A 115,343-nucleotide genomic window follows, 5' to 3' on the forward strand; every position below is an offset into this window, starting at 1 on the left:
GTCGGGGTCTGTTTGACGAGGCTGACTCCCGTTACGTCGGGGTCTATTCTGGCTTGGAGAGTCGGGACGCGGTCCGGGAAGTGGTCGAAGGCGCCGACGTCGTGGTCTGTCTGGGAATCACGTTCATGGACTGGAATGGCCTGTTCACCGCGGAGCTGGATCCGGATCGGATCATTAATCTGGGGCCGGATGCCGCATCGGTCGCCGGTACCCGTTTCGGCCCGATCTCCATGGCTGCGGCGTTGGGCCGGTTGCACCAGCTGGCTGTCCGTCGTACGTGCGGCTGGTCGAGCGGGGTGGTCCCGGCGAAGGGCCTGTCCGAACTGGACAGGGTGGGTAATACGCCGATCACTCACGAACGGCTCTGGCCGGCGATCGAGGCTCAGTTGCGGCCGGGGGACGTGGTGGTCGCGGAGGTCGGGACCGCCTTCTTTGGCCTGGAGATGATGCGTCTGCCGACCGGGGCATCGGTTGTGGCGGGGCCAATCTGGAGCTCGGCCGGCTACGCTGTTCCTGCCGCTTTCGGTGCCGGGGTCGCTGGACCGGACCGGCGGGTGGTATCGATCACCGGTGACGGTGGAGTGCAGATGTCCCCGCAGGAGATCGGCCAGATGTTCAACTTCGGTCATTCGTCGCTAATCGTCATGGTCAATAATTGTGGCTACGCTACCGAGCGGGTGCTCGAGAAAGCGGTGGGGGAAGAGTCTCAGGGCTATGCTGAGATACCCAACTGGCGGTACAACAAGCTGTTGGCGGTGTTTGCGGCGGAAGGGGACTTCGTCGCGCGCACGGTCCGCACCGAGGCCGAGCTGGCCGATGTCCTGGCCGATCTCGACGAGCCTCCGGAGCGGTTGACCTTCGTCGAGGTGATCGTCGATCCGACGGATGTGCCCGAAGGCATGCCGGAGTGGAGCCGGGAGGCCTCCGCCGCCATCTATCACGCGAAGTTTCCCGCTCCGGCTCGCCTGCCCTGGAGCGGGCTCAACTAGTCCGGCGGGCCGTGCTGGCAGCTGCTCCGCGCGGCCGGTTGACGCTACTGTGCATTGAATAGTACTGTCTTTTGTATGGACACCACACAGCTCTTGAAGGGCGTGCTGGACCTGGCTGTCCTCGCGGTGCTTCGGGAAGAGGACGGCTACGGCTACGACATCCTGCGTCGCCTGCGCGACGCCGGCCTGACCGAGGTGGGCGACGCCTCCGTCTACGGCACATTGCGCCGCCTCTTCGCGGCGGGGCTGCTCACCACGTACGTGGTGCCCAGCGAATCCGGGCCACACCGCAAGTACTACTCGCTGAACGCCGCCGGCCGCGACCAAATCGCGCGCTCCGGCAAGCTCTGGCGCTCATTCGCCAGCACCATGGACACGCTGCTCGACGATCGGGGGAGGGCGGCATGACCGTCACTGAGCGGGAGATAGCCGACTACGTCACCCAGGTTCGAAGCGCCCTGACCGACCTGACGCCGGCGGTCCGCGACGAGCTGACCGAAGACCTGCCAGAGCACCTCGCCGTGGTGGCCGCCGAGTCCGACGGAACGCTGGTGGAACGGCTCGGCGAGCCGGCGGCGTACGCCGTTGAGCTGCGGATCGCCGCCGGGGTCGGCACCGGTCGCCGGTCGGCGACCGGTGAGCTGACCGCCGTCGTTGACCGGGTCCGTGCCCGGCTGAACGCGCTCGACCGGCAACTCGGCCCACCCCTCGGGTATCCGACGGTGCGCGCCTTCCTGCACCTACTCGCCCCGGGCTGGTGGATTCTGCGCGGCTACCTCGCGGCCCTGCTGCTGGCCGTGCTCACCACTGGTCTCAATGGAATCGGGTTACTGCCCAGGGTCGGCGGCCACCTGTCGCTTGGCCTGATGATCCTGGCGGCCCTGGTCGTCGCCTCGGTCATGCTCGGTCGCCGGGACCGCGGGTCGCGAATCTGGTCGGGACGGCTGCTGGTCCTCGGTAACCTGGTGCTCGTCGGGTTCGGGCTGGCGGCGCTGGCTCACCTGGAGGATCGGCGCGGTTCGGACAACTACTACACCCCGATCTCGGTCGACAGTCAGTACGACCACATCCGCGACGTCTTCGTCTATGACAGCGAGGGCCAGCTGGTGGACTACGCGCGGCTGTTCGACCAGAACGGCGATCCGATCCGACTCGGCTACCCGGACTGCCCTGACCTGCGGGACCTGGGTGGCAACGCCAATCCACTGCTGCGCGCCTACCCGTACTGCCCGGACCTGGCACCGTTCGGACCGCGGCCCACGGCTGACGCGTCCCCGCCGGCTCTCCCCGCTCCACCCGGAACGGTCCAACCGGACTCGGCTGTCCCGCCAACCGTGCCGGAGACCGCACCAACCACGCCGGAGGCCCCGTCGCCCACAACGGAGACCGCACCAACCACGCCGGAGGCCCCGTCGCCCACAACGGAGACCGCACCAACCACGCCGGAGATCCCGTCGCCCACAACGGAGACCGCACCGACCACGCCGGAGATCCCGCCGACATCCGCGCCCGCGCCGGGTGTCGCGCCCACCGGCTGAGCGCTCCGGGAAGTGCCGACGCTCGTTTCGGGGCTATAAGTCGCAGTTAGTAGCGACGTAAATGACCGAAAGGATGAGGCCGCGGGGCATTAAGCGGGTTGTTGATCGTTTACGTTTTCCTCCGCACTACTAACCCCTGGAAGGGAAATCCGTGCCGGAGCAGGTCGTACCCCCCGCCAACCCCGACGTCCCGCAGCCGGCGGGCATGCAGCCGCCCACCGGTGTGCCCCAGGCCGGCGCCCCAGCCCCAGAGCCGGCTCGGAAGTCCGGTCGCAAGAAGGTCCTCGGCATCGTCGGTGCGATCGTCGCGTTCCTGGTGGTCGCCGGCCTCAAGTTCGGCCTCGGCACGGTGCTCGGCGGGACCGACGAGACCGCGGAAGCCAAGGCTGGCGACTGCATCGGCGAGCTATCCACGATCAGCAGCGACGAGATGGAGGCGGTCGACGGTGGCAAGGTCGTTGACTGTGCCTCCGCCGAGGCGAGGTACAAGGTCGTCGGTCGCGTAGAGGATCAGACCGAGGCGCAGGCCGAGTCCGGCGAAGCGTGCGACCAGTTCTTCCAGGAGAACGAGGAGTACTACATCCTCAGCACCATCACTCCGGGCAAGACGGGCTATCTGCTCTGCCTGACCGACAACTCCTGAGCGGCGTACGGGAGGATGGCGACGGCGGCGCGGTGGAACCGCGCCGCCGTCGCCATCCCCGAGCCATCGATTGGTGTCCGGGAGGTGAACGCCACTTCTCCGGTGTCTTCCCGGGGCCCGTGTGGCGTGGCAGGCTACCGGCACGTAGGACCACTGGGCGACCAGCCAACGATGACTGACCGCTAGGAGGACGGCCGATGGGCGACATGGTGACGTACCGGTGCAACGGTGGTACGGGCGAGGGGTATCTCGTGGTACCGCCTGGCGGTACGGCCAGCCCGGCGGTCATTGTGATCCAGGACTGGTGGGGCCTGGCGTCGCACGTCCGAGCGGTGGTTGACCGCTTCGCTGAGGCCGGCTTCGTCGCCCTCGCCCCGGACCTGCGGCGCGGCGGGCCGGCCAGCAAGCCGGAGGAACCCCGGCAACTACTCGACAGCGGGCAGTTGGACGCCGCCGCGGCGGACGTCGCCGCCGCGGCCGACTACCTCGCAAGTCGGCCGGAGGTTGCCGGCAAGATCGGTTGCGTCGGCTTCGGTGCCGGGGCCAGCCTGGCGCTCTGGTCCGTTGCCCGCACCGAGCGGATCGTGGCGACCTCGGCCTTCTACCCCCGGCTGCCCGGGGAGAGGACGTGCCCGGAGGGGGCGGAGTACGCGGGCAAGGCCGCCGCCATCCACTGCTGCGAGGCCGACGGCACCGCGGCCGACCCCGGCGTGCAGTTCGTTCGTCGGGCCATCGAGGCTGGTGGCGGCGCCTGTCAGACCTACGACTACCCGGGCACCGCGCACGCCTTCTTCAACGAGGACCGGCCGGAGAACTTTGACCAACGGGCCGCCGCCACGGCGTGGGCCCGCACCCTGGAACTCTTCCGGGCGAAGCTTGGCTGACCACGGATCGGTGTATCCCGGCGGAACACCCGCCGGGATGCGGCGCCTGCCGCGGGTACCCGCGGTCGCAGCCCGGCCACGCACCCCCGAGCAGGTAGCCGGGACCGCGGCCGGGGCGACCAGCCTCGCCGCACTCGATGCGGCGATCAGCGACTGCTTCGCCTGCCCCCGCCTGGTCGACTGGCGGGAAGAGGTGGCCCGCACCCGACGCGCGGCCTTCCGGGAACAGGAGTACTGGGGGCGCCCGGTGCCCGGCTTCGGCGACCCGAGGGCCCGCATCGCCCTTCTTGGCCTCGCACCGGCCGCGCACGGCGGCAACCGGACCGGCCGGGTCTTCACCGGCGACCGCTCCGGCGATGTCCTCTTCGCCGCCCTGCACCGGGCCGGGCTGGCCAACCAGGCGACCAGCGTCGCCGCCGACGACGGGTTGACCCTGCGCCACACCCGAGTCTTCGCGGCGGTGCGCTGCGCGCCGCCGGCTAACAAGCCCACCCCGGGCGAGCGCGATACCTGCCGGCCCTGGCTGCACCGCGAGGTCGCGTTGCTCCGGCCGAACCTGCGGGTTGTGGTCGCGCTGGGCGCCTTCGCCTGGGCCGCGTGGTGGCCGACTCTGCACCGGGCGTACGGCATGTCCCCGCCCAGCCCGCGACCCGCTTTCACGCATGGGGCACACTGGTCCGGGAACGGCGCACCGGATCTGCTGGGCTGCTACCACGTCAGCCAGCAGAACACCTTCACCGGGCGGCTGACACCAGAGATGCTGGACGACGTGTTCGCCCGGGCGAAACGACTGGCCGGGGTGGAGTAAGGGCTGCGGGGCATTGCGATGACGGACCGGAAGCGCCGATCCGCATCCTCGGCTCCCGCCGACACTGGCGTGCTGCGCCGGTGGTGGCCGCTCGCAGCGGTGCTGCTCCTGTTGGCCGCCGCCACCGCCGCGGCCGCGCACTCGTCGCTCGGGGCCAGCCGCATCCCGCCCGCGGCCGAGCAGCTGCCGCTCGTCCCGGAATACCCGACGGCCGAGCCGGCCGCATCGATCCCGGTAGAACCGCGCGACGCGGGCGAGCTGAACAGCCAGCAGCGCCCCGACTGGCTGCGAAGCGCACTCCTTGCGCTGCTCGGGCTGGCCGGGCTGGCCGTTGCCGGCGTCCTCGCCGGGACGCTCCTGCGCAGTGTGCTGCGCCGAGGCTCTCGGCGCCGCCCCGAGCGGCGGGTCCCGCGCACGGCCGAAGGCACGGCCCGCGAGGTGGTCGCCGCGCTCGACGCCGGCCTGGTCGACCTCGACGACACCGGCACCGATCCGCGTACGGTGGTCATCGCCTGCTGGGTTCGCCTGGAGGAAGCCGCCGCCAGCGCCGGAGTGCGTCAACTGGCCGGCGACACCCCCACCGAGCTGGTGGTGCGCCTCCTGCGGGGTGACCCGGCCGCCGGGGTGCCCGCGATCGCCAGCGCCGACGTGCTGGCCGATTTCGCGCATGTCTACCGGGAGGCGCGTTACGCTACCCGGCCAGTGGACGAGCGTACCCGGGACCAGGCCCGGGCCGCGTTGCGTCGGCTCCGCGGGGAGCTGACCGCGCTGGCCGGCGCGAGCGGGGAGGGGTCGGCGTGATGAACCGAGGGCTCCGGACCGGGTACGAGGAGGTGTCGCGGTGAGCGGCACCAGCATCGACGACCTATTCAGCGGCGCGGAGGAGCGGAGCCCGCAGCGGCGCCCACGCCGGGGTTCGGCTCGCGACCAACCGCTGCGGCTGTTGCTGCGTAACCTGGCCGGCGTCGGGGCCGTGCTGGTCGTTGTGGTCGCCGGTCTACGTGCGGTCGGGCTTCAGATGTCGTTGCCGGTTTTGGTCGCTGGCGTACTCGCGCTCTTCCTGGTCCGCCAGGTTGTTCGGGCGCTCCGCCCACCACGTGCGTCGCCGGCCGTTCACCTGGCCCTGTCCGACCCGGCCGAGCCCCGCGGGAGTCGCGGCGACCAACACGACGCGCTGGGCGCGGCGATCAACAGTTGGGAGAGCCCGCTGGACTGGGCGGCCACCCGGGCCAAGCGGTTCAACGGGACCATCCTGCCCCGACTCGGCGAGCTGGCCGACGAACGGATCCGGCTGCGGCACGGGGTGACCCGCGGGTCGGATCCCGCCCGCGCCCGCGCCCTGCTCGGTGATCGGTTGGCTACCTTCCTGGAGCACCCGCCTCGCCGCCCGCCGTCGCCGCGCGAGCTCGCGGCGATCGTCGCCGAACTGGAGAAACTGTGATGAACGACGTGGACCGCAAGCTACCCGCCACGGAGGTCGGCCACCTTGCCCACGCGGTGCTGGACGCGGTGGGCGAGGTCGTGGTCGGAAAACGGGAGGCGCTGGAGCTGGTCCTCGCCGGGATTCTGGCCGGCGGGCACGTGTTGCTCGAAGACCTGCCCGGGCTGGGTAAGACGCTGACCGCCCGGTCCTTCGCCCAGGCCCTCGGGCTCGATTTCCGGCGGCTCCAGTTCACTCCGGACCTGCTGCCCGCCGATGTCACCGGCTCCTTTCTCTACAACCAGCGCAGCGGGGACTTCGCCTTCCGCGCCGGGCCGGTCTTCACCAACCTGCTGCTCGCCGACGAGATCAACCGTACTCCGCCGAAGACCCAGTCCGCGTTGCTGGAGGCGATGCAGGAGAAACAGGTCTCGGTGGAGGGCGTCACCTACCGGCTGGATGAGCCGTTCCATGTGCTCGCCACCGCCAACCCGGTCGAGTACGAGGGCACGTACCCGTTGCCCGAGGCCCAGTTGGACCGCTTTCTGCTCCGGGTCTCCTTCGGATATCCCGAGCCCGGCGAGGAGTGGGAGGTGCTGCGCCGCCGGATTTCCCGCCGTCGCGAGGAGGCGGAGATCAAACCGGTGGTGCACGCCGCGACCCTGCGCGCGATGCAGGCCGCGCTGGAGGACGTGGTGGTGGAGGACTCGATCGGTCAATACCTGGTCGCGCTGACCGCGGCTACCCGGGAGCACCCCTCGGTGCTGGTCGGTGCCTCCCCGCGCGGCTCGCTGGCGCTGCTGCTGCTGTCCCGGGTCCGAGCCGTGATGGCCGGCCGGGACTACGTGGTGCCAGAGGACGTCAAGGAGGTGGCGGTACCGGCGCTGGCGCACCGGATCACGCTCCGTCCGGAGCTGTGGCTGCGTCGGGTCGCTCCGGCAATCGTCGTTGACGAGGTGCTGGCGGACACCCCGGCTCCGGCCAGCGGCGCGCTGCCCAGCTACGCCACCGGCCTGCCCGTCCGCTGATGACCTCGCCCACCGTGCCGGCACCGCCGGAGCAGACCGGTGGCTGGACGCCGACCTGGGCGTTCGGCCGGGCGGTACTCCTGACCGGTCTGCTCCTGATCGCCGGCGTGCTGCTCGGGCGGGTGGACCTGGTCGTGTTGGCCGCTCCGTTCGCGATCGGCACCGCGTACGCCCTGCGTCGCCGGCCCGCCGCGTCGCCGCTGGTCCAGATCGCCGCCGCCGAGGGAAACCAGGTGGAGGGGGGCGAGCTCTCCGGGCAGATCACCGTTGGTAATCCGGACCCGGTCGACTATGACCTCGCGTTGCTGCAGAGCCGAGCGTCGCGTTGGTTGCGGGTCGACCGGGTGACCGTTGCCGGTACGGCGGCGAGCCACGCCGCGGCGCGCGGCGGGCAGTCGGTCGTTGACCGTCCCCTGGCGACCGCCGTACCGGCTGGTGCCCTGGTCGAGGTGGAGCTCGCCGGCACCGTGCGCCGCTGGGGACGGCACCCGCTGGGGCCCGTCGGGGTCCAGGCCTACGCCGCGCTCGGCTTACTGGTCTCCCAGGCGGTGGTGGCCGAGGCGGTCCCGGTCAGTACCTACCCGGTGACCGATCCCTTCGATGCGGTGGAGGCGATGCCCCGCGCGGCGGGCCTGGTTGGTGCACACCACTCGCGTCGCCCCGGCGAAGGCGGTGAGCTGGCCGGCGTACGGGTCTTCGGCCCCGGTGACCGGCTGCGGCGGGTGGACTGGCGGGTCTCGCTGCGGGCCCGACAGCTGCACGTCGCGGCCACCCTCTCCGACCGGGACGCCGAGGTGGTGCTGCTGCTCGACGTGCTCGCCGAGGCGGGCCGCTCCGGTGGGGTCGGGGGCGCCGCCTCGGTGCTGGACACGACGGTTCGGGCCGCCGCGGCGATCGCCGAACACTATCTGCACCGGGGCGACCGGGTGTCGTTGCTGGAGTACGGCCCGGCCGGCCGTCGGCTACGTGCCGCCACCGGCCGCCGCCACTATCTGACAGTGCTGGAGTGGTTGCTCGACGTGCATCCCCAGTCTTCCCCAGATGAGCTGCATGACGCGGGCTTCGGACCGCAGCTGCTCTCCTCGGATGCGTTGGTGGTGGTGCTCACGCCGTTGCTGGAGGAACGATCCGCGCAGATGCTGGCCCGGCTGGCCTGGTCGGGGCGCTTCGTGGTGGCGGTGGATACCCTCCCTGTTGATCTGACCCCGTCGCGGGAGCGGCGGTGGTCGGAGGCGGCGCACCGGCTGTGGCGGCTGGATCGGGACACGATGCAGCGCCAGCTGCGGGAGCACGGTGTGCCGGTGGTGCGGTGGGCGGGCGCGGGCAGCCTGGACGAGGTGCTGCGGGACGTGGCTCGGCTGGCGACTGCGCCGAGAGCGGGTGCCCGGTGAGCCGGGCTGGCCCGGGCCGAGGCCGGGCGGCGATGTGCGCTGTGGTTGCCCGGGCCGAGGGCGGGCGGCGATGAACGCCGTCGTCGCCCGGGCCCGCGCGGCCCGGCGCGCGGTGACCCGGATCGCGCTGGCGCCGTTGCTGCTCCGGGCGGGCATCTTCTTCAGTGCGTTGGTCGGGTTGTTGCTCGCGTTACCGGTGGAGGTCCTGCGGGGGCAGCTGCTGGTGGTGGTGCCGGTGGTGGCGCTGTTGCCGGCGGTGGGGCCGCGGCGGATCTGGCCGACCGTCGTCGCCCTGCTGACCGTGGGCGGGTGGGTGTTGGCAATCGATGGCTACGATCGGCCGGTCGCGCTCTGGCGGTTGTTTGCCGTGGCGGCGGCGCTCTATCTCAGCCATTCCCTGTGCGCGCTGGTGGCCGTGCTGCCGTACGACGCGGTGGTGGATCCGGCCCTGGTGCTGCGCTGGCTACTCCGGGCGGTCGCCGTGCTGCTCGGTACGGCGGTGCTGGGCGTGCTCCTGGTCGAGCTGGCCGGCGTCGGCGGAGCGCAGGGGCTGCAGGTGGTGACGGTGGCCGGGCTGGTGGTGGCGGTGCTGGTGACTGCGCTGCTGGGGTGGCTACTCCGTCGGCGCTGACTGTGGTATGTCCGGGTTAGGTGGGGTCACCGGTTGTGTTGAGTCACAACCGGCTCCGTAGCCGGGGATTTGCCGAGTCACCGAGGAAAGATGGAGGCGTGAATCCGAAGCGGATCCTTGTGGTGGGTGCCGGACACGTCGGGCTCTACGCGGCGCTGCGGCTGTCGAAGAAGCTCGGCCCACGGGAGGCCGAGGTTGTCGTGGTCGACCCGCAGCCCCACATGACCTATCAGCCATTCCTCCCGGAGGCGGCGGCGGGCAGCATCTCGCCCCGGCACTCCGTGGTGCCGCTGCGGCGGGAGCTGCGGCGCTGCACGGTCGTCGTGGGCGCGGTCACCCGGATCGACCACGCCGCCAAGACCGCCTCGGTCCAGCCGATCGTCGGTCCGACTCGCGAGATCCGGTACGACCAGGTGGTCATCGCCCCCGGCTCGGTCTCCCGGACCCTGCCGATTCCCGGGCTGCACGAGCATGGCATCGGGTTCAAGACCATTGGCGAGGCGATCTACCTGCGCAACCATGTGCTGGATCGGCTCGATGTCGCCGCGGCCACGCCGGATCCGGCGCTGCGCCAGCGGGCGCTGACGTTCGTCTTCGTCGGCGGGGGTTACGCCGGCATCGAGGCGCTCGCCGAGATGGAGGACATGACCCGGAGCGCGCTGCGGTACTACCCGGAGCTGAACCCGGACGACATGCGGTGGGTGCTCGTCGAGGCGACGCAGCGGGTGCTGCCCGAGGTCGACCCGGACATGGGTGCCTACACGGTGCAGCAGCTCCTCCGGCGTAGAATGGACATTCGGTTGGGTACCCGGCTGGAGTCCTGCGTTGACGGGCTGGTGGAGCTCTCCGACGGCGACAGCTTCCCGGCCGACACGATCGTCTGGACGGCCGGGGTGAAGCCCTCGCCGATGCTGGACGCGACCGACTTCCCCCGCGACGAGCGGGGGCGGGTCACCTGTCAGCCCACGCTGCAGGTCGTTGACGGTGATCAGGTGGTGGCGGACGCGTGGAGCGCCGGGGACTGCGCCGCGGTGCCGGATCTGACGAAGGAGCCCGGCAGCTACTGCTCGCCGAGCGCCCAACACGCGGTACGTCAGGCGAGCCGGATGGCCGACAACATCGTCAACGCCATCCGGGGCCGGGAGCCGGTGCCCTACCAGCACCGGCACGCCGGCAGTGTCGCCAGCCTCGGCCTCTACCAGGGGGTCGCGCAGGTCTATGGCATCAAGATGAGGGGCCTGCCCGCCTGGTTCATGCATCGGACGTATCACATGAGCCGAATTCCCTCGCTGAACCGGAAGGTCCGGGTGGTCGCCGACTGGACGTTGGCTTTCTTTCTCAGGCGTGAGGTGGTCGCCCTCGGTCAGCTGCATGATCCGCGTGAGGAGTTCGCCGAGGCGTCCCAGCCGGTCAACCCCCGGTAGCCGGGACGCGGGGCTCGCCCCCGCGGCGCGGCGCGGTCCCGGCGACGCCCGGGCACCTGGGACTGCGAGTACGTCTGCTGGCCAAGACCGGCTACGGTGGCACTGCACCGTCGCGTGTCGACGTGCCGGTGTCACCCGCCCGGGTGGTGGAATGGCAGACACGGCCGCCTTAAAAGCGGCTGCCGCAAGGCGTGCGGGTTCGATCCCCGCCCCGGGCACCTGCGTCAGCCGTCGTCGGAGCGTCGTTCAACACCGCCCCCTGTGCGATCTCCACGAATCCGGTTGGCCGTTTATCCTTGATGCTGCACGTTGACGTGCACCAACCCCCTGAGGGAGGCCTGACAGTGAAGACATCGAACCCGGTGCTCGCCCGGCTCGGCCAGGCGGCCGAGCGTGAGCGGGCCACCGGGTACGCCCCGACCGGGCCGTACGGACAGCCCGGCTACCCCCAGCAGTACCCGACGCAGGCCGGCTACCCGGCTGCGCCGCCGACCGTCAACACCATGACGGTTGACGACGTGGTGGTGAAGACGGTCAGCCTACTCGGCATCCTCGGCGTGGTCGCCGCTGCCTCGTGGATCATGATCCCGGAGGCGCTGCTCGGTGTCGCGTGGATTGGCGCCGCGATGGTCGGCCTGGTGCTCGGCCTGATCATTTCGTTCTCGCGGATGGCGAACCCGGCGCTGGTCGTCGCGTACGCCGTCGTCGAAGGCGTGCTTGTTGGTGCTGTCAGCAAGTACTTCGAGACGCTCTACGACGGCATCGTGCTCCAAGCGGTGGTTGCCACCTTCGGCGTCTTCTTCCTGATGGCGATGCTCTACCGGGCCAAGGCCATTCGGGCCACCCCGAAGTTCGTAAAGGGCATGGTCGCGGTGATGGCCGGCCTCTTCGCGGTCATCATGATCAACCTGGTGTTGTCGCTCTTCGGCATCAACACCGGGCTGCGCGACGGCAGCCCGCTGGCGATCGGGTTCAGCCTCGTCGTCATCGTGGTGGCGGCGCTCAGCTTCGTGCTGAGCTTCAAGGAGGTCGAGGACGGCGTCCGGATGGGGCTGCCGCAGCGCTACTCCTGGGTCGCCGCCTTCGGCATCCTGGTGAGCCTCATCTGGCTCTACATCGAGATCCTTCGACTGTTGAGCTACTTCCAGGGCGACGACTGATCGGCTGCGCTGAACCGGCGATGCCCAGCCCCGTGAGCGGGCCGGGCATCGCCGTTTCAATTCGCGGCTGGCTGCTCCGCGGCGGTTCGTCGCCCGGCGACGAAGCTGGTCAGCGAGATTGACGCGCAGGCGGCCGAGGCGCCCGGCGTAGACTCGGCAGGGTGGAGCAGGCCGGGGACTTGAGGCGGACGGTGGAGCTGATCGTGCGGCAGGTGGGGCACTGGCAACAGCCACGGTGGGCCGCCAGCGCTGCCGGCGGAGATGTCTCCCGGGCCGATCTCGTGCACCGGCTCGTGCAGGAGTTCGCGAATCTGGCGGCTGACGCCGAGGCGCGGCCGCGCCGACGCGTGCCTCGACTTGACCACGATGTTGCCCTGCCGGACCAGCTGCGGGTGGTGGCGGCCGATCTGCTTGCCGCCCGGGCATCGGAGGCAGCGCTGGCGCAGGCCACCAGCGCGGCCACGGCGACCCGCGCGGCCCTCTGAGCGCCACCAGCGCGGCCACGGCGACCCGCGCGGCCCGCTGAGCGCCACCCGCCGAGCCGGCCCGTACCGGGCCGGCTCCCGAAACCCTCAGGTCAGACGTTCGATCACCATGGCCATGCCCTGGCCGCCACCGACGCACATCGTCTCCAGGCCGATCGTCGCGTCGTGCCACTGTAGGGCGTTGAGCAGGGTGCCGGTGATCCGTGCGCCGGTCATGCCGAACGGGTGGCCGACGGCGATGGCGCCGCCCATCACGTTCAGCTTCTCCTCCGTTGTGCCCAACTGCCGGTAGGAGGGGATCACCTGTGCGGCGAAGGCCTCGTTGATCTCCACTAGATCCACGTCGTCAATGGTCATCCCGGCCCGCTTCAGGGCCTGCTTCGACGCCTCGACGGGGCCGAGCCCCATGATCTCCGGCGAGAGCGCGGTTACGCCGGTCGAGACGATTCGCGCCAGTGGGGTGACTCCGAGTTCACTCGCCCGCTGGGCGCTCATGATCACTACGGCGGCGGCGCCGTCGTTGAGGGGGCAGCAGTTGCCGGCGGTGATCCGGCCGTCGGGTCGGAAGACCGGATCCAACTGGGCGACGGCGGAGAGCGTGACGCCGGGTCGGGGACCGTCGTCGGCGCTGATCACGGTGCCGTCCGGGGTGGTCACCGGGGTGATCTCCCGAGCCCAGAACCCAGCGGCGATCGCCTGCTCGGCGCGGTTCTGGCTGCGCACGCCGAACTCGTCCATCTCGGCCTGGCTGACGCCGTGGACCTGGGCGAGGTTCTCCGCGGTCTGCCCCATGGCCAGGTAGATGTCGGGCAGGTCGCCGGCGTCCCGCGGGTCCGTCCACACCTCGGCCCCGCCGTTGGCGCGCGCCGCCGAACGCTCCCGCGCGGCGCTGAAGCGGGGGTTCTCCCAGCCCCCACCGACCAGCGCCTGTGCCTCCGGCGGCAGACTGTCGGAGGTGCCCCGGGCGTACCGGGAGACGGTCTCGACGCCAGCGGAGACGAAGACGTCACCTTCGCCTGCCCGAATCGCATGCATCGCCATCCGGGTGGTCTGCAGGGACGAGGCGCAGTAGCGGGTCAGGGTGGCTCCGGGCAGGTCGTCGTGCCCCATCAGGGTGGCGACCACGCGGGCCAGGTTGAAGCCCTGCTCACCGCCGGGCAGACCACAGCCCAGGTACAGATCGTCGATCTCGCTCCGGTCGAGCTGGGGGATCTTGTCGAGGGCGGCCTGCACGATGGTGGCGGTGAGGTCATCGGCGCGGAACTCGCGCAGGGACCCCTTGCGGGCCCGGCCGATGGGGGAGCGGGCGGTGGCGACGATGACAGCGTCGCGGGACGACTCAATCGGCATGGACCAAACCTAACCGGTCAGTAACATCGGGCGGAAGTCGTGCCGGGCCCGGGAAATGTCACCGCGGCGGGCTGTGCCGGGCCCGGGAAATGTCACCGCGGCGGGCTGTGCCGGGCCCGGGAAATGTCACCGCGGCGGGCTGTGCCGGGCCGCCATCGTCGCGGCAGCGGCCACCGCCGGGAAGAGGGCGTGCGCCCACACCCGGTATCCGTCAGCAGACGGGTGGAAGCCGTCGTGGCAGAACGTGCCGGCGTCGGCCCGGAAGACCGGACCGGCCTCGGTGGCGAGATCCACCACCGTCCCACCGGCGGTGAGTACCGCGAGGGTCTGGGCCCGCGCCGTCCGCCGACCGGACCAGCCGACCAGGTGCCGTAGTGGGGGCGCGATCGCGCGTACCGCCCCGAGATCGGGGCAGGTACCGGCCACGACCTCCACCCGCGCCTCACGGAGCCGGTGCACCGTCGCCCCGAGGCAGGCCGCGGCGGCGGTCGACCGACGCAGGGAGGTGGCGTCGTTCGCGCCGATCAGGATCACCGCCACATCGGGTCGTTCGCCGAGCAGTGCCCGAGCGACCTGGGTGGCCAGATCGGTGGAGCGGGAGCCCGAGACGCCCACGCTGGAGAGGTGGACCAGCTGCCCGGCCGGCCCCTCAGCGAGCAGGTGGGCGAGCTGCCCACCGACGGTATCCGCCAGCCGGCTCACGCCGACCCCGAGTGCGGACGAGTCCCCGAGCAGCACGAGCCGCAACGGGGGAGCGTCGGCCTGGCCGATCGTGGCCCGTAGGGCCAGCCCCAGCTCGGGTTGGGCATAACGCCGATGGTGGGCGGCAACGGCCTGTCCAGCCAGGAGAGCGGCACCCCCCACCGCCGCGGCGGCGAAGCAGCCGGCCGCGGCCCGCCCGAGCCGGCGGGAGAGGCCCGGGCGGAAGTGGTCAGTCACGGTGCTACCGCCCCGCGCTCAATGTTCCGCTCCTGCATGTCATCCCCTCCATCATGGGGCGAGTCCACGGCCGGGTCGGATTGGGTCACGGCACCGAAGAAGGCCCGTCGGCGCAGCTGCGCCCACCGACCCGCCGGACCGCGATCGTGGCCCCGAACCTGGGCGCCGCGGACCTCGGTCCCCGCGTGCCGCGCCGCCTCCTGGGCGGCCTCCGGCAGCGACCGTACGCCGCGGACCCGCGATGGCCCAGCCCCCCGCTCCGGACCTGCCCCGAGGGCGGAGAGGACGGTCGGCAGCAGCGCGGCGGCAGCCATCGCGTAGCCCTCCGCCGACGGGTGGAACCGGTCCCAGGCGAACAGCCGGGCCGGTTCGGCCGTGAACCGTGGACCGAGCAGGTCGCCAAGGGAGACCGTCGCGCCACCGGCCTCGACCACGGCTACCGTCTGGGCGGCGGCGAGCTGGCGACTCCAGCGGCGGGCCAGCCAGCGCAGGGGCGGCTGGATGGGGCGAATCGCCCCCAGGTCCGGGCAGGTGCCGACGACCACCGCGCAGCCAGCGCCGTGAAGCGTGGTCACTGCCTCGATCAGGTAACGCACGGCCACGGCGGGCGGGGTGCGGTTGGTGACGTCGTTACCGCCGATCAGGATGACGGCGACATCGGGTCGCGCTTCGAGCGCCGCCTCGACCTGGTGGCGCAGGACGGCGGAGAGCGCCCCCACCACGGCGAACCGGTGCAGCCGGACCGGTCGGTGTAGCCGGCGGGAAACCCCGGTGGCGAGCAGCGCCCCCGGTGTTTCGCGGCGGCGGTGCACGCCGTAGCCGGCGGCGCAGGAGTCGCCCAGTACGACCATGGTGACCGCTGGTCCGGGCAGCTTTGCCCCGTAGACTCCATCGCAGCGCGGCGGCGGCGCCTCGGCCGGGGGGATGCTTCGTCGTGCCTGCCGAGCCTGGCCGATCAGGACACCACCGGCGGTCGCCGCGGCGGCGGCCGCGGCGACCGCGCCGAGCACCACCAGCCGGGTGACGCGCCAGGTGACCTGCCAGCGTGGACCGGCCGGGACAACGGAATCAGCGACCCCCATGCACCGACATTACGCGAACCCGCCACCGGACGCCGTCGCCCGAGACGGCTCCCCGCTGCCGGGAACAGGTCCGGCCAGACTTGCGCCGGGGCGGGACGATGGCGTAGGGGAAGGAGTGAGCAGATGGGGAAGACACTGCACCGGCGGGCGGCGTTCCTCGCGTTGGCCCGGGCGCTTGTGGTCGGGGTACGAGGCGGTCCGGGGCTCGGGGCACGGGTGGCGGCGCTGCCCCGGATGATCCTGGCGACCGTCCGGGGACGGTATGACGGGGGCCTCCGGCTGGCGCTGATGACCGCCGCCACGGCCTACATCGTCTCGCCGGTCGACCTGCTGCCGGAGCTTGGGCTGGCGCTGCTCGGGCTGGCCGACGACGCGGTCGTGGTCACCTGGCTCGCCGGCAGCGTACTCGCCGAGACCGAGCGGTTTCTGGAGTGGGAGGCGCGCCAGGCTTCGGTCGTCCCGGGCGAGGTGGCGGGCTGACGGGACGTAGGCTGAGCGCGCGACATCCGTAATCGTCTGCCCGGCCGCCCACCCGGCGGCACCGGAGGAGAAGGGCACAACCAGGTGCAGTACTACGACAACGTCGTCGAGTTGATCGGCAACACCCCGCTGGTACGCCTGCGCAACGTGACTGAGGGCATCCAGGCCACCGTCCTGGTGAAGGTGGAGTACCTGAACCCCGGCGGGTCGGTCAAGGATCGGATCGCCCTGCGCATGGTGGAGGACGCCGAGCAGGCGGGGATCCTCCGACCGGGCGGCACGATCGTCGAGCCGACCAGTGGCAACACCGGGGTCGGGCTGGCACTGGTGGCCCAGCTCAAGGGCTACCGGTGCGTCTTTGTCTGCCCGGACAAGGTCAGCCAGGACAAGCAGGACGTGCTGCGCGCCTACGGCGCCGAGGTGGTCGTCTGCCCGACCGCGGTCGCGCCCGCGGATCCCCGCTCCTACTACAACGTCTCCGATCGCCTCGCCCAGGAGATCCCTGGCGCCTGGAAGCCCAACCAGTACGCCCACCCGGCGAACCCCCGCTCCCACTACGAGACCACCGGTCCGGAGCTGTGGGCGCAGACCGAGGGTCGGATCACCCACTTCGTCGCGGGGGTCGGCACCGGTGGCACGATCTCCGGTATCGGGCGCTACCTGAAGGAGGCGTCGGCGGGGCGGGTCAAGGTGATCGGCGCTGACCCGGAGGGGTCGGTCTACTCCGGCGGCACCGGGCGGCCGTACCTGGTCGAGGGGGTCGGTGAGGACTTCTGGCCGGAGACCTACGACCGGGAGATCGCCGACGGGATCGTTGAGGTCTCCGACCAGGCGTCGTTCGAGATGACCCGCCGGCTGGCCCGGACCGAGGGGCTGCTGGTCGGTGGCTCCTGCGGGATGGCGGTCGTCGCGGGGCTGGAGGTGGCCCGTACGGCCGGGCCGGACGACGTGGTCGTGGTGCTGCTGCCGGACGGGGGGCGCGGCTACCTGTCCAAGATCTTCAACGACTCGTGGATGGCCCGGTACGGCTTCCTGGACAACTCCGGCAACGAGCCGACCATCGCCGAGACCCTCGCCGGCAAGCCGGGTGGTTTGCCGGAGTTGGTGCACGTGCACCCGACCGAGACGGTTCGGGACGCGATCGACTACCTGCGCGAGTACGGCGTCTCCCAACTGCCGGTGCTGAAGGCTGAACCGCCGGTGGTGACCGGCGAGGTGGCCGGGTCGGTCGCGGAGCGGGACCTGCTCGACGCGCTCTTCACCGGCCAGGCGCAGCTGCACGACACCATCGAGCGGCACATGGCCGCGCCGCTGCCGATGATCGGCGGTGGGCAGCCGGTCAGCGAGGCGGTGGCCCTGCTGGAGAAGTCCGACGCCGCTCTGGTGCTGATCGACGGCAAACCGAAGGGGGTTCTCACTCGGCAGGACCTACTCGCCCACCTCGGTTCCCGCTGACGGGCGCTGGATCAATCCGCAGGGCCCTTGCCGACTTGGGCGTGGGCCCTGCGGTGCGCCTCGCCCAACCGGAGCTACAACTCCCGCCGGTAGCGGAGCAGCACGGCGGGGGTCGAGCCGATCATTTCCTCCTGGGTGACGCCGGTTGGCCGCCACCCGTCCCGCTCGTAGAAGCGGCGGGCCGGTCCGTTCTGCCGTAACACCCAGAGGGCCGCGACCCGCCAGCCTCGGGAGCGCATCTCGGCCAGGGCGTCGGCCATCAGCATCCGGCCCAGCCCGCGGCCCCGCTCTGCCGGCTCCAGGTAGACCGCGTGGAGCAGCCCGGTGGCGGGCTCACCCTGGTCGTCCGGGCCGAGGTAACTGAAGCCGACCAGGTGGCCATCCCGTTCCGCCACGGTCAGCATGTGGTCGGCGCGCTCGTGACTCCAGCGTTCTCGCCAGTACTGTCCCAGCGCCGCCGGCGTCGGCTCGGCCAGCGTCTCGGTGGTCAGGAAGGGCGTGTAGGCGGCGGCTCGGGAACGTTGGTGCAGCGCCCCGACCGCGATCAGGTCGTCCACCGTCCCAGGGCGGAGCGTGACGGTCACCTGGCCGAGGGTACCCGCCGGGGTGGTACCGGTACGGTCGTCAGGTCCTCGGCGACCACCAGATCACCCGCGAAGTACTCCCGGGCCTCGGCGGCAAAGCGGTCCAGGTCCGGGTAGCGCTGGGAGAAGTGGGTGAGCACGAGGCGGCGTACCCCGCACTCGGTGGCGACCCGCGCCGCCTGCCCCGCGGTCAGGTGCCCAACCTCGGCGGCGAGTGCGGCCTCCGAGGCCAGGAAGGTGGCCTCGATGACCAGGAGGTCGGCGTTGTCGGCGAGGTCGTACACCGCGTCGCAGAGGCCGGTGTCCATCACGAACGCGAACCGCTGGCCCGGCCGCGGCGCGCTCATCTGCTCCCGGGTGACCCGCCGTCCCGCCACGTCGAGGTGGCCGACGCGGAGCAGTTCGCCGATGGCCGGGCCGGCGATGCCGTGGGCGGCCAGCCGCTCCGGCAGCATCCGGTGCCCGTCCGGCTCGACCAGCCGATATCCGTACGTCTCGACCGGGTGTTGGAGCCGGCGGGCCTCCAGCATGCCGCCGTGGATCGCGATCTGCTGCCCGTCGGTGGCGATCGGTACGACGGCCAGCTCGGCGGTCTCGTAGAAACTCGACGCGTGCCGCAGCCGGGCGAAGTACTCGGCACCGCCGGCCGGAAAGTGGACCGTGACCGGGTGCGGCACCCGGTCCAGGGAGAGCCGCTGAATGGTGCCGGGGAGCCCGAGACAGTGGTCGCCGTGGAAGTGCGTGACACAGATCCGGGTCAGGTCGGTGGCGGTGACCGTGCTGTACAGCAGCTGCCGCTGGCTGCCCTCCCCCGGGTCGAAGAGGATCACCTCGTCGTCCCAGCGCAGGACGTACCCGTTGTGGTTTCGGGTGCGGGTCGGCGTCTGGCTGGCCGTCCCGAGTACCACCAGTTCCCGCGTCGACATGCCGCCCTCCTGTCGCCCTGGCCGCTGCTGGGGAATGAACGACCCCCGGGGCTTCCGCGCTGACGCGCGGGCCGGCTGGACTGGGCCGGCACCCCGGGGGTCGGGTGGCTGTCATGGATTCGCCGCACCGCTGCCACACGGTCTCGACGATCTTTACTGCCCACCTGGTGGGGTGGACGACTGTCGAGGACAGCGGCTAGCGGGCAGCCACCTCACGAGTCCGATTGCTATACAAGTCTGGACCACCTCCTTTCCCGTGTAGCGTCACGCTATCCACAGCGCTGTGCCCGCGGCAACGGATTTCGATCACAAGCGGCCGGAAGGCGGATCGAGTTCGCGGTAGCCGCCGGGTGCTGGGCCGTCCGGGTGCTGGGCCGCCGGGCGGTGGGCGTACTCAGCGGAGGTCGGGCAGGCCGATCGGGCCCTCGCGTGGTCCGTCCTCCTGCGCGGGCTGTACGGCCAGCGACGGGAAGTTGACCAGTTCCCCCGCGGGCTCAGCGTCCCACTCCGGGAAGACCAGTTCGCTCTGGAGGTAGAGACAGAGCAGCTGGGTCAGGTGGCGCAGCCCGTCCAGGTGGGTGCGCTCATGGCCGTGGGTGGCGTCCACCCCGAACCCGAGCAGCGCCACCCGGGCGTGCGCACCGGCCTCGACCGCCGCCGCGACATCCGAACGGTAGTTGTCGAAGACGTCCCGGACCAGGTCGACGCCGTTCTCGCGGGCGATCGCCGCCAGGTTGCGGGTCAGGTGGTAGTCGAACGGGCCCACCCCGTCGCCCATCGCCAGGGTCGCCGCGTCCTCCCGGGACTGCTGGCCGGGGGCGACCACGGCCGCGTCCACCGAGACGATCTCGGCCACATCCGGATCCAGCCCGTGGGAGGCGCCGTGGCCGATCTCCTCCGTGACCGTGACCAACAGGTGCGCGCTGACCGCCGGGGTGACCCCGGCGTCAACCAACGCCTTGCAGGCGGTCAGCACCGCCGCCACGCCCGCCTTGTCGTCCAGATGGCGGGACTTCACGTACCCGGCGGGGGTGACCTGTGGGTTGGGTAGGAGCGCCACGAAGTCGCCCACGTCGATCCCCAGCGCACGGAGGCCGGCGGTGTCGTACACCGGCTCGTCCACCCGGACCTCGACCAACTCCCAGCCGATGCCCTGGGAGTCCACCGCCTCGTTGTAACGGTGCCCACTGGCCTTCAACGGCAGCACCTGACCGGTGAGCACCCGATCCAGGTGATCGGTGAAGACCCGGACGTGGGCGCCCTCGGCGAAACGTGCGCTGTGCGTCCCGATCGGCTGGAGCTCCAGCCGCCCGTTCTCCTTGAGCCGCTTCACCATCCCGCCGATGACATCGGTGTGCACCACGATCGCCCGGTCGGCCCCAGTCGTCCGCGGGCCCGGCAGGTAGGCGCTGAGCGCGCCGCGTCGGGTCAGCGTGGACGGGATCCCGAGCGCCGCCAGCCGTTCGCCCACGTACTGCTGTACGTGGTCGGTACGGCCGGCCGGGCTCGGAATCTCCAGTAGCTCCACCAGGACGTGGCGTAGGTAGTCGAGGTCGAGTGGGAGGGGTACGGGCTGGCTCGGGGTCATACTCCAGAGCTTGCCGCACCCGCCGGGGACCAGAGGCGTTGCGGTGCCCGGGTCCCGGGGAAGAGGAGATCGACGAAGCGTTCGGCGGTCGGCTGCGGCTCGTGGTTGGCCAGGCCGGGTCGCTCGTTCGCCTCGATGAAGACGTGCTCGGGGTCTTCCGCGGCGGGTACCAACAGGTCCAGCCCGGTCACCGGAATGTCCAGTGCCCTGCTCGCGGTCACGCACGCCTCGGCGATCTCCGGGTGCAGCTCCGCGGTGACATCGTGGATCGTGCCACCGGTGTGCAGGTTGGCGGTCCGGCGGACGACCAGCAACTCGCCCTCCGGCAGGATGCCGGTCAGGGTGTAGCCGGCTTCGGCGACCACCTCGCGGGTCATCTCGTCCAGTGGAATGCGGGACTCGCCGCCCGTCGCGGCGGCCCGACGGCGGCTCTGACGCGTGATCAGCTCGGCGATGTCGTGCACCCCGTCGCCGATGATCGACGCGGGCCGGCGCACCGCGGCCGCCACCACCTCATGATCGATCATGACGACGCGTAGATCCTCACCGGTGCGCAACTCCTCGAGCAGCACCTCCGGGCAGTATCGGGCGGCCAGCTCGACGGCCGTCCGCAGGGCTTCGGCGGTGTGTACGCCGACGGTGATTCCCTTGCCCTGCTCGCCCCGGGCCGGCTTCACGACCAATCCACCGACCTCGGCCAGGAACGCGGCGTCGGCCCCGTCCCCGGTGGCCGTCCGGCCCCGCGGCACGGAGAGCCCGGCCTGGGTGAGGATCCGCCGGGTGACCCGCTTGTCGTCACAGCGGCTCATCGCCACCGCCGAGGTCAGCTCGGAGAGCGACTCGCGGGTGAGGATCGTCCGGCCGCCGCTGGTCAGCCGCAACTCACCCCAGGTCGGGTCGGTCACCTCCACCCGGATGCCCCGGCGCATCGCCTCGTCCGCGACGATCTGCGCGTACGGGTTGAGCTCGTCGTACCCCTCCGGCATGGCGGGGAGGAAGAGCCGCTCGTTGATCGGGTTCTTCCGCTTCACACAGAGTGCGGTGACGCGGTAGAAACCGAGCCGTTCATAGAGCCGGATCGCGCCCTCGTTCTCGGCGAGCACCGACAGGTCCACGTACGCCCGTCCCCGGTTGACCAACCGGGCCGCCAGTTCGGTGATGAGCGCCTGGCCGGTGCCGGGCGGCGCGGCGTTGAAGTCCACGGTCAGGCACCAGAGGCTGGAACCGCCGTCCGGGTCGTCGAAGACGGCGACGTGGTCCACCCCGGTGATGGTGCCGACGATCTCGCCGGTCGCGTTCTCGGCGACCAGGTGCAGGAAACTGTCGGTGGTGGCGTTGGTGACGAGCACCTCCACCGGCGCGGTCACCATGCCGTTGGCCGCGTAGATCCGATTGACGTCCTCGGCGTCCTGCGCGTCCCGCAGCGGCCGGATCCGCAGGCCGGGGACTTCCGGGGCGGCGATCCCCTCGCCGTGCAGCGGCAGCCGGAAGGTCAGCGACGGGTCGATGAACAGCTCGTCCGGCAGCCGGGAGACGAGTACGTGCGGATCGTCCAGGTAGATGCAGATGTCCCGGGCGCCGGCCGCCTCCGAGCGCAGCACGTCGGCGACGTCGGCCTGGTCGGCGTAGGTCTGGCCGAACACCAACCGGCCCCAGCCGCAGTCGAGCACGACGCCCGCGGCGGGCGCGTCGTCGACGTGCTCCGCCGCGGGTACGACGGCCGGGCTGGCTGAGGTGGCCGCGGCGGCAACCGGGTCGCCGCCGGGGCCGACCCGCTCGAACCGACGGCTCCGGCCCCGTACCTGATCTGCCAGTGCTACCCCGGTCGCGAGGCTTCCCGACATGGTCAACCGATTCCGTGGTTCTGGAGCCACATTTCCAGGAGTCCGAGTTGCCACAGCTTGTTTCCGTTCAACGGGGTCAGTTCGGCGTTCGGGTCGTCGAGCAGCGCGTTGACGTAGTCGGTGCGGTACAGCCCTCGCCGGCGAGCCTCCGGCGCGGAGAGCGCGTCGCGGACCCGGTCGAGGAGCTTGCCCTCCAGGTGGGTGAGGCCCGGAACCGGGAAGTAGCCCTTCGGCCGGTCGATGACCTCGTGCGGCAGGACCCGCCGGCCGATCTCCTTGAGCACGCCCTTGCCGCCCTGGGCCAGCTTCAGCTCCGGCGGGCAGGTCGCCGCGAGCTCCACGAACTCGTGGTCGAGGAACGGGACCCGGGCCTCCAGCCCGTGTGCCATGGTCATGTTGTCGACCCGCTTCACCGGGTCGTCGGTCAGCATGATCTGCGTGTCGATCCGCAGGCCGGCGTCGACCGCGGTCTGCGCCCCGGCCTGGGCCAGGTGGGCGGCGACGAACTCGCGTGCCGGGTCCCCGTCGGCCAGCCAGGCCGGGTTGAGTACGCGCGCCAGCCCGGCCGCGTCCCGGTCGAAGAACGCCCGGGCGTACGTGTCGAGCGCCTCCTCCCGCGCGACCTGCGCCAGCGGCGGGTACCAGTGGTAGCCGCCCAGGATCTCGTCCGCGCCCTGACCGGACTGGACGACCTTGACGTGTCGGGCCACCTCCTGGCTGAGCAGGTAGAACGCGACGCAGTCATGGCTGACCATCGGCTCGCTCATCGCGGCGACCGCCGCCTCCAGCGGCGGCACCAGGTCCTGCGACGGGACGCGGATCTGGTGGTGGTCACTGTCGAAGGTCTTCGCCACCAGGTCCGAGTAGCGGAATTCGTCACCCTCCCGCCCCCCGACCGAGTCGAAGCCGATGGAGAAGGTGGAGAGGCCGCGCTGGCCCTCCCCGGCGAGTAGGGCCACCACCAGGCTCGAGTCCAGGCCGCCGGAGAGCAGCACGCCGACCGGTACGTCGGCGACCATCCGTCGCCGTACGGCGGTGGTCAGCGAGCCCAGCAGGGCGTCCTGCCAGTCCTGGGCCGACCAGCCGGCGCGTTCGGGGTTCCGGGTGAAGGACGGATTCCAGTAGACCCGCTCGTGGCTGCGGCCGTCCGGCTCGTAGACCCGGATGGTGGCCGGGGGGAGCTTGGCCACCCCGCGCAGGATGGTGCGCGGGGGCGGCACGATGCTGTGGAAGCTCAGGTAGTGCGCCAGCGCGACCGGGTCGATCTCGGTGTTGACGCCGCCGCCGGCCAGTAGCGCCGGCAGGGTGCTGGCGAAGCGGACCACACCCGGCGTTTCGGCCAGGTAGAGCGGCTTGATGCCGAGCCGGTCCCGGGCCAGCACGAGTCGGCCGGTGTCCCGCTCGGTGATCGCCACGGCGAACATGCCGACGAGGTGGTCAACGAAGTCAAGGCCCCATTCGGCGTACGCCTTGACCACCACCTCGCTGTCTCCGGAGGAGAAGAAGTGGTGCCCCTTGGCCTGCAGTTCCGTCCGTAGTTCCCGGTAGTTGTAGATGCAGCCGTTGAAGACTCCGGTCAGGCCGGTGGCGGCGTCCACGACGGGTTGGCCACTGGCGGCCGAGAGGTCGATGATCTTAAGGCGGCGGTGTCCCAGGGCGATCGCTCCCTGTGCCCACACCCCGCTGCCGTCCGGCCCTCGGTCACTCATCGTGGCTGCCATGCGCTCCACCGCGGCCACGTCGGCCCGGGAACCATCACGGCGAAACTCTCCCGCAAGTCCGCACATGTCAGCCCATGCTGCCAGAGGATATTGCGATTAGCCTGTTGAGACTATGACGGTCGTGTAAAAGGGTTGCTAGAATTCCCGTCTTCCACTGCGCAGAGTTACGGTTCATGGGGTGAGGGTGGCACTTCGTGTCACGCGTGGTCACTCTGCGAGGATCTGTTCCCGTCACCCCATGTGATGATTGACCCATTTATGGAATCCGATATTCCGGGCGCGTCGTCGGCATGAGTGACCCACCGTGGTCGCCTCGGCTGGCGGCGGAGATGGCTCAAGTTGGACAGGCTGGGCTCTTCCACCGGGACCCGTCGTGATCCGACTGATGGAGGCTGTCGATGGGCCATGCTCCGCATTCCGGGCACGTGTCACCAGCTCAAGCTAGGCCGGCGCCGAGGACGCACGGTGGGAATGCAGGAGGGGCGTTGTGGCCGCCGCGGCCCCTCCCGCACCTCTACCTGGTCAGTCTCGGTTTGCCGGTTGGTCGGAAGGGGCGCAGAAGCTGAGCCCGGTGGGGCCGTGGTTGCAGTAGCCGCCGGGATTCTTGGTCGGCGCGAGGTACTGCTGGTGGTGCCCCTCGGCGAGGTAGTAGTCGCCGAGTGGGCTGATCTCCGTGGTGATCTCGCCCTTGCCGGCGCGGGCCACGACCGGTGCGAACGCGTCGCGGGACGCCAGCGCGGTGGTCAGCTGCTCGTCGGTGGTCGGGTAGATCGCCGACCGGTACTGGGTGCCCGTGTCGTTGCCCTGCCGCATGCCCTGGGTCGGGTCGTGGTTCTCCCAGAAGACCTTCAACAGGTCCTCGTATGTGATCTTCGTCGGGTCGTAGCTGACCTGGACGACCTCGGCGTGCCCGGTCCGGCCGGAGCAGACCTCGTCGTACGACGGGTTCGGCGTGTAGCCGCCCGCGTAGCCCACCGAGGTGGTGAGCACGCCGGGCAGCGTCCAGAACAGCCGCTCGGCACCCCAGAAACAACCCATCCCGAAGACGGCGACCTCGGTTCCGTCGGGGAACGGACCCGTCAGCGGGGTGCCCAATACCTCGTGCGGGTCGGTGACCGGTGACGCGACCGGGCGGCCGGGCAGGGCCTCCTCCGGGCTGATCAGTTGGGCCTTCGTACGGCGCAGGAACACGATGGGACTCCTCTCATACCCTTCCCCGGCTGCAACGCCGGCCGGCCCGGCTTCCTTACCCGCGCCGACGGCTGCCCTACCCCGCGATGGTGGCGCTCAGGCGGAACCCGGCAGCGCCGCGCGGATCCGGTCGGCGTGGCCGGCCGCCTCGGCGTCGTCCCGGTAGCGGGTGCGGGGCCAGAAGAAGCCGCGCAGCCCGTCGCCCCTCGTCCGCGGCACCACATGGGTGTGCAGGTGCGGAACCGATTGCGACACCTTGTTGTTCATCGCCACGAACGTGCCGCCCGCACCCAGCCCGGCCTCAACCGCGACGGCGAGCCGGCGGACCAACCCGAAGTAGCCCGGCAGCGCCGGAGCGGGCAGGTCCGCCAGCGTGACCAGGTGGGGACGCGGCACCACGAGCAGGTGGCCCTTGAACACCGGCCGGGTGTCCAGGAAGGCCACGCCACCGGGCTCGTCCACGACCCGGAACGCCGGCACCTCGCCCGCCACGATCCCGCAGAACACGCATCCGTTCATCCCTCGGCAGGGTAGCCCAGACCGGGCCCGACTAACGTTCCGGTCATGAGTAACGGCTTCGAGACGCTCGCCATCCACGCCGGTCAGGCCCCAGAGGCCCGCACCGGTGCGGTGATCCCCCCGATTTACCAGACCAGCACGTACGCGCAGGACGCCGTCGGCGCGCCGCGCCAGGGCTACGAGTACAGCCGCTCCGGCAACCCGACCCGGGACGCCCTGCAGGAGTGCCTGGCCGCGCTGGAAGGCGGCGCCGTCGGTCTCGCCTTCGCCAGTGGCCTCGCCGCCGAGGACACGCTGCTGCGGGCGGTCTGCGCCCCCGGCGACCACGTGGTCATCCCGGACGACGCCTACGGCGGCACCTACCGGCTCTTCGCCCGGGTCGCCGAGCGCTGGGGCCTGTCCTACACCCCGGCCCGGGTCGCCGACCCCGACGCGGTCCGGGCCGCGATCCGGCCGGGCCAGACGAAGATCGTCTGGGTGGAGACCCCCACCAACCCGTTGCTCGGCATCGCCGACATCGCCGCCCTCGCGGCGATCGCCCACGAGGCGGGGGCGTTGCTCGTGGTGGACAACACCTTCGCCTCCCCGTACCTGCAGCAGCCGATCGCCTTCGGTGCCGACGTCGTCGTGCACTCAACCACCAAGTACATCGGTGGACACTCCGACGTGGTCGGTGGGGCGCTGGTCGTCGCCGACCCCGAGCTCGGTGCCGAGCTGGGTTATCACCAGAACGCGATGGGTGCGATCAACGGGCCGTTCGACGCCTGGCTCACCCTGCGCGGGATCAAGACCCTCGGCGTACGCATGGATCGGCACTGCGACAACGCCGAGCGGATCGCCACCTTCCTGGACGGGCACCCGTCGGTCGCCTCGGTCAGCTACCCCGGCCTGCCCACCCACCCCGGGTACGAGGTGGCCGTGAAGCAGATGCGGCGCTTCGGCGGGATGGTCTCCTTCCGCGCCGCCGGCGGCGCGGAGCGGGCCGTAGAGATCTGTAACCGGGCGAAGCTGTTCGTGCTCGCCGAGTCGCTCGGCGGGGTGGAGTCCCTGATCGAGCATCCGGGTCGGATGACCCACGCCGGTGCGGCCGGCTCGCCGCTTGAAGTTCCCGGCGATCTCGTGCGACTGTCTGTCGGCATTGAGACGGTAGACGACCTGCTGGCTGATCTGGAGCAGGCGCTGGGCTGATCGCAGGGGCTGGGGGAGGGTGGCCGTGCAGGAGATCGTGCCGACCTGGGTGGGGGCGACTGCCAAGCAGATCGCCCGCGGCGTGCGCCGCGGTGACATCTCCGCCACCCAGGTCATCGCCGACCATCTCGACCACCTCGCCCGGGTCGACCCCGACCTGGCCGCGTTCCGGCGGGTACGTGCCGGTGCGGCGGTCACCGAGGCGGAGAAGGTCGACGAGCTGGAGGACCTGGCTGACCTTCCGCTGGCCGGGGTGCCGGTGGCGGTCAAGGAGAACACCGCAGTCGCCGGACTGCCCACCTGGAACGGTTCGGCTGCCGCACAGACCCCGGTGGCGGAGGCCGACCACGAGGTGGTCCGGCGGCTGCGCGGTGCGGGCGCGGTGATTCTCGGCGTCACCCGGATGCCGGAGCTGGGCCTGTGGGGGGTGACCGACGACGCGACCGCGGTGACCCGAAACCCGTGGGACCGCGGCCGTACCCCCGGCGGCTCGTCCGGGGGGTCGGCCGCGGCGGTGGCCGCGGGGCTGGTGCCGATCGCGCACGGCAACGACGGGCTCGGGTCGATCCGGATTCCGGCGGCCTGCTGCGGTCTGGTCGGCCTCAAGCCCGGGCGCGGGGTGGTGCCCTGCCAACTCGGCGCGGACGACTGGTTCGGCCTCACCGAGCACGGGATGCTGACCACCACCGTCGCCGACGCGGCGGTCGGTTTTCAGACGCTCGCCGGCCGGCGGCAGGAGAAGCTTGTCCCGCCGGCCCGGCTTCGGGTCGGCGTGTCCCTGCGCTCCCCGGTGCGGGGCATCTCGCCGGACGCGTCGAACCGGGACGCGGTCGCCGCCGCCGGCCGACTGCTCGCCGCCGCCGGGCACGACACCGTGCCTGCCGACCCGAACTACTCGACGGCGCTCGGCCTGCAGGGCCTCGCCACCTGGTTCGCCGCGGCCGCCGCGGATGTCCAGGCCGCCGGTCTGGACCGGCGGAGCCTGCAGAAGCGCAACCGCCGGCACGTCCGGCTCGGGGAGTGGGTGCAGCGCCGGGGTTACGTCCGCCCGGCCGACCGGGCGGACTGGCGGGAGCGCTCGATCGGGCTCTTCACCGACCACTCGATCGACCTGCTGCTCACCCCGGCCCTGGCGAGCATCCCCCCGGCGGCGATCAGCTGGTCGGCTCGCTCCTGGCCGGCGAACGTACTGGCCAACCTTCGTTACGCCCCGTACACCGCACCGTGGAATCTCGCCGGACTACCCGCGCTGGTGGTGCCGGTGGGGCGTCGTCCGGACGGGCTGCCGGTGGCGGTCCAGCTGGTCGGTCCGCCCGGGTCCGAGCTCCTGTTGCTCGGGGTGGCCGGCCAGTTCGAGATGCAGGCCCCCTGGGCCCGCCACGCCAATGGCTATCCCCGGGGCGAGATGCCCTCCCCGGCTGCCGGGTGACGCATCCGCCGGCGGACCACCACCACGGCGGGGACCGGCGGCGGTGGCCAGGCCCGGCGCTGGTCGGGGCGGGTGGCACGATCAGGGCATGACGAAATTGGTCGGCCTGGACGACGTACGGGCCGCGCGGGAGCTACTCGCCGGTGTCGTTCGTACCACCCCATTGGAACCGTCCCGTCCCCTCAGCGAGGCGCTCGGCGGGCCGGTGTGGCTCAAATGCGAGAACCTCCAGCGAGCTGGCTCGTACAAGGTGCGGGGGGCTTTTGTGCGGATCTCCCGGCTGTCGGCGGCGGAGCGCGCCAACGGTGTGGTCGCGGCCAGCGCCGGCAACCATGCCCAGGGGGTGGCGCTCGCTGCCGGCCTGGTCGGCACGGACGCCACCGTGTTCATGCCGGTGAACGCACCGTTGCCGAAGGTGGAGGCCACCAAGGGGTACGGCGCGCAGGTCGAACTCGCCGGTAGCACGGTTGACGAGTCGCTGGTGGCCGCGCAGACCTACGCCGAGCGCACCGGGGCAACGCTGATCCACCCGTTCGACCACCGCGATGTGATCGCGGGGCAGGGCACGGTGGCGCTGGAGCTCCTCGAACAGTGCCCGGAGGTCCGCACGATCGTCACCGGGGTGGGGGGCGGCGGACTGGTCTCCGGCATCGGGGTCGCGGTGAAGGCGTTGCGCCCAGACGTACGGGTCGTCGGGGTGCAGGCGGCCAGCGCCGCCGCCTTCCCGCCCTCACTGGCCGCGGGTGAGCCGGTGCGGCTGCCGTCGTTCGGCACGATCGCGGACGGAATCGCCGTCGGCTGTCCCGGTGCGCTGACCTTCCGGCACGTCCGCGCGTTGGTCGACGAGGTCGTGACCGTGCGCGAGGAGGACATCTCCCGGACGTTGCTGATGTTGTTGGAGCGGGGCAAGCAGGTGGTCGAGCCGGCCGGTGCGGTGGGGGCGGCGGCGCTGCTGGCCGGCGTGGTTGACGTCGAGCCGCCGGTGGTGACGGTGCTCTCCGGTGGCAACATCGATCCGCTACTGATGCTGCGGGTGATCGAGCACGGGCTCGCGGCGGCCGGGCGCTATCTGCGGGTCACCGTCCGCTGCTCGGATCGACCGGGCCAGCTTGCCCTGTTGCTCAGCGAGATCGCCGAGCAGCGGGCGAACGTCGTGGACGTCGAGCACCAGCGGGCCAACCCGCACCTGCGGCTCGGCGAGGTCGAGGTGGCGCTGTCGGTGGAGACCCGCGGCACCGAACATTCGGACACGCTGATCAGCGTGCTGCGGGCGAGTGGCTACCAGGTGGTTTTCGCCGGCGAGGCGTGAGGCCGCCCAGCCCGCGCTCCGCCGGAGCCCGAAAACCCCGACGTGCCGGTGGCCCGGGGCCACCGGCACGTCGAAACGGGTGGTCCAGTCGCTGCCCTCAGCCGCCGAAGGGCTCGAAGGCAACCACGGTCACCTTGATATCCGCGCCGCTGGGTGCGGTGTAGGTGCAGGTCTGGCCCGGGCGGCAGCCCAGGATCGCCTGCCCGATGGCGGACTCGGGGCTGTAGACCGTCAGCTCGGTGGTCGACGAGATCTCGCGGGAACCGAGCAGGAAACGCTCGGTGTCATCCTTGTCGTCATCGAAGTAGATCGTTACTACCATGCCCGGTGCGACCGTGTCGGCAGTCGGTGCCTCGCCCACCTGAGCGGTGCGGAGTAGCTCCTTCAGGTAGACGATTCGTCCCTCGGCCTTGCCCTGTTCCTCGCGGGCGGCGTGGTAGCCGCCGTTTTCCCGCAGGTCACCCTCCTCGCGCCGGGCGTTGATCTCGGCGGCGATGACCGGCCGATTGGCGATCAATGCGTCGAGCTCCGCCTGGAGGCGGTCGTGCGCCTCCTGGGACAGCCAGGTGGCGGGCGCCTCGTTGCCAGTGGACACAGGCGATCTCCTCAGTCGTGCTGGCGGCAGGTGAAATTCCAAGTTACCAGTGCCCGCCGACGTCGTCGGCCCGACGATCAACGTCCAACCCCTCGCCCGCCGCCCCGCCGCGGCCGTCAGAGCAGGTCAGGCCAGGCGACGACAGCGAAGTACCTCGCCGATGAAAGGGCGTCCCTCGGTCACCAGGCGGTGCTGTGCGCGTACCTCCCGCTCGTCGGGCCGGGCGGTCACCGTGACCTGCTCCCGGGCCACCTGGGCGCCGTCCCGGTCCCGGGCCCGCAACACGCAGACCGCCGACCCGCCCGGGGGTACGGTGACCCGGAAGTCGATCAGCACCTGGGAGTCGGTGATCTCGGTATAGGTGATCACGGTCGCGTCGTACTCCAGCCCGCCGTACTGCTGGTAGAGCCGGACCACGATCGTGCCGAGGGCCGCCACCAGGGCGAGCCCCACCAGCGCGGTCAGCACTGGGCGGCGCCGGCGGCGTTCCCGCCGCCGGCCGTACCGGCCGGGTGGGAACACCGGCGCGCCGGCTGAATGTGTGGCGTGCGTCTCGCTCACCGGCGGGCCTCTCCTGGCATCGTTGTCGGGGCCATCAGCAAGAATGGTTTGGTAAGAGTGGCAGGTTCATTCTCCCAGCCGTCCGGCACGTCACGCACCATGGACACGTCCGGCGCTGTGGGAGCTCCAGCAGCGCCGTAAGCATCGCAGGTCAGCGCCGGTGGAGTGCCCAGGGGTGCGGGTGTCCGCGGTGGGCGGCACGACGGCGGGGAAAGGTTCCGTAGCCGAGCGGCCCGGGCAGGACCGCCGGGGCAGAGATGAGGAGCGCCTACCTTGGCAGAGCGACTGCGACTCATGGCCGTCCACGCACACCCGGACGACGAGTCGAGCAAGGGCGCCGCGACCACCGCGAAGTACGTGGCCGAGGGGGTGGACGTCCTGGTTGTGACGTGCACCGGCGGCGAGCGGGGGAGCGTGCTCAATCCCAAGATGGACCGGCCCGACGTCTGGGCCAACATCGCTGACATCCGCCGTGCCGAGATGGACGCCGCGCGGGCCATTCTCGGTATCGAGCAGGCCTGGCTCGGCTTCGTGGACTCGGGGCTGCCGGAGGGGGACCCGCTGCCACCGTTGCCGGAGGGCTGCTTCGCCCTGCAGGACGTGGCCGAGGCCGCCGGCCCGCTGGTGCGCCTGATGCGGGAGTTCCGTCCGCACGTCGTCACCACCTACGACGAGGAGGGCGGCTACCCCCACCCCGACCACATCATGACTCACAAGATCAGCGTCGCGGCCTTCGACGCCGCCGGTGACGCCGAGCGTTACCCCGAGCTCGGCGAGCCCTGGCAGCCGTTCAAGCTCTACTACGACATCGTCTTCTCCAAGGGCAAGATCCTGGTGCTGCACGAGGCGCTGCTCGCCGCCGGTTTCGAGTCGCCGTACGGGGAGTGGCTCACGCGTTGGGAGGGCCGGACGGACAAGGGCCCCAGAATCACCACCCGGGTGGGGTGCGCCGAATATTTCCCGGTCCGCGACGACGCGTTGCGCGCGCACGCCACCCAGATCGACCCGGACGGGTTCTGGTTCCAGGTGCCGATGGAGGTGCAACAGCGCGCCTGGCCCACGGAGGACTTCCAACTCGTCCGGTCCCTGGTCGACAGCCCCCTGCCCGAGTCGGACCTGTTCGCTGGCATTGCCGAGCCCGGCGTACCCCGATGAGGGGGTCCATCGGCCCTGCCCCGGGGGCGGGCTAGGCTGGTCACCACTCGCGCAACGGAGGACGCCATGCTTACCGCCGCTGAGGTGCTCGCCCAAAACAACTTCGGGAACACCCGCACGGGCGGGCTGGCCGGCCCGATGGGCCTGTTCCTGATTCTCGTGCTGGCGACCGCCACCATTCTGTTGATCCGCAACATGAATGCCCGACTGCGCCGACTGCCCGACCAGTTTCCGTCCGCCTCCGACTCCGCTGCGGCTGGCTCCGTTGCGTCCGGCGCTCCGGCTGCGGCAGCCAGTGAGGCGACCGGTGGCACCCCGGCGCGGGATTCATCGCTGAGATCTGGCACCGGGCCCCAGCAGCCCTGAACGGGCCCTGGCCGCATGATTCACGACTATCGGCACCCCAGCCCCCTGTTGCGGTAACCGGTATTGGCCTAGCCTTCCCGCCGGGGACGGAAAGTTTCGTCGGCCTGGGCAGGAGGGGGCGCCGATGACCAGCGCAGCTGACGCTGCCCGTCGCACTGCCGGAGAGCTCGGGGCCGGAGCGGGGTGGTGACCACCGCGCTGCCCGGCCAGTCGCGGGCAGGTCCCTCCGGCCGGTCACAGCGGGCCCGCGCGTTCACGGCGGCAGTGCTGGTGACGGCCTTGGTGGCAGCCGTGGCTGCGGTCACCGCGCCAAGCGGCCTGCCCAGCGACGACCCGCTTGGCGGCCTCGCCCGCTTCGGGTTCGCGGTCACGGCGTTCGCATTCGCGCAGCTCGCCCAACTCCAGTTCCGGGCTGCGGCGGGAGCGGTCAGCCTCACCTGGGGCGAGGCCGCGCTCGTCATCTGCCTCCACCAGGTGCCCGCCGGCTGGATTCCGGCGGCCACCCTGCTCGGCGCTGGTCTGGCCTGGTCGGGGATGTCGTTACTCGGTACCCGCCGGCGGCCGGTGGAGATCGCCCGGATCGCATCGTCGCTGACCGTGGCGGCGGCGTTGGCCGGGTTCGTCACCACCCTGCTGGGGCGGCCGCTGCTGGCGACACCGACCCCACCGCTTGCGTTCGCGATGCTCGCGGGTGCGGTCACCTACCTGCTCGTCTGTGTCGGGCTGGATGCGGTCACCCGCAACCTGCACCACGGCCTCCCAACGGGTGTCCTGCTGGGGGAGGCGCTGCGCGGCAAACTGATGATGTTCGTCGGGAACGTGGTGGTGGGCCTGGTCGTGGTGGCCCTCATCGAGGTCGACCCACGTTGGTTGTTGATCCTCCCGCTGCCGCTCTGGCTGCTCCAGCAGACCTACCGCCACCAGCTCCGCGTCGATCGGGATCGACGCGCCTGGCGGGCCTTCGCCGAGGCGACCGCCGCCCTCGATCACCGCGACGAGCGGGGGATCGCGACGGCGGCGGCGAGTGACGCGCTGACCGGCCTGGCCAACCGGACGGCCATGCTCAGCAAGGGAGACCAGGTGCTGCGGCAGTTGGCCCGGGACCGGCCGGTGGCGTTACTGCTGCTGGACATCAACCGGTTCAAGGAGGTCAACGACACGCTCGGGCACGCGGCCGGTGACCAGCTACTCCGGCTGACCGCCGACCGGCTGGGCGGACTGGCCCGCAGCGGAGACCTGCTGGGCCGGCTCGGCGGCGACGAGTTCGCCCTCCTGTTGACCTCGGTGCCCGGCGACAGCGCCGCCCCGATGGCGTACACGCTGCGCCAGGCCCGGGAGATCACCGAACGGCTCGCCGCCCCCACCGAGGTGGCGGGGGTCCGAATGTCCGTGGAAGCCGCCGTCGGGGTGGTGGTCGCCGGCGCCGGCACCGCCGACATGGCGGAGCTGCTACGCCGGGCGGACATCGCGATGTACCAGGCGAAGGAGGGCAGTGGCTGCGTCGCCGCGTACGACTCCGCGCGGGACGCCACCAGCACCGACCGGCTCGCGCTCCTGGCCGAGCTGCGCGAGGCGTTGGCCGCCGACGACCAGCTGGTGCTGGTCCTGCAACCGGCGGTGGACCTGGCCACCGGGGCGCCGACCGGGGTGGAGGCACTGATCCGCTGGCGGCACCCCCGACGCGGCTTGCTCAACCCGCACGAGTTCATCCGTCCGGTGGAGAACAGCGAGCAACTGGGCACCTTCACCCGGTACGTGCTGGACAAGGCGCTCGGTGTGGCGGCGCAGTGGGCCCGGGACGGGCTGGACCTGCCGATCTCGGTGAACCTCTCCGCCCGTAGCCTGCTCGACCGGCGACTGCCGACCGAGATCGCGGATGCGCTGCGCCGCCACCGGGTGCCGGCGCGGCGGCTCGTCCTGGAGATCACCGAGACGGTGGTGATGAGTGAGCTGGAGGTGATCGACGAGGTGCTCGGCGCGCTGCGCGCGATGGGCGTGCAGTTGGCCGTGGACGACTTCGGCACCGGGTTCTCGTCGTTGACCTTCCTCACCCGGGTCGCCGTGGACGAGTTGAAGGTGGACCGTTCCTTCGTGCTCCGGATGGCCGACTCGCCGGAGGCGGCGGCGATCGTGCGCACCACGGTGGGGCTGGGCCAGCAGTTGGGACTACGGGTGGTTGCCGAGGGGGTGGAGACCGCCGAGCAGCGCAGCGCGCTGGCCGAACTTGGCTGCACGGCCGCCCAGGGCTACCACTTCTTCAAGCCCATGCCGGCCGACAAGATCGGTGCGGTCCTCGGTGCTCTGGTCAACGGGGCGCGCTCCCGGGTTGTTCCCCTCCGGGCCGACGGCGCCTCCTGACCGTCCGGAGTAAGTACGGTCTTCCCGGTCCCGGCGGACGCGAAGGTACTGACGATCGTGCCCGGGTGCCGAAGTCGGTGCCGGTGAAGCAGGCGTCGCCTCTAGCCGCGGCGGTACCTGAGCGCCGGAATCGCCCCGTCAGGCCGAGGCCCAGCACCGCCCCAGGTGCCGGTACCAGCTCGCGCGCCGACCTGGCCAGCGACAAGGTACTGAAGGACAGGCTGACGGACATGATCGAGAAGAACCCCAAGGAGGTGCTGACCGGCGCCGGCACCCTCGGCGTGAAGCGGGTGGCGGCGGTACTGGGAACCGGTCCCGACCGCGCCCGCCGGCTGATCGAGAAACTGGACGTACCGGTACCGGTACCCGCATAGGTGAGAAGGGTCCCGGTACTGCTGGTTGCCGCCAGCGGCACCGGGGCCCTCCTCATTCGGGTGGGTGCAACGTCAGTCCGAGGGTCTGGCTCGGGCCCAGGTAAGGAATCTCTCGGTCAAGTCTGGTGGCACCGCTTGGTCATGGAGCTGTGCGAACTGGTCACGCGCTTCGGCCATAAGGCCGCTCAGGAAGATGAGGAGCGCGGTCCGGTCGTCCTTGAACTCCACGAGCAAAGACAATCGAGCCGGCTGGCAGGGCCAGGCGCGATGCCACGCCGCTCAGAGGTGATCGACCGTGAGGTGGCGCTTCGGATGGAGCGGCAAGCACTGCTGACCAACGGCGACCCACCGCAACTCTTGGTCGTGATTGATGAGGGGGCGCTACGGCGCGTCATGGGCGGACGGCGGGTGATGCGGGCGCAGATCGAGCATCTGCTACAGGTGGCTGAACAGCCGCAGACCCAGGTGCTGGTGTTGCCCTTCGATGCCGGGGCCCACGCCGGCCTCAACGGAGCCTTCGTGATCCTGGACTTCCCGCCGTTCCCTGAGCCCTACCCGCGAGCGGTAGACGATCGTGTCGTGTACGTCGATACGCTCCTTGGCGCGCTCTACTTGGAGCAGCCCGCCGAGGTTGCCGCGTACGCGGCGGCATACGAACAGATCCGCGCGGAGGCTTTATCGCCAGACCAGTCACGTGAAACGCTGCACAAGATCATGAAGGACCTGACCACATGAGCAACGAAGGGAGGCGCGGGCATGTATGACCTGACCCGCGCCGTATGGCGCAAGTCAACCCGTAGCGGGAACTCCGGCAACTGCGTCGAGGTTGCCGACAATCTACCCGGCCCTGTCGGCGTTCGCGACAGCAAGGACAGGCAGGGGGCGGTGCTTACGTTCGAGCCGGCCGCCTGGACGGCGTTCGTCGGCTTCGTCAAGCAGCACTGACCGCAACGCAGGAGGCCCCTCAGCGCGAAGCTGAGGGGCCTCCTCTGTTGCCTGACGAGGCATGCTCCGGTGGCGCACTCCTCTTGTGGCAGGATCGGCTCCATGAACCGACTGGCAAGCTCCCAGTCGCCGTACCTACTCCAGCACGCCACCAACCCTGTGGACTGGTGGCCGTGGTGCGCGGAGGTGTTCGCCGAGGCCCGCCGCCGAGACGTCCCGATCATGATTTCGGTCGGTTACGCCGCCTGCCACTGGTGTCACGTCATGGCGCACGAGTCCTTCGCCGACGAGCAGGTGGCCGCGCTGCTGAACGAGGGCTTCGTGGCGATCAAAGTAGACCGCGAGGAGCGTCCGGACGTAGACGCCGTCTACCTGACCGCGACCCAGGCCATGACCGGGCAGGGCGGCTGGCCCATGACCGTCTTCGCCGCCCCGGACGGAACCCCGTTCTTCTGCGGCACCTACTTCCCGAAGCCCAACTTCCTCCGGCTGCTCCAGTCGGTCACCACCGCCTGGCGGGACCAGCGCAGCGCTGTGCTCCAGCAGGGTGCCGCGGTCGTCGAGGCGATTGGCGGTGCCCAGGCGGTCGGGGGTCCGGCCGCCCCGTTCACCGCCGACCTGCTCGCCGCCGCCGCCGACCGGCTCGGCGCGGAGTACGACGAGACGAACGGTGGGTTCGGCGGGGCGCCGAAGTTTCCGCCGCACCTGAACCTGCTCTTCCTGCTGCGGCAGTACCAGCGCACCGGCGACCAGCGGAGCCTGGAGCTCGTTCGACACACCGCGGAAGCGATGGCCCGGGGCGGCCTGTACGACCAGCTCGCCGGGGGCTTCGCCCGCTACTGCGTGGACGGGCAGTGGTTGGTGCCGCACTTCGAGAAGATGCTCTACGACAACGCCCTGCTGCTGCGGGTCTACACCCACCTGTGGCGGCTGACCGGTGACCCGATGGCCCGTCGGGTGGCCCGGGACACGGCCCGTTTCCTCGCCGACGAGCTGCACCGGCCGGGGGAGGGGTTCGCCTCGGCGCTGGACGCCGATGCCGCCGGGGTGGAGGGGCTGACCTACGTCTGGACCCCCGCCCAGCTCGTCGAGGCCCTCGGCGAGGCGGACGGCCGGTGGGCCGCCGACCTGTTCGCGGTCACCGAGCAGGGCTCGTTCACCCCCCACGCCGCCGCCCCGACCCCGGCGGCGGCCGCCGCGCAGTCGGCCAGCGTGCTCCGGCTGGCCCGGGACGTTGACGATGCGGCGCCGGAGGTGCAGTCCCGCTGGCAGGAGATCGCGCACCGGTTGCTGATGGTCCGCGACACCCGCCCGCAGCCGGCCCGCGACGACAAGGTGGTAGCCGCCTGGAATGGGCTCGCGATCACCGCGATCGCTGAGTTCCAGCAGGTCGTAGCCAGCTTTGGGGAGGACGCTCCGGGGTCGGACGCCAACCTGATGGAGGGCGTGACGATCGTCGCCGACGGCGCCATGCGGGACGCGGCCGAGCATCTGGCACAAGTGCACCTCGTGGCCGGGCGGCTGCGCCGCACCTCGCGGGACGGCCGGGTCGGGGAGGCCGCCGGGGTCCTGGAGGACTACGGCTGCGTGGCCGAGGCGTTCTGCGCGATGCACCAGCTGACCGGCGAGGGACGGTGGCTGACCCTGGCGGGGCAGCTCCTCGACGTGGCGTTGGAGCGGTTCGCCGCACCGCAGGGCAGCTTCTACGACACCGCTGATGACGCGGAGCGGCTGGTCAGCCGGCCCGCGGACCCCACCGACAACGCCACCCCGTCCGGCCGGTCGGCGATCGTCGCCGCCCTGGTCGCGTACGCGGCGTTGACCGGCGAGACCCGCTACCGGGCAGCGGCGGAGGCGGCGCTGGCCACCGTGGCGCCGATCGTCGCGGCGCACGCCCGCTTCACCGGGTACGCGGCCACCGCCGGTGCGGCGCTGCTCGCCGGCCCGCACGAGATCGCGGTGGTGACTCTCGATCCGGTCGGTGAGCCGTTGGTGCACGCGGCGCACCGCTACGCCCCGCCCGGTGCCGTGGTGGTGGCGGGGCGGCCGGACCAGCCCGGGGTGCCGCTGCTCGCCGGTCGGCAGCTGGTCAACGGGCAGTCCACCGCGTACGTCTGTCGTGGCTTTGTCTGCGACCGGCCGGTAACCGGGGTTGACGACCTGGTGGCGCAGCTGACGGGCCGGTAGGCGGGTGGCGGGCCCGGGTGGCGGGCTGGCTCCGCTGGCCGGATACGCTGACCTGGCTATGGACTCCCACACCGGTCTGCCTGTTGTCGGCATGGTGGGTGGCGGCCAATTGGCCCGGATGACCCATCAGGCCGCGATCGCCCTCGGCCAGTCGCTGCGCCTGCTCGCGCTCGCTCCCGACGACGGCGCCGCCCTGGTGGCCGCCGACGTGCAGTACGGCGAGCACACTGATCTCGCGGCGCTGCGTACCTTCGCCAAGGGCTGCGACGTGGTCACCTTCGACCACGAGCATGTTCCCACCGAGCACATCCAGGCCCTCGCCGGCGAGGGCGTCAAGCTCTTTCCGCCGGCCGGGGCGCTGGTGCACGCCCAGGACAAGCGGGTCATGCGGGAACGTCTCGCGGCGCTGGGTCTGCCGAACCCGGCCTGGCGGCCGGTCGAGACCCCGGCCGAGCTCGAAGCCTTCGGTGTCGCCGTGGGCTGGCCGGTGGTGCTCAAGGCGGCCCGCGGCGGCTATGACGGCCGGGGCGTGTGGCTGGTGGGGGATGCGGTTGAGGCGGCCGAACTGTCGGCCACGCTGTTGGCCGCCGGGATGCGCCTGATCGCCGAGGAGCGGGTGGCGCTGCGCCGGGAGCTGGCGGTGCAGGTGGCCCGGTCTCCGTTCGGGCAGGTCGCTGCTTACCCGGTGGTCGAGACCGTGCAGCGGGACGGGGTCTGCGTCGAGGTCCTGGCCCCCGCACCGGAGCTGCCGGAGGAGCTGGCGGTCGGTGCGCAGCAGCTCGCCATCGACCTGGCCACCGAGCTCGGCGTGGTGGGTCTGCTGGCCGTCGAGTTGTTCGAGGTGACCGACCCGGCCGAGCCGACGGGCAGCCGCCTCGTGGTCAACGAGCTGGCGATGCGGCCGCACAACTCCGGGCACTGGACCATCGAGGGGGCCCGGACCTCGCAGTTCGAGCAGCACCTGCGAGCGGTGCTCGACTACCCGATGGGGGACACCTCGTTGGCCGCGCCGGTGGTGGTGATGGCGAACGTGCTGGGCGGTGCGCCGGGCGGCATCTCCATCGACGAGCGCCTGCACCATCTCTTCGCCGCTGAGCCGGGCGCGAAGGTGCACCTGTACGGCAAGCAGGTGCGCCCAGGTCGCAAGATCGGCCATGTCACCGTACTCGGCGACAACCTGGACGAGGTGCGCAGCCGGGCGGCGCGGGCGGCCCGTTGGCTGCGGGAGGGGCACGGATGAGCACGGTCGGGCTGATCATGGGCAGCGATTCGGACTGGCCGACGATGCGGGCCGCCGCCGAGACGCTGGACGAGTTCGGGGTCGGGTACGAGGTCGAGGTGGTCTCGGCGCACCGGACGCCGGTTCGCATGATCGAGTACGGCCGGGACGCCGCTGACCGTGGCCTAAAGGTGATCATCGCCGGGGCGGGGGGTGCGGCGCACCTGCCGGGCATGGTCGCCTCGGTCACCCCACTGCCGGTGATCGGGGTGCCGGTGCCCCTGAAATATCTGGACGGGATGGATTCGCTGCTCTCCATCGTGCAGATGCCCGCCGGCGTGCCGGTGGCCACCGTCTCGATCGGTAACGCCCGCAACGCCGGTCTGCTCGCGGTCCGGATCCTCGGTGTCGAGGACCGGGCGCTGCTCGATCGGATGGCGGCGTACCAATCCGAGCTGGAGCAGGTGGTCGCGGAGAAGAACGCGGCCCTGCGCGCCTCGCTGAGCTGACCCCTGACGGGTGGTCGCCGCAGCCGGCTAGCGCATGCCGCGCAGGGCGGCCTGGAGGCGTTCCTGGGCCCGACGGCGACGCTCGTTGCTGGCCCCGAGGACCAGCAGGAGGAGACCGACGGGGATCAGCAGCAGCCACGGCCCGAGACTGAACAGCGCATGGATCGCCGCGATCGCGGTGGCCGTGGCCCCGACGATCACCGGCGCCTGCTGTTGCCGCAGCGAGCCGAAGACCAGCACCGCCGCTGCCCCGAGTAGCAGCAGCACCTGGCGCAGCATGCTGCTCTCGGTGACCAGCACGATCGCCAGGGTCGGAGCGAAGGCGGTCACCAGCGCTGGCCCGTACGCCACCCAGCTGCTGATCTCGGCGCGTTGGCGCAGCTCCAGTACGCCGACGAGCAGGGCCAGCGCCGCGAACGGCAGGGTGTATGCCTCGGGCAGGGCCACGTCCGCCACCCACATCAGAATCCACCACGCGGTGATCTCGCAGCTCACCACCGCCCAGAAGAGGATTCGTCGCTCGATGTCGCGCCGGCCCGGTCGGGCTGCCGCCACTCCGAGGATGGCGCCCGCGGCGGCGAGCAGGGCCGCGATGTGCCGGGGTGAGTCGTAGGCCAGCGCCAGGGCGATCAGCGTGGCGGCGAAGCCACTCCACTCCACCGTGGCCGCCTCCCGCCCCGCCTCCGGGCGACGCAGGCGCGGCAGGGTGGCCGCGAAGACCTGGAGGGCCGCCCCGACGGCCAGGACACCGAATGCCGACCAGCGCGCGTTCAGACCGGCGACCAGACCGGTGGTGAGTACGAAGAGCTGCGCCATCAGGGCGGCGAACAGCCAGCCGAGGATGCGGGCGTGCCCGGTGGCACCGAAGAGCGCCGCCACCGTACCGACGCCCACCGCGCCGCCGAGCGTGACCAGGGTCAGGTTCTCCGTGGCCAGGCTGCCGGCCAGCCCCGCGCCGCCGGCGGTGAGGCCGATGCCGAAGACGAGTATCCGGGCCAGCCGGAGCGAGCGGGCCCGCTCCACCAGGGCGGGCGGCGGCGTGAGCGCTAGCCCGAGCATGGCCAGGGTGAACACGGTGAGCCCGGCGAGCGTGCTCGCCGGCCAGGCGAGATTCAGGGCCACCGGCGTGATCAGCAGGGTCACCGCGGCACCCGGCAGGATGACCGGCACCGCCCGACTGCGCCGGCCGCCACTGAAAGCGACCGCAGCCAGCGCGGCGGCGGCGGTCAGCAGCAGCGCGGTGAGCACGTGCGTCGGGTCCGCCGCCGCGGATGCGGGCAGGCGTAACTCCGGCGGCGGGCCCTGCCAGGTGCGGCTGAGCGTCCGGTGTGGCTCGACCAGCGCCACGTGCAGCGCCGGTGCGAGCGAGACCAGGGCCAGCACCGTGGGCAGCGTCGCCGCGGCGAGCGCCCCGGCGGCCGGGTCTACTCGCCACCGGCGGGTACCGGGCCCGGCGGAGCGGCCCAGGGCGCCCCCGAGGGTTACTCGCCATCGGCGCGCCGGTGCCGCGAGCCCGGCCGGCGGCTCGGTGGCGCCGCGGCTCAGCTCGGCGAGGACACCGATCAGGGCGGCCGCGGCGGCGTACACCCCGACCTGCAGGCCGGCGGGGATGGCGGCGAGGGCACTTACCGTGGCGCCGCCGACCAGCGCAGCGCTGGCCCAGGGCAGATACTGCGGGACCCGGTGTCGGGCAGCCAGCACGGCCGCCAGGCCGAGTCCGGAGGTGGCCAGGGCGGCGATCAGCACCACCCGCGATGAGTGCCCGAACCCGGCAGCCAGGGCGGCCACCGCGCCGGGTAGCGCGAAGAGCATGGCCCCGGTCGCGGCACCACCGATCTGGGTCGGGTGGGGTGACGGTCCCTCGATGTCCACCTCGGTGCCCAGCGGCGGGGAAAGGGCGCGAGCGAAGGCCGCCACGGCGACACCGATCAGCGTGATGCTGCCGAGGGCCAGTGCGGTGGTCCACGGCCGGACCAGCCCGGCGCCGGCGACATGCAGCGCCAGTACGCCGGCCACGACGGCCCGGGAGAACGCGGCTCGGGCCTCCACCGACGCCACCGACGCCAGGCCGTACCCGATGGCGACCAGCGAACCCACCAGCACCGGCGACCACCAGGGCAGCGCGAACGCGGCCGGTGCGCCGATGGTGGCCAGGACCACGGCCGCGCCGGAGACGTCGTGCTGCCAGGGCGGCGGCAACAGGACCGCGGCGGCCAGCGCCAGCAGCGCCAGTGCGACTGGTGCCTGCCAGGTCGAGCCGCCGATCGGGGCGGCCGGCCACGTGTTCAGGTCGCCGGCCCAGATCGGGCCGGCGGTGAGCAGGACGCCGATGCCCCCGCGGAGCGCCATCCCGGCGGCCAGCAGCGCAACCAGCCCGCCCCCCAGGGCCAGGCCGAGGACTGGGCCTCGCCGCCACTGCGGTGGAAGTGCGCGGGCCGCCCCGGCCACGACCAGCAGCAGCCCGGCCGCGACCGCCAGTTGCGCGCCCGGCACAAGGACAGCGGCGATCCGGACCAGGGTGGCGGCCAGCGCGGCGGTGACCGCGGCGCAGGCCAGGTCGGAGCCGTCCAGGCGGAGGTCGGAGCGGCGACGGGCGTCAACGGAAGGGGCGAAGAACAGGAGCACTGCGGCGATCACCAGCAGCGCGCCGACCCAGGCGTCGTCGGTGGTGGCGGCGGGCGCCACGAACGAGGCCGCGGCGACGGCCAGGGCGCCCAGTACCGCCCCCGTCGCCAGCGGCATCGGGAGCTGCCGGTGGGAAACCTGCACGAGCGCGGCGTAACCGAGCGTGACGCAGACCGCGAGGAAACTCGCCGCCAGTAGCGCGACGGTCATCTCCCGCGGCGCGGTGCCGGACGCCGGACCGGCGGCGACGACCGCGGCCACCGTGCCGGGCAGGGCGAGGGCCGCCCCGCCCGCGGCCCAGCCGGAGAGGAGCTCTGCGCCGGCGGAGGTGGCCCGGAGCCGGGGTACCACCGCCACCAGCACGCCGGCCACACAGAGGGTGAGTAGGACGGCGGCGGTCAACGACGGCCGGGTCAGGCCGGCTCCGGCACCGAACAGTCCCACCCCGGCGGCGGCTACGGCGTGTGCGCGCGCCGCGCGTTTGCTCCGCGCCGACAACCCGGCCACCCCGATCCCGACCGCCGCCACCACCATCGGCCACGGCGCGGCCGCCCAGCCGAGTCCGAACGAGGCGGGGACGGCGAGCGCGGTCAGCGCGGCGCCCACCACCGCGAACTCCCGGCGGATCTTCGGTGGCAGGGCGACCACGGCGGCCACGGTCAGCAGCAGTGCGCCGGCGGCGAGCTGGCTGGCGTCGGGGGCGCCCACCGCGGCCAGTTGGGCTGGGTAGCGGTCGAGGTCGGCGGTCCACGCCGGGAGGGCAGCGCGGACCGGGGTCACTCCGGCGCGCAGGGCACCGGTGGTGACGACGACGCCACTGACGGTCAACGCGATGGCGGAGGCGAACTGCGGGCCGCGCCGCAGGACAGCCGGCACCGTGCGGACGACCAGCCCGGTGAGCGCGATGCCGGCGGTGATCAGAACTAGTGCCTGGTCGGGTGCGGCCACCCAGGCGAGCCGGCTCGAGGCGCTGATCACGGCGAGGGTGAGCAGGCCGGTGCCGATGTCGGGGAATGGGGCGCGGCGGGCCGCCACCATCCCCGCGCCGGCCACCGTGGCGGTAAGCAGGAGCGCGACGCCCGCTCCGACCGTCGCCGGCACGGTGGTCACCCGCAGCAGCGCGGTGCTGGCGTAGCCAAGGGCCGCCAGAGCGGCGACGCTGTAAAGGCCGAAGATCAACTCACGGAGTCCGGGCACTGGGCGGACGGCGGCGCCGTCCCCACCGGGCACCTGGCCGGTCTCGGCCCCGTCATCGGTTGGTCGGCCGGCCCCCGACCGCTGGCGCGGGGCGACGGGGGTGTCCGGGGGCCGCTCCGGGCCGCTCTGGCCCCCCGCTGTCGCCAGTGGGGTCGGGGGCGCTTCGGGTAGGTCCTGGCGGACCGGTCGGGCCCGGGTGACGGCGGAGCCGGCCAGCGAGAAATTCAGGACGGCCACGAGGGCCAGCACCGCGGCCCAGCCCGCCAGCGCGTTGGTTCGGTCGTACGCGAGCAGCGGCAGGATCGGCTGGAGGGCCAGCACCGTGGCGAACCGTGGTGCGCGGAGTCCGGTCCAGCCGCCGTACGCCAGGGCAACCCCGGCGGTGACCGCGAAGACGGCTCCGGCGAACACCGCCCGGGACGCGCCGCCGCCGACGCTGGTTACGGACCAGAGCGCGTACCCGGCCAACGGCACCAGGAGCAGGCCGACGGCGGAGATGGTTTCGGCGGTGGAGGTGAGCCCGCGGCGGGCCAGCACCGGCGGGGCGAGCAGCATCAGGACCGTCGCCAGGCAGAGCACGCCCAGCCGGGCGAGGGCGTCCAGGGAACTGGTGGCGACCGCGGCGAAGACCACCGCGGCGACGCCGAGCAGCAGCGCGCCGAGCCCGAGGGGAATGTTCTGCACCTCGCGGCTGGACGCCTCCGGCGGATGCTCGGGGTTGTCGGCGTCAAGCCAGCCGGCGGTCGGGGGCGGCGGTTCCGCCGGCCCGGACGAGGTGCCCTGCCGGGGTACCCGGGGCGGTGTGCCGGGGGGAGCGGTCGGTGACCGCCGGTCTGGCCGGCGACGGAGCACGCGCCGGGGACGGGTGGCCTGTTTGACGTTCTCCTCATCGGCATGCGCGAGGATGTCCCGCTGGAAGAGCGCAGCCTGCATCTTGGCGGCGATCTTCCGCTGTTCACCGGAGATCTCGGCGTCCCGCGCCTTCATCTCCGCGATCGACCGCTCGACCTTCGCCAGGTGTTCGAGCCGCTGCGGCTGTTGTGCGCCGCAGTGTGGGCAGCGTGCGGCCGGGTTCAACTCCCGGCCGCACGAGGAGCACTGAAAGCTCACCACGACACTCCTCCAGCCGCCGGCGGACCGCACTGTCGCAGCATGCCCAATGCCGGCGCGGATTTCGACAGTTGCCGGCGGGTCCGGGGGCGTGGCGCCCTAATACTGCAACGGCGGGTACTTACCCGCGGAGTACGGCCGGCGACGGGTCACGGGCGGCCCATGCCGCGGTACTCCCAGCCAGCCTGCGTCCACAACGTTGGATCGAGGCAGTTGCGACCGTCAACCACCCGGCGCCCGGCGACCAGGGCGCCGAGCGTGACCGGGTCGGCGTTGCGGAAGTCAGCCCATTCGGTCAGGACGCAGATCAGGTCGGCGCCGGTCACCGCCTCGTTGACGCCCGGCTCGTAGGTCAGCTCGGGCGCCACGGCGCGGGCGCGCTCCATCCCTTCTGGGTCGTAGACGTGCACGTCAGCGCCGGCCTTGTGGAGCAGCGATGCCACGGCGAGGGCCGGGGCGTCGCGGACGTCGTCGGTGTTGGGCTTGAAGGTCGCACCGAGCACGCCGATCCGGGTGCCGGAGAGGTCGGGGCCGGCCGGGCCGGTGCGCCGGCCGAGTAGGTCGGCGGCGAGTTGGACCACCCGGGTCCGGCGACGCAGGTTGATCAGGTCGACCTCGTGCAGGAAACGCAGCGCCTCGCCGGCGCCCAGTTCCTGGGCCCGGGCCTGGAAAGCACGGATGTCCTTGGGTAGGCAGGCCCCGCCGAAGCCCAGGCCGGCCTGGAGGAACCGGTTGCCGATTCGGGGGTCGAAGCCGACCGCCCGGGCCAGGTGGGTCACGTCGCCGCCCGCGGCCTCGCAGACCTCCGCCATCGCGTTGATGAACGAAATCTTGGTCGCCAGGAAGGCGTTCGCGGCGACCTTCACCAGCTCCGCGGTGGCGAAGTCGGTGACCACCATCGGCACCTCGCGGTCCTCCGTGGCAGCCAGGTCGAAGACGCCCTTGTGCGCGGCGTAGAGCATCCCGTTGGCCCATTCGCTCTTGACGCCGACCACGATCCGGTTCGGGCGGAGCACGTCGTCGACGGCGAAGCCCTCCTGGAGGAACTCGGGGCTCCAGGCGACCTCAATGCCCAGGTCAGCCGGTGTGTGTTTGCTCACCAGCTGCTCGACCCACTCCGCGGTGCCGACCGGCACGGTGGACTTGCCGACGATCAGCGCCGGGCGGGTGAGCTGCTGCGCCAGGCTGGTGACGGCCGCCTCGACGTACGACAGGTCCGCCCCCAGCGCGTCGGCCCGCTGCGGGGTGCCGACGCAGATGAAGTGCACGTCCCCGAACTCGGCGACCTCGGCCATGTCGGTGCTGAACCGCAGCCGCCCGGCGGCGAGGTTGCGCTTGAGCAGCTCGTCCAGGCCGGGCTCGTGGATCGGAACCTGGCCCGCGTTGAGCATGGCGATCTTGTCGGCGTCCACGTCGAAGCCGAGTACCTCGTAGCCCAGCTCGGCGTAGCAGATGGCGTACGTCGCGCCGAGGTAGCCGGTGCCGAGGAAGGTCACTCGGGGGCGAGGAGCGCCGGATGGGGGGGTTACCGCCCCGATCGGAGGCACTGGCTGGGTGTTCGGGTACGGGATCGTCACGCCTGTCTTCTCCGCTCGCACTGGCGCCGCTCGTGGCGTCGCTGTCGACCGCGGCGCCTGCCAGGGGCACCGGAGGTGGGGTTGTTCGTTTGTTTGACCATGCTCCCGCGCGGGCCGGTCAGTGCGACACTTCGTAGCCTACGCGGCGGTAACATCGCCCGACTCTGGGGTCGCTATCCTTCAGTCTGCGCGGTCCGCGGTCAGATGACGCTACAGACTGCGCATGATAGCGGTGAAGAGGAGGGGCCGACATGGCCGCAGAGCAGGAATTCGACGGCTATCGCTTGACGGGTGAGCAGCAGGCGGTCCGGGAGGCGGTCCGGGAGGTCTGCGCGGCGAAGGTGGCACCGCACGCCGCTGAGGCGGACGAGACCAGCGAGTTCCCGAAGACGTCCTTCGACGCGTTGCGGGCGGCTGACTTTCACGCCCCGCACATCCCCGTCGAGTACGGCGGTGCCGGTGCGGATGCCCTCGCCACCGCCATCGTGATCGAGGAGGTGGCGCGGGCCTGTGCCTCCTCCTCGCTGATTCCGGCGGTCAACAAGCTGGGTACGATGCCGCTGATTCTGGCCGGGTCCGCGGAGCTCAAGCGGAGGTACCTGACCCCGGTGGCGGCCGGCGACGCGATGTTCTCGTACTGCCTGTCGGAGCCGGAGGCGGGCAGCGACGCCGCCGCGATGACCACCCGGGCCGTCCGGGACGGCGACGACTGGGTGCTCAACGGCGTCAAACGGTGGATCACCAACGCCGGGGTGTCCGAGTTCTACACGGTCTTCGCCGTGACCGACCCGACCGTCCGGAGCCGGGGTATCTCGGCCTTCGTGGTCGAGAAGTCCGACCCGGGGGTGAGTTTCGGCGCACCGGAGAAGAAACTGGGGATCAAGGGCTCGCCGACCCGTGAGGTCTACCTGGACGGCGTCCGCATCCCCGCCGACCGCATGATCGGCGCGGCGGGCGCCGGCTTCGCCACCGCGATGCAGACCCTGGACCACACCCGGGTCACCATCGCCGCGCAGGCGGTGGGCATCGCGCAGGGTGCGCTCGACTACGCCAAGGGGTACGTGCAGGAGCGTCGGCAGTTCGGCAAGCCGATCGCCGACTTCCAGGGTATCCAGTTCATGCTCGCGGACATGGGCATGAAGCTGGAGGCGGCGCGGCAGCTGACCTACGCTGCAGCCAGCAGGTCCGAGCGGGGGGACGCGGACCTGACCTACTTCGGCGCGGCGGCCAAGTGCTTCGCCTCCGACGCCGCGATGGAGATCACCACCGACGCCGTGCAACTGCTCGGCGGTTACGGCTACACCCGGGACTACCCGGTCGAGCGGATGATGCGCGACGCGAAGATCACCCAGATTTACGAGGGCACCAATCAGGTGCAGCGGATCGTCATGGCGCGGCAGCTTCTGAAGGGCTAATCGCGGCATTTTTCGTAGCTCGGTCGGGTTCGCTGAGTGCGGGTGGCGTGGCGGCTCGCCGTAGCTGAACAACCCCTTGGGGATATTTCGTTGCCCCAGAACGCCTTCGGTTGGTGTTCTGGGGCGACCGCGGTACGCGAATCCTGCCGGCGCTCTTCATCGCCACGCTCGGGATGATCTTTCTTGGTCCGCGTACCTACCCGACCACGACGACCTCCCCCGACCTCGGACGACCCGGTACCCGTTGTGCTTCTCCGACGGCGTACTGGTGTCGAGGGAACCCGCACGGACGACCGGGGACAGGCGGAGACCCGCACCGGCAGGCGCTGCCATGGCGACAACGATTTGTCGTTCCCCCAAGCGGCGCCAGTGCCAACCATTTTGTTGGCAGTGGTCGGTCAAACGGGCAAGGCAGGGCCGCCGACATGCTCTTCGCCTTGTGCCGTCCACTGTCTCCTTGCATAGTCGCTATACGGTTTAGCTCGGGTTCTCCAAACCCGCCCCTGGTCTCCTCGGGGCGGTCTGTTCCGCACCCTCGAACTCGTCGAGGGCCGTAGACGTCCGCCGCAATTCCTCCTGGCGGGAGATCCGCGCTACCGGTCTGGCGCCGGCGACCGTACGGGCCAGTGCCAGCCTGCCCGGGCTGGCCGTCGCCCCGATGCTGCGGTCGTTGCAGCTTTCACTGGCAGGAGGTCGGAACTGATGGGGGTGCCCATTCGGGAGGTGGCCGTCGGCGCCGCCCCGCCGCCGACGGTACAGCGGATCACCTCCGCGGCCGCGGCCAGTGAACTCGCCCACCGGTTGCTGACGCCGGGGCGGCGGTGGCCGGTCGCGGTACTCACCCTGCCCACCGGATATGAGGAGCCGTTCGGTGATCCCGACGAGCTCAAAGCGGCGGTGGGGGACCTGGCTGAGGTGGTACTCATGCCCACGAGCGATGTCTCCTGGGCTTTCTCGCGGGTGATGCCGCCGATGACCCAGGTCTACGGCGGTGCGGGGCGGGTGTACTCGGTCGATCACGGTTGGGTGCAGGACCCGACCTGCAGTAGGTTGCGGTTCGCCTACTCCCGCCAGGACCGGCAACGCATCACCGAACAGTTGATCAGTGATGCGCTGCAGGCGGCACTGTCGGCCGGACTGGTCGAACCCCGCGCTCGTCCCGAGGCTCAGTGTCGATCGGGACGGGTGCAGGGTCTGATCGGGTCCCGAGCGCTCGTGACGTTGGATGACCAGGCGGTGGCGACAGTATGGGAGGAGTTGACACTCCCCGGCGTTGCCCTGGACCAACTGCTCACCAAGGGACAGGCGGTCACCGGCAGCTATGACCGGGTCTCGCGCTGTCTGGACCTGCGGGCGGCGCTGCGTTTCGTTGACGTCCCCAGCGCCCTGGCGGCTGTCCGGGAGGCGTACCAGGTCGGTGATGTGGTGCTGGCCGAGGTGGTGGCGGTGGCCGACGAAGCTGTCACCGTACGACTTCTGCCCGGGCTCACCGTCGAGGTCGGCCTGGACGCGGTCACCTCCAACCGGAGAGACCGGCTGAGCGGCCTGTTCAGCGTTGGGGAGACCGCCGCCGGCCGTCTCGTCACGCTCACCCCGCTGGCGCTGCGGTTTGACGACGTTGACGACACGGAGCAGGTGAAGCCCGCGCTGAGTCTGCTCCCCGGCGGGCCTCCCTGGCTACGTCCCCCCGACCCGCGGCCCGCACCGACATCGACGCCTCGACCACCGGCGCCCCCGCTGCCGCCCGCCACGCCACCGCAGCAAGTCGTACGGACGGTGCCGGCGCGGCAGCCGACGCCGTTGGATCTGGCCCGGCGCCTTCCCTCGGCCCTGCATCCGGTGCTCGCGCGTCCTGCCAGCACGGCGCCAGCCGGGGAGCAAACCCAGGTCGTACAGCTGCGTAACGAGTTGGCAGCCGAGCAGGCGACGCGCAAGGCCCTCGCGGACGAGTTGGCGGATCTGCGATTCCGGGCGGCTGAGCTGGAGGCCGAGCTCGCGCGGGCGGTTGGCGCCATCGAGCAGCTACAGACCCGCTACCGCGGCGCCGATCTGGCTCGGCAGCGGCTGGTCAAGCAGCTCCGGAGCGCCCAGGGCCGCGCTGGTCAGCCAGCAGCTGGGGAGGCGACGCTCTTCCTCGATCCCGAGGAACAGTTCCGCCATGAGGTCACCTGCGAGTGGGCGCAGCGCGTTCCCGCTGCCGAGAAGGCTGGCCGGCCGCTCGCCTCGTACGTGCTGGGCCCCGGCTTCCTGGACTCCCTGGAACAGCTGGAGGGCATCAGTCGGGCGAAGGTCGTGACGGTCGTGGTCGAGGTGCTCACCGGTCAGGTCCAGCACCTCGCCGGGCGTTACCCGCATCAGATGCGCACCGGCCGGGCCGGCAGTGGCTACGTTCGTCGTGCTGACGGTGCGACCTGTTGGCGGGTGGCCCTGCAGCGGGAGTCGGCCGCCGCTCGCCGGTTGCACTACTGGCGTACCCAGGGTGGCTATGAGCTCTCCCGCGTCGTTCTCCACGACGACTACCGGCCCTGACGAGGCACCCCCGGATGCCCCACGTCCGGCCGGCCGGGGAACGGCCCGGACGTGGGGCTCGGTCGGCAGGTCAGCGCAGCCCGCTGGTGGTCGGCTGCCGGTGGCTGCCCGGCGCCGGAGTGGACCAGGGGGTCCCGCCGCCGGTCTGGTGGGGTAGCGCTTCGGTCGGGTCGGACGTCGGGTTGCCCAGGACCGGCTCGGTGCTGTCCCGTTCCGGCGTGGGCGGCCAGTCGTCGAGCGGGGCGTCCGACGGGTTGGGGTTCTCCGCCGTCTTCGGTTCCGCCCCGGGCGTCGGCCACTGCCGCCAACGTTGACCGCTGAAGCCGGCGACCAGCAGCAGGAGGCCGATCAGGAAGAGCGTCCCGTTCTCCAGCGGCAGCCGTAGCGGCAGCGGGTCGCCGAGGACCTCCCAGTCTGTCGGGATGCGGTCGCGGACCGCAAAGGGACGGATGGCCAGCCCCAGGTACGGGGTGGCGAGCAGCAGCCCGGCGACGATCGGGCCGATCGGCGAGACGCGCAGCGTGCCGAGGAGTCCGAGCAGGACACCGCCGATCAACAGCCAGACCGCGGGCTCGATCAGGTTGGCCGAGTTGAACTGACCGATGTCCACCCAGCGGTTGACGGTGCGCGCCGATCCATCTTGACCGAGAGTAACCAGGATCCACGTGACGGGTGCCACCACGAGACCCGCTAGGAAGCTCCATAGATGTCGCATCCGCGCACCGTACCGTCTCCGGTATGAGCGAGTACCCCGCCACCACCGCACCGGGTCGGCCGACCGCATACTCCCGGGTCACGCTGAGTCGAATAATGACGGCAGTCGATGTAAACCTCTATGGCACCGTGCACGGCGGGGTGTTGATGAAGTTCGTGGACGACGTCGCCGGGGCCGCCGCCGCCCGGCACAGCGGCGGGACGGCGGTGACCGCGGCGATCGACGAGATCGTCTTCTCCGAGGCGGTGCGGGCCGGAGACCTGGTGCACGCCTATGCCCAGGTCAACTGGGCCGGGCAGACCTCGATGGAGGTCGGGGTGCGGGTTACCGCCGAACGGTGGGACTCGGCCGAGGGGGAGCCGGTGCGGGTCGCCACCGCGTACCTCGTCTTCGTCGGCGTTGACGCCGACGGCAGTCCGCGTCCGGTCCCACCGCTATCCCCGGAGACCGTCGCGGACCAGCGGCGCTTCCGGGAGGCGGAGATCCGGCGGGCGCACCGACTCGCCCGCCGACGGGCGATCCAGGCACACCGGCGCGGCTGACTCGTCGCCGGTCCAGACCGGTGGGAAGCCGGCGGTGCAGACCGGTGGGAAGCCGGCGGTGCGGCGCGGCACCGGATCGTCCGCACCCCGATCGTCCGGACCGGGTGCGGGCCACGGCGCCTCGAGGTAGGGCAAGATGGCGCCACGGCCGGACAGCGTTGTGCCGGGCCGAGGGAGGGTGGAGCGATGGGTGAGGTGCTGTGGACGCCGCCGGCGGACGTGCGTGAGCGGTCCCGGATCGGGACCTACCTGCATTGGCTGAGCACGCACCGGGGGCTGGACTTCGCCGACTACGACGAACTGTGGCGCTGGTCGGTCACCGACCTGCCCGCCTTCTGGCAGTCGATCTGGGACCACTTCGAGGTCGTGTCGCACGCCCCGGCCACGACCACGCTCGCCGGGCGGACCATGCCCGGTGCCCGCTGGTTCCCCGGCGCCACCCTGAACTACGCGGAGAACGTGCTGCGGATGCCGGGCCGGGGCGACGCCGACCCGGTGGTGATCGCCCACGGGCAGACCCGGCCACCGGTCACCCTCTCCGCCGCCGAGCTGCGGGAGCAGGTCCGCCGGGTCGCCGCCGGGCTACGCCGGCTGGGCGTCGGCGCGGGCGACCGGGTGGCCGCGTACGCGCCGAACATTCCCGAGACGTACGTGTTGTTGCTGGCCACCGCCAGCCTCGGCGCGATCTTCTCCGCCTGCGCGCCGGAGTTCGGCACCCGGAGCGTGACCGACCGCTGGCAGCAGATCGAGCCGAAGGTCCTGGTCGCCGTTGACGGCTACCGCTATGGCCAGAAGTCGATTGACCGGCGAGCCGAGGTGGCCGCCGTCCGCGCCGCCCTGCCGTCGCTGTCGCACACCGTCGGCATCGCGTACCTCGACCCGGCCGGCCCTCCGCCGCCGGACACGATCGCCTGGGCCGACGTCGCCGCGCCCACCGACGAGCCGCTCACCTTCGCACCGGTGCCCTTCGACCACCCGCTCTACGTGCTCTACTCCTCCGGCACGACCGGCCTGCCCAAGCCGATCGTGCACGGCCACGGCGGCATCCTGCTCGAGCACCTGAAGATGCTCGCCCTGCACCACGACCTGGGCCCGGCGGACCGGTTCTTCTGGTTCACCACGACCGGCTGGATGATGTGGAACTTCCTCGTCTCCGGGCCGGCCGTGGGGGCGGCGATCGTGCTCTTCGACGGCGACCCGGGCTATCCCGACCTAGGCACGCTGTGGCGGCTGGCGGAGCGCACCGGCACCACCTACCTCGGTACCTCGGCGCCGTTCCTGCTGGCCTGCCGAAAGGCCGGGCTGGTCCCCACCGATTTCGCCGACCTGTCCGACCTGCGCGGGGTCGGCTCCACCGGCGCGCCCCTGCCCCCCGAGGGCTTTCACTGGGTCTACCGGAACGTCGGCGAGGCCCTCCAACTCCAGTCGCTCTCCGGCGGAACCGACGTCTGTACCGGCTTCGTCGGCGGCACTCCGCTGCTGCCGGTGCACGCGGGCGAGATCGCCTGCCGGGCGCTCGGGGCGAAGGTGGAGGCGCGCTCCGGCGACGGCACCCCGGTCATCGGTGCGCTGGGCGAGCTGGTGATCACTGCACCCATGCCGAGCATGCCGGTCGGGTTCTGGGGCGACGCCGACGGCAGCCGCTACCGGGAGGCGTACTTCGACCGCTACCCCGGCGTCTGGCGACACGGCGACTGGATCACGATCAACCCGCGGGGCGGCTGCGTCATCACCGGCCGCTCCGACGCGACGTTGAACCGGGGCGGGGTTCGCCTCGGCACCGCCGAGTTCTATTCGGTCGTGGAAGGGCTGGACGAGGTCGCGGACTCCCTCGTCGTGCACCTGGAGGACGCCGAGGGCGGCGCTGGTGAGCTGCTCCTGTTCGTGGTGCTCGCCGCGGGCGCGGAGTGGGATGACGCGTTGCGGAGGCGGATCTGCCGGGAACTGCGTACCGCCCTGTCGCCCCGGCACGTGCCCGACGAGATTCATCCGGTCGGCGCCGTACCGCGGACCCTGTCGGCGAAGAAGCTGGAGGTGCCGGTCAAGAAGATCCTGACCGGTACCCCGGTCGACTCGGCGGCGGCCCGGGGCGCGCTGGCCAACCCGGAGTCGCTGACCGCCTTCGCCGGTCTGGCCCAGCGCCGAGCCGCCCACGACGACACCGCCGACCGGCGAGCCCGGTGACGGCGGCGCCCGGACGACCAGGGACGGATGGCACTGCCCGTGGGGTCAGGGCAGGGTGAGGGTGGTCCGCTCGGCGACGGCGCGGGCGCCGAGACGACTGGCGTCGGCGTGTGCGACCAGGACCGTGGAGGCGCTTGCGGTCAGCGGGGCCAGGAGCCAGTCGACCGGGTCCGGGTAGCGGTCAACGTCGATCAGGACCCGGGTGCCGGGGGTGAGCCCGAGGTCCGCGGCGCGCGCCGCGGACCGGGCGGCCAGGTCAGCCTGGTCCGGTCCACCGGGCGGAGGCGCCCCGAAGTGGTCGCCGTGTGTCCGTACCTCGGAGGCGAAGTCGGCGTACCCCGGTGGCACCTCCCGCAGCGGCCGGGCGAACGGGTCCAGCGCGAGCAGGTAGCGGTCCCCGGCGCTGGCGCCCTCGGCCTCGGCGAGCCGGCCGGTGGCGACGAAGAGAACGTCCACATCGTCCGGCGGGTCGGCCACCGTGAGGCCGGCCGACCAGCATCCGAGCAGCACGGCGGCGGTCTGCCAGTGCGGGGGCAGGAGCACCCCGGCGGTATCGCCGGGCGCGAGTCCCACCCCGTCGACCAGCAGGTTGGCGGTCTTGGCCACCCAGTTCGCGCAGGTCGCGCCGGAGAGTTCGGTGCGTTCGCCGGTGGCGTCGTCGTACCAGGTGAGCAGCGGTCGGGTCGGGTCGGGTGCGATCGCGTCGGCGAGGACCCGGGCAAGGTTGTCGGCCATCAGCGCGAACGATACGCCGCGCCGCCCGGAGCCGAGGCGACGACGACCTGGTTCGGCGCCGGGTCGCAGTCCCCGCCGGGGCGGGGGCGCGGCGTAGGCTTACGGCGAAAGTGTTGTACCGCACACCCCCGAGTGCAAGGAGTCGCCCCTTGACCGCCGGCAGCCCGCCCCGTGTGCTCATTGACGCCACGAGTGTTCCCGCCGATCGTGGCGGCGTCGGTAGATACGTTGATGGCCTGCTCGGTGTGCTCGGGAAGGTTTGCGGCACCAGCGTCGACCTGGTCGTGGTCAGCCTTCGGACGGACCTTGAGCGATACTCCCGGATGCTGCCCGGGGCGGAGGTCATCCCCGCCCCGGCGGCGGTGGCGCACCGGCCCGCACGGCTTGCCTGGGAGCAGACCGGCCTGCCGCTGCTCGCCCAGCAGGTCGGCGCCCAGGTGCTGCATTCGCCCTTCTACACCTGCCCGCTGCGGGCGGGTTGTCCGGTCACGGTGACCGTGCACGACGCCACCTTTTTCACCGAGCCGGAGCACTACGACAAGTCACGCCGCACCTTCTTCCGCAGCGCGATCCGGACGTCGCTGCGCCGTGCCGACCGGGTGATCGTGCCCAGCAAAGCCACCCGGGACGAGCTGATCCGGCTGTTGGACGCCGACCCGACCCGGATCGACGTCGCGTACCACGGCGTTGATCACGCCGCGTTCCACGCCCCGAGCGCCGAGGAGAAGGCCCGGGTCCGGGCTCGGCTGGGGCTCGGCAGCCAGAGCTACATCGCGTTCCTCGGCGCCAAGGAGCCCCGCAAGAACGTCCCCAACCTGATTCGGGGCTGGGCGCGGGCCGTGGCGGACCGGCACCAGCCGCCGGCCCTGGTGGTCGCCGGGGGGCAGGGACACGACGACGAGATCGATCGCGCGGTCGCCGAGGTGCCGTCACACCTGCGCCTGCTCCGCCCCGGCTACCTGCGCTACGCCGACCTGCCAGGTTTCCTCGGTGGGGCGTTGGTCTCCGCCTACCCGTCGTACGGCGAGGGGTTCGGCCTGCCGATCCTGGAGGCGATGGCCTGTGCCGCCCCGGTGCTGACGACGCCCCGGCTCTCCCTGCCCGAGGTGGGCGGCGAGGCGGTCGCCTACACCAGCGAGGTACCGGATCAGATCGCCGCCGACCTCGTCGCGTTGCTGGACGACGAGCACCGCCGGCTGGCGTTGGCCCAGGCCGGTTTCGACCGGGCCAAGGAGTTCACCTGGCAGTCCAGCGCCGAGGTGCACCTCGCCGCCTGGTCGCGGGCCCGGGCGTGAAAGGGGCGGCGGTTCGGCTGACCCTGCGGCCTCAGTCGATCGGTTCAGGGAGAATGTGCGGGTGATTTACGCCGTCATCCCGGCGGGTGGCAGCGGCACCAGACTGTGGCCGTTGTCCCGCGCCGGGCATCCAAAATTTCTTCACCCGCTCACCGGGTCCGCTGTGTCGCTGTTGCAGGCGACTGTGGAGCGGCTCGGTCCGCTGACGACGCCGGAACACACCTTCGTGGTCACCGGCGCGGCACACGCCACCGCGGTGGCCCGCCAGCTGGCCGGGATGCCGGAGCAGAACATCCTGGTCGAGCCGTCGCCGCGGGACTCGTGCGCGGCGATCGCACTGGCTGCCGCCGTGATCGCCCGGCAGGAGCCGACCGCGGTGATGGGCTCGTTCGCGGCGGACCATCTGATCGGTGACCCGGCCGGGTGGCGGGATACCGTTCGCCAGGCCGCCCGGGGTGCCGAGCAGGGGCTGCTGATGACGGTGGGGATCACCCCGGCCTGGGCGGAGACCGGCTACGGCTACCTGGAAACCGGCGAGCCGACCGGGGACGGATCGCCGCGGCCGGTGGTCGAGTTCAAGGAGAAGCCGGAACCCGAGGTGGCGGAGGCGTACCTCCGATCTGGGCGGCACCTCTGGAACGCCAGCATGTTCGTGTGGCGGGTGGATGTCTTCCTCGCCGAGTTGGCCCGCCAGCAGCCGGCACTGCACGCGGGGGTGCTCGAGATCGCCGCCGCCTGGGGCACCGAAAAGCAGGACGAGGTGCTCGGCACGGTCTGGCCGACGCTGCCGAAGATCTCGGTTGACTACGCGGTGATGGAGGGGGCGGCGACCGCGGGCCGGGTGGCGACCGTCCCCGGCGACTTCGGCTGGAACGACGTCGGCGACTTCCACACCCTCGGCGAGGTCCTGCCGGCGGATCCGGCCGGCAACATGGTCCTGGGCGGGGAGGCGAAACCCAGTGTCCTGCTGCGGGACAGCACGAACCTGGTGGTTGTCCCGCACTCGGGTCGGCTCGTCGCGACGGTCGGGGTGCACGATCTGATCGTGGTCGACACCCCGGACGCGTTGCTGGTCTGCCCGCGGGACCGCGCCCAGGACGTGAAACAACTCGTTGACGAGCTCAAGGAGCGGGGTGAAGCGGGGCTCGTCTGAGCGTCGCCAGGGCCGGCGTGATCAGCTGGGCGGTTCCGCCGGCCAACGGAGTCGGAAGCTGGTGTGGCGGGAACCAGCCCAACTCCTCGGACTCCTCGCTGACCTGGGCCTGCGCGCCCGGTGGGGCGAGGACGGCGAAGCGTACGTCGTAGTGGAATGAGCCGCCTTGGCAGGCGACCGGGTGAATGTCCACGTCGATCGGTACCGGATCGATCCGTAGGCCGGTCACGCCGGACTCCTCGGTCGCCTCCCGCAGCGCCGCGCCGGCCAGCGTCGAATCGGCGGGCTCGCAGTGCCCGCCGAGCTGCACCCACTGGTGGAATTTGCCGTGCAGGCAGAGCAGCACCCGGGAACCGGTGGCGTCGAGCACCAGTGCGCTGGCGGTGACGTGGCCGGCCCGGTGCGTCCGACTCATCGCCTCCGGCCCGGCGGCGAGGAGGTCCAGCGTTCGGTCTCGGGCTTCGGCGGCGGGCGCCGAGGTGGGTGTCCAGCCATGCAGCACGGTGAGAGCGTCGGCGTGCAGGGCGGGACTGGGCGGCGGGTCGGCTGGGAGGTCGGGCGTTGACAAGGGGCCTCCTAACGTCCGGGTGCGCTCGCAACCCTACGGGTGCGGCGTTCGTACCCTTGGCTGGTGACGCTGCGGCTCCTGGAATTCGTGGTGGGCGACAACGAGGCCAGTGATCTACTCCCGGTGCGTTCGCCGGTGCTGCTGCGCGCCCACGGTGCCCGGCGTGGGTTCTGGACGGTGCTGGACGAGGGCTCGGTCGAGCACCGGATCACCGGTGAGCCGGTCGCCGACCGTGCGCCGTTTCACCACGTCGAAGGGCTTGCCGAGCTCGACGGGAGCCGGTACTACGGCACCGACGAGGACCCGATGCCATCGGCCCTAGAGCGCCAGGGCTGCGGTGGCGGAGGTCCCGGGTGGGGGCGGCAGCAGGGTCGACGGCAGGCCCTCGGCGGCCAGGGCGGCGCGCAGGCGGTGCACGTCCGCGCCGAACCGGACGAGCCCGAACGGGTCCACCGGGGTCGGCGGGGCGGCGAGGAGCAGGGTGTTCGCCGCGACCGGCCAGCCCGGTATCGTCCCGGCCAGTTGGTCGCGGGTCACCGGGTCGGTGACGTGGGTGAAGACTGTGCCGGGGGCTGCCGTCGTGCCGACGGTGGCGATCGCCCGGTCGATCGCCGCCGGGTCGGGTGACGTCGCGCCGGTGCCGTTCGGCAGGGTGGCGGCCTCGGCCAGCCCGGTGGCCCGCGCCTCGGCAGTGCCGAGCGAGAACAGGTCCAATGATGAGTCCCGGATCAGGGCCCGGGCTCCGAGGCCGTCGTCGGCCCGCGGGGTGGCTGGGTAGCCGCGTACGACCGCGACCGGCACCTGGTCGCACTTGCCCTTGACCAGTTCACCGGCGCCAGCCAGTTCGTCCACCACCGCCATCTGGGTGAGTTCCAACTCGTTGCCGTACGGGTCGACCTCACCCCGGTGGTCGTGGACGGCGTCGAGGCCGGCGACGCCGAGCGCGACATCGGTGAGCCCGTTGCGCCACGGCCGACCCATGGTGTCACTGATGATGACCGGCACATCGAGGCCGTATCGCTGTCGGAGCGCGGCGCGTAGTGCCCGGGCGGAGGCGTCCGGGTCAACCGGGAGCAGCACCAGTCGGGTCTTGTCGACGTTGGAGGCGTCGATACCGGCGGCGGCCATCACGAAGCCGTGGTGGGTTTGGACGATCCGGGTCGCGCCGCGGGCGGCGACCTCCCGCGCGGTCTCCGCCGCCAGCACCTCCGCGCGGGCCGCGAGCCGCTCCGGCCCGTCGGCCGGGACATCCACCAGCCGGCCCTCCGCCTTCGAGACGACCTTGCTCGTCACCACCAGGATGTCGCCGTCGCGTAGCCACGGCGCCGCCGTGACGATCATGGCGGCCAGGTCGTCGCCTTCGGACACGTGGCCGATGCCGGGTACCGGCATGATTTCCAGGTTCACATCAACCCCACCGCGGCCTGGACCATCGCCGTGGTCGCCGCCTCGTCCGTCATCCGCAACGGTGCCGCGTGGACCGTCACCCCCGGCACCGCCGTCGCCGCGTCCTCCTCGGCCACCAGCCAGCCGTCGAGTAGACCGCCGCTGGCCCGTCCACCATAGAGGCCACCCACCCCGGCGGCACTGCACTCGACCCCGAGTACGGCCAGGCATCGGTCGGCCATCCCACGGACCGGGGCGGCACCGATGATCGGGGACACGCCGACCACCGGGGCCGGACCCGCCGTGACCGCGTCCCGCACCCCGGGCACGGCCAGGATCGGGGCGATGCTCACCACCGGGTTGCTCGGTGCGATCAGCACCAGGTCCGCTGCGGCGATCGCCTCGGTCACTCCCGGCGCCGGCTTCGCGTCCTCCGCGCCGACGAAGACGAACCGGTGCGTGGGCAGCTCGGCCCGGTGCCGTACCCACCACTCCTGGAAGTGGAGCGCCCGCTGGCCGCCGTCGAGGTCGACCACCGCGTGGGTCTCCAGGCGGTCGTCGGTCGCCGGCAGCAGGTGTACGCCGGGCTTCCAGCGGGTGGCCAGCGCGGCGGTGACCTGGTGCAGTGGGTAGCCCGCGGTGATCTTGGTGGTGCGGACCAGGTGGGTGGCGAGATCTCGGTCGCCCAACCCAAACCAGGTTGGCTCCGCCCCGTACGCGGTCAGTTCCTCCCGCACCGTCCAACTCTCCGCGACGCGTCCCCAGCCACGCTCCGGGTCGGCGCCCCCACCCAACGTGTACATGACACTGTCCAGGTCCGGGCAGACCTTCAGACCGTGTAGATACAGGTCGTCGCCGACGTTGACCACGGCGGTCACCTCGGCGCCGATCGCCCGGGCGTAAGCCCGCACCCCGAGCAGGAAGCGGGCGCCGCCGATTCCTCCGGTCAGAACCACGATGCGCATGCCGTCCATCCTCGCCTACCCGCCGCCTTCGGGCGTTGGGCCTCCCGAGAGACTAGGCTCACGTCGGCAGTTGTCCGCTTCCGCTCGTAGGGGGATACCGTGACCAGCCCTGTCGAACCGGCGTCCACCGAGCCGACGCCGGCCCGTCAACTGACCCAGCCGTTGCGTGAGCCGGTGGCGCTCGTGCTCCTCGGCGCGAACACCCTCCTCCTCTTTGTCGGCCTGCTTCGGCTCCTGACCTCGGCCACCTCCGCCGCCGGGCGTGCCGGCAGCGCGGCGGCCACATTCACGAGCATCGAGGTGATCGTCCTGCCGTTGCTGGCGGTCCTGCTCGCCACCCACCTGCACCCGGTGCTTCCCCGGGCGAAGCTGATCACCCAGGTGGCGTTGGGCCAGTACGCCTTCAGCGCGTTCTTCGGCACCCTGACCGTCCTGATCTGGTCCGTTGACCGGCTGGTTTCGGCGGTGTTGCTCGAGGCGTTCCTCGGGTTCCTGAGCCAGCTGGCCGGGCTGGGGCTGCTGCTGGTGGCCGGGTTCATGGTGTATCGGATCTGGCGGCGGTTCTACTACGTGCCCAAGCCCAAGCCCCAGCCCGGGGTTTACGGCGCTCCCCAGCCCGGCTGGCCGGCTCCGCCCCCCGGCGGGCAGCCGGGCGGCCAGCCCGGTTGGCCCGGCCAGGGCGCTGGTTGGCCCGGCGCCGGCCAGGGCGCTGGTTGGCCCGGCCCGAGTCAGGGCGCTGGTTGGCCCGCTCCGAGTCAGGGCGCTGGTTGGCCCGCTCCGCCCCAGCCCGCTCCGCCCCAGCCTGGCGTGGTCTACGGCCAGCCGGCCGCACCGCACGCCGGGACGTCCCCGCCGTTCGGGCAGCCGCCGCCGTTCGGGCAGCCGCCGTCGGCGGAGCCGAACCAGGCCATTCCCCGCCAGTCGGTTGAGCCCCCGGCGCCGTCGCAGGACGAGGACCGCACCCGGCGGATCAATCCGTCCGACAGCCCCGACTGACCACGTCGGCCCCGGCCCGCGGCGGTCCGGCCGTCCCAGTGATCAAACCGGCAGGGCGGGCAGGCGGGTGGAGCGCCTACGCTGAGCGGATGGTTGATCGCACGGAGCCGGCCCCCACCGAGGCGAGTGTACGGCGGGCCCTACGTCGAGCGGCGTCTGGGCGGGCGCTGGACGCCGACGAGGCGACGGCGCTGCTGAATGCCCGGAACGCCGCGCTGGACGAGTTGCTGCGGGTCGCCGGGGCGATCCGGGACGCGGGGCTGCGCGCGGCCGGGCGGCCCGGGGTGGTGACGTACTCGAAGAAGGTCTTCATTCCGCTCACCCGACTCTGCCGGGATCGGTGTCACTACTGCACCTTCGCCACGGTGCCGCACCGGTTGCCGGCGGCGTTCCTCGACCGCGACGAGGTGCTGGCGATCGCCCGGCAGGGTGCGGAGCTCGGCTGCAAGGAGGCGTTGTTCACCCTCGGTGACCGGCCGGAGGAGCGCTGGCCGGCGGCGCGCCAGTGGTTGGACGAGCGTGGCTACGACTCGACCCTGGACTACCTGCGCTCCTGCGCGGTGGCCGTGCTGGAGGAGACGGGCCTGCTGCCACACCTCAACCCGGGGGTGCTCAGCTGGTCCGAACTGCAGCGGCTCAAGCCGGTCGCGCCGAGCATGGGCATGATGTTGGAGACCACCGCCACCCGGCTGTGGTCCTCCCCGAAAGGCCCGCACTACGGCTCGCCGGACAAGGAGCCGGCCGTTCGACTGCGGGTGCTGGCGGACGCCGGTCGGGTGAATGTGCCCTTCACCACCGGTGTCCTCATCGGGATCGGGGAGACCCCGGCCGAGCGGGTCGAGGCGCTCTTCGCGATTCGCCGGTCCCACCGGGAGTACGGCCACCTCCAGGAGGTGATCGTGCAGAACTTTCGGGCCAAGCCGGACACGGCGATGCGCGGGATGCCCGACGCGGAGCTGCACGATCTCGCCGCCACCGTGGCGGTGGCCCGGGTGCTGCTCGGTCCCCAGGCCCGCCTCCAGGCGCCACCGAACCTCATCGCGGGCGAGTATGACCTACTGCTGCGCGCCGGCATCGACGACTGGGGCGGCGTCTCGCCGTTGACTCCGGACCACGTCAACCCGGAGCGGCCCTGGCCGCGGCTCGACGAGCTGTCCCGCCGCACCGAGCAGGCCGGATTCGTGTTGCAGGAACGGTTGACGATCTACCCCGAGTACATCCGCGCCGGGGACCCGTGGCTCGACCCGCGGCTGCTGCCGCACGTTGCGGCCCTGGCGGACCCGGCGACCGGGCTGGCGGTGCCCACCGCCCGCCCGACGGGGCGGCCGTGGCAGGAGCCGGACGAGGTCTACGGCGGGCGGGTGGACCTGCACACCACCATCGACACCACTGGCCGTACCACCGATCGGCGGGGCGACTTCGACCAGGTCTACGGCGACTGGTCGATGGTGGCCGACCGGGTGGTCGCCGGAGCGACCGTCGGGGTGGGCGATCACGACCTGCGGGCCGGTCTGCGCCTCGCCGCCGACGATCCGGCGGCGCTGCTGGAGCCCGAGCAGACCGCTGCGGCGCTGGCGCTCTTCGCGGCGGATGGCCCGGCGTTGGACCAGCTGTGCCGAATCGCCGACGAGGTACGCCACGACGCGGTCGGCGACGAGGTCACCTACGTGGTCAACCGCAACATCAACTTCACCAACGTCTGTTACGTGGGCTGCCGCTTCTGCGCCTTCGCGCAGCGCGAGCGGGACGCCGACGCGTACCGGCTCTCGGTTGACCAGATCGCGGACCGGGCCGAGCAGGCGTGGCGGGCCGGAGCCAGCGAGGTGTGCCTCCAGGGGGGTATCGATCCGAAGCTGCCGGTGACGGCCTACGCCGACCTCGTGCGGGCGATCAAGACCCGGGTGCCGGGGCTGCATGTGCACGCCTTCTCCCCGATGGAGGTCGTTACCGCGGCCGGTAAGGCGGGTGTCTCCATCCGGGAGTGGCTGACCGAGTTGCGGGAGGCCGGGCTGGACACCATCCCGGGCACCGCCGCCGAGATCCTCGACGATGAGGTGCGCTGGGTTCTCACCAAGGGCAAGCTACCGACGGCCGCCTGGGTCGAGGTGGTCACCACCGCGCACGAACTGGGGATTCGGTCCAGCTCCACGATGATGTACGGGCATGTTGACCATCCCGCGCAGTGGCTAACCCATTTCCGTGTGTTGGCCGATACGCAGGACCGTACGGGTGGCTTCACCGAGTTTGTCGCGCTGCCGTTCGTACACACCAACGCCCCGATCTACCTGGCGGGGATCGCCCGTCCGGGGCCTACCTGGCGGGAGAATCGGGTGGTACACGCGATGTCCCGGCTGCTGCTGCACGGTCGGATCCACAACATCCAGTGCTCGTGGGTGAAGTTGGGTGACGAGGGGAGCGCCGAGTTGCTCCGGGGCGGCTGCAACGATCTGGGCGGCACCCTGATGGAGGAGACGATCTCCCGGATGGCGGGCTCCGGCAACGGGTCGGCCCGGACCGAGGAACAGTTGATCTCGATTGCGGCAGCGGCCGGGCGGCCAGCGTGCAAGCGAACAACCGCGTACGGCCACCGGGCCGGGTAGCGCCGGACCTTCCCCCCCCACCGCCGGCCGTGGAACCGGGGCCGGCGGTGGCCCGCCGGGGCCGGCGGTGGCCCGCCTGGGCCTTCGGTGGGTCGCCGTTCCAGTTGGTGGGAGCCCAGGTCGGACTTCCGCCACATTCATCCTTAATGGATGGTTCTCTGCTTCCCTTTCCTGGGCGAGGCTTCGGTGGCCTGGCTGGCGGTCATGCCTGATCCCAGTTTCATCGAATGCCCACCATGTGGATGGTGGTTGCGCCCCTCGGTCACCCTGGGCTGCGGGCACGGTGGCGGCGGGATAGCCTTGGCGGCGCCAAGATCAACGGGTTGGTTCAGTGGGTTGGCTGGACGGGTGTTCTGGTGCCGCGCCACGGAGAAAACTCCGGCAACTCGCCGGGGTGGGCGTTACCCGGCGGGGGTCTGAATCGGTAGGGCAGGTTGCGAGGCCGGGAGACCGGATGGTCCGGACCGGGTGAGGTTTGGAGGGCGACCCCATTATCAAGTTTGGCTTGACGGCGCACGAATGACACGCGTGTAATTTGACTGGGGTTTGTCCGCGAAACACTACATTTCGGTACCGGACGGACAGCACGCCTTTCGCGTGGGGGGTTGCAGCGGCGACGACGCCGGTGCGCGACAAGGAGGCATTGGATGGACGGCCAGCTCGAGGCGGCCGACCTGCTCGGAAACGAGCCGGAGTGGCAGGAGCGGGCACTCTGCTCGCAGACCGATCCGGAGGCGTTCTTCCCCGAGAAGGGCGGCTCGACCCGTGAGGCAAAGCGGATCTGCTCGCGCTGCGAGGTCAAGACCGAGTGCCTCGAGTACGCGCTCGGTCACGACGAACGGTTCGGTATCTGGGGCGGTCTCTCGGAGCGGGAGCGCCGCCGGCTCAAGCGGCGTGCCGCCTGACAGCAGGTTGGATCCGGGGTAGTGGGGGCTGCCCCGGACCGCCGCCGTGGCCCCGCGCGGACCCGCCGCTGCGGCCGGGCTCAGGCCAACTCGTCCGGGTCGGCTCCGAGTAGGTTCGCCACCTGTTCGATGATCACGTCGTGGACCAGGTCGGCCAGGTCCTCACGGTCCATCGCCCGAAACTCGAGCGGCCGGCGGTAGAGGACAATCCGTGGCGGCATCTCCTGCCGGCCCGGTCGCCCCGGCAGCAGGCGGGCCAGGGGTACCGCGCCATCCTCGAGCACGTCCGAGTCGTAGACATTCAACTCCGGCGGCACATCCTCCACCGCGAACTCGACGCCGGCCAGTTCCTTGGCGAATCGCCGTTCGAGGGTCTCCACCGTGTCCAGCACCAGTTCATCGAAGACCTCGGCCTTTGTCCGGGCCAGCGGCACCGTCGCCGGCACCAGACGACCGCGCAGGCCACGTCCATGGCGGTCGCGGCGGGTGCGTCGGCCGGTGCCGGGGCGACGGTGTTCCGGGCTTCCCATGCGCCCAGGGTAGTCTCCGGCCGGTGCTGGCCCACGGCAGCCGGGCGCACTGGCGCGCCGGATCCGAATGGCTGAAATGTGATCACCAAGACGGGCGTGTCGGGTCGCGAACCGGTGCGCCGGAGCCGGTAATGGAGATACCCTGCCGCGGTGAGGTCACCACGGCGCTGCACCCGAAACGGCTGCCCCCGGCAAGCAGTCGCCACATTGACCTATGTCTACCACGAGTCCACCGCCGTGGTGGGGCCGTTGGCTGCTTTCGCCGAGCCGCACACGTACGACCTCTGTGAGCCGCACGCGCGCAGTCTGACCGCGCCACGGGGCTGGGATGTCGTTCGGCACGAGGGGGAGTTCGAGCCGCCGCCGCCCTCGACCGACGACCTGGTCGCTCTCGCCGAGGCGGTCCGCGAGGCAGCCCGCCCGGTAGCCCCTCGCCCGCCGGAGGACGGCACCGACCCGGGGGCCGCGGCGCCATCCACCGGGCGTCGCGGTCACCTCCGCGTGATTCCCCCCAGTCACTGACCGCCGCCACCGGCGGTCGGCGGCGATCCAGGCCCGCAGCTCGACAGCAGCGTCACCCGGTCTGTCATGGTTGACGTGGTTCGTCCGGTAGGTCGTTATTGCCGCGGGCAAGGGTGGAGCGAAGGAGGAAGCGCAGGCCCTCCGGGGCCTCCAGGGAGAATCCGCTGCCACGGCCGGGGACGACGTCGATCGTGAGCGTCGTGTGCTGCCAGCGGTCCCACTGGGCGCGTGAGATCCAGAACTCGACTGGCTCCGGCACGCCGTCCACCGTCAGCGCGGCCAGCCGAATGTCCGACGAGCCGGTGCGGAACTCGCCGGCGGGATAGCACATCGGCGCGCTGCCGTCACAGCAGCCACCGGACTGGTGGAACATCAACGGTCCGTGCTGCCCCCGCAGCGACCGGATCAGCTCGGCCGCTGCGGGGGTCACGGCTACCAGGTCGCTCATCAGAAGAAGCCCAACTTCTTTGGGGCGTAGCTGACCAGCAGGTTCTTGGTCTGCTGGTAGTGGTCCAGCATCATCTTGTGGTTCTCCCGGCCGATTCCGGACTGCTTGTACCCGCCGAACGCGGCGTGTGCGGGGTACGCGTGGTAGCAGTTCGTCCAGACGCGTCCTGCCTGGATAGCCCGCCCCGCCCGGTACGCCGCATTGATGTCCCGGGTCCAGACGCCGGCGCCGAGCCCGTACAGGGTGTCGTTGGCGATTTTTACCGCGTCGTCGAGATCGGCGAAGGAGGTCACCGACACCACCGGGCCGAAGATCTCCTCCTGGAAGATTCGCATCGAGTTGCTGCCCTCGAAAATCGTTGGCTCGACGTAGTACCCACCGGAGAGCTCACCGTCCAACTGCGCCCGTGCGCCACCGGTCAGCACCCGGGCGCCCTCCTGCCGGCCGATGTCCAGATAGGAGAGAATCTTTTCGAGCTGGTCGTTGGACGCCTGCGCGCCGACCATGGTCGCGCTGTCCAACGGGTGCCCCGGCCTGATCTCCCGGGTTCGCGCGACGGCCGCCGCCAGGAAGTCGGCGTAGTGGCCCTGCTGGATCAGCGCCCGGGACGGGCAGGTGCAGACCTCGCCCTGGTTCAGGGCGAACATGGTGAAACCCTCGAGCGCCTTGTCGCGGAAGTCGTCCGACGCGGCGCTGACGTCGTCGAAGAAGATGTTCGGACTCTTGCCACCCAGCTCCAGGGTGACCGGCTTGATGTTCTCACTGGCGTACTGCATGATCAGCCGCCCGGTCGTGGTCTCGCCGGTGAACGCCACCTTGGCCACCCGCGGCGAGGAGGCCAGCGGCCGGCCCGCCTCGACCCCGAAACCGTTGACCACGTTGACCACACCCGGCGGCAGCAGGTCAGCCACCAGGGACAGCAGGTAGTGGATCGACGCGGGCGTCTGCTCGGCGGGCTTGAGTACCACCGCGTTGCCGGCGGCGAGTGCCGGGGCGAGCTTCCAGATCGCCATGAGCAGCGGGAAGTTCCACGGGATGATCTGCCCGACCACACCGAGCGGCTCGTGGAAGTGGTACGCGACGGTGTCATCGTCGATTTCGGCGAGGGAACCCTCCTGGGCCCGGATCACGCCCGCGAAGTAGCGGAAGTGGTCGATCGCGAGCGGGATGTCCGCGGCGAGTGTCTCGCGGATCGGCTTGCCGTTCTCCCAGGTCTCCGCGATTGCCAGGGCCTCCAGGTGCTCCTGCATCCGATCGGCGACCCGGTTGAGCACCAGGGCGCGGTCGGCGGCCGGGGTACGGCCCCAGGCTCCGGCGGCGCCGTGCGCGGCGTCGAGCGCCCGCTCCACGTCCTCGGCGGTACCCCGGGCCACCTCGCAGAAGGGCTGCCCGGTCACCGGGCTCGGGTTCTCGAAGTACCGCCCGCCGTGCGGCTTGACGTACTCGCCACCGATGAAGTGGTCGTAGCGGGACTGCCAGTGGGTGGGCGTGTCGTAACGCGTCATGGGTACCTCCGCCGTCGACGAGGAGTGGACGGCATCGAACTTATGTTTCTCGACGTTGCAGCGACGTTGCACCCGGGACGCCGAAATCCCGGGCGAGCTGGCGGGCCCGCGCCAGGGCGAGCGGCCGACGTGGGGCGCCCGGCGGCAACGCCCGCGCCAGTGCCTCCCAGGCGGTCAGGTCGTCCGTGCCGGCGGGGGTCGCGGTCCAGGAGATGAGCAGTGCCGGATCCGCGGCCGCCAGCACGGCCGCCCGAAGTTGTCCGTCGACCAGCCGGCGCAGTCGGGCTACTCCCGGTGCATCCGAGCCGGGCAACAGGCTCCCGGAGTACGCGTCGATCCCACCCGCCGGGTCGCCCCGTTCCAGCCGGTCGGTGACGGTACGGAAGTCGGCCCGTACCCGGCAGCGCAGTCGGTACGGGCGGGAGTCGAGCAACTCCGGGCCGAGTACGCGACGTAGCCGGGACAGCTCGGCCCGGAGGGTGACGGGGTGCAGGCGGTCCTCGCCGTACAGGTCGAGGGCGAGCTGTTCCCCGGTGCGCCCCTCCGGGTGGTCCACCAGTAACACCAGCAGTTCGCTGTGCCGCCGGCCCAGCCGAATCCGACGGCCACCGACCCGTAGCTGGGCCTCGTCCCGGCCGAGCGCGGCCACCTGCACCACGTCCGGCTCGACCTGGGTCATCCCGGCCAGGAGCGCCTCGGCGGCCCGGGCGGTGGCCCGGACCAGGGCCAGGCTCTGCGGAGTGGCGAGGTGGTCACCGCCGGTGATGTCGACCGCCCCGAGTATTCGACCGGTGGCCGGATCATGGATCGGTGCGGCGGCACAGGTCCACCGCTGGGCGCGGCGGCTGAAGTGTTCGGTGGCGAAGATCTGCACGCTGTGGTCCATGGCGAGAGCGGTGCCGGGTGCGTTGGTGCCCGCGTGCGTCTCGTCCCAGCGGGCACCGGGCACGAAGTTCATCTGTTCGGCCCGGCGCAGGACCCCCGGGTGCCCCTCCACCCAGAGCAGCCGGCCGTGGGTGTCGCAGACCGCCATCAGGTGTGCGCCGTCCTGGGCGATCCCACCGAGCAGGTCTCGGAAGATCGGCAGCACCGGGGCCAGCGGGTGCCCGGCCCGGTAGCTCTCCAGCATGTCGTCAACGAGGTCAACGGGCGGGGTGCCCTCCGGGTCCAGTGGCATCGACCGTTCCCACGACCGGCGTACCACCTCCCGCACCCGCTGCGGCGTCGCCCCCGTGAGAAAGGCCGCGTGGGCGGCACCCACCTGCGCGATCCGCTCCGCCGGATCGACGCCGATTTCCAGGGCGAGCCACGGGTCAGCCATCGGCGACCTCCTGGCGCCCATCGTGACCCAGCTCAACCCGGATCGCCAAGTGGTGTGTCGGCTACGCTGCCAGATGTGGAGTCCGTAGCTTTCCATGTCGCCTCCCGCCCCGCACACGGTGCGCAGGAGCTGACCGTGCGCCATCCGTACGATGGCCGTGTTGTCGGGCGGACCACCTTCGCCACCGGTGATCAGGTCGAGGCCGCCGTCGCGGCGGCAGCCGCGGTGGCCCCGACGGCCGCGGCCCTTCCCGCCCACCGGCGCGCGGCGGCTCTGGAGCATGTCTCCCGGCGGCTCGCCGAGCGGGCCGACGTGGTGGCGGCACTGATCACCGCCGAGAACGGCAAGCCGGTGAAGTGGGCGCGCGCCGAACTGGGGCGGGCGGTCGAGACGTTCCGGTGGGCCGCCGAGGAGGCCCGGCGCTTCTCCGGTGAGCTGCAGCGCCTGGACACCGACCCGGCCGCCGCCGGCCGGCTGGCCCTGGTCCGGCGGGCACCCCGGGGCCCCGTGCTGGGGATCTCCCCGTTCAACTTTCCGCTGAACCTGGTGGCGCACAAGGTCGCGCCGGCGATCGCGGTCGGCGCACCGATCATCGTCAAGCCGGCACCGGCCACTCCGCTGTCCGCGCTGCTCCTCGGTGAGCTGCTGGCCGAGACCGACCTGCCGGAGGGAATGTTCTCGGTACTGCCGCTCCCCAACGAGCAGGCCGCCGGCCTCGTCGCCGACCCGCGGCTGCCGGTGGTGTCGTTCACCGGCTCCGGCCCGGTCGGCGCGGCTATCCGCCGTTCGGTACCGGAGAAACACGTAACCCTGGAGCTGGGCGGCAACGCGGCCGTGGTGATCTGCGAGGACTGGAGCACGGAGGAGGATCTGACCTACGCCGCGCAGCGCATCGCGACGTTCTCGAACTACCAGGCCGGCCAGTCCTGCATCGCGGTGCAGCGGGTCTACGTGCACGAGTGGCTCTACGACGGGCTCCTGCCCCGCCTGGTCGCGGCGGTGCGGGCGCTGCGCACGGGTGATCCCTCGTCCGAGCTGACCGAGGTCGGTCCGCTGGTCTCGGAGTCAGCCGCCCGCCGGGTCGAGGAGTGGGTGGACGAGGCGGTCGCGGCAGGCGCCACCGTCGAGGTCGGTGGGCGCCGGGTCGGGGCCGCGTTCCCGCCCACGGTGCTGTCCGGGGTGCCGAGGGACGCCAAGGTCAGTGTGGAGGAGGTGTTCGGACCGGTGTTGGTGATCGCTCGGGCGAGCACCGACGACGCCGCGTTCGCCGCGGTCAACGATTCGGCGTACGGGTTGCAGGCGGGCGTTTTCACCCACCGGCTGGACACCGCGTTCCGGGCCGGGCAGGTGCTGGAGGTGGGTGGGGTGATCGTCGGGGACGTGCCGTCGTTCCGGGCCGACCAGATGCCGTACGGCGGGGTGAAGGGCTCGGGCGTCGGGCGGGAGGGGGTTCGCAGTGCGATGGACGACTACACCGAACCCCGGGTCCTGGTCCTCACCGACATCGCCGGTTAGGTCTGCGCCGGCCAGGTCTGCGCCGGCTTGGTCGGGCCGCCGCCGCCGCCGCGACCGGCCGCCGCCGGTCGGGCGTGGCCGCCGGCCCGCCGGCCGGGGCCCGGGGACGCCGGCGGGCCAAGCGTCAGTTGTTCGCGGTAGTAGCCTGACCGGCGAATCCCGGCAGCGAGAAACGGCGAGGTGATCATGGCGGTGTGGTGCTCCACGGTACGGCTCGCGGCGGTCTGCGTGGGTGCTGGCACCCTGCTGGCGCTCGCTGTGTCGCCCGCGCAGGCCGCCGAGGACACGGTGCGGGTCAGCGCGGCCGGGAAGTTCAGGGCCGGTGATTCGGCGGAGGAGGTCGTGGTCGAGGTGCGCAAGCGCACCGAGGGCTGCGTACAGCTGCAGGCCGCGCTCACCCTCTACCTCGAGGGCCTCCGGGCGGATCAGGTGCGGGTGCAGGTCGATGCCGGGGGTAGGTGGCTTCCGGTGGAGCTCTCCGCCGGCCGGGGCGGAGTGGCCACCGCCGCGGCCTCACCAGAGAACCCACAGCTCTGCAAGGGCAAGCGCGTCAAGCTGCGGTACGAGGTGGCGTTCGCGGCGGACACGGTGGACGGGCAGCTCACCGTCGTCGGTGAGGCCGTCCGCCCGGACGGCCAGGTAATCGGTCGAGATTCCGACGCCGCCAAGGTGATCGGCGGTAGCCCCGCCGCGGCTCCGACGCCCAGCGCCACGCCGGTGCCGACCGTCGCGGCGACGGAGGCCGCAACTGCGGCGGCCTCGACAGCCGTTGACGCGGTAACCGATCCGGGGGGCGACGCGGACAGCGCGACACCGGCTCGGTCGTCCGGCGGTTCGGGCTTCCTCTACGCCGGCCTGGCCATGGTCGCGGTCGGCGTCGTTTTGATCGTCCTGCTGGTCCGGCGGTTCCGGGAGGACCGGTCGGTCCCCGCCGGCGGCAGCCAACGTCCGGCTGGGTTCGGGTATTACGGCACCCCGCCCGTGTCGGGCGGGCCCGCCGCCACCCCGCCGGTGCCCCCAATTCCCGGCCAGCGCGGGCCGGCCGCGCCGGCGCCGGACGACCGTACCCGGTTCATCCCCCGGCTGCCGGACTGAGCTGGGTACTGTCAGCTCTTCCTTCGGCTGGGCCGGAGCGATCGTCCGGGCTCCGATACGCTCAGGCCGTTGACGACCGCCAGCGCGAGGAGCGGAGCACGGTGACTGACCTGTCCCAGATCGTGAAGGCCTACGACGTGCGTGGGGTGGTGCCGCACCAGTGGGACGAGCAGGCCGCGGAGGCGCTTGGCGCCGCCTTCGCCCAGGTTCTCAACACCGGCGGGGAGCCCGGCGACGCGGTGCTGATCGCGCACGACATGCGGGACAGCGGGCCCGGGCTCGCGGCGGCCTTCGCCACCGGCGTCCGGACCGCCGGCCGGGGGGTCATTGAGCTGGGCCTGGCCTCGACCGACATGCTGTACTACGCCTCCGGGTCGCTTGACCTGCCGGGGGCGATGTTCACGGCGAGCCACAACCCGGCCGGGTACAACGGCATCAAGATGTGCCGCTCGGGTGCGCGTCCGGTCGGGCAGGACAGCGGCCTGGCCGAGATCCGGGCGCGGGCCCAGGCGCTGCTGGACGAGGGCGCGGCCCAGCCGGTGGGTGGGGCGAGCGCGCCGGTCCAGCAGCGCGACCTACTCGCGGACTACGCGGCGTACCTGCGCAAGTTGGTTGACCTGACCCGGATTCGACCGCTGAAGGTCGTGGTGGATGCCGGTAACGGCATGGGCGGCCACACTGTCCCGACGGTGCTCGGCGATGCCGCGCTGGCCGCGTTGCCGCTCGAGATTGTGCCGCTCTACTTCGAGTTGGACGGCGCCTTTCCCAACCACGAGGCGAACCCGCTGGACCCGAAGAACCTGGTCGACCTGCAACGGGCGGTGCGGGCCGGCGGGGCGGATATCGGCCTGGCCTTCGACGGCGACGCGGACCGCTGCTTTGTGGTCGACGAGCGTGGGGAGCCGGTGTCACCGTCGGCGATCACCGCGCTGGTCGCCGCGCGGGAGTTGGCCAAGCACCCCGGCTCGACGGTGATCCACAACCTGATCACCTCCGCCGCCGTGCCGGAGATCATCCGGGAGAACGGTGGGCAACCGGTCCGGTCCCGGGTCGGGCACTCGTTCATCAAGGCCGAGATGGCCCGGACCAACGCCATCTTCGGCGGCGAGCACTCCGCGCACTACTACTTCCGGGACTTCTGGTTCGCCGATACCGGGATGCTCGCCGCGATGCACACCCTGGCAGCGCTGGGCGAGCAGTCGTTGCCGTTGTCGGTGCTGGCCGGAGAGTACGAGCGGTACGTCGCCTCCGGCGAGATCAACTCGACCGTCGAAGACCAGGCGGCGCGGGTGGCCGAGGTGCGGGCCGCGTACCCGGACGCGGAGGTTGACGAGACCGACGGCCTCACCCTGCGTTTCGCCGACCGCGCCTGGTTCAACCTACGGGCCTCCAACACCGAACCGTTGCTGCGACTCAACGTCGAAGCCCCGACCCGGGAACGCATGGCCTCGCTCCGCGATGCGGTGCTTGACCGGGTTCGCCGATAAGATCCCGTGCGTCGGTCGGCACCACCGACCGGTACCCAGAGGTGGAAGGAGCCGCGCCGTGGCCCTGGATCCGCAGTTGCTGGAGATTCTCGCCTGCCCGGACACACATCACGCCCCACTCGACTACGACGCCGACGCGCAGACGCTCACCTGTACCGAGTGCGGCCGGATCTTCGAGGTCCGCGACGATGTGCCGGTGCTCCTACTGGATGAGGCGCGCGGCGGCCCGGCGGAGCGGTCGTGATCGACGGTACGGCTGGCGTCAGCGGCCACCGGGACGTCGACGAGTCCCGGCTGGACGATCTGGCCGCGCTCGCCGAGCGGGACCCCGGTGGGATGCTGCGGCACATCGCGTCCGGCGGGGCGCAGGTCCGCGAGTCGGCCACCCTCGCCGCCGAGGCCAACCTGTCGGTGTTGGCCGACGAGGGCCGTCCGCGCGCGGTGGTGATCGCGGGAATCGGCACGGCCGGGCGTACCGGTGACGTGCTGGCGACGGTCGCCGGGCCGCGCTGCCCGGTGCCGGTGATCCCACATCGCAGTGCCGGCGTGCCCGGCTGGGTGGGCGCCGCCGACGTGGTGATCGCGGTCAGCGCCTCCGGCCGTAGCCCGGAGGCGCTCGGGGCGGCCGAGGCGGCCCACCGGCGGGGCGCCCGCCTGGTCGCGGTCGGTGCCCCGGATTCCCGGCTACAGTCGGTCGCGGAGCGGGCCCGAGCGCCGTTCATCCCGGTGCCCCGACGGGCCCCGGCGCGAGCGAGTCTCTGGGCGCTGACCGTGCCGGTGCTGCTGGCCGCCCGGATGCTCGGTCTGGTCAAGGTCAACGAGGCGGATCTGGCGGAGACCGCCGCCCGCCTGGACGCCGAGGCTGACCGGTGTCGGTCGTCCGCTGAGTCCTTCGTCAATCCGGCCAAGTCCCTCGCGCTGGGTCTGGCCGGCTCGATTCCGATCGTCTGGGGGTCGTCCCCGCTGGCCACCGTCGCGGCCCGCCGCTTCGGCGACACGCTCTCGGCGAATGCCCGGTACCCGGTTGTCTCCGGGGCGCTCGGCGAGGCCGGGCGCGGCCGGGTCGGCCTGCTCGACGGGGTCTTCGGCGGGTTGGCCGAGGGGGAGCGGGACATCTTCGCCGATCCTGACCGCACGGCGGCGGTGGGGACTCGGCTGCGGCTGGTGCTGCTGCGTGACGGCGGCCTCAACCCGGAGGACGACGCCGACGAGCCGCTCGCGGTCGAGGAGCGGCGTGCCGACGCGGTCCAGACCCTCGCCGAGCGGCGGGGGGTGCGCGTTGACGTGGTCACTGCCGAAGGCGGCTCGGCGCTGGAGCGGCTCGCCTCGCTGGTCGCGGTGCCTGACTTCGCCTCGATCTATCTTGCCCTGGCGCACGGCCTGGATCCGATGGCCATTCCCGCGGTTACCGAGATGAAGGAGTTGGCCAACCAGTGAGCGAAGGTAGGGCCGCTGCGACCCAGCGAAGCGGGGCCGGGACGTGAGCGCCGGTGGTGGGACGCGGGCAATCATCGCCGCCCTGTTGGCCAACACGGGTATCGCGGTAACAAAGTTCGTCGCATTCTTACTGACCGGCTCGTCGTCGATGTTGGCCGAATCGATCCACTCGGTCGCAGACGCCGGCAATCAGGGTCTGCTGCTGCTCGGCGGGCGGCGGGCGAAGCGCGCCGCCACCCCACAGCATCCGTTCGGGTACGGCCGGGAACGCTACATCTACGCGTTCATCGTGGCCATCGTGCTGTTCAGCGTCGGTGGTCTCTTCGCCCTGTACGAGGCGTACCACAAGTGGTCGCACCCGGAGGGTATCGAAAGCTGGCAGTGGGTGCCGGTCGTGGTTCTGGTGAGCGCCATCGTCATGGAGACGTTCTCCTTTCGGACCGCGATCCAGGAGTCGAACCGCATCCGCGGAAAGCAGTCCTGGGTGCGGTTCGTCCGGCGGGCGAAGGCTCCCGAACTGCCGGTGGTGCTCCTGGAGGACCTGGGTGCGCTGGTCGGTCTGATCTTCGCGCTCTTCGGGGTCGGCATGACCCTGGTCACCGGCGATGGCCGGTGGGACGCCGCCGGTACCGCGATGATCGGTGTCCTGCTGGTGGTGATCGCGGTCATCCTCGCCATCGAGACCAAGAGCCTGCTTCTCGGTGAGGGTGCCGAGGAGCATGAGGTCCAGGAAATCGAGCAGGCGATGACCTCCGGTGGCGAGGTGGAGCGAATCATTCACATGAAGACGCTCTACCTCGGCCCCGAGGAGCTCATGGTGGCGGCGAAGATCGCCGTTACCGCGGTTGGCAGCGCCGAGGAACTGGCTCGGGATATCAACGCGGTGGAGGCAAGGGTCCGCGCCGCCGTGCCGATTGCTCGCGTGATCTATCTGGAGCCGGACGTCTTTGTCGCGTCTGGTGCTGAGCGGACCGTAAGTGAACCCGGCGAGAAAGCCGGGCTGTCTGGGGGTTGACCCATGGAATTGTTGTACGGGCCGATCCGAAACTATGCCTGGGGCTCTCGCTCGGCGATCGCCACCCTTCAGGGGCGACCTACGCCGAGTCCGGAGCCGGAGGCGGAGCTGTGGTTGGGTGCGCATCCGGGCGCACCGGCCAGCGTGGACCGGGACGGGGCCCGGGTCAGTCTGGTCGAGTTGTTGTCGGCCGAGCCGGGGCACTGGCTGGGCCAGCAGGTCGTTGATCGGTTCGGCGTTCGACTGCCGTTCCTGCTCAAGGTCCTCGCCGCCGACGCGCCGCTCAGTCTTCAGGCTCATCCCGATCCGGAGCAGGCCCGCGCCGGCCACGCCGCTGATGCGGCGCGGGAGGCGGGGCAGCGCAACTACGTTGATCCGTTTCACAAGCCGGAGCTGCTGGTGGCGCTGACGCCGATGGAGGCGCTCTGCGGGTTCCGCGCTCCGGCGGAGTCCGCGGAGGTGCTCGCCGCCTTCGGCGTACCGTCGCTGGAGCCGGTGGTGGCCGCCCTGCGGACGGGCGCGGCGGGTCTCGCCGACGCGGTACGTCTCCTGCTCACCTTCCCCGCCGATCAGCGTGCGGGGTTGGTGGCGGCGGTGGCGGCGGCGGCGTTGGACACTCCGGACGCGCGGCTGGCCCGGTCGCTCGCCGACAGCTACCCGGGTGATCCCGGTGTGCTGGTGGCGCTGCTGCTCAACTGGGTGCGGATCGCGCCGGGGGAGGCGATCTGGATGCCGGCCGGGAACCTGCACGCATACCTGCGCGGAACCGGTGTGGAGATCATGGCGGCGAGCGACAACGTGCTGCGCGGGGGGTTGACGCCGAAGCGGATCGACGTCGACGAACTGTTGCGGGTGCTGCGGTTCGAGGTGTTGGACGATCCGGTGGTGCGGGCGGTGCCGGTCACGCCGGGTGTGGTCTGCTGGCCGGTGCCGGTGGACGACTTCGCGTTGCATCAGGTCCAGGTGGGCTCGGATCGGGCGGAGGTGACGGTGCCGCTGGTCGGGCCGCGGGTGGTGCTCTGCAGCGCCGGCGCCCTCACTGTGGACGACGGTGCCGGGCCGGTGGAGCTGGGGCCGGGGCAGGCCGCGGTGAGCCCGGCTGCCGCCGGCGCGCTGCGGATCGCAGGTACGGGTGAGGCGTACGTGGCGAGCTCTGGGCTGCGCTGAGCCGCACCCCCAGTAACCCGCAAGTCCGATTTTCCCGGAATGGCTTGACTTGCCGGGATGGTGGTGTGACTCTTTGGGTACAGCGTTGTCGCGACGACGGTCGCGGGGGCGTGTGGGGAACCAAACCGGGGGGATGTGCGGGGCGGTCGGACCAGGGGCGGAGCGTTCGTCCGGGTGCCGGCCGCCTCGTGCGCTGTCCGGGGAGGGGCGCGGTCGGCCGGTACGCGCGCGTAAGGTGTTTATCGCGCTGCACATCGTCGACAGGAGTACTTCATGACCAGCACCCTTCCGGCGTCCGCCAGCGGGACGTCCCAGCCCACCACCGTCTCCGACGGTGACTACAAGGTTGCGGACCTGTCGCTTGCTGAGTTTGGGCGCAAGGAGATTCGGCTCGCGGAGCATGAGATGCCGGGGCTGATGGCGCTTCGGCAGGAGTTTGGGCAGTCGCGGCCGTTGGCTGGTGCGCGGATTTCGGGTTCACTGCACATGACGGTGCAGACGGCCGTGTTGATCGAGACGTTGGTCGTGTTGGGGGCACGGGTCCGGTGGGCGTCGTGCAACATCTTCTCCACCCAGGACCACGCCGCTGCTGCAGTGGTGGTGGGTCCGGAGGGCTCCCCGGAGGCGCCGGCGGGTGTGCCGGTCTTCGCCTGGAAGGGCGAGTCGCTGGAGGAGTACTGGTGGTGCACCGAGCAGGCGTTGACCTGGCCGGGTGACGAGGGTCTGAACATGATCCTCGACGACGGTGGCGACGCCACGCTGCTGGTACACAAGGGCGTCGAGTTCGAGCGGGCCGGTGCGGTGCCGGCGGCGGGCGCCGATGACAGTGAAGAATTCACCATGGTCCTGGACCTGCTGCGCCGTTCGCTGGAGCGCGACAGCGGCAAGTGGACCCGGTTGGCGAGCGGTATCCGTGGCGTGACGGAGGAGACGACCACGGGCGTGCATCGCCTGTATGAGATGCACCGGGCGGGCTCGCTGCTGTTCCCGGCGATCAATGTTAATGACGCGGTAACGAAGAGCAAGTTCGACAACCGGTACGGGTGTCGACACTCGTTGATCGACGGGATCAACCGGGCCACCGACGTGCTGATCGGTGGCAAGGTCGCGGTGGTCATCGGCTACGGCGACGTGGGCAAGGGGTGCGCGGAATCGCTGCGTGGCCAGGGAGCCCGCGTGGTGGTGGCCGAGATCGACCCGATCTGTGCGCTCCAGGCGGCGATGGATGGTTACCAGGTCGCCACGGTGGAAGACGTGGTGGAGACCGCCGATATCTTCATCACGGCGACTGGTTGCTTCGATGTGATTACCAACGAGCACATGGCGCGGATGAAGCACCAGGCGATCGTCGGTAACATCGGGCACTTCGACAATGAGATCGACATGGCGGGGCTGGCGCGTCGGACGGACGTGACGCGGGAGAACATCAAGCCGCAGGTGGATGTGTGGCGGTTCGATGACGGGCGCGCGGTGATCGTGCTCTCGGAGGGGCGGCTGCTGAACCTGGGCAACGCGACCGGCCACCCGTCGTTCGTGATGTCCAACAGCTTCGCCGACCAGACGATCGCTCAGATCGAGCTGTTCACGAAGACCGACGAGTACCCGACGGGCGTGTACGTGCTGCCGAAGCACCTGGACGAGAAGGTCGCGCGGCTGCACCTGGACGCGCTGGGTGCGCGGCTGTCAACGCTGACGAAGGAGCAGGCGGCGTACCTCGGGGTGCAGCAGGAGGGTCCGTTCAAGCCGGACCACTACCGCTACTGAGGCGCGACGCCCAGCACGGTTGGTTATCTCGTGTGCTGGCCGGCCCCACCAGACCGGGTGGGGCCGGCCAGCCCGGGGCGGGCCGCCGCTCTCGCCGCCCCCGGGGGCGGCCGCCGCCCGCCGCCAGCCCGGGTGAGCACCGGATCCCACCCTTCGGTACTGGCGCCGGTGGGCGTACCCAGGGATCATGGTGGCAGGCTGGTCCGGCCAGCCGACTGTGCGGCCGATGGTTACGGCTGGGCCGCGGGGTGCTGGGTAACGGCGGCCGACGGCATCGGTGCCAGCGGACGTGGATCCCGCCACGGAGGCGGACGTGGATCCCATGACGGAGATGGGGATGGAAGATTAATCCCATGAGAGCTCGGGTACTGGTGGTTGACGATGACCCCGCACTCGCCGAGATGCTGGGCATTGTCCTGCGCAGCGAGGGCTTCCTGCCTTCGTTCGTGGCCGACGGCGAACGTGCCCTGGCCGCGTTCCGGGAGAACCGGCCGGACATCGTACTGCTCGATCTGATGCTGCCGGGCATGAGCGGCATTGACGTGGCTCGGTCGATCCGGGGCGAGTCGGGTGTACCGATCGTCATGCTGACTGCCAAGAGCGACACGGTGGATGTCGTCCTGGGGCTGGAGTCCGGGGCGGACGACTACGTGGTGAAGCCCTTCAAGCCGAAGGAACTGGTGGCCCGGATGCGGGCCCGGCTACGCCGGGGCGAGGATGCCGCCCCCGAACTGCTCACCATTGGTCCCCCGGGCAACCAGATCACCATCGACGTGCCGGCGCATACCGTCAGCCGGAACGGCGAGGAGGTGAAGCTGACGCCGTTGGAGTTCGACCTACTGGTCGCGCTCGCCCGCAAGCCACGGCAGGTCTTCACCCGGGAGGTCTTGTTGGAGCAGGTCTGGGGGTACCGGCACGCCGCGGACACCCGCCTGGTCAACGTGCACGTCCAGCGGCTCCGGGCCAAGATCGAGCCAGATCCGGAGCGCCCGGAAATCATCCTCACCGTGCGCGGCGTGGGCTACAAGGCGGGTACCGGATAACCTGGCCACACTGTGGCCAACTCCCTGGTTCCCGACTCCACCACGAACGGCTCCCCGCGCCGCCTCGGCGCCGGGGAGCTGTGGCGTGCCGTCGGCGGGTGGGGCGCTCGGCTGGTCGCCGGGCTGCACCAGGGCTGGCGGCGCTCGTTGCAGGTGCGGGTGGTAACCATCACGCTTCTGGCCTCCAGCCTGCTGGTTGGTGGCTTCGCCTACCTCATCGCAGACAAGATCACTAGCATCCTGCTGGAGAACGCCGAAGCCGATGTGCAGGACCGGCTGAACAGCGGTGCGGCGTACGCGGCCAAACAGCTCGGGCTCTACCACAAGCCAGAAGAGGCGCAGTTTCAGGAGACCGTTGACGGGACGGTGAACTACCTGGCCGGCGGCGGCCCCCAGCAGGCGACCGGGGTGGTGGTCGCCCTGATCGCGGACAACGCCGAGGGGGTGATCCAGCCCCGAACCGCCCCGGCGGTGGACAACTTCGGTTCGTTGATCAGCCCGGAGCTGCGCGCCACCGTCGCCGCGGGCGAGGTCGCCAGTCAGATCAGCACCGGCCGGCTCGGTGAGACCGATACGAAGTATCTGACCTACGGTTCGCCGGTACCGACCCAGTTTGGTCAGGTAGAGCTCTACTACCTCGTTCCGTTAACCCGGCAGGATGCCACCGCCGCCGATGCCCGGGCGACCGTGGTCGGGACCGGTATCGCCCTGGTGGTGCTGCTCGGGCTGCTCGCCGCCCTGGTGACCCGGCTGGTGGTGCTGCCGGTCCGGGTGGCTGCCCGGACCGCGCAACGCCTCTCCGCCGGCCTGCTCGACCAGCGGATGGCGGTCAACGGCGAGGACGATCTGGCGTTGCTCGCCGAGTCCTTCAACCAGATGGCGACCAACCTGCAACGGCAGATCCTCCGGTTGGAGGAGATGTCGCGGCTGCAGCGCCGCTTCACCTCGGATGTCTCGCACGAGCTGCGGACCCCGTTGACCACGGTCCGGATGGCCGCAGACCTGATCTTCGCCGAGCGGGATGAGTTCGATCCGGCCGTGGCCCGGAGCGCCGAGCTGCTCCAGACGGAGCTGGACCGGTTTGAGGAACTGCTGACCGACCTGCTGGAGATCAGTCGATTCGACGCCGGCTTCGCCGCGCTGGATGCCGAACCCACCGATCTGGTGCCGGTCGTGCACCGGGTGGTGGCTCGACTGGCCTGCCTCGCCGAGCGGGTCGGGGTCACCGTCGAGCTGGATCTGCCGGGGGGCCCGGTCATCGCCGAGGTCGATCCGCGTCGCGTCGAGCGGGTGCTGCGCAACCTGGTCGGCAACGCCGTCGAGCACGGCGAGGGCAAGCCGGTGCACATCACCCTGGGGGCAGACGAGACCGCGGTGGCGGTCACGGTGCGCGACCGCGGGTTGGGGCTCAAACCGGGGGAGGAGAAGTTGATTTTCAACCGGTTCTGGCGGGCTGACCCGTCGCGGGCCCGACAGACCGGGGGCACCGGGTTGGGCCTGTCGATCAGCCTTGAGGACGCCCGGCTGCACCGCGGGTGGCTGGAGGCGTGGGGCGCGCCAGGGCAGGGGGCCCAGTTCCGGCTGACCCTGCCGGCGCGGGCCGGCGACCGGCTGACCTCCTCGCCGCTGCGACTGGTTCCCGCTGACGTGCGGCTGCCGTGTGGTGGCCCACGCGAGGGCGGCCTGCTCGCCATCGGTCCGGGCAGCGCGGGGGCGCTGGCGGTCGGCCCCGCTCCGACCGATGGCGCGGAGGCCCGGCCGTGAGCCGCCAGGTGCTCGCCGGCCTGCTCGGTGGCGTTCTCCTCGTCACCGCGGCCGGTTGCGGGATCCCGGGAGAGACCGAGGTACGCGTCGAGGGCCCCGGCCCGGCCGCCGAGACGGGTACGCGTAGCGGGGGCCGGTCGGCGCCGTCGTCTCGTACCGCGGCGGACAGCCGGGAGGAGTTTGTCGACAACTTCCTCGCCGCCGCGGCCGGGGAGCTGGGTGGGGCGTACGACCGGGTTAGCGAGTTCGTCGTTCCCGAGGACCGGGCCCGGTTGCCGCGGAAAGAGGGGAGCGAGGTCGCGCTGACCGTGGTGCGGCTGGTCGAGGAGCCGGTCATGGTCCCCGGGCCGGAGGAGATCCAGGTCACCCTCACCGTGCAGCAGGTCGGGCAGCTGACCGCCGACGGGGTGTTGGCGCCGCCGGAGGCCAACCCGGCCACGTACGAATTCGGCCTGCGGCCGTTCGCGCCGGAGGGTGGAGACGACGTTGAGTGGTATGTGACGAATCCACCGAACGTGCTCCTACTCAGCGTCGAGGCGCTGCAGCAGTACTACAAGCCCTGGACGATCTACTTCTGGAGTTCGGACCGGCTGCGCCTGGTACCGGACCAGCGCTACCTGGCGCTCGCCGTGCCCGAGGACCGGCTGGTCAGCGAGGTGGTCCGGTGGCTGGTCGGTGGCCACTCCGCCTGGCTGAAGCGGGCGATCAGCGGGCTGCCGGACGGTACCAATCTGATCAACAACGCCACCCGGACGGACGACCGCTGGGAGGTCAACCTGGACATGGCCGGTGCGGACAGCACCCGGCTGACTCTGCTCGCCACCCAGCTGGTGTGGTCGCTGCCGGAGCTGACCGGGCAGCTCGAGCTGAAGATCCGCAACCAGTCGCAGGTGACCATCAAGGATGTGGGGGAGCACCGGAGGCTGAATCCGGTGTATCAGGTCAACACCATCCCGCAGCCCTTCTGTGTCTACGAGGGGGCGATCCGTTCTCTCGGCCCGACAGCCGCGCCGGTGACGACGGCCGAGAACGACAAGGTGCTCTCGGCCGGTATCAGCTACTCCGGGCAACGCACCCTCGCGGCGCTTGCGGTTGATGCCGGGGACGGGCGGCAGCGACTCGCGGTCGAGGTCGGTTTCGCCCCCCTCACCTCGTTCACCAAGAGTCAGGAGACGTTCCGGACGGTGGGTCGTCCGGTCTGGCTGCGTTCGGCGCAACCGCGGCGGCCGGTCGGCCTGGTAGTCGCCGACGGCCGGTTGTACCGCTTTGACGAGGCGGCCAAGCTGGAGCCGGTGCAGCTGAGTCTCGGGGGGGTGACAGCGGTGGCCGGCGCCCTAGACGGACATCGACTCGCGATCGTCAGCGAAGGTGAGCTCTACCTGGCAGCGGTGAGCCACGATGGGGACACCCTCGCCGTCGGGCCGCCCCGCCGGATCCACACCTCCCTCAGCGGGCTCACCGCGGTCGACTGGTACGGCGAGAACAGCCTGGTGGTCGCCGGTTCGAACGGCGGCAAACGAGTGCTCTACGAGGTCGGAGTGGATGGGTCCCGGGAGACCAAGCTGCATGTCACCGGCGCTGTCGTGACGCATCTGGCGGCGTACCCGGTGCATCCGGACGCCCCGTACCGCATGGTGATGTATGAGGCCAACGATGTGGCGTACCAGGGCTTTCCGTTCGAGCGGATCACCCCGGACCAGGTACGGGACCTCGCGCCGAACGACACCCAGACCAGCGACCCGTCCGCGCCCTTCCTGCTTTTCTGATCAGTGATGCGGGGCCTCGGTCGAGTCGTCCAGGACCTCGGCGCACTGGTGCTGCCGGTGGAGTGCGCCGGATGTCGGGACCGGCGACCCGGGCTGCGGCACGGTGTCTGCCCGGAGTGCGTCGCGGCGTTGGGCGACCTGCGTCCGCGGCCGGTACGTCCGACGCCGGCTCCGGAAGGACTGCCGCCCTGCGTGGCGCTCGGCCCCTACGCGGGCCCGCTGCGCGAGGTGCTGCTCGCGTACAAGGACCATGGCCGGCACGGGCTGGCTCGGCCGCTGGGCGCGCTGCTCGCCGAGGTGGTGGCGGTCGCGGTCGGCCCGGTGCGACCGGTGTTGTTGGTGCCGGTGCCGGACACCCCGGCTGCGGCGCGGGCTCGGTACGGCGACCACCTCAGCCGGTTGGCCCGGCACTGCGCGGACCGGTTGCGGCGGGCCGGCTGGCCGGTCGAGGTCCGTTCCGCGGTGCGGGCGCTGCCCCGGCCGGACTCGGTGACGTTGGACAGCGCGGGTCGGGCGGCGTCGGCCGCCGTGGCGTTTCGGGCCCGGCGCCGGTGGCGGCCGATGCCGGCGGGTGCGGCGCTGGTTGTCGTGGACGACATCGTCACCACCGGCTCGACGCTCGCCGCGGTGAGTCGGGTGCTGACCGCGACTGGCCGGGTGCCGTCGGTTGCGGCGATGCTTGCGGCGACCGAGCGGAAGGGCCGGTAACCGACCGTAATTTCTTTCTCCCCTTGGTGAACGATTCAGGAAAAATACTGGACTGTCCTGAAAACCAGGGGTGACGGTCGGCCGAACAGGAGTTAGCGTTCTGCTGTCGGGGGAAGTAGGAGTTCTCCCACCTCCCGGCGGTGAAGGGAGGCGTAGCCGCACTGACCGGTCGACGCTGGGTGGGACCGTCCCGAGGGCGCGACCGGGGTACCGCAGTAACGACCATCCGAACGAGGGAGGTCACGTGGAGATCGTGGTCAAGGGCCGGAACGTCGAAGTTCCAGATCATTTCCGGGTGCACGTAGCGGAGAAGCTCGCCAAGATCGAACGCTACGACCACAAGATCATCCGGGTTGATGTCGAGCTGTTTCATGAGCGCAATCCGCGTCAGGCGGACCACTGTCAGCGGGTGGAGATCACCTGCGTTTCGCGGGGCCCGGTGATGCGGGCCGAGGCGGGCACGAGCGACTTCTACAGCGCGCTCGACGCGGCCATCGCCCGGCTGGACGCCCGGATGCGCCGGGCGGCCGACCGCCGTCGGGTCCACCACGGCCGGCATGCCCCCATCTCCGTCGCCGCCGCCACCGCCGGGCTTCCGGTGACCGACCTCGTCGCCGGTCCCTTCTCCGCCGACACCGCCACGTCGACGGCGGTTGCCGAGCGGGCCGAGGAGGAGCGCGACGACCAGCCGTGGCACATCGCGCGGGAGAAGGTCCACCTGGCCGAGCCGATGACCATCGACGACGCCCTGTTCCAGATGGAGCTGGTCGGGCACGACTTCTACCTGTTCCAGGACAAGGAGTCCGGTCGGCCCAGCGTCGTCTATCGGCGGCATGCCTACGACTACGGGATCATCTCCCTGGCCGTCTGACGCCCAAGGTACGGGCCGAGCACACCGGTGGCCGGCCCCCGGACCCGGTCCTGTCGGGGTTGGGCTCCAGGCCGAGCAGCGCTTCGCTGACCGGCCTGGGGCCGAGCCTGGTCAGCGTGCTCAGCGGGCTCCGGGTGCCTCGGTCAGGTCGCCCGGGAGCAGGCCGAAGAGCGTGCTGTCCCTTCGCAGCCCGCCGCCGGCGGGGAAGCGCCCGCGTGCCCGTCCCTCCCGGCTGAACCCGGCCCGTTCCAACACCCGCTCCGAGGCGATATTGCCAGCGTGGGTATCCGCCCAGAGCCGGCCGAGCCGGACCTCGGTGAATCCCCACTCGGCGAGCAGACGGACCGCTCGGGTGGCGTACCCGAGTCCGCGCCAGGCCGGCAGCAGGCCGTAGCCGACCATGCCCTGTTGGAACTGCGGATTGTCGAGGACCAGTTGGCAGAGTCCGGCGGTGGCCCCGCTGCTCGCGTCGATGATGGCCAGGTTCGCGACCTGGTCCCGGAGCCATCGGGACTGCCCCTCCCGGCAGTTCCGTTCGATGTCCGCCCGCCGGGGCGGCTCCGGCGGCACCAGGACGGCGACCGTCTCGGGCCGGGTATGCAGGTGGTACATGGCCTCCGCGTGCTGCGGGCCGCGCGGCCGGAGCTCCACCACGCCGTCGGTGAGCCGGCCGTCGGGCAGGTCCGGCAGCAACCGCGGAGCCGGTCCCGGGGGGTCGCCGGCGAGCCGCGCCCAGGTGATGAGATCAGCCCATTCGCCGTCTCGGCCGCGGCTCGCCAACCGGCGTACGCCCTCGGGGCGGAAGCCGGCGGCCAGCGCCACCCGCTGGCTGGCGATGTTCTCCGGGACGGTGAGGAGTTCCAGCCGGCGAATCCCGCTGGCGAACGCCCGGTCGGCGAGGGTCTGGGTCGCTGCCGTGGCGACGCCGCGCCCCCGCGCCCACGGGGCGACCCAGTAGCCGATCGCCGCCTCCTGGCGACTGACGGCCGGGTCGTTCAGCCCGACCGTGCCGAGGAGACGGTCCGTGTCGCGGTCCGCGATGGCGTACGCGGCCCCACCGCCGGCCCAGGCCGCGGGCGCTCCTTCGGTGATCCACCACCGGGCGTCCGCCTCGGTGTACGGCGACGGCAGCGCCGGCAGGAAGTGCTGGACCAGCGGGTCGGAGCAGGCGGCTGCGGTGTCGGGGATGTCCTCGAGGCGAGACAGGCGCAGCCTGATCCCGGGCCCGTCGATGGTCTCCGGCGTCATGCCGCCGCCGGCCCGGGGTGCGGTGTCGATCCGCCCCGGCCCGGTCTCGGTTCCGGCCGGCCGCTCCGCGGGGAGGTCTCCGTCCAGCTCATTGATCTCGATTCGCCTCACCCGGGTCATCGTGCCGGACTGTTCGCCCACGGCGTAACCGGATTAGTCCCGCCCGCTCGGACCGCGTGCGTTATGTCCGCTTCGGCGGAGCGGACCCTGCCACCAGTGACCATCGCCGCGATGGAGCGCCTACGATGGTTCGAGACTGTCTAGGGGAGCGTTGATCCGTGTCGATTCTGGAAAAGGTCCTCCGTGCGGGCGAGGGGCGCCTCGTGCGCCGGCTCAAGGCGATCGCCGCCGCCGTCAACTCCATCGAGGACGACTACGTCAACCTCACCGACGACGAGCTGCGGGAGATAACCGCGCAGTTCCGGGAGCGGCTGGCGGACGGCGAGACCCTCGATGACCTGTTGCCCGAGGCGTTCGCGGTCTGTCGCGAGGGCGCCGCCCGGGTGCTTGGCCAGCGCCCGTACGACGTCCAGGTGATGGGTGGCGCGGCGTTGCACTTCGGCAACATCGCCGAGATGAAGACCGGCGAGGGGAAGACCCTCACCTCGGTCATGCCGGTCTACCTCAACGCGCTCTCCGGCGACGGCGTGCACGTGATCACGGTCAACGACTACCTGGCCGAGCGGGATGCCGCCTGGATGGGCCGGGTGCACGAGTTCCTCGGGCTCACCGTCGGCGTCGTGCTGCCCAATCGGCCCGCCGCCGAGCACCGCGCCGCCTACGAGTGCGACATCACCTACGGCACCAACAATGAGTTCGGCTTCGACTACCTGCGTGACAACATGGCGTGGTCGAAGGAGGACCTGGTCCAGCGGGGCCACAACTTCGCCGTCGTGGACGAGGTCGACTCGATCCTGATCGACGAGGCCCGCACCCCGCTGATCATTTCCGGCCCGGCCGAACACTCCGCCCGCTGGTACGGCGAGTTCGCCGCGGTGGTCGCCCGTCTCCAGGCCGGCAAGGAGGGTGGGGGCGACTACGAGGTCGACCGGGCCAAGCGCACGGTCGCGGTGTCGGAGCGGGGAGTCGGCAAGGTCGAGGACCGGCTCGGCATCGACAACCTCTACGAGTCGGTCAACACGCCGCTGGTCGGCTACCTGAACAACGCGATCAAGGCGAAGGAGCTCTTCAAGCGGGACAAGGACTACATCGTCAGCGAGGGCGAGGTCCTGATCGTTGACGAGTTCACCGGCCGCATTCTGCACGGGCGCCGCTACAACGAGGGCATGCACCAGGCGATCGAGGCCAAGGAGGGGGTGGAGATCAAGCAGGAGAACCAGACCCTGGCTACCGTCACCCTCCAGAACTACTTCCGGCTCTACGGGAAGCTCGCCGGGATGACCGGTACCGCCCAGACCGAGGCGGGCGAGTTCAACAAGGTCTACAAGGTCGGGGTGGTGACCATCCCCACGCACCGGCCGATGGTCCGGGAGGACCGCTCCGACGTCATCTACAAGACCGAGAAGGCCAAGTTCAACGCGGTCGTCGAAGACATCGCCGAACGGCACCAGGCCGGCCAGCCGGTGCTCGTCGGCACGGTCTCGGTGGAGAATTCCGAGATTCTCTCCCAGCTCCTGCGTCGTCGGGGTATTCCGCACTCGGTGCTGAACGCGAAGTTCCACGCGCGCGAGGCGGAGATCGTGGCCCAGGCGGGGCGCAAGGGCGCGGTCACCGTCGCCACCAACATGGCCGGCCGCGGCACCGACATCCTGCTCGGCGGTAACCCAGAATTCCTCGCGGCCAACGAGTTGCGCCAGCGCGGGCTCGACCCGGCCGAGCACGAGGAGGAGTACGCCAAGGCGATGGAGGAGGTCCTGACCACCTGGAAGCAGGCCTGCGACGCCGAGGCGGAGGAGGTCTCGGCTGCCGGCGGCCTCTACGTGCTGGGCACTGAGCGGCACGAGTCCCGGCGCATCGACAACCAGCTGCGCGGTCGGTCGGGTCGCCAGGGTGACCCGGGTGAGTCCCGTTTCTACCTGTCGCTGCAGGACGAGTTGATGAAGCGTTTCCGTTCCGGCGCCGTCGAGGCAGTCATGGAGCGCTTCAACATCCCGGAGGACGTGCCCATCGAGTCCAAGATGGTCACCCGCCAGATCAAGACCGCGCAGGCGCAGATCGAGTCCCAGAACGCCGAGATCCGCAAGAACGTCCTCAAGTACGACGAGGTCATGAACAAGCAGCGGCAGGTGATCTACGCTGAGCGGCTTCGGGTGCTCAACGGCGAGGACCTGTCGGACCAGGTCCGGAACATGATCGACGATGTCGTCGAGGCGTACGTCCGGGGTGCCACCGCCGAGGGCTACGCCGAGGACTGGGATTTCGAGCAGCTCTGGTCCAGCCTCAAGCAGCTCTACCCGGTGGGCATCACCATCGAGGAGCTGGAGGAGGAGGCCGGCGGAAGCCGGGCCGGCATCGATGTCGACTTCCTGCTCAGCCGGCTCAAGGAGGACGCGCACGCCGCCTACGGCCGCCGCGAGGAGCAGCTCGGCACGGAGGGCGTCCGCCAGCTCGAGCGGATGGTCCTGCTCCAGGTGATCGACCGCAAGTGGCGTGAGCACCTCTACGAGATGGACTACCTCCAGGAGGGCATCAGTCTTCGGGCCTACGCCCAGCGGGACCCGGTGGTGGAGTACCAGCGCGAGGGCTTCGACATGTTCGCCACCATGATGGACGGCATCAAGGAGGAGACGGTCGGCTTCCTCTACAACCTGGAGGTGCAGGTCCAGGAGCCGGAGCCGGCGGCCGACGAGGTCAAGCTCCTGGAGAAGCCGGTCGAGGTCCGGGCCAAGGGCCTGGGTCCTACACCCCAGCAGCAGGGCCTGCAATACTCCGCGCCGACCCTCGACGGGGAGGCCGGGCGCGGCTCGGTCGCCGTCGAGCAGGCCGACGAGCCGGCGCCGCGGAAGGGCCGGCCCGCCCGGACCGCTCCGGCCGCCCCCGGGCAGAGCGCGCCGACCGCCCCGCAACGGCCGGGCAGCGGTGCGCCTGGCCACGCCGTCGCCGCCGGCACCGCCCGCCGGGCGGCACCGGGGCAGGCCGAGGGCGGCAACGGTCCGTCGCGAAACGCGCCGTGTCCGTGCGGCTCGGGCCGTAAGTACAAGCGCTGCCACGGCTCGCCCAACGGCGGCGCCTGACCGACCTGTGAGAAGGTGTGCGCGTTGCGTGCACACCTTCTCACAGAACGTTGAGGGCGGTGCAGTGCCAGCTGCCGCGACGCTGTTCGAGGCGGATCGCCATCGCCCAGGTCCTGCCGGTTGGTCCGGCCAGCACGGCGGCTGCCTCGACGACCGCGGCTCGCGGCTCGCATACCCGCAGCCGACGTAGGCGCGTGCCGGGCCGGGTGGAGCGGCGTCGCGCCGGCCCCGCCCGGGCGGTGGCGCGGGTCAACTCGGCTGCCAGCTCGGCCGCCCGGCCTGGGTCGAGTAGCCGGCGCAGTTGGCTGTGGGGTCGGTAGCCGTTGATCACCTCCAGGCAGGTGGTGACGAACCGATGCGCAACCCGGGTCGCCTCGGGGGTGGCGGTGGCCAGCGCTGTCGCGGGCAATCGGGTCGGTGCGCGCCGGGGCCGGGCTGGGCCCGGCCCGGCACCGCGACGCTGGTCGGACGAGCGGGGCAGCGAGCCTGGGCCCAGCCGGAACAGGTCGAGCGCGAGTTGCCCGTCGATCGGCCAGTGGGCGGGGTCGTCCTCGACGCAGGGCGGGTCGATGGACGGGGCCGGGCGAAGCCGGACGGGGGGACGAGTCGGCTCGGGGCGGCGGACAGCAGGCATCCCGGCCCTCCATATTCTTGTGTTTGCCTTCGTTTGCCTACGGCAGCCACGATTCTGGAGGACGAAAGAGGGGGCGGTCAATGCCTGTGGATACGGGACGGCGGGCGGGCTACTCCGGCTCCCGTTCGGCGAGCGGGTTGTCGCGAACCCACTCGGCGGTCTCCGCGTACTTGTCGTTGATGTACTCCTCCAGCCGCGTGCGCTCCACCCGCCACTGACCACGTCCGCCGATCTTGATCGCCGGCAGCTCACCGCTGCGTACCATGTGGTAGACCTGCGAGTCCGACACGTTCAGCTCGGCGGCGACCTCGGACAGCAGCAGGAACCTCGGCTCCGCCACGCAAACTCCCTGAGTTGGCTGCGTTTGCCTTAGTTTGCCACCAGCAGGATCCCGAAGGCAGTGGGGTCCACCACGCCGCCGCGAGTGCGCTCGGGAACACTCCGGGAGCCCGACTTTCGTCGAGCCAGCCCGGGGTGTATGACGGTCACGGCGTACGGCATGACCGGCGCCCCAGACCGGCATCCGCCGGTGGAGCTGAACCCAGGGAGAACCGGTGACCAATGAGCATGTCCGGGTGTATGTCCCGGCGACCGTGCCGATGCTGACCCTGCTGCGGACCGCCGGGCTCCCCGCGGCCTCCGCGCACGCGGTCACCCCGGCGCTGCGCGAGTGGTACGCCGAGGGGGACGAGGAGGAGCTGGAGTACGTCGCGTTCACCCGAGCTGCCCAGGACGCGCTCCAACTCCTGCAGGCCGACGGGGCGGCGCCGTGCCGCCGGGTCGTCGTCTCGGCTGATCTGCCCGCGGCAACGGTCGGACCGGGTGACGCGGACCTGGGGTCCAGCACGGTCGAGCTGACCGGCCCGGTACCGGTGGGGGCGGTGGCCGCCATCCACGTGGACGGGGTGGACGCGGTCACGGATGTCGCCGCCGCGGCCCGGGTGGTGACCGATGCGCTCGGCGGCGATCCGGACGCGCAGTTCACCGTCGACGGCGCCGAAGACCATGAGCTGGAGTGGTACGACCGCACGGAGCTGGACCAGCTCCTCGAATTGGGCTAGCCCCGCCGCTCGACCTGGTTGGCCGTACCCGGTCTGCTCCGGCTGGCTCCGACCGCCTTCCGGTCGGAGCGGGCTACGCCCCGTCCGGGTCCTCCTCGTCCAGGGGAGCCGGTCCGAGGGTACGGCCGAAGGTAATCATCGCGGTCAGCGCGCCGACGAAGAGCACCCAGATCCCGTTGTCCACCCGTGAGGTGCCGAGCGAGGTCTGTGCCACGGCGTCCGCCTCGCTGAGCGCCCCAGCCAGGTCGAGTAGCCGCCGCCCACCGACGCGCAGGATCACCTCGGCGACGAGCAGCAGCAGGCCGGGGCCGGCCCCGGCGACCAGGTAGGCCGGCCAGCGCAGGGTGGGCGGATCGTTGCGGTGCCTGGCCGCTCGGCGCCGGGACCAGGTCAGGTAGCCGAAGGCCAACAGCCCCGCCACCAGGCCGGCGAGCAGGGATTCGGTACGGGAGACCCACTTCGCGGCGTTGAGCAGCGACTCCTGGGTTTCGCCGGCGCCGAAGAGGTCGAAGAGTGGGTCCCGCGCCCAGCTGAACGCCACGACGAAGACGAGCGTGCCGAGACCGGCGGCCACCACCGCGCCGACCACCGGGGCGGTCCGCATCGCGGCGATGCCCCCGCCGATGATGGCGGCGGCGGCGGTGGTGCCGGCGATCACGTTGGTGGTGGCCGGGTCGGCGTAGGTCAGGCTGATCGCGAAGGCGGCGGCGAGCCCGATCAGCAGCCCGCTGGCGACGGCCACGACAAAGCGCAGGGTGGCCCGGTCTCGACCCTGATGGGCGAGCAACTCCGCTCCGAACAGCGCGAAGGCGGTGCCGGCGACGAGCGCGGCAGAGATCACTCCGGGTAGGGCGAAGGCGGAGAGGCTGATCGCGGTGACTCCGGCCGCCGCCGAGTCGATCACCGCGCGGGTCGACCAGAGCATGGCGGTCAGCCAGCCGAGCGCCAGCAGGCCGAGTATCGGCGCGCCGGGGGCGAGCGGGCCGGTCCTTGTCGGCGCCGATGGCGTGCTCTTCTGGTCCGGGTCCGGGCTCGCCTGCGTCGGCTCCGTGGTGGCGGAGTCGCCGGGCTGCTTCGTCATCGTTGTCCCTTCGACCGGCAGTCGGCCGGCGGCGCGGCCGGAGGTTCACCGGCCCACCAGGGTACGCGTTCGTCGTCATCGGCCCGGGAGCCATGTCGGCCGGTGCGCGGCGAGTTGGGTGGTGGGGGAAAGGGTCCAAACGTGGGAGTATCAGTCGAGGTCCCGCCGCCGTGTCTGGCCCCTGCGGCCTGGTGTTTGGCGTCCGGCCACCCGGCCGACGCTCCGCGGGTCCGCTACCCCTGCTACCCCGAACGCCCAGGAGCCTTGTGATGGACGCCGTCTTCTCCGTGCCCGAGCCCCACAACGAGCCGGTACGCCCCTACGAGCAGGGGGACGCCGACCGAGACCGGCTGCAACGGCGGCTGGGCGAGCTGGCCAGCGACCGGATCGACCTGCCGATGACGATCGCGGGCGAGCAACGGATGGCGGGCGGTGCCTCGATCGACGTGGTGCAGCCCCACCGACACGCACACGTGCTGGGCGTCACCGCCCACGCCACCCACGACGACGCTCGCGCCGCGGTGCAGGCCGCCAAGGACGCGGCGCCCGGCTGGCGGGCGTTGCCGTTCGCGGAGCGGGCGGCGATCTTCCTGCGCGCCGCTGACCTGCTCGCCGGGCCCTGGCGAGACACGTTGAACGCCGCCACCATGCTCGGCCAGTCGAAGACCGCGTTCCAGGCGGAGATCGACGCGGCCTGCGAGTTCATCGACTTCCTCCGGTTCAACGTCCACTTCGCTCGCCGGCTCCTCGCCGAACAGCCCCTCTCCTCGTCGGGCACCTGGAACCGGTTCGACCACCGTCCGCTCGAGGGCTTCGTCTACGCGATCACCCCGTTCAACTTCACCGCGATCGCCGGCAACCTACCCTCGGCGCCGGCCCTGCTCGGCAACACGGTGGTCTGGAAGCCGGCCCCCACCCAGCAGCTCGCCGCGCACTTCACGATGCGGCTCTTCGAGGCGGCGGGCCTGCCCCCCGGTGTGATCAACATGGTCACCGGGCGGGGTGCGGAGGTGTCCGACGTGGTGCTGACCGACCCCGACCTGGCCGGCATCCACTTCACCGGCTCCACCAAGGTCTTCCAGCAGCTCTGGCGAACCGTCGGCGAGGAGATCGCCAACTACCGGACCTACCCGCGCCTGGTCGGCGAGACCGGCGGCAAGGACTTCGTGGTCGCCCACCCCAGCGCTGACCTGGACGCGCTGCACACCGCCCTGATCCGGGGCGCGTACGAGTTCCAGGGTCAGAAGTGCTCCGCGGCCTCCCGCGCGTACATTCCACGGTCGTTGTGGGCTGGTGGGCTGCGGGACCGGCTCGCCGCCACCACGGAGGCGCTCACCTACGGCGACGTCACCGACTTCAGTAACTTCGGTGGCGCCGTCATCGACGCCAAGGCGTACGCGCGGCACACCGCAGCCCTGGAGTTGATCTCAGGGGATGACTCGTGCCAGGTCGTCGCCGGCGGTACCGCCGACGACTCGGTCGGCTACTTCGTCCGGCCGACGCTCTTCGAGTGCACCGACGCCGCCCACGAGACCTTCACCACCGAGTACTTTGGGCCTATCCTCGGCGTGCACGTCTTCGACGACGCTCGCTTCGACGAGGTGGTCACTCAGGCCGAGTCGATCGCGCCGTACGCGTTGACCGGCGCCATTTTCGCAACCGACCGGCAGGTGGTCGACCGGGTCGCCGAGCGGATGCGGTACGCGGCCGGCAACTTCTACATCAATGACAAGCCCACCGGTGCGGTGGTCGGTCAGCAGCCGTTCGGCGGCGCCCGTGCCAGTGGCACCAACGACAAGGCCGGCTCCTGGCAGAACCTGGTCCGATGGATGTCACCCCGCACGATCAAAGAAACCTTCGTCCCGCCGACCGACCACACCTATCCCCACATGGGCTAACCAGAAGGACCCCTTCGCCAGGTCGACCGCCCGGCTTGGGGGAGGGGTCCTTTCATCCACTCCATATGGATAGACAGTGCACATAGGAAGCCCTGACGGGTGGCGAAAACGTGAAATCCTGGACGTCGCGACTGCAAAGTGGCAGCGTGAGAGGCATGGCGGATTCCGGAGTCAATCCCACGGCGGCGGCCCTGCTCGGGCTGCTTCACGAGGGCCCGATGACAGGTGGTCAACTGATGGCCGCCGCCGAGCGCCGGTTGGCGCCGTACTGGTCAATGACCCGCAGCCAGGTCTACCGAGAGCTGCCCGTGCTAGCCGAGAAAGGGCTGGTGCGGCTCGGTAAACCGGGGCCGCGGATGAGTCAGCCGTATGCGATCACCGCTGCGGGTAAACGGACCTTCTCCCGATGGCTGACGGAGGAGCCCGGTCGGGACACCATCCGAAACCCGATCGCGCTGCGGTTCGCCTTCGGAAACCTACACTCGGCCAGCCAGCTCAAGAACCTTCAGACGGCTGCGAACGAGTACCACACGGAGGCCCTGGCCCGGGTTCGGGAACAGGTGAAGAATGCGAAGAAGGAAGGCGACACGTACGACGCCAGCGCCTTGGAGTTTGCCGTCGCATACCACAAGGCCGCCCTGTCCTGGCTCAAGTCCGCCCAGGTCAACTGACCCGGCGGTAGCCCTCGGACCTGGGCGCAGGTAGCCCCCAGGTCCGGAAAACCTTGCCCCGGTCCGGCCGGTGCTGATGCGGACCCCGCCTCGCCCGCGGGGTGGCTACGGCGTGGGCTGCGGGGCTCGCATGCTCACTCCTCGCCCGCGCCGGGTTTGTTCGGCGTGGGCTGCGGGGCTCGCATGCTCACTCCTCGCCCGCGCCGGGTTTGTTCGGCGTGGGCTGCGGGGCTCGCAAGCTCACTCCTCGCCCGCGCCGGGTTTGTTCGGCGTGGGCTGCGGGGCTCGCAAGCTCACTCCTCGCCCGCGCAGTAGTCTTGTCTGTCGTGACCGATGCCGACTACGCCGAACAGCTCAAGGAACTCGACGCCACTCTTCGCAACATCGAGTCGGTGCTAGACATCGACCGGCTGCGGGCGGACAAGGCCCGTCTGGAGGAGGCCGCCTCCGCCCCCGACCTTTGGGACGACCAGGCCCGGGCGCAACAGGTCACCTCTCAGCTGTCGTACGTGAATGGGGAGATCAACAAGCTCGCGGAGCTTCGTTCTCGCCTCGACGACGCCAAGGTGCTGCTGGAACTGGCCGAGGCGGAGTCCGACCCGGGTACCTTCGCCGAGGTCGAGACGGAGGTCGCCGGGCTGACCAAGGCCATCGACGAGATGGAGGTCCGCACCCTACTCTCCGGTGAGTACGACTCCCGGGAGGCGCTGGTGGCGATCCGCGCCGGTGCCGGCGGCGTGGACGCGGCGGACTTCGCCGAGATGCTGTTGCGGATGTACCTGCGCTGGGCTGAGCGGCACGGCTACCCCACCGAGGTCTACGAGACCTCCTACGCCGAGGAGGCCGGGCTCAAGTCGGCCACCTTCACCGTCAAGGTGCCGTACGCGTACGGCACCCTCAGCGTCGAGTCGGGTACCCACCGGCTGGTCCGGATCAGCCCTTTCGACAACCAGGGGCGGCGGCAGACCAGCTTCGCCGGGGTCGAGGTACTCCCGGTGGTGGAACAGACCGATCACATCGACATTCCCGAGAACGAGATGCGCTTTGACGTCTACCGGTCGTCCGGCCCCGGCGGGCAGAGCGTGAACACGACCGACTCGGCGGTTCGGATCACCCACATCCCGACCGGCATCGTGGTCACCTGTCAGAACGAGAAGTCCCAGCTGCAGAACAAGGCATCCGCGCTGCGCGTCCTCCAGGCCCGCCTGTTGGAGCGGAAGCGCCAGGAGGAGCAGGCCAAACTTCAGGGCCTGAAGACCGACGCCGCCGGCTCCTGGGGTGACCAGATGCGTTCGTACGTCCTGCATCCGTACCAGATGGTGAAGGACCTCCGAACGGAGCAGGAGACCGGGACTCCCTCCGCGGTCTTCGATGGCGAGTTGGACGCCTTCATCGAGGCCGGTATCCGGTGGCGAAAGCAGCAGCAGCTTGCTGATAACAAAGCGTGACCGATCGTGGGCGCAGCGCACCATCGAAAATCGTGAGTGCGGGCAGATTGATGACGTGTCCCGAAATTGAGGGGCGCAGGATTTGGCACATCGGTTACACCGCGTAGACTCACGACCCGTGATTCAGCTTGAGCAAGTGACGAAGACGTACCCGAAGGCGTCCCGGCCTTCGCTCGACAACGTGTCCGTCGCGATCGAGAAGGGCGAGTTCGTCTTCTTCATCGGCCCATCCGGCTCCGGCAAGTCCACCATCATCAAGATGCTGCTGCATGAGGTTGCGCCCAGTAAGGGGCGGATCGTCGTGAACGGCAAGGATGTTACGTCGATGCGTTCCTGGAAGCGGCCCGCCTTCCGGCGCTCGATCGGCTGCGTCTTCCAGGACTTCCGGCTGCTGCCGAACCGCACCGCCTACGAGAACGTGGCGTTCGCGCTCGAGGTGATCGGCAAAACCAAGGCGGTTGCCCGCCGGGTGGTGCCGGAGGTGCTGGAGCTGGTCGGGCTGGGTGGCAAGGAGCACCGCTACCCGCAGGAGCTCTCCGGTGGTGAGCAGCAGCGGGTGGCGGTCGCGCGAGCGTTCGTGAACCGTCCGCTGATCCTGCTCGCGGACGAGCCGACCGGAAACCTCGACCCGGACACCTCCATCGAGATCATGCGTTTGCTGGACCGGATCAACCGCACCGGTACGACCGTCGTGATGGTTACCCACGACTCGAACATCGTGAACCAGATGCGCCGCCGGGTCATCGAGATCGAGAGCGGCCGGATCGTCCGCGACCAGGCTCGCGGCGTCTACGGGTGAGCCGGCGCTCCACCCGGACTGACGACCACCACCTGCCGGAGACGCGGAGGAATCTTCGATGCGCTTGAAATACGTCCTGTCCGAGGTCATGGTCGGACTGTGGCGCAACGTGACCATGACCATCGCAATGATCATTACGATGGCGGTCTCGCTGACCATGCTCGGCGCCAGCGGTCTGATCTACGTCAAGGTCGCCGAGATGAAGGAACTGTACTTCGAGAACATCGAGGTCTCGATCTTCCTCGAGACCGAGGTCACCGAGGAGCAGAAGACAGCGATCAAGGCCAGGCTGGATGCCGACCCGCTGATCGCGAACGTCACGTACGTCAACAAAGAAGAGGCGTACGAGGTTTTCGAGGAGATGTTCCGAGACTCCCCGGACCTGCTCAGCGCGATCGATCCGGAAGTGCTGCCGGAGTCGTACCGGCTGAAGCTGGTGAACCCGCAGGAGTACGAGGCGATCGGGGAGCAGTACGCCGAGGTTGAGGGCGTCGACCAGGTGGTCGACAAGTCCAGCGTACTCGACAAGATCTTCAGTCTCTTCTCCGCCGGTCAGAAGATCGCCCTCGTCGCGGCGGTCGCGATGGCTGTCGCCGCCCTGCTCCTGGTCGCCAACACGATCCAGGTCGCCGCCTACAGCAAGCGGCGCGAGGTCGCGGTGATGAAGCTCGTCGGCGCGTCGAACTGGTTCATCCAGGCGCCCTTCGTCCTGGAAGCCGTGGTCGCCGGCCTGATCGGATCCCTGCTCGGCCTCGGCGCCCTCGCCGGGCTGAAGGCATTCCTCTTCGACGGCGCGCTGCGCGCCCTCCAGGGGCTCTTCGCGCCGGTCAGCTGGGGCGAAGTGCTGCTGGCCTTCCCCCTGATGGCCGCCGTCGGAGGTCTGATCAGCGCGATCACCGCCTGGGTTACGCTCCGCTTCTACCTGCGGGTCTAGCGCCCGCCGGGCGGCCGCTGGGGTCGCCCGCGCACCCTGTCGGGCCGGGGCTTCCCCGCACCGGAAATAATCGGCGCGGGGGAGCCCCTGTGCTCCGGTAGGATGATCGCCGCTGTCGACCCAACGGGCGCAGCGACCGGGCTGTTCGACCCGAGGGACGCAGCGACCAGGAAGGGAGGTGGCGCCGATGCCACGGGAGAAGGGGCGGAAGGTCGTCGCCTCCAACCGGAAGGCCCACCACGACTACTCGATCCTCGACACCTACGAGGCGGGGATGGCGTTGACCGGCACCGAGGTCAAGTCGCTGCGGGCGGGGCGGGCGTCGCTGGTGGACGCCTTCGCCCAGGAACGCAACGGTGAGCTCTATCTGCACGGGATGCACATCCCGGAGTACGTGCAGGGCACCTGGACCAACCACGAACCCCGACGCACCCGCAAACTGCTGCTCAACCGCATCGAGATCGACCGGCTGATCGGCAAGACCCGGGAGAGTGGGCTCACGATCGTACCGCTGCAGGTCTACTTCTCCGACGGCTGGGCCAAGGTCGAGATCGGCGTCGCCAAGGGCAAGAAGTCGTACGACAAGCGGCAGGACCTCGCCAAGCGGGACGCGCAACGGGAGATCGCCCGGGCGGCCGGCCGGCGGGGCAAGGGGATGGCAGACTGAGCCGGCGTCCGGCTGGGGCGGGATGAAACCCGTTGCGTCAGGCGTTAGGCTTGTCGGTGCCGCCAACGGGGCGGCCCGTCGAGGGGGTGACTGGTTTCGACTTCGTACGTTGCGGCAGGGGAAGCGAGCCGAGGAAGCCAACGTCGTCTCGGAAATCGTTCGTTGGAAACCAATAAGCGCCAAGCAGAATCGCGCTGACTTCGCTCTCGCCGCCTGAGGCGAGTAGCAAGTCTGTCGGCCTGGGAGTGCCTTCGACCCAGTTAGCCGGCATCAGCTAGGAGGCTGGCCAATCGGACCCGGTCGCGGGGGCCGTGCGGCGAGATCAATCAGCGACTGGGCCCGTCACACCGACTCGCTCGCGTGATCGGAGGGGCCGAGTAGAGGCACAGCGAGCTGCGCTCGGAGAAGCCCTGGCAAGGCGGCGAAGGACCCGGGTTCGATTCCCGGCACCTCCACCACCTGACCGATGCGCCCCAGTCCACCGGACCGGGGCGCATCGGCGTTTCCGGCCTCGGAAACTCCGCTGCCACCAGGCCCGGCGTCGCTCCCGGCGACGAGTACCACCGGCGGGCTGGAACCAGTGCGCGGTGGCAGGCGTCGGAACAGTATGCGTCGAGTATTCGTCACCCTGTGCGTGCCCCTGCTGCTGGTCGCCGGTTGCGCGCCGGCCGACTCGGAGCCGGCCGGCGCCCCCTCGCCGGACGGCCGGCAGACGGCGTTCGAAGAGCGGGCCACCCAGATCGCCGGCGCCTGGCATCCCGGCCCATCCTGGAGTGACGGGTACATCCCACTCCAGGAGCCCGTCATGACCGTCGGAGACCCCGGCTTCACCCCGGACACTCAGGCGGCCTTCCGGGCGGGCTGGTACCGGGACCAGATTCCGCTGCCGACGGAGCAGCCCGACGACGGCACCATCCAGTTCCCCTCCGGCGCCCTCACCGTGCCGCTGGTCAGCGCTGCCGAGGCGTACCGGGAACTCGACCGGGGCGACCCACCGGCCTGCGACGGGCGGCCGACGAACCCCGCCACCCCACCAGCCCCGGCAGATGGGCCGGACACCGGGGTGAGCACCGCACCGCAGACCGCCTGCATCCCGCTCACCGTCACCGCCGTCGAGCTCGACAGCGTGCCGGTGCGGACCAGTCGCGGCGAGGCGGCCGTCCCGGCCTGGCTCTTCACCGTTGACGAACTGACCGCCCCGGTGGCCCGGCTCGCGGTCGCCCCGACCGCCGTCGGAGAGCCGCCGGAGCCGACCGCACCCACCGCGCCACTGCCCGAGGAACTGGTCGGGGCGCTGGACCTGCGCGCCGTGGACGACGCCACGCTGACCGTACGGGTCGGTATCGGTGCGTGTGACACCAGCCTCAGCCCACTGGTCTACGAACAGGACGATGTCGTGGTCGTCGGCGGCGCGGTGACCCGCAGCACCGGTGTCTGCACCGAGCAGCTCCTGCTCGAACCGGTGACCGTGCAGCTCGCCGCCCCGCTGGGGGAGCGGACCGTCCTCGACGTGCTCGGTGGTGGGCCGCTGCGGCTCACCACCGGCTGACCGGCGTCGGCCCGACCGCCGGGCTCAGGGCAGCGCGAAGGGAAGCGTGATGCCGTCCAGGGCTGCCCCGCAGGCGCAGTCCCGATCCGCCGGCAGCTGGGCCACCGCGGTGAAGAGCAGCTCCCGCAGGCGGGCGGTGTTCTCGCCGAAGACCCGGAACACCTCCTCCTGGGTCACCGATCCGCCGCCCGGCACGCCCGCATCATGGTCGGTGACCAGCGCGATCGACGAGTAGCAGAGAGCCAGCTCCCGGGCGAGCACCGCCTCCGGGTGGCCGGTCATGTTGACCACCGTTCCGCCGATGGCCGTGAACCAACGCGACTCGGCACGGGTGGAGAAACGGGGACCCTCGACGACCACCACCGTCCCGCCGTCCACCGCCGGCACGTCCCGCTCGGCGCCGGCGGCGAGCAGCGTACGCCGGCCGACCGGGCAGTACGGGTCGGCGAAGGAGACGTGCACCGCGCCCCGGTCGTAGTAGGTCTGTGCCCGACCACTGGTGCGGTCGATCAGCTGGTCGGGCACGACGAACGTGCCCGGACCCAGCTCCGGGCGCAGGCCGCCGACCGCGCAGGGGGCGAGCACCTGGCGGACCCCGAGTGAGCGTAGCGCCCACAGGTTGGCCCGGTAGGGGATCTGGTGCGGAGGATGCCGGTGATCCCGGCCGTGCCGGGGCAGGAACGCCAACCGGCGGCCCGCGACCTCCGCGATGGTGACCACGTCGGACGGCGGCCCGTACGGGGTGTCGACTACATGCTCGGTGGCGCCGTCGAGCAGGGCGTACAACCCCGACCCGCCGATCACCGCTAGTTCTGCCGTGGGACTCACCGAACCTCCCTCGTCTCTGTCGCGTCAGACCTTAGCCAGCGACCCAGCAGCAGGCTATGGTGCCAGGCATGGCGTTGACGGGGTGGCTGGCACCGGTGTCCCCGGTTGTCCGGGCACGGTCGGGCTGACGGGATGTCCGACATGCAGGAAGAGGGGCAGGCGATCGGCGGGCAGGCGACGGAGTCGATGGCCGGGCAGTTGCTGGTCGCGGCACCGACGTTGAAGGATCCGAACTTCGACCGGACCGTGGTGCTGCTGGTCGCCCACGAGCCGGGCGGGGCGCTGGGCGTCGTGCTCAACCGGGCCACCGAGATACCGGTGGCGGAGGTGCTCGGCGACTGGGACGAGTTGGCCCGCGACCCGGCCGTGGTCTTCGAAGGGGGTCCGGTGCAGCCGGATTCGGCGATCTGCCTCGCCCGCATGCGCCACCCGCTGCGGCCGATGAAGAGCTTCCAGCAGATCTCCGGTGCGGTCGGCACGCTCGACCTGACGGCGGACCCGGCGCAGCTGCGGGAGAGCATCGCGGGCATCCGGGTCTTCGCCGGCTACTCCGGGTGGGAGTCGGGCCAGCTGGAGCAGGAGATCGCGGGGGGCTCCTGGTTCGTCCTGGACGCGTTGCCCGGGGACGCCTTCGTCGATCGTCCGGACGACCTGTGGCCGATGGTGCTGCGCCGGCAGGGCGGCATGATGGCGGCGGTGGCGCACTTCCCGGCGGACGTGGCGCTCAACTGAGCCGGTGCGGCGGCAGGGCACCCCGCGCGCTGACCGCGCCAGCCGGCGTGTGTATAGTTCTCCCGTGCCCGGGCGACCGGGTAGTGCACAGGAGGGGCCGTGGCGCAGCTGGTAGCGCACCACACTGGCAGTGTGGGGGTCAGGGGTTCGAGTCCCCTCGGCTCCACCGACCGCACCATTGTGCGAACCGGTGGTTCTTTCGAAGTGCCCTCGTCCGTTTCGGGCGGGGGCATTGTCGTGTCTGTGGGGATCTTGAACACGGGTACGACTCCTTGGTCGGTGAGTTGGACTTCGGCGATGAGGGACTCGATGGCGGCTTTGCGTTCTGTGGTGCTGCCGCTGGTCATGATGGTGCTGAGGTGGTCGCGGATGCGGGCGACAGTGCCGGGCGGTGGAGGCTCGGGCTGCGAGGTCAGGCCGGCGTCGAGTTCGGTGTGCCGGGCCTGGAGTTGAGCGAGCCGGTGGCGGAGTTCGCGGATGCGCGGTCCGGCGGTGGCGTCGTCCATGGTGCCGTTCTCGAACGCGGTGTGGTAGCGGTCGATCGCGTTCTCGGTGGTGGTGATCTGGCGGGCGATGGCGGTGAGTTCGGCGCATCGGTCGTCGGTGGTGCTGTCGTGCTGGGAGTTGGCGCGTTCGATCATGGCGGCGAGGACGGGTTCGGCGGTGGTGTAGAAGTCGTGTAGGGCCTGCAGGATCATGTGGTCGAGGTCGTCGGCGGGGAGTCGGGGTGCGGTGCAGGTGGCGTGTTTGCCGTAGCGGGTGCGGGTGAAGCAGGTGTAGTAGCGGTAGCGGCGGTTCCGGCCTTTGGCGGACGTGCCGATGTAGCGCTGTCCGCATTGGGGGCAGGTGAGTAGGCCGGTGAGGTAGTAGTCCGAGTCGGACTTGGCCCGCTGGGTTTGGATGTCGCCTCGTGCGTTGGCGATGTCCTGGGCGCGGCGGAAGGTGTCCCGGTCGATGAGTGGCTTGTGGGCGTCGGGGACGTAGACGTCGCGGTAGGCGATGTCCCCGGTGTAGGCGGGGTTGTCCAGGATCCGGTTGATGGTGTGTCCGGACCATTGTTTGCCGGTGCGGTTGGGGATGCCGCGGGCGTTGAGGTCGGTGGCGATGGCGCGGGTGCCGAGTCGGTCGCGGGTGTAGAGGTGGAAGATGTCTCGCAGGATGGGTGCCTCGTCGGGGTGGGGGACGAGGCGTTGGGTGTCTTTATCGACGAGGTAGCCGTAGGGGCGGGTTCCGCCGGCCCATTGGCCTTTGCTGGCTTTCGCGGTCATGCCGCTTTTCACCCGGTCAATGATCATGTTGCGTTCGAATTCGGCGAACACGGCGAGGAATTGCAGCATCATGCGGCCGATGGCGCCGCCTGTGTCGACGGGTTCGGTGGCGGAGGAGAATCGGACGTTGGCGGCGTCGAGGGTGGCGGCGAGGTCGACGAAGTGGGCGAGGCTGCGGCTGAATCGGTCGACTCGGTAGACGAGTAGGACGTCGTAGAGGCCGGCTTTCGCCGCGTCGAGTGCTTTCTTGAGGCCGGGGCGTTCGGTGGTGGCGCCGGAGGCGTCGTCTTCGAATTCGCAGACGATGACCCAGCCGGGGTGGTTGTCGACGTACTTCTTGAGGGCGGTGCGTTGGGCGAGCAGGCTGAAGGGCTGGTGCTCGTCGTCGGTGGAGCGCCGGATGTAGATGCACACCCGGCACGGGCCGGTCGAGTCTTCCGGCGGGGTGGTGGGGGCGCGTCGTCCACGCCGCTTCGGTGGGCTGGTGGGGATGGGATTGCCTGCCATGGGGGTCCTTCGCTGAGATCGGGTGGTGGGGTGGTGGCCGTGGGCGGGCCCACGCGGGTGGGCCGCCGTTGGGCTAGGTTCAGGCGAGGTCGGGGTGCTCGCGCCGGAAGTGGTTGAGGAGGACGGCGAGGGCTTCGGCGGCGTTGTCGAGGTCTTCGGCGGTCATGGGAATGGTGTCGATGCGTGCGATACGCATCGGAATCGTCGTTTCCTTCTTGTTGGTGGGGATGTGTTTCGCATCGCCGTTATTTGTGGCGGTACCGGGATGCGGTTCGTCAGGATAGCTCCGGACGGCGTTTTCGTCTTCATACGACGGGGTGACCACGGTCCTCCGAAAAGCATGTGAAGCTGCGGGGGTCGGAGTCCTTCGTTCATGCGGTTTCCTCTCTTACACGGAGTGGCGCGACTGATCTGATTGATGCGGAAGAGGCGACTCGTGGCGGGTCGCTGTATCTGGCGTCCGGGAGGCGGGGACGATACCTCCGAGCGCTGTCACCGGGAAGTGATTCGGATTGTCAGCGACTCGCCACAACTCACACGGGCTCCTGGAGAGCCGCTGACAGTTTCGAATGCTTGCTGTCACCGCGAGCGCAGAGGTACCTTCCGCCCTCCATCGTTGGGAGCCGGCGCGGACAGCTACCGCTCGCCGCGCCTGGGCGGTCGGGTCAGCGGCGGGGCGGTCCTTGTCGCCCCGCCTGTGCGCGCGTGTCCGGCCGCGCCGTGCGTGGTTCGGCGCTTGGCGGGGGTCAGGTGGTTTGCTCAGCGCCGCTGCCGGCGGCGGGGAGGTCGGCCAGGCGCATCGGCGCCCCGTGGTGGCGGTTCAGCCACCACACGGCTTCGGCCGGGTTGATGCCGGTGACCTCGGCATGCACGGCGGTGGCCACCGGGTAGATGGTTCCGGTCGCGGCGAACTCCTGGTGCAGGTGCCGCTCTCGGGCTGGGGAGTGCAGCCAGAACAGCACCGGCCAGAGGCGGCCGGTGACGTGCGCGAAGTCCCGGTAGCCGCCAATCTTGTCGACCAGGCGGGACAGCGGCCGTTCGGTGCCGAGGTCGTACTCCAGGAAGAACGGCACCCTGCGGTCGCCTTCGGCCCAGATGCCGTGTCCGTCCGGCCGTGACCTTGGCTGGTAGACGCGCACGGCGATGTCGTTGTCGTCGGGTTCGGCGAAGGCTCCCATCTGCTGGCAGCGCCCCGCCGACCACCACCGCACCAACTCACTGCCCGGATTGGTGCGGGCGTAACCGGCCAGAGCGGTGAAGAAGCCGTTGACACCGAGCAGGTGCGGCAGGTTCGCCCGTCTCGTCAGGTGCCACCGCCTTCTGCGGGCCTGGTCTCTGCGCGGCAGGTCGTCGCCGCGCTGTGCGGCGACGACCTCGACGCCGAGTTGCGCCAGCACGTAGTGGTAGGGGTAGGAGCCGCCGTCGGGCTTCTGCGGCCGGAACCGGTCCACTACCCCCAACTTCTGCGTCAGCGCCCGCAGGCGTTCCTGGGCATAGTCGAGTGACGGGTAGAGGGCTTCGGCGACTTGGAAGGAGGTGAGCACTCCGTGGTCGGCCAGCCAGCCGAGCAGGACGAGATCACGGTCGGTGAGCTGGGACTGGACTCGAAGCAACGGGTCAGGCATGCGTCACCACCAGCCCGAGGGGGAGAGACCCAGTCGGAGGGTCTGTCGCAGCACGACAGACGCTGCTGACAGCGGCCCTGACCTGGGCTGTGAGCCGAACCGGGGGTCCGTTCGGGGGTCCTGTTGAAGCGGGACGCCAAGTGGGAGCCCCAGCAGGACCCGCAACGGGAGGTCAAGCCCACCGCTGTCAGCGGGAGACGTCGAAGATGCGGTAGCCGCCAGCGGCGGTGAGGATCGTTGCGTAAACACGGTGCGCTCCAGGGTGACGGTGTTCGTGGATGGGACGGCGTTGTGCCCGCCGTGTTGGTCGAGATGCGGAGGCCAGCTGGCGGGCGTTGACGAAACGGACCTGATCCGTACCTCGTCGCCGAGGCCCGACGACGAGGACAACTTGTTGTTCCCCTCGGGGAAGCTCCGCCCCCGGATATCAGTCAGCTCGTCCGTCGGTGGTTCGGTAGCCTGCTAGCCGTGGCTAGTTCCGATCTCCGCGTGCGCTTCGCGCCCTCCCCGACGGGTATGTTCCACGTCGGCAATGCCCGGTCCGCTCTGTTCAACTGGGTGCTGGCCCGACAGTCGGGCGGAACGATCGTGCTGCGGATCGAGGACACGGACGCGGCGCGGAACCGGCCGGAATGGGTTCAGGGCATTCTCGATGCGATGGAGTGGCTTGGGATTGGCCCGAGCGAGTACGAGGGCCCGCTGTTCCAGTCCGACTACACCCAGCACCACCGGGAGGCCATCGACCGGCTCATAGCGGCGGGGCGGGCTTACTACTGCGACTGCACCCGGGATCAGGTCAACGCGCGTACGGGCAGCGAATACCTGGGCTACGACGGCTTTTGCCGCAGTCGGGGCCAAACCGTCGGAGAAGGCCGCGCTCTGCGCTTCCGTACGCCGGACGAGGGCTCGACCGTGATCGTCGACTTGGTGCGCGGCAAGCCGACCGTCGACAACGTGCTGATCGAGGACTTCGTGATCGCGCGCGGCGACGGCTCTCCGGTGTTCTTACTGGCGAACGTGGTTGACGACATGGTCATGGGGATCACGCACGTGATCCGGGCCGAGGAGCACCTGCCCAACGCGCCGAAGCAGCAGATGCTCTGGGAGGCGCTGGGGGCGGAACCACCGGTGTGGGTACACGCGCCGATTCTGGTGAATGAGAAGCGGCAGAAGCTCTCCAAGCGCCGTGACCGGGTCGCCCTGGAGGACTTCCGCGCCGAGGGGTACCTCGCCGGGGCGATGCGAAACTATTTGATGTTGCTCGGGTGGGCGCCGTCCGGTGACCGGGAGATCCTGCCCTGGGACGACATCGTGACCGAGTTCCGGCTGGAGGACGTCAACCCCTCGCCGGCGTTCTTCGACGTGAAGAAGCTCCGCGCCTTCAACGGGGACTACATCCGCGCGTTGTCGGTTGAGGCGTTCGTCGAGGCGTGCCAGCCGTGGCTGACCGGTGAGAAAGCGCCGTGGCGGCCGGAGGCATACGACGCCAACGCGTTCGCTGCTGTCGCCGAGCTGGCGCAGACCCGGATCGCGGTTCTCTCCGAGATCGTGCCGATGGTCGATTTCCTGTTCCTCGACGAGCCGGCCGCCGATGAGGCAGCGTGGGCGAAGGCCATGAAAGCCGATGCCCCGGCGCTGCTGGCGGCCGTGGTCTTGGCGTATGAGACGTGTGAGTGGCGGGCCGAGGTGCTCAAGTCGACGCTAGAGGTGATCGGTGCGGAACGGGGACTCAAGCTCGGCAAGGCGCAGGCGCCGGTACGGGTCGCGGTGACCGGCCGTACTGTCGGGCTGCCGCTGTTCGAGTCGATCGAGATCCTCGGACGTGAGCGAACCGTTGCGCGCCTGCGAGCCGCCCTCGACCGCCTGAGTTGACCTTTCGTGTCCGGCGGATCGCTCCGCCGGTCATCCTGGTCGTCGATCCGCTCCGCTGGCGAATCCAGCGGTGCCCTTGACCGGCACGCTCCGTCGTGGGCTGAAGATGGGTGCCGGTGTCGCGGGCAGGCCGGCGGGGGGCTGCGTGTCGAATGGCGGCGCGAGGTCGCCGAAGTCGGTGCCGAAGACCTCGTCGCTGAGCCGGAATACCTCGGGTGCCCAGGGCCCGACCCTGCCACCGTCCGGGAGCCGGTCGCTGACAAGGGTCGCGGTCAGCAGCCAGCCGCGCGGGGACGGGGAGATGACGAGGGTTCCGTCAGCCCCCAGCGGGTCGGCGACCAGTCGATCGCCAACCCAGCGGATCGATGTCTCCGGAGGGGCATGTTTGTTGGCGCGGGTAGCAGCGCCGAAGATTGTGCGGGTGGTCCCGGCGGTGAAGGTTTCCTCAGCCAGTCGCTCGACCGCACTGATGTCGGGCTCAATTCCCTCTCGCGCGAGCAGGTTGACGGCGTGCAGTAGAACTCGACGGTCAGAGGGCGCGGCTTCCATGGCGGAGGTGAGCCGGGCGTTGAAGTCGGTGGGGATGAACCCGTTGACCGTGAGGATGCCGTCAACGGAGAAGCCACCGCGGTAGCCGAGGCGCTCGCGCAGACTGGCTCCGATTCGATCGGTCTGTTCGGCGAACTCAGCGGCGTTGTTGAGGATGGGAACAGCGCCAGCGCAGAGGAAAGTGCCTCGTCCCGGCCGGGGCAGAGTCACGAGTTCCATGGGTGGAAAGGGGATGATCCTGGTGGTAAGGGCCAGCCCGTGCAGGCGTACCGGGATCCCTTCGAGGAAGGGCATGAGTCGGACTCGCCAGGTGCCGGGCTCGACGGTGGGGGTGGTCTCTGGTGGTAGACCGCCGCGCCACCACCAGATGCCATCGCCGCCAGCGGACGGTCCGGCACCAATCGGCTGGTAGGAGCAGACGATCCCAGTGCCTTGATCGACGATGGCCCCGAGTCTGGCGAGGTCAGCGGTGCCATCGCCGACGATTGACTGCGCTCGGGGCACCCCGGCGGCATCCCAGAGTGCGTCGACCACGGTCTTGTCCTCGAAGAACTGCCACGCGGGTTGTCTGGCGCCGATCCGCCGCCGGGCCCCGGAGTGCGGCGGATCGAGTGGGTCAGGGAGAAGGAGCGCCGCGGTGTTGTCGGGGTCGAAGGCGTCGGCCGGTCCGGCGAGCCAGCCGGAGCCGTCTAGCCCGCTGATGGCGTGGTGTTGCCACGAGAGGTGGTCGGAGGCGCCGCGCAGGGGTCGGCGCCGGGCTGCGGGCGGCGCGTCGTCCAGGGCGAGGGCGAGGCATCGGGTCGGGCCGAGCAGGTCTTGCCAGGCTGCCGCGTCGTCGGCACGACCGCAGACAACGAGCACCTTGCCGGAGGGGAGTAGCCGGTTGATCGGTAGACCGCGCCTGCTCATCGGCATCGCCGCCATGGCCGGTCCGCTCGGTGCAGGATCAGATTCGCGGGTGTCTCGTGAACCACCTTGTAGGTGTCCGGTCCGAGGTGTCGGTGGATGGTGCGGCGGTGTCGGTCGGGGTGTTTGTCGTCGAATTCGACGATGACGAGGGCGGGCCGGTGCCGGGTGTGGTCGAAGGAGTCCCAGACGTCGAGTTCGGTGCCTTCGACGTCGATGCTGAGCAGGTCGATCTGGTCGATGCACCATTGGTCGAGGAGGTCTTCCAGGGGCCGGCAGGCGACGAGGATCTCCTGGTAGTCGGTGCCGCGCCGCTGCAGACCGGACCACGAGGGCTTGTGGGCGTACATGCCGAACGGCCAGAGTCCGGGGGTGGTGGATACGGCACAGGTTTCCACGGCGCAGCAGCGCTGCCGGAGTCGTTGGTGGTTGCGGGGATCGGCGTCCACGCAGAGACCGCGCCAGCCGCGGCGCTCGAAGTAGAGGCTGTTGCTGCCGCGTGCGCCGTCGCCGGCGCCGATGTCGACGAATACGCCGTGCGTCGGGAGGTGGTAGTGCTCGGCGAGCCAGCGATCCTCGCCCCATTGCGAGTGGAACGGCGCGGGTTGGGTGTAGGGCAGCATGCCGTTACCCCCGCCACCGGTGAATCAGATCCTGCTCACGGGCATGATCGAGCCAGCGCTGTGACCAGCCGCGCCGCAACGCCTGCCAGCCGAGCGCGTCGGTAACGCTGTCGGGCAGGGGTCGGAGGGTGAGGCCGGCACTGGCGGCCCGGCTGTTGTTGACCGACATGAGTGCCAGTTCGGGGCTGCTGGTGGGCAACCACAGGGGGACCTCGGTCCATGGCTGTAGGCGGTGGGTGAGCGCGAAGTCCTCGCCGACCCGGCAGGGAGTAACAGCTCGGCTGGCGCGGGTCAGGACCGTGTCGACCAGGGTGCGGGCGGTGGTTCGGGCGCCGGCGACGTTGACGACGCCGGCAAGTTGCTGGTTGACGGCGTCGCGCAGGAAGTGGGCGACATCGCTGGCATCGATAAGTTGGACGGGCTGGCGGTCATCCATCGGGACCAGGACATCACCCCCGCGCAGTGCGTGCTCCAGCCAGTAGGCGAGGCGTGCGCTGTCGTCGTATCGGCCGATGACCAGGCCGAGGCGCGCGATGAGCAGGGTTACGTTGATCCGGTCGAGGCGACGTCGGAGGTATCGCTCGCAGCGGAGTTTGCGGGTGGCGGAGGCACGTACCGGGTGGGAGGCGTCAGCCGCGATCGTCGGTGCCCGTTCGGTCAGGCCGTGTCTGGCGGATGCTCTGCGGTATACCCCGCACGTGGAGAGCAGGATGTACTGGTTGACGTTGCCGAGCAGGGGCAGAACGGGGCGCAGGTCATCAACGTCCCCGGCACTGGTGTCGATCACCCCGTCCCACGGTTCGGCGAGGACCGTGGTGGCTTCGGTTGTCGGTGCGCGCCGGTCGGTCAACACGTGGCGCACGAGCCCGGCGAAGGGCGATGGTGAACGGCCCCGGTAGAGCACAGTGACGTCGTCTCCGCGCCGCAGACACTCCTCCACGAGGTGACGGCCCACGAAACGGGTGCCGCCGAGCATAAGGATCTTCATCGGCGTTCCCCGTCGTCCGGGCTGGTGGGGCTGTAGCCGAGCACGAGTAGTCGGCGTGGATGACCGGAGGTGTTTGGCCCGCTGGCATGGACCAGGGCCGCATCCCAGACCAGAACCGTTCCGGGTGCGGCGACCAGGGTGACGGCCGCAGTGTCGGGCGCGACGGTGTCGGGTACGACGGGTCCCTGGTAGGCGGTCGGGATCATCTCGATGGTGTCGCGGTGGCTGCCGGGCCAGACACGGAGCGCGCCGGCTGTTTCGGTGCACCGGTCGAGGCAGACGGCGACGGTCACCACCCGTCGGTAGCCCCGGGTTGCGTAGTAGGCGGCGTCGGTGTGCTTACGGACCGCTTCACCGAGCACCGGTAGCGCTGCCCACCCGGCGGTGAGGTCGACGGTCTGCTTGTACATCAGCTTGTTGTCCATCAGCTTCGGGGTCGCGCCGAGCAGGTCGGCGACGACGGCGAGCAGCGTGGGACTGTCGGCCACCGCCGTCACAACCGGAGATAGGTCGACCACGGGCTTGACCTTGAGTACATACGGCTTGCCGTTGGCGAGGCGCCACCAGGTGACCCGCGGGTCGCGCGTCCTGGCCGCCACCATCCTTGCGAGCCGGTCACCGAGGAGGGCGTCAGCCTCGACGCGGAGGTCCTGGATCGTGGTGGGTGGGATCAGGCCCGGCAGGACGAGGTATCCGTGTGCGGCGAACCGGTCGATCTGCTGCGCGGAAACCGCCGGGGCGAGCGGCGAGGTCATCGGGCACCGCCTTTCGTGGCGATCGGGATCAGGAATTCCCGGCTGGGTTTGGTCCAGTGGTGTGGGGTCTGCTCGGCAGGCATGGTGCGCGGGTAGGCGGTCCACTGCGCGAAGTACCGGTCGAGAACATTCCGGCGGGCCGGACCGATCGAGGTGCCGCTGTGGAAGAAGCTGAACCGACCACCCGGGCGGAGGCAGCGCACCGCGACGTCAACGACGAACTCGGTGAAGTCGGAGTCAGCGTGGCCGTCCGGCGGCCAGGTGTCGTACATGATCGCGTCGAAGACGCCACTTGGCAGCGTCACGAGCTGCCACGGGTCGATGTACACCCGCGCCGGTGCGTCGAGAGTATCGATCACCCGTGTGCGTGCCATCAGCGCCACACCAGGATGCGGTTCAATCGCCGTGTACGAGCCGATTTCTCGTTTCGACAGCTGGGTGGCGAACACACCGAGCCCGAGTCCGACCTCCAGGACGTTGGGGCGGGCGAACCCCTCGGTGAGTCGGGTGACGTGCTCGCGCATCAGCTCAGCCTCAGCGAAGAACATCACGTACTGCGAGCCGATGCGGAGGCCTTCGGAATCGACGACCGCGGGCTGGTCGCGTAGGGCGGCGATGTGCCGTTGGTGCACCTCGGACAACGTCTTCGTCGTCATAGCGATACTCCGTTGCGGAACCGGGCCAGCGGTTCGGCGGCGAGAAAACGGGCAGCGAAGGTGGAGGCACCGGCGACGGCGCGGCGCACCACTTCTTCGATCTCAGTCACGGTGGTGGCGTCGACCTCGCGGTCCACCGAGACCAGGACGTGCGCCGGGTCATCGAGCTGGCCACCGTTGCGTGCGGTGATCGTGACCTCGGCATACGCCGAGGTTTCGGCCAGCACTCGCTCGGCGGCCTCGGCGGCGAGCGCAGTGTAGATCTTGCCCGCGTGGTGGACCGGGTTCTTGCCGGCGGGTGCTTCGCCGCTCGCCGGGCGAAGCGGCTCGATGACGCCGCTGTACCGGTTGCCGCGCCCGACCGCGCCGCAGTCGCCCTTGCCGAGCGAGGTGCCGAATGGTGCCAGGTATCCGCGACCCGGCAGATCCTTTGTGTTGAGGTGCAGCGACAGGCCGGTCGTGTTCCAGGCTCGGGGCTCCTGGTCGAGCAGGGACTTCAGCTCGGCGGAGGCGACGCTCTGAGCCTCGACGAGCGCTGCTCGGTATGCCGGCCAGGAATCGACCAGCTCGGGATGGAACGGCACGGCAGCGGTGACTTCCAGCGCCGAATTGATCCGGACCACCATGACCTTCACGTCGGTTCCGGCAGCGGGTACGACCCGTCGGAACCCCTCGTCGGTGAGTCGCCGCTCCAGCCGGATCGCGAGATCGGCGGCGAGGCCGCGGCGGCTGGTGCCGACACAGACCACGGTGTCGTTGGCGACTGACTCCGTCGCGAGCACGGCGTTGATGGCCGACGCCGTGTCGGGGCGGTAGAACTTCGGGTCGTGGTCAACGGCGGTGCCACGGGTGTTGTTGATGTGCAGGCGGAGGTGTTCGAGGATCCGGTGGTCACCCAGCGCGGCCGGTAGCACATCGAGGACCACGGACCGGAAGATCTCCTCGATCGGCACCTGCGCGGCACCGACCCGATCGGTGATCTTCCCGAAGAGGTAGCCGTCTGCCGGCTTGAGGATGTCGAAGCCACCGAAGCGGACATCGGCGGCGGCGCCGACGAGGTTGACCTTGTCCACCCAATGGTTGGGGATGGCGCCGAACTCGCGCAGGCACCAGGACGAGTAGCGCTGGGAGAAGGCGTCTGCGAGCAGGTCGGCAAGGCTGTCCGGATGGCCGACGCCCTTTCGTTCGGCGACGTCGAACGGCTGGTCGTCCGGGTCGACGCAGGCATGACGGATCGAGATCTGCATGTTGGAGGCCCCCTTCGGGTCAGAGGTCGCCTGGGTCGACGCCCAGGTCGGGGCGGACCGGAGGTTCAACGAGGTAGGACAGGCACTGCGAGAGAACCAGCACCCGCTTGGCGGGGCAGGGTTCGTTGACATCGGCGGGCCGGAAGGTGCCGTCGTAGAGGTTTCCGTAGCCGGTCGGCACGGAAGCGCATCGGCGTACGTCACCGGTGACGGTGACCTTGAACGAGGTGACACCGGCGGTACATGCCTGGCCCCGGAAGGAGAGCATGCCGTCGAGGTAGGGCCGGTTGAAGACGTACTCGCCGGAGTTGGCCAGGATCAGCGCCTTCTGCTCGTCGGTGTAGCCCTCCGGATAGCGGACGCCCTCGTACACGCCTTTGAACACCTTGGCGCGCACATGGTCCACGCCAAACTCGCGCAACCGATCCAGGTCAGCGGCGAATCGGCTGAGCAGCGGCGGGTACAGCACGTACAGGGCGGTCACGTCGAACCCGCCGCGCCGCAGGATCAGGTAGTTGCGGGCGTAGGTGTCGAGTTCCAGCCCCCGAAGCTCGCGCTCGGGCTGGTGTATCGCGGCGACGATCTTCGCCACCCGGGCGGCCGGGACACGCTCAGCGAACTCCGCCACGTCGTCGGAGGCGAGGTTGGTGTTGACGCTGATGAAGTGGTTACCGGCCAGACCCCGGCACAGCTCGACGAAGCCGGGGAACATGAAGGGCTCCCCGCCGGACATGTGCACCAGGCAGACCCTGTTCAACTCGTCGAAGCGCCGGACCACCAACTCCGGAGCCGGTTCGTCGAGGTGGCTGCGGTTGAGTACGTAGCGGATCTGCGGATGGCAGTACTCGCAGAAGAAGTTGCAGCGGTTCGTGAGGTGCCAGTCGAACTCCCAGTCCCATGGAGGTTTGGCCTGGGTCATCGCCGAAGTGCGCATCAGGTCCTCCGCTCGCCCGTCAGGATTCACCCGCCGGCGCAGCCCTCCTGGCGGTACGCCGGCGGGGACGCACCCAGCAGACCGCGAACCGGCACCGCTCGGGCAGGGGATGGAACCGTCAAGAGCGTCAATTCGCCGACCCCGGTGGCCAGCACGATCCGGTACCTTCGCGGTACTCCTGGTTGACCCTCCGGAGGAGCCGATGGGATCTCCACCCGACCGCACCAACCAGACCCTCGCCGCGCACATGACCGAAGCCGGCCTCACCCCGCGTACCCTCGCCCGGGAGATCAACCGACTCTTCGGGCCCGGCACCCTCGCCGAAACCGCGCCATACCACTGGCGTGACGCCGGTGGTATCCCCCGCCCGCCGCTGCCAGCGCTGAGCGCGTACGTCATCTCCCGCCGCCTCGGCCGCATCGTGACCGCAGGGGACCTTTGGCACGGGCAACCCGACACAGCGGATGGCACCCTGGTCATGGCCGCCAGCACCGGCCTGGACGGGCCGTGGACACTCACGAGCACGATGCTGGTCGCCGAGGACTGGCTGTTGGGAGGACTGGTGGACCGAAGGATGTTCCTCTCCGTCTCCGGGACCGCTCTCGCCCAGGCCGTCAACATCTACCTCGACGTACACCTTCCGGCGGACGGGACCGTGCTTCCGACCGCGACACCAGACGACCCGCTCGTCGACCAGATCGAAGCCAGCGTGCCGCGCCTACAACTCCTTGACGACGAGCGCGGCGGCGCATCCGGCCTCGGCTACGTCGGCGCGCAGGTTCGCGCGGTCCTGCTCGTACTCCGCGATGGCGGCCATCCGGACGCCACGATCCGCCGACTCTTGGTTGCCCTCGCCGACCTCGCCCAACTCGCTGGCTGGAAGGCATTCGACGCCGGACAGCAAGGACTGGCCCAGCGGTACTTCTTCACCGGACTACGGTCCGCACACGACGCTGGATACCGATCCATGGAAGGACACATCCTCGCCGACCTGTCCTTCCAGGCCGCCTCTCTCGGCGACGCCGACGACGGCCTGCGCCTCGGCGATGCCGCCCGCCGGGTCGTCGGCCGGTCCGCCGCCAGCGTCCAAGCGTCTGTGCTGTCCCGCCTCGCGTACGCCCAGGCCGTAGCCGGAGACGTCGGGCAGTGCGAGCGCACCTGGGCCGACGCCCGGGACCAACTCGCGAAGCGGCATCCCGACCGCGACCCGGAGTGGATGTACTACCTGACCCCGAACCACCTCGACTGCCAGGCCGGTTACGCGATGATCCTCGCCGGTCGGCAGATTGTGGCCGGTGGAAGCACAGCTGACGGGCGGGCCCTGCTTCGCAAAGGCGGGGCGCTCCTACGCACCGGTGCCTACGCCCGCCCACCGGACGCTCCCTACCAGCGGCGAGCCCTCTACGAAGGCGCCTGGCTCGCCCTCGGCTACACCGCCCACGGCAAACTCGAGGATGCCTGCGCCGTGACCAGGATGGCCCTACCCCGGCTCGAGCAGGTCCGCTCACCCCGCAGCACCGCACTCCTCGTTGCCCTCGAGCAGGAGTTCCGCCGACGGAAGCGGAACCAGAGCGTCGCCGACGTGCTCCCCGACCTTGAGAAGGCACTGGCGCACCAACCGGCCTGACACTACGGTCAAACGATGACGAGCACCGATCTTGACGCTCTGGTCGTCGGCGCTGGCGTATCCGGCCTCACCACCGCCATCTGCCTCGCCGAAGCCGGGCTGCGGGTCCAGATCTGGGCAGCCGAGTCACCCGAGCGGACCACCTCGTACGCGGCCGGGGCGATGTGGGGTCCGTACCTCGTCGAACCTGTCGGCCGGGTACGGGTCTGGAGCGCCCAGACGCTTGACATCCTGCGGCACCTTGCGACCGACACGGTGACCGGCGTACGGCTCGTCTCCGGCATCGAGGCGTCCCGCAAGCCGGTCGAACCG

General features: G+C 70.7%; 102 protein-coding genes, 2 tRNA genes, 1 other RNA gene and 1 pseudogene (2 of these 106 cut by a window edge). 68 read left to right on the forward strand and 38 right to left on the reverse strand.

The features are described 5' to 3' along the window. From T398_RS03975 to T398_RS04045, 15 genes are all read left to right on the forward strand, one after another. Positions 1-989: the 3' portion of an alpha-keto acid decarboxylase family protein gene (locus tag T398_RS03975; RefSeq protein ID WP_496444642.1), read on the forward strand. 748 nt of this gene lie to the left of the window's left edge; the window shows 989 of its 1,737 coding nt (coding positions 749-1,737); its start codon lies beyond the left edge, outside the window; it ends in the stop codon at positions 987-989. A 75-nt stretch (positions 990-1,064) separates the two neighbouring features. Then, positions 1,065-1,397 carry a PadR family transcriptional regulator gene (locus T398_RS03980; protein WP_018218608.1) on the forward strand — a complete coding sequence of 111 codons (333 nt, stop codon included), beginning with the start codon at positions 1,065-1,067 and terminating at the stop codon, positions 1,395-1,397. After that, positions 1,394-2,527: an HAAS signaling domain-containing protein gene (locus T398_RS03985; RefSeq protein WP_496444644.1), complete on the forward strand. Its 1,134-nt coding sequence runs from the start codon at positions 1,394-1,396 to the stop codon at positions 2,525-2,527. Before T398_RS03980 ends, T398_RS03985 begins: the two co-directional genes overlap by 4 nt. A 151-nt stretch (positions 2,528-2,678) precedes the next feature. Then, positions 2,679-3,170: an LppU/SCO3897 family protein gene (locus tag T398_RS03990; protein ID WP_496444646.1), complete on the forward strand. Its 492-nt coding sequence runs from the start codon at positions 2,679-2,681 to the stop codon at positions 3,168-3,170. 197 nt (positions 3,171-3,367) lie between these two features. Continuing rightward, complete coding sequence (locus T398_RS03995; protein ID WP_496444648.1) at positions 3,368-4,054, forward strand: dienelactone hydrolase family protein; 687 nt, start codon at positions 3,368-3,370, stop codon at positions 4,052-4,054. Positions 4,055-4,091: 37 nt separating this feature from the next. After that, positions 4,092-4,862: a uracil-DNA glycosylase gene (locus T398_RS04000; protein WP_496444650.1), complete on the forward strand. Its 771-nt coding sequence runs from the start codon at positions 4,092-4,094 to the stop codon at positions 4,860-4,862. An 18-nt stretch (positions 4,863-4,880) separates the two neighbouring features. Beyond that, positions 4,881-5,663: a DUF4129 domain-containing protein gene (locus T398_RS04005; RefSeq protein WP_496444652.1), complete on the forward strand. Its 783-nt coding sequence runs from the start codon at positions 4,881-4,883 to the stop codon at positions 5,661-5,663. Between the two features lie 40 nt (positions 5,664-5,703). Next, positions 5,704-6,303 (forward strand): hypothetical protein, encoded by a 600-nt coding sequence (locus T398_RS04010; RefSeq protein WP_496444654.1) that lies wholly within the window; start codon positions 5,704-5,706, stop codon positions 6,301-6,303. Continuing rightward, the gene (locus tag T398_RS04015) at positions 6,303-7,310 is read left to right on the forward strand and encodes an AAA family ATPase (RefSeq protein ID WP_496444656.1); all 1,008 of its coding nucleotides are present in this window, start codon (positions 6,303-6,305) and stop codon (positions 7,308-7,310) included. Before T398_RS04010 ends, T398_RS04015 begins: the two co-directional genes overlap by 1 nt. Then, complete coding sequence (locus tag T398_RS04020; RefSeq protein WP_496444658.1) at positions 7,310-8,701, forward strand: DUF58 domain-containing protein; 1,392 nt, start codon at positions 7,310-7,312, stop codon at positions 8,699-8,701. The genes T398_RS04015 and T398_RS04020 overlap by 1 nt, the downstream gene beginning before the upstream one ends. A gap of 70 nt (positions 8,702-8,771) precedes the next feature. Beyond that, positions 8,772-9,332, forward strand: a complete 561-nt coding sequence (locus T398_RS04025) for a hypothetical protein (RefSeq protein WP_496444660.1) — start codon at positions 8,772-8,774, stop codon at positions 9,330-9,332. Positions 9,333-9,430: 98 nt separating this feature from the next. Next, positions 9,431-10,756, forward strand: a complete 1,326-nt coding sequence (locus T398_RS04030; protein ID WP_496444662.1) for an NAD(P)/FAD-dependent oxidoreductase — start codon at positions 9,431-9,433, stop codon at positions 10,754-10,756. 137 nt (positions 10,757-10,893) lie between these two features. Next, positions 10,894-10,974 (forward strand) — tRNA-Leu (locus T398_RS04035). A gap of 126 nt (positions 10,975-11,100) precedes the next feature. Beyond that, positions 11,101-11,916: a Bax inhibitor-1/YccA family protein gene (locus T398_RS04040; protein ID WP_018727124.1), complete on the forward strand. Its 816-nt coding sequence runs from the start codon at positions 11,101-11,103 to the stop codon at positions 11,914-11,916. A 161-nt stretch (positions 11,917-12,077) separates the two neighbouring features. Next, a complete protein-coding gene (locus T398_RS04045) occupies positions 12,078-12,401 on the forward strand; it encodes a hypothetical protein (RefSeq protein ID WP_496444665.1) in 324 nt (107 codons plus the stop codon). A gap of 87 nt (positions 12,402-12,488) precedes the next feature. Here T398_RS04045 and T398_RS04050 read toward each other — a convergent pair whose 3' ends face one another. The 3 genes from T398_RS04050 to T398_RS04060 form a co-directional block, all read right to left on the reverse strand. Continuing rightward, on the reverse strand, positions 12,489-13,751 hold the full coding sequence (locus T398_RS04050; protein WP_496444667.1) for an acetyl-CoA C-acetyltransferase: 1,263 nt from the start codon (positions 13,749-13,751) through the stop codon (positions 12,489-12,491). 126 nt (positions 13,752-13,877) lie between these two features. Beyond that, a complete protein-coding gene (locus T398_RS04055) occupies positions 13,878-14,690 on the reverse strand; it encodes an SGNH/GDSL hydrolase family protein (RefSeq protein ID WP_496444669.1) in 813 nt (270 codons plus the stop codon). Further along, positions 14,687-15,772, reverse strand: a complete 1,086-nt coding sequence (locus tag T398_RS04060) for an SGNH/GDSL hydrolase family protein (RefSeq protein WP_496444671.1) — start codon at positions 15,770-15,772, stop codon at positions 14,687-14,689. Before T398_RS04060 ends, T398_RS04055 begins: the two co-directional genes overlap by 4 nt. Before the next feature lie 123 nt (positions 15,773-15,895). On the opposite strand from T398_RS04060, the gene T398_RS04065 reads away from it, so the two are divergent. Both T398_RS04065 and T398_RS04070 read left to right on the forward strand, forming a co-directional pair. After that, on the forward strand, positions 15,896-16,252 hold the full coding sequence (locus T398_RS04065; RefSeq protein ID WP_496444673.1) for a DUF1232 domain-containing protein: 357 nt from the start codon (positions 15,896-15,898) through the stop codon (positions 16,250-16,252). A gap of 84 nt (positions 16,253-16,336) precedes the next feature. Continuing rightward, the gene (locus T398_RS04070) at positions 16,337-17,707 is read left to right on the forward strand and encodes a cystathionine beta-synthase (RefSeq protein WP_496444675.1); all 1,371 of its coding nucleotides are present in this window, start codon (positions 16,337-16,339) and stop codon (positions 17,705-17,707) included. 74 nt (positions 17,708-17,781) lie between these two features. Here T398_RS04070 and T398_RS04075 read toward each other — a convergent pair whose 3' ends face one another. The 7 genes from T398_RS04075 to T398_RS04105 form a co-directional block, all read right to left on the reverse strand. Further along, entirely contained in the window at positions 17,782-18,291 is a 510-nt protein-coding gene (locus T398_RS04075) for a GNAT family N-acetyltransferase (protein ID WP_496444677.1), read from the reverse strand. Next, the gene (locus T398_RS04080) at positions 18,288-19,217 is read right to left on the reverse strand and encodes a ribonuclease Z (protein ID WP_496444679.1); all 930 of its coding nucleotides are present in this window, start codon (positions 19,215-19,217) and stop codon (positions 18,288-18,290) included. The genes T398_RS04075 and T398_RS04080 overlap by 4 nt, the downstream gene beginning before the upstream one ends. A gap of 394 nt (positions 19,218-19,611) precedes the next feature. Continuing rightward, positions 19,612-20,805 (reverse strand): osmoprotectant NAGGN system M42 family peptidase, encoded by a 1,194-nt coding sequence (locus T398_RS04085; protein WP_496444681.1) that lies wholly within the window; start codon positions 20,803-20,805, stop codon positions 19,612-19,614. After that, positions 20,802-22,649, reverse strand: a complete 1,848-nt coding sequence (ngg, locus tag T398_RS04090; RefSeq protein WP_496444684.1) for an N-acetylglutaminylglutamine synthetase — start codon at positions 22,647-22,649, stop codon at positions 20,802-20,804. The genes T398_RS04085 and ngg overlap by 4 nt, the downstream gene beginning before the upstream one ends. 2 nt (positions 22,650-22,651) lie before the next feature. After that, on the reverse strand, positions 22,652-24,436 hold the full coding sequence (locus T398_RS04095) for an N-acetylglutaminylglutamine amidotransferase (RefSeq protein WP_496444686.1): 1,785 nt from the start codon (positions 24,434-24,436) through the stop codon (positions 22,652-22,654). A gap of 456 nt (positions 24,437-24,892) precedes the next feature. Continuing rightward, positions 24,893-25,561, reverse strand: coding sequence for a peptide-methionine (S)-S-oxide reductase MsrA (gene msrA, locus T398_RS04100; protein ID WP_496444688.1), 669 nt, complete (start codon positions 25,559-25,561; stop codon positions 24,893-24,895). 96 nt (positions 25,562-25,657) lie between these two features. Beyond that, positions 25,658-26,068: an HIT family protein gene (locus T398_RS04105; protein WP_496444938.1), complete on the reverse strand. Its 411-nt coding sequence runs from the start codon at positions 26,066-26,068 to the stop codon at positions 25,658-25,660. 57 nt (positions 26,069-26,125) lie between these two features. On the opposite strand from T398_RS04105, the gene T398_RS04110 reads away from it, so the two are divergent. From T398_RS04110 to ilvA, 3 genes are all read left to right on the forward strand, one after another. After that, positions 26,126-27,268 carry a cystathionine gamma-synthase gene (locus T398_RS04110; protein WP_496444690.1) on the forward strand — a complete coding sequence of 381 codons (1,143 nt, stop codon included), beginning with the start codon at positions 26,126-26,128 and terminating at the stop codon, positions 27,266-27,268. A 19-nt stretch (positions 27,269-27,287) separates the two neighbouring features. Further along, positions 27,288-28,697, forward strand: a complete 1,410-nt coding sequence (locus T398_RS04115) for an amidase (protein WP_496444692.1) — start codon at positions 27,288-27,290, stop codon at positions 28,695-28,697. 88 nt (positions 28,698-28,785) lie between these two features. Beyond that, on the forward strand, positions 28,786-30,006 hold the full coding sequence (gene ilvA, locus T398_RS04120; RefSeq protein ID WP_496444694.1) for a threonine ammonia-lyase: 1,221 nt from the start codon (positions 28,786-28,788) through the stop codon (positions 30,004-30,006). Between the two features lie 97 nt (positions 30,007-30,103). On the opposite strand, the gene greA is transcribed toward ilvA, so the two are convergent. Beyond that, a complete protein-coding gene (greA, locus tag T398_RS04125; RefSeq protein ID WP_018218639.1) occupies positions 30,104-30,601 on the reverse strand; it encodes a transcription elongation factor GreA in 498 nt (165 codons plus the stop codon). A 126-nt stretch (positions 30,602-30,727) separates the two neighbouring features. After that, entirely contained in the window at positions 30,728-31,162 is a 435-nt protein-coding gene (locus T398_RS04130) for a DUF4307 domain-containing protein (protein ID WP_496444696.1), read from the reverse strand. A 294-nt stretch (positions 31,163-31,456) separates the two neighbouring features. On the opposite strand from T398_RS04130, the gene mca reads away from it, so the two are divergent. The 9 genes from mca to purE all read left to right on the forward strand — a co-directional run bounded on the left by mca (position 31,457) and on the right by purE (position 40,275). Then, on the forward strand, positions 31,457-32,317 hold the full coding sequence (mca, locus tag T398_RS04135; protein WP_496444940.1) for a mycothiol conjugate amidase Mca: 861 nt from the start codon (positions 31,457-31,459) through the stop codon (positions 32,315-32,317). 66 nt (positions 32,318-32,383) lie between these two features. Next, entirely contained in the window at positions 32,384-32,683 is a 300-nt protein-coding gene (locus T398_RS04140; protein ID WP_496444698.1) for a hypothetical protein, read from the forward strand. Positions 32,684-32,869: 186 nt separating this feature from the next. After that, a complete protein-coding gene (locus tag T398_RS04145; RefSeq protein ID WP_496444700.1) occupies positions 32,870-35,041 on the forward strand; it encodes a putative bifunctional diguanylate cyclase/phosphodiesterase in 2,172 nt (723 codons plus the stop codon). A gap of 230 nt (positions 35,042-35,271) precedes the next feature. Continuing rightward, positions 35,272-35,415, forward strand: coding sequence for a hypothetical protein (locus T398_RS04150; protein ID WP_496444702.1), 144 nt, complete (start codon positions 35,272-35,274; stop codon positions 35,413-35,415). A 141-nt stretch (positions 35,416-35,556) separates the two neighbouring features. Continuing rightward, positions 35,557-36,150 (forward strand): DUF5753 domain-containing protein, encoded by a 594-nt coding sequence (locus tag T398_RS04155; protein WP_496444704.1) that lies wholly within the window; start codon positions 35,557-35,559, stop codon positions 36,148-36,150. Positions 36,151-36,171: 21 nt separating this feature from the next. After that, positions 36,172-36,360 (forward strand): DUF397 domain-containing protein, encoded by a 189-nt coding sequence (locus tag T398_RS04160; protein ID WP_496444706.1) that lies wholly within the window; start codon positions 36,172-36,174, stop codon positions 36,358-36,360. Positions 36,361-36,462: 102 nt separating this feature from the next. After that, complete coding sequence (locus tag T398_RS04165; protein ID WP_496444708.1) at positions 36,463-38,547, forward strand: thioredoxin domain-containing protein; 2,085 nt, start codon at positions 36,463-36,465, stop codon at positions 38,545-38,547. Positions 38,548-38,605: 58 nt separating this feature from the next. Further along, the gene (locus T398_RS04170) at positions 38,606-39,787 is read left to right on the forward strand and encodes a 5-(carboxyamino)imidazole ribonucleotide synthase (RefSeq protein ID WP_496444710.1); all 1,182 of its coding nucleotides are present in this window, start codon (positions 38,606-38,608) and stop codon (positions 39,785-39,787) included. Further along, a complete protein-coding gene (gene purE / locus T398_RS04175) occupies positions 39,784-40,275 on the forward strand; it encodes a 5-(carboxyamino)imidazole ribonucleotide mutase (protein ID WP_496444712.1) in 492 nt (163 codons plus the stop codon). Before T398_RS04170 ends, purE begins: the two co-directional genes overlap by 4 nt. A gap of 27 nt (positions 40,276-40,302) precedes the next feature. On the opposite strand, the gene T398_RS04180 is transcribed toward purE, so the two are convergent. Together T398_RS04180 and T398_RS04185 are read right to left on the reverse strand one after the other, a co-directional pair. Then, positions 40,303-45,210, reverse strand: coding sequence for an SCO7613 C-terminal domain-containing membrane protein (locus T398_RS04180; RefSeq protein ID WP_496444714.1), 4,908 nt, complete (start codon positions 45,208-45,210; stop codon positions 40,303-40,305). Between the two features lie 146 nt (positions 45,211-45,356). Beyond that, the gene (locus T398_RS04185; RefSeq protein WP_496444716.1) at positions 45,357-46,784 is read right to left on the reverse strand and encodes a UDP-glucose dehydrogenase family protein; all 1,428 of its coding nucleotides are present in this window, start codon (positions 46,782-46,784) and stop codon (positions 45,357-45,359) included. A 251-nt stretch (positions 46,785-47,035) separates the two neighbouring features. Here T398_RS04185 and T398_RS04190 point away from each other — a divergent pair, with 251 nt between their 5' ends. Together T398_RS04190 and T398_RS04195 are read left to right on the forward strand one after the other, a co-directional pair. Continuing rightward, complete coding sequence (locus tag T398_RS04190; protein ID WP_496444718.1) at positions 47,036-48,199, forward strand: acyl-CoA dehydrogenase family protein; 1,164 nt, start codon at positions 47,036-47,038, stop codon at positions 48,197-48,199. A gap of 702 nt (positions 48,200-48,901) precedes the next feature. Continuing rightward, complete coding sequence (locus T398_RS04195; RefSeq protein WP_496444720.1) at positions 48,902-50,728, forward strand: hypothetical protein; 1,827 nt, start codon at positions 48,902-48,904, stop codon at positions 50,726-50,728. Between the two features lie 70 nt (positions 50,729-50,798). Here the strand turns inward: T398_RS04195 and T398_RS04200 are convergent, their stop codons facing one another. Continuing rightward, positions 50,799-51,410: a hypothetical protein gene (locus T398_RS04200; RefSeq protein WP_496444942.1), complete on the reverse strand. Its 612-nt coding sequence runs from the start codon at positions 51,408-51,410 to the stop codon at positions 50,799-50,801. 56 nt (positions 51,411-51,466) lie between these two features. On the opposite strand from T398_RS04200, the gene T398_RS04205 reads away from it, so the two are divergent. Continuing rightward, the gene (locus T398_RS04205) at positions 51,467-51,985 is read left to right on the forward strand and encodes an acyl-CoA thioesterase (RefSeq protein WP_496444722.1); all 519 of its coding nucleotides are present in this window, start codon (positions 51,467-51,469) and stop codon (positions 51,983-51,985) included. A gap of 186 nt (positions 51,986-52,171) precedes the next feature. After that, positions 52,172-54,169, forward strand: a complete 1,998-nt coding sequence (locus T398_RS04210; RefSeq protein ID WP_496444724.1) for an acetoacetate--CoA ligase — start codon at positions 52,172-52,174, stop codon at positions 54,167-54,169. 45 nt (positions 54,170-54,214) lie between these two features. Here the strand turns inward: T398_RS04210 and T398_RS04215 are convergent, their stop codons facing one another. After that, entirely contained in the window at positions 54,215-54,904 is a 690-nt protein-coding gene (locus tag T398_RS04215) for a TIGR03089 family protein (protein ID WP_496444726.1), read from the reverse strand. A 149-nt stretch (positions 54,905-55,053) separates the two neighbouring features. Between T398_RS04215 and T398_RS04220 the strand changes: the two genes are divergently transcribed. Beyond that, entirely contained in the window at positions 55,054-56,199 is a 1,146-nt protein-coding gene (locus T398_RS04220; RefSeq protein WP_496444728.1) for a glycosyltransferase family 4 protein, read from the forward strand. Between the two features lie 55 nt (positions 56,200-56,254). Continuing rightward, positions 56,255-57,352 (forward strand): mannose-1-phosphate guanylyltransferase, encoded by a 1,098-nt coding sequence (locus tag T398_RS04225; RefSeq protein ID WP_496444730.1) that lies wholly within the window; start codon positions 56,255-56,257, stop codon positions 57,350-57,352. Here T398_RS04225 and T398_RS04230 read toward each other — a convergent pair. The 3 genes from T398_RS04230 to cofD form a co-directional block, all read right to left on the reverse strand. Further along, positions 57,321-57,920, reverse strand: a complete 600-nt coding sequence (locus tag T398_RS04230; protein ID WP_496444732.1) for an NUDIX hydrolase — start codon at positions 57,918-57,920, stop codon at positions 57,321-57,323. The genes T398_RS04225 and T398_RS04230 overlap by 32 nt on opposite strands. Positions 57,921-58,238: 318 nt before the next feature. Beyond that, entirely contained in the window at positions 58,239-59,327 is a 1,089-nt protein-coding gene (locus T398_RS04235) for a coenzyme F420-0:L-glutamate ligase (RefSeq protein ID WP_496444734.1), read from the reverse strand. After that, positions 59,324-60,271 carry a 2-phospho-L-lactate transferase gene (cofD, locus tag T398_RS04240; protein WP_496444736.1) on the reverse strand — a complete coding sequence of 316 codons (948 nt, stop codon included), beginning with the start codon at positions 60,269-60,271 and terminating at the stop codon, positions 59,324-59,326. Before cofD ends, T398_RS04235 begins: the two co-directional genes overlap by 4 nt. 99 nt (positions 60,272-60,370) lie before the next feature. Here cofD and T398_RS04245 point away from each other — a divergent pair, with 99 nt between their 5' ends. The 3 genes from T398_RS04245 to T398_RS04255 all read left to right on the forward strand — a co-directional run bounded on the left by T398_RS04245 (position 60,371) and on the right by T398_RS04255 (position 64,772). Further along, on the forward strand, positions 60,371-61,267 hold the full coding sequence (locus T398_RS04245) for a hypothetical protein (protein ID WP_496444738.1): 897 nt from the start codon (positions 60,371-60,373) through the stop codon (positions 61,265-61,267). 89 nt (positions 61,268-61,356) lie between these two features. Beyond that, positions 61,357-63,867 carry a bifunctional FO biosynthesis protein CofGH gene (locus T398_RS04250; RefSeq protein WP_496444740.1) on the forward strand — a complete coding sequence of 837 codons (2,511 nt, stop codon included), beginning with the start codon at positions 61,357-61,359 and terminating at the stop codon, positions 63,865-63,867. A 647-nt stretch (positions 63,868-64,514) separates the two neighbouring features. Beyond that, complete coding sequence (locus T398_RS04255) at positions 64,515-64,772, forward strand: WhiB family transcriptional regulator (protein ID WP_018218664.1); 258 nt, start codon at positions 64,515-64,517, stop codon at positions 64,770-64,772. 80 nt (positions 64,773-64,852) lie between these two features. Here T398_RS04255 and T398_RS04260 read toward each other — a convergent pair whose 3' ends face one another. Beyond that, positions 64,853-65,302, reverse strand: a complete 450-nt coding sequence (locus T398_RS04260) for a metallopeptidase family protein (protein ID WP_018727238.1) — start codon at positions 65,300-65,302, stop codon at positions 64,853-64,855. Between the two features lie 150 nt (positions 65,303-65,452). Here T398_RS04260 and T398_RS04265 point away from each other — a divergent pair, with 150 nt between their 5' ends. Continuing rightward, positions 65,453-65,824, forward strand: a complete 372-nt coding sequence (locus tag T398_RS04265) for a DUF3499 domain-containing protein (protein ID WP_496444742.1) — start codon at positions 65,453-65,455, stop codon at positions 65,822-65,824. 64 nt (positions 65,825-65,888) lie between these two features. Here the strand turns inward: T398_RS04265 and T398_RS04270 are convergent, their stop codons facing one another. From T398_RS04270 to T398_RS04280, 3 genes are read right to left on the reverse strand one after another with little or no spacing between them, the layout of a single operon-like run. Next, positions 65,889-66,272 carry a DUF779 domain-containing protein gene (locus T398_RS04270; RefSeq protein ID WP_496444744.1) on the reverse strand — a complete coding sequence of 128 codons (384 nt, stop codon included), beginning with the start codon at positions 66,270-66,272 and terminating at the stop codon, positions 65,889-65,891. Continuing rightward, positions 66,272-67,777 carry an acetaldehyde dehydrogenase ExaC gene (gene exaC, locus T398_RS04275; RefSeq protein ID WP_496444746.1) on the reverse strand — a complete coding sequence of 502 codons (1,506 nt, stop codon included), beginning with the start codon at positions 67,775-67,777 and terminating at the stop codon, positions 66,272-66,274. The genes T398_RS04270 and exaC overlap by 1 nt, the downstream gene beginning before the upstream one ends. Before the next feature lie 40 nt (positions 67,778-67,817). Continuing rightward, positions 67,818-69,098 carry a GAF domain-containing protein gene (locus tag T398_RS04280; protein WP_496444750.1) on the reverse strand — a complete coding sequence of 427 codons (1,281 nt, stop codon included), beginning with the start codon at positions 69,096-69,098 and terminating at the stop codon, positions 67,818-67,820. 75 nt (positions 69,099-69,173) lie between these two features. Here T398_RS04280 and T398_RS04285 point away from each other — a divergent pair, with 75 nt between their 5' ends. The 13 genes from T398_RS04285 (at position 69,174) to hpf (ending at position 84,730) form a co-directional block, all read left to right on the forward strand. Further along, positions 69,174-70,613 carry an aldehyde dehydrogenase family protein gene (locus tag T398_RS04285; RefSeq protein ID WP_496444751.1) on the forward strand — a complete coding sequence of 480 codons (1,440 nt, stop codon included), beginning with the start codon at positions 69,174-69,176 and terminating at the stop codon, positions 70,611-70,613. Positions 70,614-70,793: 180 nt separating this feature from the next. Continuing rightward, entirely contained in the window at positions 70,794-71,708 is a 915-nt protein-coding gene (locus T398_RS04290; RefSeq protein ID WP_496444753.1) for a hypothetical protein, read from the forward strand. Positions 71,709-71,809: 101 nt separating this feature from the next. Beyond that, a complete protein-coding gene (locus T398_RS04295; protein WP_496444755.1) occupies positions 71,810-73,195 on the forward strand; it encodes a phosphomannomutase/phosphoglucomutase in 1,386 nt (461 codons plus the stop codon). Between the two features lie 58 nt (positions 73,196-73,253). Continuing rightward, on the forward strand, positions 73,254-73,439 hold the full coding sequence (locus tag T398_RS04300; protein ID WP_018218673.1) for a Trm112 family protein: 186 nt from the start codon (positions 73,254-73,256) through the stop codon (positions 73,437-73,439). Next, positions 73,436-74,632 carry an SIS domain-containing protein gene (locus T398_RS04305; RefSeq protein ID WP_496444757.1) on the forward strand — a complete coding sequence of 399 codons (1,197 nt, stop codon included), beginning with the start codon at positions 73,436-73,438 and terminating at the stop codon, positions 74,630-74,632. Before T398_RS04300 ends, T398_RS04305 begins: the two co-directional genes overlap by 4 nt. A gap of 43 nt (positions 74,633-74,675) precedes the next feature. Continuing rightward, positions 74,676-75,647: a cation diffusion facilitator family transporter gene (locus tag T398_RS04310; RefSeq protein ID WP_496444759.1), complete on the forward strand. Its 972-nt coding sequence runs from the start codon at positions 74,676-74,678 to the stop codon at positions 75,645-75,647. A 3-nt stretch (positions 75,648-75,650) separates the two neighbouring features. Next, positions 75,651-76,814 (forward strand): mannose-6-phosphate isomerase, class I, encoded by a 1,164-nt coding sequence (gene manA / locus T398_RS04315; RefSeq protein ID WP_496444761.1) that lies wholly within the window; start codon positions 75,651-75,653, stop codon positions 76,812-76,814. A gap of 273 nt (positions 76,815-77,087) precedes the next feature. Further along, positions 77,088-78,578, forward strand: coding sequence for an adenosylhomocysteinase (ahcY, locus tag T398_RS04320; RefSeq protein WP_496444763.1), 1,491 nt, complete (start codon positions 77,088-77,090; stop codon positions 78,576-78,578). A gap of 353 nt (positions 78,579-78,931) precedes the next feature. Beyond that, positions 78,932-79,621 (forward strand): MtrAB system response regulator MtrA, encoded by a 690-nt coding sequence (mtrA, locus tag T398_RS04325; RefSeq protein ID WP_011904877.1) that lies wholly within the window; start codon positions 78,932-78,934, stop codon positions 79,619-79,621. Positions 79,622-79,633: 12 nt separating this feature from the next. After that, the gene (mtrB, locus tag T398_RS04330; protein ID WP_496444765.1) at positions 79,634-81,385 is read left to right on the forward strand and encodes an MtrAB system histidine kinase MtrB; all 1,752 of its coding nucleotides are present in this window, start codon (positions 79,634-79,636) and stop codon (positions 81,383-81,385) included. Then, a complete protein-coding gene (locus T398_RS04335; protein WP_496444767.1) occupies positions 81,382-83,151 on the forward strand; it encodes an LpqB family beta-propeller domain-containing protein in 1,770 nt (589 codons plus the stop codon). The genes mtrB and T398_RS04335 overlap by 4 nt, the downstream gene beginning before the upstream one ends. 6 nt (positions 83,152-83,157) lie before the next feature. Next, positions 83,158-83,859 (forward strand): ComF family protein, encoded by a 702-nt coding sequence (locus T398_RS04340; RefSeq protein ID WP_496444786.1) that lies wholly within the window; start codon positions 83,158-83,160, stop codon positions 83,857-83,859. Positions 83,860-84,103: 244 nt separating this feature from the next. Then, a complete protein-coding gene (gene hpf / locus T398_RS04345) occupies positions 84,104-84,730 on the forward strand; it encodes a ribosome hibernation-promoting factor, HPF/YfiA family (RefSeq protein ID WP_496444788.1) in 627 nt (208 codons plus the stop codon). Between the two features lie 120 nt (positions 84,731-84,850). Here hpf and T398_RS04350 read toward each other — a convergent pair whose 3' ends face one another. After that, positions 84,851-85,978, reverse strand: coding sequence for a GNAT family N-acetyltransferase (locus T398_RS04350; RefSeq protein ID WP_496444944.1), 1,128 nt, complete (start codon positions 85,976-85,978; stop codon positions 84,851-84,853). 278 nt (positions 85,979-86,256) lie between these two features. On the opposite strand from T398_RS04350, the gene secA reads away from it, so the two are divergent. Further along, positions 86,257-89,172 (forward strand): preprotein translocase subunit SecA, encoded by a 2,916-nt coding sequence (gene secA / locus T398_RS04355; RefSeq protein WP_496444790.1) that lies wholly within the window; start codon positions 86,257-86,259, stop codon positions 89,170-89,172. Between the two features lie 40 nt (positions 89,173-89,212). On the opposite strand, the gene T398_RS04360 is transcribed toward secA, so the two are convergent. Together T398_RS04360 and T398_RS04365 are read right to left on the reverse strand one after the other, a co-directional pair. Next, complete coding sequence (locus tag T398_RS04360; protein ID WP_496444792.1) at positions 89,213-89,806, reverse strand: Rv3235 family protein; 594 nt, start codon at positions 89,804-89,806, stop codon at positions 89,213-89,215. Between the two features lie 109 nt (positions 89,807-89,915). Next, positions 89,916-90,146, reverse strand: a complete 231-nt coding sequence (locus T398_RS04365; RefSeq protein WP_496444794.1) for a helix-turn-helix transcriptional regulator — start codon at positions 90,144-90,146, stop codon at positions 89,916-89,918. A gap of 214 nt (positions 90,147-90,360) precedes the next feature. Between T398_RS04365 and T398_RS04370 the strand changes: the two genes are divergently transcribed. Further along, positions 90,361-90,867, forward strand: a complete 507-nt coding sequence (locus T398_RS04370) for a DUF6912 family protein (protein WP_496444796.1) — start codon at positions 90,361-90,363, stop codon at positions 90,865-90,867. 73 nt (positions 90,868-90,940) lie between these two features. On the opposite strand, the gene T398_RS04375 is transcribed toward T398_RS04370, so the two are convergent. After that, positions 90,941-91,948 carry a hypothetical protein gene (locus tag T398_RS04375; protein ID WP_496444798.1) on the reverse strand — a complete coding sequence of 336 codons (1,008 nt, stop codon included), beginning with the start codon at positions 91,946-91,948 and terminating at the stop codon, positions 90,941-90,943. Between the two features lie 269 nt (positions 91,949-92,217). On the opposite strand from T398_RS04375, the gene pruA reads away from it, so the two are divergent. The 8 genes from pruA to T398_RS04415 all read left to right on the forward strand — a co-directional run bounded on the left by pruA (position 92,218) and on the right by T398_RS04415 (position 99,914). Next, positions 92,218-93,846 carry an L-glutamate gamma-semialdehyde dehydrogenase gene (pruA, locus tag T398_RS04380; RefSeq protein ID WP_496444800.1) on the forward strand — a complete coding sequence of 543 codons (1,629 nt, stop codon included), beginning with the start codon at positions 92,218-92,220 and terminating at the stop codon, positions 93,844-93,846. 155 nt (positions 93,847-94,001) lie between these two features. Next, positions 94,002-94,517, forward strand: a complete 516-nt coding sequence (locus T398_RS04385) for a PadR family transcriptional regulator (RefSeq protein ID WP_018727261.1) — start codon at positions 94,002-94,004, stop codon at positions 94,515-94,517. Positions 94,518-94,843: 326 nt separating this feature from the next. Beyond that, positions 94,844-95,965 (forward strand): peptide chain release factor 2, encoded by a 1,122-nt coding sequence (prfB, locus tag T398_RS04390; RefSeq protein WP_496444803.1) that lies wholly within the window; start codon positions 94,844-94,846, stop codon positions 95,963-95,965. A gap of 118 nt (positions 95,966-96,083) precedes the next feature. Then, positions 96,084-96,764, forward strand: coding sequence for a cell division ATP-binding protein FtsE (ftsE, locus tag T398_RS04395; protein ID WP_012181145.1), 681 nt, complete (start codon positions 96,084-96,086; stop codon positions 96,762-96,764). Positions 96,765-96,822: 58 nt separating this feature from the next. Continuing rightward, on the forward strand, positions 96,823-97,698 hold the full coding sequence (gene ftsX, locus T398_RS04400; RefSeq protein ID WP_496444805.1) for a permease-like cell division protein FtsX: 876 nt from the start codon (positions 96,823-96,825) through the stop codon (positions 97,696-97,698). 187 nt (positions 97,699-97,885) lie between these two features. After that, the gene (smpB, locus tag T398_RS04405) at positions 97,886-98,365 is read left to right on the forward strand and encodes an SsrA-binding protein SmpB (protein WP_496444807.1); all 480 of its coding nucleotides are present in this window, start codon (positions 97,886-97,888) and stop codon (positions 98,363-98,365) included. A gap of 82 nt (positions 98,366-98,447) precedes the next feature. Further along, positions 98,448-98,823, forward strand: a transfer-messenger RNA (tmRNA) gene (gene ssrA / locus T398_RS04410). A 149-nt stretch (positions 98,824-98,972) separates the two neighbouring features. Continuing rightward, positions 98,973-99,914: a hypothetical protein gene (locus T398_RS04415; RefSeq protein ID WP_496444809.1), complete on the forward strand. Its 942-nt coding sequence runs from the start codon at positions 98,973-98,975 to the stop codon at positions 99,912-99,914. 24 nt (positions 99,915-99,938) lie between these two features. Here T398_RS04415 and T398_RS04420 read toward each other — a convergent pair whose 3' ends face one another. After that, positions 99,939-100,742 (reverse strand): S-methyl-5'-thioadenosine phosphorylase, encoded by an 804-nt coding sequence (locus tag T398_RS04420; RefSeq protein ID WP_496444811.1) that lies wholly within the window; start codon positions 100,740-100,742, stop codon positions 99,939-99,941. A gap of 132 nt (positions 100,743-100,874) precedes the next feature. On the opposite strand from T398_RS04420, the gene T398_RS04425 reads away from it, so the two are divergent. The 3 genes from T398_RS04425 to T398_RS04435 all read left to right on the forward strand — a co-directional run bounded on the left by T398_RS04425 (position 100,875) and on the right by T398_RS04435 (position 102,157). After that, positions 100,875-101,474 (forward strand): YqgE/AlgH family protein, encoded by a 600-nt coding sequence (locus T398_RS04425; RefSeq protein WP_496444813.1) that lies wholly within the window; start codon positions 100,875-100,877, stop codon positions 101,472-101,474. Positions 101,475-101,567: 93 nt separating this feature from the next. After that, positions 101,568-101,640 (forward strand) — tRNA-Ala (locus T398_RS04430). A gap of 193 nt (positions 101,641-101,833) precedes the next feature. After that, positions 101,834-102,157: a hypothetical protein gene (locus T398_RS04435; RefSeq protein WP_496444815.1), complete on the forward strand. Its 324-nt coding sequence runs from the start codon at positions 101,834-101,836 to the stop codon at positions 102,155-102,157. 9 nt (positions 102,158-102,166) lie between these two features. Here the strand turns inward: T398_RS04435 and T398_RS04440 are convergent. The 3 genes and pseudogenes from T398_RS04440 to T398_RS04450 all read right to left on the reverse strand — a co-directional run. Further along, positions 102,167-103,249 (reverse strand): annotated as a pseudogene (locus tag T398_RS04440) (recombinase family protein); the annotation flags it as partial. 79 nt (positions 103,250-103,328) lie between these two features. Next, on the reverse strand, positions 103,329-103,574 hold the full coding sequence (locus tag T398_RS04445; protein ID WP_496444817.1) for a hypothetical protein: 246 nt from the start codon (positions 103,572-103,574) through the stop codon (positions 103,329-103,331). Between the two features lie 421 nt (positions 103,575-103,995). Next, positions 103,996-104,874 (reverse strand): replication-relaxation family protein, encoded by an 879-nt coding sequence (locus T398_RS04450; RefSeq protein WP_496444819.1) that lies wholly within the window; start codon positions 104,872-104,874, stop codon positions 103,996-103,998. Positions 104,875-105,342: 468 nt separating this feature from the next. Between T398_RS04450 and gltX the strand changes: the two genes are divergently transcribed. Continuing rightward, positions 105,343-106,746: a glutamate--tRNA ligase gene (gltX, locus tag T398_RS04455; protein WP_496444821.1), complete on the forward strand. Its 1,404-nt coding sequence runs from the start codon at positions 105,343-105,345 to the stop codon at positions 106,744-106,746. 30 nt (positions 106,747-106,776) lie between these two features. Here gltX and T398_RS04460 read toward each other — a convergent pair whose 3' ends face one another. From T398_RS04460 to T398_RS04490, 7 genes are read right to left on the reverse strand one after another with little or no spacing between them, the layout of a single operon-like run. Next, entirely contained in the window at positions 106,777-108,204 is a 1,428-nt protein-coding gene (locus T398_RS04460) for a hypothetical protein (RefSeq protein ID WP_252299964.1), read from the reverse strand. After that, the gene (locus T398_RS04465) at positions 108,201-108,824 is read right to left on the reverse strand and encodes an FkbM family methyltransferase (protein WP_252299965.1); all 624 of its coding nucleotides are present in this window, start codon (positions 108,822-108,824) and stop codon (positions 108,201-108,203) included. The genes T398_RS04460 and T398_RS04465 overlap by 4 nt, the downstream gene beginning before the upstream one ends. A 4-nt stretch (positions 108,825-108,828) precedes the next feature. Beyond that, positions 108,829-109,800: an NAD-dependent epimerase/dehydratase family protein gene (locus T398_RS04470; protein WP_029022708.1), complete on the reverse strand. Its 972-nt coding sequence runs from the start codon at positions 109,798-109,800 to the stop codon at positions 108,829-108,831. Between the two features lie 8 nt (positions 109,801-109,808). Next, on the reverse strand, positions 109,809-110,567 hold the full coding sequence (locus T398_RS04475) for a phytanoyl-CoA dioxygenase family protein (protein ID WP_029022707.1): 759 nt from the start codon (positions 110,565-110,567) through the stop codon (positions 109,809-109,811). Continuing rightward, the gene (locus tag T398_RS04480; RefSeq protein ID WP_496444825.1) at positions 110,564-111,223 is read right to left on the reverse strand and encodes a class I SAM-dependent methyltransferase; all 660 of its coding nucleotides are present in this window, start codon (positions 111,221-111,223) and stop codon (positions 110,564-110,566) included. Before T398_RS04480 ends, T398_RS04475 begins: the two co-directional genes overlap by 4 nt. Continuing rightward, the gene (locus tag T398_RS04485) at positions 111,220-112,470 is read right to left on the reverse strand and encodes a methionine adenosyltransferase (protein ID WP_496444827.1); all 1,251 of its coding nucleotides are present in this window, start codon (positions 112,468-112,470) and stop codon (positions 111,220-111,222) included. The genes T398_RS04480 and T398_RS04485 overlap by 4 nt, the downstream gene beginning before the upstream one ends. A gap of 19 nt (positions 112,471-112,489) precedes the next feature. After that, complete coding sequence (locus tag T398_RS04490) at positions 112,490-113,389, reverse strand: radical SAM protein (RefSeq protein WP_496444947.1); 900 nt, start codon at positions 113,387-113,389, stop codon at positions 112,490-112,492. Between the two features lie 217 nt (positions 113,390-113,606). Here T398_RS04490 and T398_RS04495 point away from each other — a divergent pair, with 217 nt between their 5' ends. Both T398_RS04495 and T398_RS04500 read left to right on the forward strand, forming a co-directional pair. Continuing rightward, the gene (locus tag T398_RS04495) at positions 113,607-115,031 is read left to right on the forward strand and encodes an NsdA family TPR-like regulatory protein (RefSeq protein ID WP_496444829.1); all 1,425 of its coding nucleotides are present in this window, start codon (positions 113,607-113,609) and stop codon (positions 115,029-115,031) included. 15 nt (positions 115,032-115,046) lie between these two features. Further along, positions 115,047-115,343, forward strand: the 5' portion of a protein-coding gene (locus T398_RS04500; protein WP_496444831.1) for an FAD-dependent oxidoreductase. 669 nt of this gene lie beyond the right edge of the window; the window shows 297 of its 966 coding nt (coding positions 1-297); the start codon lies at positions 115,047-115,049; its stop codon lies off the right edge, out of view.

This window comes from Salinispora goodfellowii, assembly GCF_059570675.1.

Bases quoted from the DNA above. Each gene is read 5' to 3' on its own strand.
- T398_RS04095 (WP_496444686.1), bottom strand. From the start codon at position 24,436: ATGTGCGGACTTGCGGGAGAGTTTCGCCGTGATGGTTCCCGGGCCGAC.
- T398_RS04155 (WP_496444704.1), top strand. From the start codon at position 35,557: ATGGAGCTGTGCGAACTGGTCACGCGCTTCGGCCATAAGGCCGCTCAG.
- T398_RS04165 (WP_496444708.1), top strand. From the start codon at position 36,463: ATGAACCGACTGGCAAGCTCCCAGTCGCCGTACCTACTCCAGCACGCC.
- T398_RS04210 (WP_496444724.1), top strand. From the start codon at position 52,172: ATGGGTGAGGTGCTGTGGACGCCGCCGGCGGACGTGCGTGAGCGGTCC.
- T398_RS03980 (WP_018218608.1), top strand. From the start codon at position 1,065: ATGGACACCACACAGCTCTTGAAGGGCGTGCTGGACCTGGCTGTCCTC.
- cofD (WP_496444736.1), bottom strand. From the start codon at position 60,271: ATGCGCATCGTGGTTCTGACCGGAGGAATCGGCGGCGCCCGCTTCCTG.
- T398_RS04350 (WP_496444944.1), bottom strand. From the start codon at position 85,978: ATGACGCCGGAGACCATCGACGGGCCCGGGATCAGGCTGCGCCTGTCT.
- T398_RS04170 (WP_496444710.1), top strand. From the start codon at position 38,606: ATGGACTCCCACACCGGTCTGCCTGTTGTCGGCATGGTGGGTGGCGGC.
- T398_RS04470 (WP_029022708.1), bottom strand. From the start codon at position 109,800: ATGCTCGGCGGCACCCGTTTCGTGGGCCGTCACCTCGTGGAGGAGTGT.
- T398_RS04385 (WP_018727261.1), top strand. From the start codon at position 94,002: ATGGCGGATTCCGGAGTCAATCCCACGGCGGCGGCCCTGCTCGGGCTG.
- T398_RS04085 (WP_496444681.1), bottom strand. From the start codon at position 20,805: ATGACCCCGAGCCAGCCCGTACCCCTCCCACTCGACCTCGACTACCTA.
- ilvA (WP_496444694.1), top strand. From the start codon at position 28,786: ATGACGAAATTGGTCGGCCTGGACGACGTACGGGCCGCGCGGGAGCTA.
- T398_RS04475 (WP_029022707.1), bottom strand. From the start codon at position 110,567: ATGACCTCGCCGCTCGCCCCGGCGGTTTCCGCGCAGCAGATCGACCGG.
- manA (WP_496444761.1), top strand. From the start codon at position 75,651: ATGGAATTGTTGTACGGGCCGATCCGAAACTATGCCTGGGGCTCTCGC.
- T398_RS04160 (WP_496444706.1), top strand. From the start codon at position 36,172: ATGTATGACCTGACCCGCGCCGTATGGCGCAAGTCAACCCGTAGCGGG.
- T398_RS04360 (WP_496444792.1), bottom strand. From the start codon at position 89,806: ATGCCTGCTGTCCGCCGCCCCGAGCCGACTCGTCCCCCCGTCCGGCTT.
- purE (WP_496444712.1), top strand. From the start codon at position 39,784: ATGAGCACGGTCGGGCTGATCATGGGCAGCGATTCGGACTGGCCGACG.
- T398_RS04000 (WP_496444650.1), top strand. From the start codon at position 4,092: ATGCGGCGCCTGCCGCGGGTACCCGCGGTCGCAGCCCGGCCACGCACC.
- ngg (WP_496444684.1), bottom strand. From the start codon at position 22,649: ATGTCGGGAAGCCTCGCGACCGGGGTAGCACTGGCAGATCAGGTACGG.
- T398_RS04340 (WP_496444786.1), top strand. From the start codon at position 83,158: ATGCGGGGCCTCGGTCGAGTCGTCCAGGACCTCGGCGCACTGGTGCTG.
- smpB (WP_496444807.1), top strand. From the start codon at position 97,886: ATGCCACGGGAGAAGGGGCGGAAGGTCGTCGCCTCCAACCGGAAGGCC.
- T398_RS04150 (WP_496444702.1), top strand. From the start codon at position 35,272: ATGATCGAGAAGAACCCCAAGGAGGTGCTGACCGGCGCCGGCACCCTC.
- exaC (WP_496444746.1), bottom strand. From the start codon at position 67,777: ATGACGCGTTACGACACGCCCACCCACTGGCAGTCCCGCTACGACCAC.
- T398_RS04250 (WP_496444740.1), top strand. From the start codon at position 61,357: ATGGTTGATCGCACGGAGCCGGCCCCCACCGAGGCGAGTGTACGGCGG.
- T398_RS04495 (WP_496444829.1), top strand. From the start codon at position 113,607: ATGGGATCTCCACCCGACCGCACCAACCAGACCCTCGCCGCGCACATG.
- pruA (WP_496444800.1), top strand. From the start codon at position 92,218: ATGGACGCCGTCTTCTCCGTGCCCGAGCCCCACAACGAGCCGGTACGC.
- T398_RS04280 (WP_496444750.1), bottom strand. From the start codon at position 69,098: ATGGCTGACCCGTGGCTCGCCCTGGAAATCGGCGTCGATCCGGCGGAG.
- T398_RS04480 (WP_496444825.1), bottom strand. From the start codon at position 111,223: ATGACGACGAAGACGTTGTCCGAGGTGCACCAACGGCACATCGCCGCC.
- ftsX (WP_496444805.1), top strand. From the start codon at position 96,823: ATGCGCTTGAAATACGTCCTGTCCGAGGTCATGGTCGGACTGTGGCGC.
- mtrA (WP_011904877.1), top strand. From the start codon at position 78,932: ATGAGAGCTCGGGTACTGGTGGTTGACGATGACCCCGCACTCGCCGAG.
- T398_RS04465 (WP_252299965.1), bottom strand. From the start codon at position 108,824: ATGCTGCCCTACACCCAACCCGCGCCGTTCCACTCGCAATGGGGCGAG.
- T398_RS04060 (WP_496444671.1), bottom strand. From the start codon at position 15,772: ATGGGGGTCGCTGATTCCGTTGTCCCGGCCGGTCCACGCTGGCAGGTC.
- T398_RS04425 (WP_496444813.1), top strand. From the start codon at position 100,875: ATGTCCGACATGCAGGAAGAGGGGCAGGCGATCGGCGGGCAGGCGACG.
- T398_RS04080 (WP_496444679.1), bottom strand. From the start codon at position 19,217: ATGTCGACGCGGGAACTGGTGGTACTCGGGACGGCCAGCCAGACGCCG.
- T398_RS04415 (WP_496444809.1), top strand. From the start codon at position 98,973: ATGCGTCGAGTATTCGTCACCCTGTGCGTGCCCCTGCTGCTGGTCGCC.
- T398_RS04270 (WP_496444744.1), bottom strand. From the start codon at position 66,272: ATGAGCGACCTGGTAGCCGTGACCCCCGCAGCGGCCGAGCTGATCCGG.
- T398_RS04490 (WP_496444947.1), bottom strand. From the start codon at position 113,389: ATGACCCAGGCCAAACCTCCATGGGACTGGGAGTTCGACTGGCACCTC.
- T398_RS04050 (WP_496444667.1), bottom strand. From the start codon at position 13,751: ATGCCGATTGAGTCGTCCCGCGACGCTGTCATCGTCGCCACCGCCCGC.
- T398_RS04205 (WP_496444722.1), top strand. From the start codon at position 51,467: ATGAGCGAGTACCCCGCCACCACCGCACCGGGTCGGCCGACCGCATAC.
- T398_RS04375 (WP_496444798.1), bottom strand. From the start codon at position 91,948: ATGACGAAGCAGCCCGGCGACTCCGCCACCACGGAGCCGACGCAGGCG.
- mca (WP_496444940.1), top strand. From the start codon at position 31,457: ATGGCCGTCCACGCACACCCGGACGACGAGTCGAGCAAGGGCGCCGCG.
- T398_RS04025 (WP_496444660.1), top strand. From the start codon at position 8,772: ATGAACGCCGTCGTCGCCCGGGCCCGCGCGGCCCGGCGCGCGGTGACC.
- T398_RS04255 (WP_018218664.1), top strand. From the start codon at position 64,515: ATGGACGGCCAGCTCGAGGCGGCCGACCTGCTCGGAAACGAGCCGGAG.
- T398_RS04020 (WP_496444658.1), top strand. From the start codon at position 7,310: ATGACCTCGCCCACCGTGCCGGCACCGCCGGAGCAGACCGGTGGCTGG.
- T398_RS03985 (WP_496444644.1), top strand. From the start codon at position 1,394: ATGACCGTCACTGAGCGGGAGATAGCCGACTACGTCACCCAGGTTCGA.
- T398_RS04065 (WP_496444673.1), top strand. From the start codon at position 15,896: ATGGGGAAGACACTGCACCGGCGGGCGGCGTTCCTCGCGTTGGCCCGG.
- T398_RS04015 (WP_496444656.1), top strand. From the start codon at position 6,303: ATGAACGACGTGGACCGCAAGCTACCCGCCACGGAGGTCGGCCACCTT.
- T398_RS04485 (WP_496444827.1), bottom strand. From the start codon at position 112,470: ATGCAGATCTCGATCCGTCATGCCTGCGTCGACCCGGACGACCAGCCG.
- T398_RS04195 (WP_496444720.1), top strand. From the start codon at position 48,902: ATGGGGGTGCCCATTCGGGAGGTGGCCGTCGGCGCCGCCCCGCCGCCG.
- T398_RS03995 (WP_496444648.1), top strand. From the start codon at position 3,368: ATGGGCGACATGGTGACGTACCGGTGCAACGGTGGTACGGGCGAGGGG.
- T398_RS04460 (WP_252299964.1), bottom strand. From the start codon at position 108,204: ATGAGCAGGCGCGGTCTACCGATCAACCGGCTACTCCCCTCCGGCAAG.
- T398_RS04140 (WP_496444698.1), top strand. From the start codon at position 32,384: ATGCTTACCGCCGCTGAGGTGCTCGCCCAAAACAACTTCGGGAACACC.
- T398_RS04190 (WP_496444718.1), top strand. From the start codon at position 47,036: ATGGCCGCAGAGCAGGAATTCGACGGCTATCGCTTGACGGGTGAGCAG.
- T398_RS04215 (WP_496444726.1), bottom strand. From the start codon at position 54,904: ATGGCCGACAACCTTGCCCGGGTCCTCGCCGACGCGATCGCACCCGAC.
- ahcY (WP_496444763.1), top strand. From the start codon at position 77,088: ATGACCAGCACCCTTCCGGCGTCCGCCAGCGGGACGTCCCAGCCCACC.
- T398_RS04260 (WP_018727238.1), bottom strand. From the start codon at position 65,302: ATGGGAAGCCCGGAACACCGTCGCCCCGGCACCGGCCGACGCACCCGC.
- T398_RS04005 (WP_496444652.1), top strand. From the start codon at position 4,881: ATGACGGACCGGAAGCGCCGATCCGCATCCTCGGCTCCCGCCGACACT.
- T398_RS04450 (WP_496444819.1), bottom strand. From the start codon at position 104,874: ATGCCTGACCCGTTGCTTCGAGTCCAGTCCCAGCTCACCGACCGTGAT.
- T398_RS04110 (WP_496444690.1), top strand. From the start codon at position 26,126: ATGAGTAACGGCTTCGAGACGCTCGCCATCCACGCCGGTCAGGCCCCA.